The 94,000-nt window shown below is 46.8% G+C and carries 74 protein-coding genes and 1 pseudogene (1 of these 75 cut by a window edge); 34 read left to right on the top strand and 41 right to left on the bottom strand.

Annotation, left to right across the window (positions count from 1 at the left end; genetic code table 11):
• A partial coding sequence (locus G395_RS29780; protein WP_211237791.1) for an integrin alpha occupies positions 1-1,879 on the bottom strand: 1,879 nt, incomplete at its 3' end.
• Between the two features lie 170 nt (positions 1,880-2,049).
• Between G395_RS29780 and G395_RS0119115 the strand changes: the two genes are divergently transcribed.
• Positions 2,050-2,316: a hypothetical protein gene (locus tag G395_RS0119115; RefSeq protein WP_026631536.1), complete on the top strand. Its 267-nt coding sequence runs from the start codon at positions 2,050-2,052 to the stop codon at positions 2,314-2,316.
• On the opposite strand, the gene G395_RS0119110 is transcribed toward G395_RS0119115, so the two are convergent.
• The 3 genes from G395_RS0119110 to G395_RS0119100 form a co-directional block, all read right to left on the bottom strand.
• A complete protein-coding gene (locus tag G395_RS0119110; protein WP_026631535.1) occupies positions 2,313-2,591 on the bottom strand; it encodes a hypothetical protein in 279 nt (92 codons plus the stop codon). The two genes, G395_RS0119115 and G395_RS0119110, sit on opposite strands and share 4 nt — an antisense overlap.
• Before the next feature lie 35 nt (positions 2,592-2,626).
• The gene (locus G395_RS0119105) at positions 2,627-3,658 is read right to left on the bottom strand and encodes a helix-turn-helix domain-containing protein (protein WP_026631534.1); all 1,032 of its coding nucleotides are present in this window, start codon (positions 3,656-3,658) and stop codon (positions 2,627-2,629) included.
• A 133-nt stretch (positions 3,659-3,791) separates the two neighbouring features.
• Positions 3,792-4,631, bottom strand: coding sequence for a sulfurtransferase (locus G395_RS0119100; RefSeq protein WP_026631533.1), 840 nt, complete (start codon positions 4,629-4,631; stop codon positions 3,792-3,794).
• Positions 4,632-4,741: 110 nt separating this feature from the next.
• Here G395_RS0119100 and G395_RS0119095 point away from each other — a divergent pair, with 110 nt between their 5' ends.
• Together G395_RS0119095 and G395_RS0119090 are read left to right on the top strand one after the other, a co-directional pair.
• Positions 4,742-5,542: a GNAT family N-acetyltransferase gene (locus G395_RS0119095; protein ID WP_026631532.1), complete on the top strand. Its 801-nt coding sequence runs from the start codon at positions 4,742-4,744 to the stop codon at positions 5,540-5,542.
• 37 nt (positions 5,543-5,579) lie between these two features.
• Entirely contained in the window at positions 5,580-6,026 is a 447-nt protein-coding gene (locus tag G395_RS0119090; RefSeq protein WP_026631531.1) for a DUF2059 domain-containing protein, read from the top strand.
• Here the strand turns inward: G395_RS0119090 and G395_RS0119085 are convergent, their stop codons facing one another.
• On the bottom strand, positions 6,027-6,776 hold the full coding sequence (locus G395_RS0119085) for a TlpA family protein disulfide reductase (protein WP_051350251.1): 750 nt from the start codon (positions 6,774-6,776) through the stop codon (positions 6,027-6,029).
• A 141-nt stretch (positions 6,777-6,917) separates the two neighbouring features.
• On the opposite strand from G395_RS0119085, the gene G395_RS0119080 reads away from it, so the two are divergent.
• The 3 genes from G395_RS0119080 (at position 6,918) to G395_RS0119070 (ending at position 12,973) form a co-directional block, all read left to right on the top strand.
• Positions 6,918-8,174, top strand: a complete 1,257-nt coding sequence (locus tag G395_RS0119080) for a putative DNA modification/repair radical SAM protein (protein WP_026631529.1) — start codon at positions 6,918-6,920, stop codon at positions 8,172-8,174.
• Entirely contained in the window at positions 8,174-8,944 is a 771-nt protein-coding gene (locus G395_RS0119075; protein WP_026631528.1) for a TIGR03915 family putative DNA repair protein, read from the top strand. The genes G395_RS0119080 and G395_RS0119075 overlap by 1 nt, the downstream gene beginning before the upstream one ends.
• A 225-nt stretch (positions 8,945-9,169) precedes the next feature.
• The gene (locus G395_RS0119070; protein WP_026631527.1) at positions 9,170-12,973 is read left to right on the top strand and encodes a CotH kinase family protein; all 3,804 of its coding nucleotides are present in this window, start codon (positions 9,170-9,172) and stop codon (positions 12,971-12,973) included.
• A 69-nt stretch (positions 12,974-13,042) separates the two neighbouring features.
• On the opposite strand, the gene G395_RS0119065 is transcribed toward G395_RS0119070, so the two are convergent.
• On the bottom strand, positions 13,043-14,860 hold the full coding sequence (locus G395_RS0119065; protein ID WP_026631526.1) for a M61 family metallopeptidase: 1,818 nt from the start codon (positions 14,858-14,860) through the stop codon (positions 13,043-13,045).
• A 137-nt stretch (positions 14,861-14,997) separates the two neighbouring features.
• Here G395_RS0119065 and G395_RS0119060 point away from each other — a divergent pair, with 137 nt between their 5' ends.
• The gene (locus tag G395_RS0119060) at positions 14,998-15,690 is read left to right on the top strand and encodes a 3-keto-disaccharide hydrolase (RefSeq protein ID WP_026631525.1); all 693 of its coding nucleotides are present in this window, start codon (positions 14,998-15,000) and stop codon (positions 15,688-15,690) included.
• Positions 15,691-16,203 (top strand): signal peptidase II, encoded by a 513-nt coding sequence (gene lspA / locus G395_RS0119055; RefSeq protein ID WP_035361743.1) that lies wholly within the window; start codon positions 15,691-15,693, stop codon positions 16,201-16,203.
• 263 nt (positions 16,204-16,466) lie between these two features.
• Here lspA and G395_RS0119050 read toward each other — a convergent pair whose 3' ends face one another.
• Both G395_RS0119050 and G395_RS0119045 read right to left on the bottom strand, forming a co-directional pair.
• Positions 16,467-18,737, bottom strand: coding sequence for an aconitate hydratase (locus G395_RS0119050; RefSeq protein ID WP_026631523.1), 2,271 nt, complete (start codon positions 18,735-18,737; stop codon positions 16,467-16,469).
• A gap of 57 nt (positions 18,738-18,794) precedes the next feature.
• Positions 18,795-21,566, bottom strand: a complete 2,772-nt coding sequence (locus tag G395_RS0119045; RefSeq protein ID WP_026631522.1) for a bifunctional aconitate hydratase 2/2-methylisocitrate dehydratase — start codon at positions 21,564-21,566, stop codon at positions 18,795-18,797.
• Positions 21,567-21,902: 336 nt separating this feature from the next.
• On the opposite strand from G395_RS0119045, the gene topA reads away from it, so the two are divergent.
• From topA to G395_RS0119025, 4 genes are read left to right on the top strand one after another with little or no spacing between them, the layout of a single operon-like run.
• On the top strand, positions 21,903-24,365 hold the full coding sequence (gene topA / locus G395_RS0119040; RefSeq protein ID WP_026631521.1) for a type I DNA topoisomerase: 2,463 nt from the start codon (positions 21,903-21,905) through the stop codon (positions 24,363-24,365).
• Between the two features lie 34 nt (positions 24,366-24,399).
• Positions 24,400-25,086, top strand: coding sequence for an SIR2 family NAD-dependent protein deacylase (locus G395_RS0119035; protein ID WP_026631520.1), 687 nt, complete (start codon positions 24,400-24,402; stop codon positions 25,084-25,086).
• On the top strand, positions 25,086-25,967 hold the full coding sequence (locus G395_RS0119030; RefSeq protein ID WP_026631519.1) for a bifunctional 5,10-methylenetetrahydrofolate dehydrogenase/5,10-methenyltetrahydrofolate cyclohydrolase: 882 nt from the start codon (positions 25,086-25,088) through the stop codon (positions 25,965-25,967). The genes G395_RS0119035 and G395_RS0119030 overlap by 1 nt, the downstream gene beginning before the upstream one ends.
• A gap of 17 nt (positions 25,968-25,984) precedes the next feature.
• Positions 25,985-27,076 (top strand): helix-turn-helix transcriptional regulator, encoded by a 1,092-nt coding sequence (locus tag G395_RS0119025; protein WP_026631518.1) that lies wholly within the window; start codon positions 25,985-25,987, stop codon positions 27,074-27,076.
• A 15-nt stretch (positions 27,077-27,091) separates the two neighbouring features.
• Here the strand turns inward: G395_RS0119025 and G395_RS0119020 are convergent, their stop codons facing one another.
• Positions 27,092-27,865, bottom strand: coding sequence for a hypothetical protein (locus G395_RS0119020; protein ID WP_026631517.1), 774 nt, complete (start codon positions 27,863-27,865; stop codon positions 27,092-27,094).
• On the bottom strand, positions 27,858-28,943 hold the full coding sequence (locus G395_RS0119015; protein WP_229204225.1) for an AMP-binding protein: 1,086 nt from the start codon (positions 28,941-28,943) through the stop codon (positions 27,858-27,860). The genes G395_RS0119020 and G395_RS0119015 overlap by 8 nt, the downstream gene beginning before the upstream one ends.
• A 113-nt stretch (positions 28,944-29,056) precedes the next feature.
• Here G395_RS0119015 and menB point away from each other — a divergent pair, with 113 nt between their 5' ends.
• The 14 genes from menB (at position 29,057) to G395_RS0118945 (ending at position 44,081) form a co-directional block, all read left to right on the top strand.
• Positions 29,057-29,881 (top strand): 1,4-dihydroxy-2-naphthoyl-CoA synthase, encoded by an 825-nt coding sequence (menB, locus tag G395_RS0119010; protein ID WP_026631515.1) that lies wholly within the window; start codon positions 29,057-29,059, stop codon positions 29,879-29,881.
• A gap of 54 nt (positions 29,882-29,935) precedes the next feature.
• Positions 29,936-30,346 carry an EVE domain-containing protein gene (locus G395_RS0119005; protein WP_026631514.1) on the top strand — a complete coding sequence of 137 codons (411 nt, stop codon included), beginning with the start codon at positions 29,936-29,938 and terminating at the stop codon, positions 30,344-30,346.
• A complete protein-coding gene (locus G395_RS0119000) occupies positions 30,336-31,916 on the top strand; it encodes a hypothetical protein (RefSeq protein ID WP_026631513.1) in 1,581 nt (526 codons plus the stop codon). The genes G395_RS0119005 and G395_RS0119000 overlap by 11 nt, the downstream gene beginning before the upstream one ends.
• A gap of 55 nt (positions 31,917-31,971) precedes the next feature.
• Positions 31,972-32,859, top strand: a complete 888-nt coding sequence (locus G395_RS0118995; RefSeq protein ID WP_026631512.1) for a class I SAM-dependent methyltransferase — start codon at positions 31,972-31,974, stop codon at positions 32,857-32,859.
• Positions 32,852-34,048: a tetratricopeptide repeat protein gene (locus tag G395_RS0118990; RefSeq protein WP_026631511.1), complete on the top strand. Its 1,197-nt coding sequence runs from the start codon at positions 32,852-32,854 to the stop codon at positions 34,046-34,048. The genes G395_RS0118995 and G395_RS0118990 overlap by 8 nt, the downstream gene beginning before the upstream one ends.
• A gap of 59 nt (positions 34,049-34,107) precedes the next feature.
• Positions 34,108-36,051, top strand: coding sequence for a threonine--tRNA ligase (gene thrS / locus G395_RS0118985; RefSeq protein ID WP_026631510.1), 1,944 nt, complete (start codon positions 34,108-34,110; stop codon positions 36,049-36,051).
• 113 nt (positions 36,052-36,164) lie between these two features.
• The gene (gene infC, locus G395_RS29775) at positions 36,165-36,716 is read left to right on the top strand and encodes a translation initiation factor IF-3 (RefSeq protein ID WP_051350250.1); all 552 of its coding nucleotides are present in this window, start codon (positions 36,165-36,167) and stop codon (positions 36,714-36,716) included.
• Positions 36,717-36,894: 178 nt separating this feature from the next.
• A complete protein-coding gene (gene rpmI, locus G395_RS0118975; protein ID WP_026631509.1) occupies positions 36,895-37,089 on the top strand; it encodes a 50S ribosomal protein L35 in 195 nt (64 codons plus the stop codon).
• Between the two features lie 102 nt (positions 37,090-37,191).
• The gene (gene rplT, locus G395_RS0118970) at positions 37,192-37,536 is read left to right on the top strand and encodes a 50S ribosomal protein L20 (protein WP_026631508.1); all 345 of its coding nucleotides are present in this window, start codon (positions 37,192-37,194) and stop codon (positions 37,534-37,536) included.
• Positions 37,537-37,683: 147 nt separating this feature from the next.
• Positions 37,684-40,230 carry a phosphocholine-specific phospholipase C gene (locus G395_RS0118965; protein WP_026631507.1) on the top strand — a complete coding sequence of 849 codons (2,547 nt, stop codon included), beginning with the start codon at positions 37,684-37,686 and terminating at the stop codon, positions 40,228-40,230.
• 213 nt (positions 40,231-40,443) lie between these two features.
• Positions 40,444-42,357, top strand: coding sequence for a molecular chaperone DnaK (gene dnaK, locus G395_RS0118960; RefSeq protein WP_026631506.1), 1,914 nt, complete (start codon positions 40,444-40,446; stop codon positions 42,355-42,357).
• A gap of 190 nt (positions 42,358-42,547) precedes the next feature.
• A complete protein-coding gene (locus G395_RS0118955; protein ID WP_035361740.1) occupies positions 42,548-42,763 on the top strand; it encodes a hypothetical protein in 216 nt (71 codons plus the stop codon).
• Positions 42,760-43,584 (top strand): SDR family oxidoreductase, encoded by an 825-nt coding sequence (locus G395_RS0118950; protein ID WP_026631504.1) that lies wholly within the window; start codon positions 42,760-42,762, stop codon positions 43,582-43,584. Before G395_RS0118955 ends, G395_RS0118950 begins: the two co-directional genes overlap by 4 nt.
• Before the next feature lie 20 nt (positions 43,585-43,604).
• The gene (locus tag G395_RS0118945; protein WP_510185848.1) at positions 43,605-44,081 is read left to right on the top strand and encodes a VanZ family protein; all 477 of its coding nucleotides are present in this window, start codon (positions 43,605-43,607) and stop codon (positions 44,079-44,081) included.
• On the opposite strand, the gene pgi is transcribed toward G395_RS0118945, so the two are convergent.
• Positions 44,060-45,709, bottom strand: coding sequence for a glucose-6-phosphate isomerase (gene pgi, locus G395_RS0118940; RefSeq protein ID WP_026631502.1), 1,650 nt, complete (start codon positions 45,707-45,709; stop codon positions 44,060-44,062). The genes G395_RS0118945 and pgi overlap by 22 nt on opposite strands.
• Before the next feature lie 107 nt (positions 45,710-45,816).
• A complete protein-coding gene (locus G395_RS0118935) occupies positions 45,817-46,656 on the bottom strand; it encodes a sugar phosphate isomerase/epimerase family protein (protein ID WP_026631501.1) in 840 nt (279 codons plus the stop codon).
• Between the two features lie 292 nt (positions 46,657-46,948).
• Between G395_RS0118935 and G395_RS0118930 the strand changes: the two genes are divergently transcribed.
• Complete coding sequence (locus G395_RS0118930; RefSeq protein ID WP_084439719.1) at positions 46,949-48,403, top strand: T9SS type A sorting domain-containing protein; 1,455 nt, start codon at positions 46,949-46,951, stop codon at positions 48,401-48,403.
• A gap of 43 nt (positions 48,404-48,446) precedes the next feature.
• Here G395_RS0118930 and G395_RS0118925 read toward each other — a convergent pair whose 3' ends face one another.
• The gene (locus G395_RS0118925) at positions 48,447-49,652 is read right to left on the bottom strand and encodes a DUF5009 domain-containing protein (protein WP_026631499.1); all 1,206 of its coding nucleotides are present in this window, start codon (positions 49,650-49,652) and stop codon (positions 48,447-48,449) included.
• Between the two features lie 204 nt (positions 49,653-49,856).
• Here G395_RS0118925 and G395_RS0118920 point away from each other — a divergent pair, with 204 nt between their 5' ends.
• The gene (locus tag G395_RS0118920) at positions 49,857-51,671 is read left to right on the top strand and encodes a glycosyltransferase family protein (protein ID WP_051350249.1); all 1,815 of its coding nucleotides are present in this window, start codon (positions 49,857-49,859) and stop codon (positions 51,669-51,671) included.
• 6 nt (positions 51,672-51,677) lie between these two features.
• On the opposite strand, the gene G395_RS0118915 is transcribed toward G395_RS0118920, so the two are convergent.
• The 23 genes from G395_RS0118915 to G395_RS0118805 form a co-directional block, all read right to left on the bottom strand.
• On the bottom strand, positions 51,678-52,859 hold the full coding sequence (locus G395_RS0118915) for a PP2C family protein-serine/threonine phosphatase (protein WP_026631497.1): 1,182 nt from the start codon (positions 52,857-52,859) through the stop codon (positions 51,678-51,680).
• Between the two features lie 42 nt (positions 52,860-52,901).
• Positions 52,902-53,732, bottom strand: a complete 831-nt coding sequence (locus G395_RS29770; protein WP_051350248.1) for a sensor histidine kinase — start codon at positions 53,730-53,732, stop codon at positions 52,902-52,904.
• A gap of 36 nt (positions 53,733-53,768) precedes the next feature.
• On the bottom strand, positions 53,769-57,482 hold the full coding sequence (locus G395_RS0118905; RefSeq protein WP_026631496.1) for a sensor histidine kinase: 3,714 nt from the start codon (positions 57,480-57,482) through the stop codon (positions 53,769-53,771).
• On the bottom strand, positions 57,454-60,300 hold the full coding sequence (locus G395_RS0118900) for a HEAT repeat domain-containing protein (RefSeq protein ID WP_026631495.1): 2,847 nt from the start codon (positions 60,298-60,300) through the stop codon (positions 57,454-57,456). Before G395_RS0118900 ends, G395_RS0118905 begins: the two co-directional genes overlap by 29 nt.
• Before the next feature lie 3 nt (positions 60,301-60,303).
• Complete coding sequence (locus G395_RS0118895) at positions 60,304-60,855, bottom strand: GNAT family N-acetyltransferase (protein ID WP_026631494.1); 552 nt, start codon at positions 60,853-60,855, stop codon at positions 60,304-60,306.
• 49 nt (positions 60,856-60,904) lie between these two features.
• A complete protein-coding gene (locus tag G395_RS0118890; RefSeq protein WP_026631493.1) occupies positions 60,905-63,532 on the bottom strand; it encodes a TonB-dependent receptor plug domain-containing protein in 2,628 nt (875 codons plus the stop codon).
• 1 nt (position 63,533) lies between these two features.
• Positions 63,534-66,761 (bottom strand): WD40 repeat domain-containing protein, encoded by a 3,228-nt coding sequence (locus tag G395_RS0118885; protein WP_026631492.1) that lies wholly within the window; start codon positions 66,759-66,761, stop codon positions 63,534-63,536.
• A gap of 5 nt (positions 66,762-66,766) precedes the next feature.
• On the bottom strand, positions 66,767-67,192 hold the full coding sequence (locus tag G395_RS0118880; protein ID WP_026631491.1) for an ATP-binding protein: 426 nt from the start codon (positions 67,190-67,192) through the stop codon (positions 66,767-66,769).
• A 12-nt stretch (positions 67,193-67,204) separates the two neighbouring features.
• Positions 67,205-67,525: an STAS domain-containing protein gene (locus tag G395_RS0118875; protein WP_026631490.1), complete on the bottom strand. Its 321-nt coding sequence runs from the start codon at positions 67,523-67,525 to the stop codon at positions 67,205-67,207.
• A 309-nt stretch (positions 67,526-67,834) separates the two neighbouring features.
• Complete coding sequence (glgX, locus tag G395_RS0118870; protein ID WP_026631489.1) at positions 67,835-69,955, bottom strand: glycogen debranching protein GlgX; 2,121 nt, start codon at positions 69,953-69,955, stop codon at positions 67,835-67,837.
• Between the two features lie 3 nt (positions 69,956-69,958).
• Positions 69,959-70,297: an STAS domain-containing protein gene (locus G395_RS0118865; protein WP_026631488.1), complete on the bottom strand. Its 339-nt coding sequence runs from the start codon at positions 70,295-70,297 to the stop codon at positions 69,959-69,961.
• Positions 70,298-70,324: 27 nt separating this feature from the next.
• Positions 70,325-72,148, bottom strand: coding sequence for an AGE family epimerase/isomerase (locus tag G395_RS0118860; RefSeq protein WP_026631487.1), 1,824 nt, complete (start codon positions 72,146-72,148; stop codon positions 70,325-70,327).
• A gap of 31 nt (positions 72,149-72,179) precedes the next feature.
• Positions 72,180-72,602, bottom strand: coding sequence for a VOC family protein (locus tag G395_RS0118855; RefSeq protein ID WP_026631486.1), 423 nt, complete (start codon positions 72,600-72,602; stop codon positions 72,180-72,182).
• Position 72,603: 1 nt separating this feature from the next.
• On the bottom strand, positions 72,604-73,182 hold the full coding sequence (locus G395_RS0118850) for a DJ-1/PfpI family protein (RefSeq protein ID WP_026631485.1): 579 nt from the start codon (positions 73,180-73,182) through the stop codon (positions 72,604-72,606).
• Positions 73,183-73,210: 28 nt separating this feature from the next.
• Positions 73,211-73,603 carry a nuclear transport factor 2 family protein gene (locus G395_RS0118845; protein WP_026631484.1) on the bottom strand — a complete coding sequence of 131 codons (393 nt, stop codon included), beginning with the start codon at positions 73,601-73,603 and terminating at the stop codon, positions 73,211-73,213.
• 35 nt (positions 73,604-73,638) lie between these two features.
• Positions 73,639-74,064: a hypothetical protein gene (locus G395_RS0118840; protein ID WP_026631483.1), complete on the bottom strand. Its 426-nt coding sequence runs from the start codon at positions 74,062-74,064 to the stop codon at positions 73,639-73,641.
• Positions 74,065-74,103: 39 nt separating this feature from the next.
• The gene (locus tag G395_RS0118835) at positions 74,104-75,654 is read right to left on the bottom strand and encodes a GMC family oxidoreductase (protein ID WP_026631482.1); all 1,551 of its coding nucleotides are present in this window, start codon (positions 75,652-75,654) and stop codon (positions 74,104-74,106) included.
• Positions 75,655-75,681: 27 nt separating this feature from the next.
• A complete protein-coding gene (locus tag G395_RS0118830) occupies positions 75,682-77,391 on the bottom strand; it encodes a thiamine pyrophosphate-binding protein (RefSeq protein WP_026631481.1) in 1,710 nt (569 codons plus the stop codon).
• Positions 77,381-78,208, bottom strand: coding sequence for a type 1 glutamine amidotransferase domain-containing protein (locus tag G395_RS0118825; RefSeq protein WP_026631480.1), 828 nt, complete (start codon positions 78,206-78,208; stop codon positions 77,381-77,383). Before G395_RS0118825 ends, G395_RS0118830 begins: the two co-directional genes overlap by 11 nt.
• A gap of 56 nt (positions 78,209-78,264) precedes the next feature.
• On the bottom strand, positions 78,265-78,711 hold the full coding sequence (locus G395_RS0118820; protein WP_026631479.1) for an ester cyclase: 447 nt from the start codon (positions 78,709-78,711) through the stop codon (positions 78,265-78,267).
• Positions 78,712-78,741: 30 nt separating this feature from the next.
• The gene (locus G395_RS0118815; protein WP_026631478.1) at positions 78,742-79,896 is read right to left on the bottom strand and encodes a nuclear transport factor 2 family protein; all 1,155 of its coding nucleotides are present in this window, start codon (positions 79,894-79,896) and stop codon (positions 78,742-78,744) included.
• A gap of 1 nt (position 79,897) precedes the next feature.
• The gene (locus tag G395_RS0118810; RefSeq protein WP_035361736.1) at positions 79,898-80,308 is read right to left on the bottom strand and encodes an ester cyclase; all 411 of its coding nucleotides are present in this window, start codon (positions 80,306-80,308) and stop codon (positions 79,898-79,900) included.
• Positions 80,305-81,168, bottom strand: coding sequence for an ester cyclase (locus tag G395_RS0118805; protein ID WP_084439715.1), 864 nt, complete (start codon positions 81,166-81,168; stop codon positions 80,305-80,307). The genes G395_RS0118810 and G395_RS0118805 overlap by 4 nt, the downstream gene beginning before the upstream one ends.
• Positions 81,169-81,469: 301 nt before the next feature.
• Between G395_RS0118805 and G395_RS0118800 the strand changes: the two genes are divergently transcribed.
• From G395_RS0118800 to G395_RS0118790, 3 genes are read left to right on the top strand one after another with little or no spacing between them, the layout of a single operon-like run.
• Positions 81,470-82,405: a GAF domain-containing protein gene (locus G395_RS0118800; protein WP_026631475.1), complete on the top strand. Its 936-nt coding sequence runs from the start codon at positions 81,470-81,472 to the stop codon at positions 82,403-82,405.
• A gap of 26 nt (positions 82,406-82,431) precedes the next feature.
• Complete coding sequence (locus G395_RS0118795; RefSeq protein ID WP_169720054.1) at positions 82,432-83,445, top strand: sensor histidine kinase; 1,014 nt, start codon at positions 82,432-82,434, stop codon at positions 83,443-83,445.
• Positions 83,442-84,215, top strand: coding sequence for a LytR/AlgR family response regulator transcription factor (locus G395_RS0118790; RefSeq protein ID WP_026631473.1), 774 nt, complete (start codon positions 83,442-83,444; stop codon positions 84,213-84,215). The genes G395_RS0118795 and G395_RS0118790 overlap by 4 nt, the downstream gene beginning before the upstream one ends.
• On the opposite strand, the gene G395_RS0118785 is transcribed toward G395_RS0118790, so the two are convergent.
• The 4 genes from G395_RS0118785 to G395_RS0118770 all read right to left on the bottom strand — a co-directional run bounded on the left by G395_RS0118785 (position 84,212) and on the right by G395_RS0118770 (position 88,752).
• On the bottom strand, positions 84,212-85,273 hold the full coding sequence (locus G395_RS0118785; protein WP_026631472.1) for a dihydrodipicolinate synthase family protein: 1,062 nt from the start codon (positions 85,271-85,273) through the stop codon (positions 84,212-84,214). The two genes, G395_RS0118790 and G395_RS0118785, sit on opposite strands and share 4 nt — an antisense overlap.
• Positions 85,274-85,300: 27 nt before the next feature.
• A complete protein-coding gene (locus G395_RS0118780) occupies positions 85,301-86,317 on the bottom strand; it encodes an NAD-dependent epimerase/dehydratase family protein (protein ID WP_026631471.1) in 1,017 nt (338 codons plus the stop codon).
• Positions 86,317-87,540 carry an Nramp family divalent metal transporter gene (locus G395_RS0118775; protein ID WP_229204224.1) on the bottom strand — a complete coding sequence of 408 codons (1,224 nt, stop codon included), beginning with the start codon at positions 87,538-87,540 and terminating at the stop codon, positions 86,317-86,319. Before G395_RS0118775 ends, G395_RS0118780 begins: the two co-directional genes overlap by 1 nt.
• A 153-nt stretch (positions 87,541-87,693) precedes the next feature.
• A complete protein-coding gene (locus G395_RS0118770; RefSeq protein WP_026631469.1) occupies positions 87,694-88,752 on the bottom strand; it encodes a LacI family DNA-binding transcriptional regulator in 1,059 nt (352 codons plus the stop codon).
• 98 nt (positions 88,753-88,850) lie between these two features.
• Between G395_RS0118770 and G395_RS0118765 the strand changes: the two genes are divergently transcribed.
• Positions 88,851-89,210 (top strand): BlaI/MecI/CopY family transcriptional regulator, encoded by a 360-nt coding sequence (locus G395_RS0118765; protein WP_026631468.1) that lies wholly within the window; start codon positions 88,851-88,853, stop codon positions 89,208-89,210.
• Positions 89,211-89,232: 22 nt separating this feature from the next.
• Complete coding sequence (locus G395_RS0118760) at positions 89,233-91,179, top strand: M56 family metallopeptidase (protein WP_026631467.1); 1,947 nt, start codon at positions 89,233-89,235, stop codon at positions 91,177-91,179.
• Here the strand turns inward: G395_RS0118760 and G395_RS33110 are convergent.
• A pseudogene (locus G395_RS33110) lies at positions 91,180-92,177 on the bottom strand (Gfo/Idh/MocA family oxidoreductase); the annotation flags it as partial.
• 466 nt (positions 92,178-92,643) lie between these two features.
• Here G395_RS33110 and G395_RS0118750 point away from each other — a divergent pair.
• Positions 92,644-94,000, top strand: partial view of a tetratricopeptide repeat protein gene (locus G395_RS0118750; RefSeq protein WP_026631466.1) — the 5' portion only. The gene runs 368 nt beyond the window's last position; only the first 1,357 of its 1,725 coding nucleotides appear in the window; it begins with the start codon at positions 92,644-92,646; the stop codon falls past the right edge of the window.

Here is a 94,000-nt window from a genome sequence, read left to right as displayed (position 1 = left end):
GGTGCAGGAAGACGGCGCCTTCATTGGTTTGGCCCTTATCGTATCTGGGTGCTGTTAATAGCAGGTCGCTAAAACCATCGCCATTTACGTCCCCGGCATTGGTAACGGCCGCGCCCAGTTGGGCAGCTCCTTGATTGGAGTAAATGATCGATGCAGGAGCGATAATGACGCCATTGGCTGAACCTTTATAAATGAAGGCAGCGCCCTCATCGCCAAAATTTTTGTCATAAGCACTTGCCCCGACTACCAGATCGCTGTAACCGTCGCCATTGATGTCTCCGGCGCCCGAGACCGATATGCCGAATTGGGCGTTGGTCTGGTTGCCTTCTAAAATTGTATTTGCATTGTTGCTAATGCCAAGGGCCGAACCGTGATAGATCAATGCAATCCCTTCGTTTGTATGGCCTTTGTCAAATGCATAGGCGCCGATTACGATGTCACTGTACCCATCTCCATTTATGTCTCCGGCCCCAGCCGTTGCGTGGCCGAACTGGCCGCTGGCTTGATTGCCTTCCAGGGTAATGGCTGCGATCGGGTTAATGCCGTTTGCCGAGCCCTGAAAAATAAAAGCAGCGCCTTCGTCTGCTTGCCCTCCGTTTTCGAATGATGGTGCGCCAATTAATAGGTCGCTGTAACCGTCCGCGTTAACATCGCCAGCAAGCGATACCGACTTTCCGAAACTGGCATCGGCCTGATTGCTTTGCAAAACAGTAGCATTTACGAGGATCCCATTGGCGGAGCCGTGGTAGACAAAGGCCGCACCTTCATTGGTTTGCCCCTTGTCGTAGTAACGGGCGCCGATTACGATGTCGCTGTAACCGTCCTTGTTCACATCGCCGGCAGTGGAGACGGAATATCCATATTGCGCTTCATTTTGATTGCCTTCCAGGATTAATGCCGGGTTCGGAACCGGGCCGCTTGCTGAACCATGATAGATAAATACAGCGCCTTCATTCGTATGTCCTTTGTCGAACATCGGCGCGCCCACCAGCAAGTCGCTGTACCCGTCTCCGTTTATGTCCCCTGCGCTTGAAACGGCATAGCCTATCCACGCGCCGGCCTGGTTGCTTTCGAATGCGACACTGGCATTCGCCGGATTCCCATTAACAACAATCGGGTCAATGGTAACCGGATAGGTGGCATCCTCTACTGCCACGCTCAGCAATACCAAGTCATTTTCGTAGCTTATTGTTGCGGGCAGTGTATCGCCGTTTGCATCCCAGCATTTAATATCTTTATAAATCAAACTGCTTACAAGCTCGCCTTTCTTGTTTTCGGCATAAAATTGCAGCTGGTTATTTTGAAGATCTTTGACTTTTAAGCCTTTCGCAAATAGCCTTACTTGAAGTTCTTTTGCCGTTTTCGGTGCGGAACTGATGATGAAGTTCTGGCGTACGCCTTCCTCATTGTTTACAAACTCTTCGGTAAAGCCGTGATGCCTGATCTGCAATTTGTTATCTGCGTGGTTAAGCGTTGCATCAGTTTGCGGCCCAAGAATTTTTTGACCGTCTGCGTAAATGCCTTCATTGACGAGTTTGAAAGAGAAGTTATGGCCTGCCGAGTCAACGCGGTTGTTCACTGTCAGCTCGCCTGGTTTATAATAGGCACGCAGGCCCTGCTTGCGGTTCGGGCTTTGTAGCGATTTTTTTTCGTCGTCAAAAGAAATGTTGTATTCCCGCTTCGCAAGGCTCTGTTGAATGTTGCTGACGGTGCTGTCGTGGACGACACTGCTTTGGTTTGGGATATTCTTTGCTTTGATTTGCGTGGGAAGGTCCGGGATATGTGTGCCTGTTACCAGCTCGCTCATTTTCAATATGTAAGCCCCGGCCCACAGCATAAATAGTATGAGATAAAGGCCCTTTTTGTAGTGCTGTTTCATATTCTGAATTTTAGGGTTTTACAAATTTGCAGGTGATATAAAGTCACCATTTCGCAAATCTTAGTAAACCAAAGTTTTCAGCAACAAACCAATGAATGAACGGTGAAGTCTATTGAGCAGGAGGCAGTGGCTTGGTTTTTTCAGCTCATTTTTAAACAATAAAAAACACTATGAATACGGAACAGGACATTAAGAGAGATCTGGAAGAACGAATTCTTTCGAAACGGCAGCAGATTGAATTTGAAAGGAAAAATTTGAGTCTTGCGACCGAATTTTCGCAGGAGAACAGGGAAAATCCGGAGGTGATGGAGGAAGCAAAGAATTTTGACGATCCTGCCGATAGCGTGCTGGATAGCGATGAAGTAAAAGCGCTTAGAACAGCTGAAAAAGACTTAAACGAATTAATTCAGCAGCTTCAAGAGCTTAATAAGGGTTAAAAAGATTCGAGTTTTTCTTCCAGGAATGTTTTGTTGCGAACGAGTTCGGAAACAACTTCGCTCCACTTTCCTGGATCGTTTTGGAACGGATCATAATTGACATGCAGGCGGCCAACGACACTGAATAAATCGGAGGATTTAACGCGTAATTTAGAAACCAGCCCCAGCACATTGAAAACATCCAGAATCTGGTGGGCAGTTGTATATGAATAACTGTGCGTGGTGCAAAAAACAAGTGCTCCGTCTTTGTAATGGCATTCAATATGATTTTTCATGGCTCTGTTCAAACGTTAGTTCTAGATTCAAAATATCATACCACAAAGTCTGGAAACCGGTGCACAATTGCATATTTGTGGATCTTGAAAGAAGATGGACATTCTTTGTAGAATTTCTTAAAAGCTGTGGAAAAATGATGGGCATGCTCATATCCCAGTTTATGGGCTACTTCTTCCACAGATAGCGAACAGTCCAGCAGAAGTTTGCGGGCATATGCCATTCGTTTTTCACGCAGATAATTGAAAATAGTTGACCCAAAAAGCAGTTTGAAGCCTTTTTTGAGCTTAAACTCGTTGAGAATACAAATGCGGCTTAGCTGCGTCAAACTTAGCTCATCCAAGAAATGAGCGTCGAGATAGGCTTTCAGATGATACAATTTTTCTGCTTCATCGGGCTTGATATCTTCATGTACGGAATCTGAATTCCGGAACTGGCTGATCTGGTGACCAAGCAATTCAAGCGTTTTTGATTGGATCAACAGATTCCGGAGCGGGCCTACGGACTGGCAATTCCTTACATCATTAATCAATAGATGCATGGTAGGCGTAAGATCCATCGTTCCCTTCACGCCGGAAAAAGGTTTGTTCCGAGCCAGATTATTTAAAACTTTTTCACTCCATGCATCATCGCAGCCAATGATATCAGCGAAAAAGACTTTGTTAAAACTGATGTGAAACATTTCCAATTCTGCATGCGCCTCGACGTGGTTGATATCACCATCATTAGGCGAAAAAACGAGGTTATGCGTTGCGGAGCGCATTTTCAGTTCTTGGTTCAAACCCTTAAACTTGGTATTCAGCTTTCCCCGCATATGGAAATTGATGTTGACATTATTGCCTACATCATTCCCTTGAATGCAAATCTCCTTATTGGTGCTCCAACGCAGATCCATCACATGCATGTGCGGGAAAAGCGCATTCTTGAACCGGAGTGTTCCTACTTTTTCTTCCCGGAAACAAATGAACCCGTCACCCTGCGAAGCGTAACGATCTGCTCCGACATATTGCGGGTTGGGGTAATTGTTGAATTCAAGAATGTCGGATGAATTAAGGACATAAGCACCCATTTCGCGTTTTACAGGTTTAGTTTGTTTCGTTTTTAACCAAAACAAAAATAACCCGTTTCACTACACACGTCCATTTTGAATTAGTGAACGGAGGTAAAAAAAGCTTCGTATCAATCCTATAAGCCTCTCCAACCTAATTCCCGGTTGCCACAGGCCTATCATTGCGAGACCATTCGCTCCATGATCCCACGTAAAGTGCGGCGCCATCCATACCGGCATCGGTGAGCGCCAGCAATGTATGACAAGCCGTCACACCGGACCCGCAATGCACGATTACATTCTTCGGATCCCGTGAGCCCAATGCACTTTTATATTTTTCGGCCAATTCTTCGCTCGGCAAAAAATTTCCATCCTTATCCAGGTTTCCGGCAAAAGGAATGTTGACAGCTCCGGGAATGTGCCCTGCAACAAGATCAATCGGCTCGCTTTCACCCACATACCGATAGTTTTCACGAACATCAATCACCATATAGTCAGGATGTTCCGCTGCCTCGGCGACTTCATCGGCATCCGCACGGCGCAATTGATAATCAGCGAATGGATATCTTGGTGCGGCAACCTGGCTCTGGGATTCGCCCTTTATGATCTGGAAACCTGCTTTTTGCAGCGCTTCAATTCCGCCGCTCACTACAAATATTTTCTCATGCCCCGCAGCTTTCAGCATCCACCAAAACCGTGCAGCAGCATTTGCACCCTTTTTATCGTCATAAACAATCACGACCGCATCCGGAGTAATGCCTAATTTTCCCAGTGTTTCACCAAAGACTTCCGGAGCTGGCAAAGGATGCCGGCCACCATGGGCAGCATTGTCTGACTTCTGCGAAAGATCCGTTTCCAGATTTACAAAAAGAGCATTCTCAATGTGTGCAGAGCGAAAACGTTCCCACGCATCCGGACCGCCCCTGGCATCGACAATGATGGTTTTCTGATCTTCAATGAGCTGTCTGACATCTGCGGCTTTAATGATCTCCATAGGTTTTGGATTTGGAATTGATTGCTAAAAATATAAATATTTATGACCTGCCGTCAATTCTGAAAAGGATTTTTAACTATTTAGCAGCTCGAAAAAGTTATTAGCCAACCATGAAGAGTTCCGAATTTCTACCCGCAGACCTAGCACAATTGTCTGCATTACAGCCTCCTGACTGGGGCAGTCTGATTCCCAGATTTGAATATTTTATGAGTTCACCACGCTGCCATCCGATCAAAATTTCGGAACAGGGCGAGCTGGTAGCCGTCGGAACCTCTATTCTGCACGCCGATACGGCCTGGCTTGCCTGTGTTGTTGTGCATGCCGGGCATCGGAAAAAGGGCCTTGGAAACGCGATCACGGAAGACCTTATTGCCAACATTGACCGGACCAAATTCAAAACCATTTATCTGGATGCGACCGAATATGGATATCCTGTTTATCTAAAATTGGGCTTTGAAGTTGAAACCACTTATACGCATTTGAGGAGCACGAGCAATTTGCCAGCTGCTTCTTCATCCGAATTCATCGTGCCGTTTGAGGCACATTATCTTCCGCAGGTTCTCGCAATCGATCAGCATGTTTCAGGAGAAGACCGCAGCGGAGTGCTCTCCGATTTCATTGATTCAGCATTATTATATGTTACGGACAATCAGGTGCAGGGATTCTACATTCCGGGCTGGGGCGATGGGCCGATCATGGCCATTTCCGAGCCAGCGGGAGCTGCACTAATTAAACAACGGGCCCAGGATGAAAGCGCAGCCATATTGCCGTCCGATCACATTTATGCGATCAATTATTTAAATGAGCTTTCATTTCAAAATTATAAAATATCGCGACGCATGTCTTTAGGAGAAAAGAGAACCTGGCAACCCACTGGGATTTATAACCGCATTAGTGGTCAGTTGGGTTAAAAAAATCAATGTACATCAACCATTTAAACCAAAAGTCATGAGAAAATCCTGGTACACCCTGTTACTGGTTTTAAGCTGCGTTACATTCTCAAATGCACAAGGGAATACCGAGTATAAGGCCAAACTGAAAAAGATGTTTGAAGCCTCGGGCTCTGAAAAATCCTACAAAGTTGCGATTGAGCAAATGTTCACGATGTTCAAACAGCAAAAAACCACCGTTCCGGACAGCATATGGAAGCAATTTGAAGGCGAGTTTTTAAAGACATCACTGGATGATCTGGTGGAAATGCTGGAACCGGTTTATGTCAAGAGCCTGACGCAGGATGATTTGCAGCAACTCATTGCCTTTTATGAGACCCCTGTTGGTAAGAAATACGCTTCCAAAACGCCCATTATCATGCAGGAATCCATGCAAGTCGGGCAGCAATGGGGACGGAAAATTGCTATGGAATTTCAGGAAAAGCTGAAAGCCAAAGGTTACTGATCATCTGAGGACCAGATCGCTGATCGAGGAAAACTCCGTATGAGGAGCCATGGCCTTAATGTTTCCTTTTTTGTCTAATAAAATAAAAAAAGGCGTCTCACTAATTTTGTAACGCTGATTAAAACCATACGATTCCGGAACGGGAATGAAACCACAGTTCCGTTTCGGGATCGCATCCAGACATTCCTCTTCCGTGTTCAATGTAGTCCCTAATGACACAATGTCAATCCCTTTTTTCTTATTTTCATTAATGAAATCAGAGATCACCTTGGTGCTGGCGAACGTATAAAGGGGTTTTTCAAATTTGACCCAAAACCCGAGCAGCACATATTTCCCTTTCAGTTTCTCCGAATTATATTCCTTCCCATCCAGGCCCTGCATAACAAACGGCGGCAGAGGCTCCCCTATCTCGGGCATCAGATCCGAATTTTGCATGACCGATCCATTGTCCTGGATCAGTAACTGGCTCTTTTTTACTATTTCAAAAGACGATGCTTTCCCGAATTTGTCGAATATAGGCTGAGTCCGGTAAACGCCCGGATTTTTTCGCAACATTTCGTCATACACCGCATAGCTGATCCGCTTGCCGGAGGCGTGATCGTAGATCGGCGAATCCCTTGTCATAACGATCTGCTGGCTTACTTTCCCATTGTAACGGGTGATCTTTGGCTCCTGCGGCTGGGCATAAGCAATGGAACAAACAGTAAAGAAAAAAATGTGTAAAAAAATCTCAGTACGACCGAAATTCATCTGGAACGTTTTTATTAATTAAGATTCTGTGAGTATCAAATTTTTGATACTATATTGCACTTTCAAAACGCAAATATCGTTGTTATAACTGGTTAGTGCTTCACAATATTTTAGAGGAAGTCCACTTATTCAAAAAAATATATGTTCGAGAGGATTCGTGAGAAGTTGGAAATTTTGGCGGATGCAGCTAAGTATGACGTATCTTGTTCATCCAGTGGCAGTAATAGAAAGAATGAAAATAAGGGACTTGGCGATGCGGAGGGAACGGGGATTTGTCACACCTACACCGAAGATGGGCGCTGCGTATCGCTGCTCAAAATCCTGCTCACCAATCACTGCATCTATGATTGCGCATTCTGCGTTTCGAGGCGCAGCAATGATATAAAACGAGCGGCATTCACGGTGGATGAAGTGGTAGAGCTAACGATGAATTTTTATCGCCGCAACTATATAGAAGGTCTTTTTCTGAGCTCCGGCATCTTTAAAAATGCCGATTATACAATGGAAAGGCTGGTAAGAATTGTAAAAAAGCTCCGGAATGAGCAGCGTTTCAATGGCTACATTCACCTGAAAACCATTCCCGGAGCAAGTGAAGAGTTGTTGAAAGAGGCGGGCATGTATGCCGACAGGATGAGCATTAACCTGGAAATGCCCACCGAGTCGGGATTGAAATTGCTGGCTCCGGAGAAATCTCACGAAGATGTAAAGAAGCCGCTGAATTACATTCAGCAGAACATTACGCAGTTTTCGAGCGAAAAAGGCCTTATTAAGGCAGTCCCGAAGTTTGTGCCAGCCGGTCAGAGCACGCAAATGGTGATTGGCGCAACGCCGGAATCCGACAAGGAGATTATGCATACGGCGAATACATTCTATAAAAACTTCTCACTGAAAAGGGTCTATTATTCAGGCTACATCCCCATCAGCCAGGATGCCCGGTTGCCTGTTATAGGCTCGCAGCCGCCGCTGATCAGAGAAAACCGGTTATATCAGACAGACTGGCTGATGCGCTTTTATGGATTCGATGTTAAGGAAATTTTGAATGATGCCCATCCCAATCTCGATGTGGACATGGATCCAAAATTGAGCTGGGCATTACGGCATCTCGAAGATTTTCCCGTTGATGTCAATACGGCCGATTATAAGATGATCATGCGTGTGCCGGGCATCGGCGTGGGTTCGGCTTTGAAAATTGTTCAAGCCAGAAAATTTGGCAGGCTTCACCAGGACCAGCTTAAAAAGATCGGGATCTCATTCAATAAGGCCAAACATTTTATCAGGTATGCCGATAGTCCGCTGCAACTGCGGGACTATGAAGCGGGGCACATTAAGGCGGTGATCTTGTCGGAAAGCAGCAGTAAATACACGAAAGTCCCCAAGAACCAGCTTTCTATTTTCTGATGGAAATATTCGTGTTTGACGGGACGTTGGAAGGCTTGCTAACGGCAGTTTTTGAATGTTATCAGAAAAAATCTGAGGCTGTAAAGCTTGTCAGCCAAATTCATTATGTGCCTGATGTTTTCAAGGAAGCATTCACTGTCATTAGCGATGATGCAAAAGCAAATCGGGTGTGGAAGGGGTTGGGCAAAAAGCTGGATAGCAATTGGATGAAATCAATCTATAAAGCATTCCTTTCCGAGCAGCCCGCCACATTTCAGGATCTGTTTGAATTCATACGCTACATTATCGACAGCCCGCCGGGTGCCGAGGCTAATTTCGGAAACAAATATGTTTTAGAAATCTCGCAAATGAGCCATAAAGTTCATCGTGAGAAGCATCGGATGGAGGCTTTCATTCGCTTTCAGAAAACGGCCGACCATATCTTTTACGCGCACATTGAACCGGATTTCAATGTGCTGCCCTTACTCACAGATCATTTCAAAAACCGCTACGCCGACCAGAAGTGGATCATCTACGATTTGAAACGGAAATACGGATTATTCTACGATCTCGAAAAAGTGGAAGAGATCACTTTCGATTTTACAGCTGAAATGTCCCCGGCCCTCAATGCCCTTCCCGTAAATGTGCTTGATCCGGAGGAAGAACTATATGCGCTGCTTTGGAAAGACTACTTCCGCAGCGTCAACATTCCCGCGCGCAAAAATATGAAACTCCACATCCGCCACGTGCCTAAGCGTTATTGGAAATATCTTTCAGAGAAGCAAAGATGAAATCGCTTTTATAATATTGCTTTGCGAACTTAAATTATGAGTACACCAAACTTATTCGATGTCAAATCAACAATTTAGTCGAATAAATTTGGAGTAATGAAGAGTTTTAATGTGTAAACGGTAGTTTTCAATTATTATTCGGTCCAGTTGTAGACTATAAATATATTAAGTTTGAAATGCACTATCCGCTTGTGGGTTAGCATTTTATACACAAAACTTAATAATATGAAACATCTGTTTTACCTGACTTTATGCTGTATGCTGTCCTTCGGGGCCTATGCTCAGATCCCTACTGAGAATTATAGGTTTTATGTAGATGAAGGTCGGAAAATGATCGTCTGCAATCAGGTTCCAACCCAGGGACAAATAACCGGTTCACCAATTCAAATGCAGTTCGGGGCCAAAGTTTTTACTTTCCCGGGAAGTGTCACGACACTTACACACGGAGTGAAATACCTGGTGACAAACGGTGGACAGCAATATACTTTATACTTCACGCAACTCCCATTAGTCAACCTGGATGTGCCGGACCCTTCTCAAATTAACCTGGAAGAGGAAATCCCCGGCGGCATATCCATCGCGGAGGCATCCAACTCTCCCCTGATCTCCAATATGGCCATCCGTATTCGGGGCAACAGTTCTTCATTTTTCCCAAAAAAGAATTATCGGGTGCAGTTTAAAGATGCGCAGGGAAAGAACAAAGATGAATCCATTCTGGGGCTGAGGAGCGATAAACGCTGGCTATTTTTTGGTATGTGGAATGAAGAATTGCGTGCTACAAACAATGTTTCGCATAATCTCTGGATCGATATGCATAAGCTCTATTACGCTTCATCAGAGCCATCAGCCGTTTCCTCGATCCGCACACGATATGTGGAGGTTTTTATGAATAAATCGTATAAGGGTGTTTATATGATCGGTGAGGATATGGACCGCAAGCAACTGCAATTGAAGAAGAATGACGGCGATGTGATCAGAGGCGAATTGTTCAAAGCGGATGACTGGTCACTTTCAGCTGCATGGGAAGGAATTGGCGTGGCAAGACCAGTGGCAGGCGCGGAAGAATGGCAGAGCTGGGAACTGGAATATCCCGATTACAGCGATTGGAACAATCATCAAAATTTGTTGAAAGGCGTTATTGAATCATCAGACGATGAGTTCCGTGCTAACATCTGGACGCTTTTCATGCAGGAAAATGTTATTGACTATTTCATTTTCCTAAACCTGTTATCGGTGGAGGATAACATGGAAAAGAATTATTTTGTCGGTCGCTACGACCAGGGACAGCCCTGGTTTTTTATTCCCTGGGATCTTGACGGGGCCTGGGGCTACTTTCCGGATGGGGTCAGAAGTAATAAAACGCAGGGCGACAGGCAAAATGGGTTATTTAAAAAGCTCTTCCGCGTTAATCCTGATGGCTTTAAAAACAAACTCGCCACCCGTTATTTCGAGCTCAGACAAAATATTCTCGCAGAAGCCAATCTTAAAAACCGTTTCCAGGCAAATTACAACTTGCTCAATTCCAACCTAATTTACGAGCGCGACGCAGCCGTTTCACAAGACAATTACGGCGGCGCCAATCGTTCCGGAGGTTTGGCATACGTCAACAACTACATTACGCAAAGGCTCAGCTGGCTGGATGCCTATTTCTGCCCTATGAAGGATGGAGGCTGCAATGGCCAAGCAACCTGCGCATTTGACATCACAGCGAATGCTTCCAACACCAGTCCGGCTTGCTCTGCAAATGTATCATTATCAACCAATTGCACAGGCGCAGATTGCTCAGGCGTAACGTACACCTGGACAGGAAATGGCATTAACCAAACGGGAAGCTCGATTACCATTGCAGCTCCGGGCGCAAATGGTTCCTATGTTTACACTGTAAAAGCATCTAAAAGCGGCTGTGCGGATAAAACGGCGACAGTGACTTTGAACATTGCCAATTGCAACCCGCCAGTGGGCAACGATCCATTCAGCGCATGCCTGGAAGCGGAAAACCAATCTGGAAATGGTTCTATAACCGGCGATCCGAATGCCTCTAATGGCAGCACGCGCGGTGATAAAGATAATTACAATCACTATGTTGACTATGCAGTCAACGGTGTGAAAGCAACCGGGACGCATCAGGTGAAAGTTCGTTATTATGCCAACGCATCAGCCCAGGCAAGTTTTTCTGTGAATGGAAATGTGGTTATACCATCGGCCAGTTTTCCTCCCACTTATTCCTGGAACATTGTTTGGCGCGAGGAAACATTCAATGTAACATTGAATCAGGGCAATAATACGCTCAGGATTCAGGGACTACCGGGAGCCAGCATTCGGCAGGATAAAATATGCGTGACCGGCCCGGGCGGACAAAACCCGCAACAACCGACTTGTGCATTTGACATTACCGCAAATGCTTCCAGTACAAACCCAGCCTGCTCTGCCAATGTTACATTATCATCCAGCTGCACGGGTGCAGATTGCTCGGGCGTAACGTACACCTGGACAGGAAATGGCATTAACCAATCCGGAAGCTCGATCAACATTGCGGCCCCTGGCGCAAACGGTTCGTACGTTTACACCGTAAAAGCATCGAAAAATGGCTGCGCGGACAAGACCGCAACGGTAACATTGAACATTACCAATTGCACGCCGCCGGTCGGTGGTGATCCCTTCAGCGCATGTTTGGAAGCGGAAAACCAAAGTGGGAATGGCTCTATAACCGGCGATCCGAATGCCTCTAATGGCAGCACGCGGGGTGATAAAGACAATTACAATCACTACGTGGATTACGCCGTCAATGGGGTGAAAGCGACCGGCTTGCATCAGGTAAAAGTGCGCTATTACGCCAATGCTGCTACGCAGGCGAGTTTTTCAGTGAATGGCAATGTGGTGTTACCTTCGGCCAGTTTCCCTCCTACTTATTCGTGGAACATTGTCTGGCGAGAAGAAACATTTAATGTAACACTAAATCAGGGCAATAATACGCTCAGGATACAGGGACTGCCGGGAGCCAGCATTCGGCAGGATAAAATATGCGTGACAGGCCCGGGCGGACAAAACCCGCAACAACCGACTTGTGCATTTGACGTCACGGCAAACGCTTCCAACACAAATCCGGCCTGCTCTGCAAATGTGACATTATCAACCAATTGCACAGGGGCAGATTGCTCTGGCGTAACGTACACCTGGACAGGAAATGGCATCAACCAAACCGGAAGCTCGATCAACATTGCCGCGCCAGGCGCAAATGGTTCCTACGTTTACACTGTAAAAGCATCCAGAAATGGCTGCGCCGATAAAACGGCAACGGTAACTTTGAACATTACCAACTGTGCGCCTCCTGTCGGCGGTGATTTTGCATTGTGTCTGGAATCGGAGTTACAGGGTGGGAACGGCGCGATTTCCGGCGACCCCAATGCTTCGGGCGGCAGCACGCGCGGATTGAAAGAAAATTCCAATCACTATGTCGATTATGCAGTGAATGGCGTCCCAAGCGCCGGGACATACCAATTGAAATTGCGCTATTCGGCGAGTTCAAATCCTAATATTTCGATTTCGGTAAACAATGTTACGGCAATTGCAGCGGTTAATCTGCCTGCCACATATTCCTGGAACATTGTATTTCGTGAGGAGGTGTTCAATGTGACGCTTGCAGCAGGCAATAACACGGTGCGTATCCAAGGCTTAAATGGCCCGAGTATCAGACAGGATAAGGCTTGCTTCACCAGCAGCGGGCAGAACAATGCAAGGTTGGGCGCGCCGGAAATTATGTTCAGTCCGGGCGGAGCTGACGAACGCCTGAATGTGTTCCCTAATCCCGCACCCGGAGAGTTTAATGCAAAATTCAACCTTTCCAGCCCGGATGGAGCAACCATTACCATCACTGACATTCGCGGTCGCGTTTGGCATACGGCAAAAGTGAAAGGAACTGGCATCCAGGAAGCAAAAATTAAGCTGCCTGATGCGCCTGCGGGGGTTTATTTGCTTCAAATTAAAAGTGGAGAAACAACGGAAACGAAGAAGTTGGTGATCACGCATTGATAAAACCGTTATCAACAGCAAAAGCCGAGCATAACCCGGCTTTTGCTGTTTTTTTCAACCACTATGCAGTTACTTGATCTTCGTTCCAAGCCAGTCTTTGCGGAATTTTTTCATTTCTTCTGTCACAGGCAAGCCGGCCGTTTCATTTAGTTCTACCACCCATTTCGGGTTTTCGATTAATGTGATCATGCCAAGTTTGACATCCTCACGGTGACGGTATTCAATGCCAATTTCCTCTCCCGGCTTGTGCGCATTAAGGTTGACATTTAACTCAGCTTGCGTTGTCACAGTTTTTCCATCCACTTTCAATATCTGGTCGTCGACATCCAGGCCTGCCTTGTACAGGGGTGAATCAATGATTGTGTTGGATAAAATGGTAAGCTCCGTTCCTTCCTTATACCGCACATCCCCGATCCATGCTTTGCCGGCAAACTGTCTTTTCAAAGTCAAGCCTGCCATTTGAAGCAATGGCGCATAGTCGAAGGATTCGTGGCCATTGATATATTTTGCAAAAAAACCTTCTGCAAACGTTTTGTCCTTGCTGTAAGCCACAAGCACATCCGCCAGGTCACTCACTCGATAGGCTATTTCCGGTTTTCCCAGCTTTTGCCAAATGGCCTGCATATATCCGTCCAAAGTGAGCCCCCGCGCACGCAGTTGAAGATCAAGCGCCAGTGCAATAGACGCGCCGTAAGGATAGTAAGAAGTGTAAATGTTGGGATAATTTGTCTTATCAATCGAAACACCAGCATCCACGAAAACCGCATTGTTACTAGCCTGGACTGGCGAAATGCGCTTCGCGCCAGCTGTATTTTCTTTGGTATTGACCAAAAAACTCAATGTCTGGCAATATTCTTCAGGTGAATCAAAGCCGGCACGGGCCAGAATAAGGTCGCCGTAATATTGTGTAAAACCTTCGGCGAACCAAAGCTCGAAACTCATGTTACTCTTTTCAAAATTGAATGGTTCGAGCGTTTTCGGGCGGATTCGTTCGACATTCCAGGCATGAAAAAACTCATGGGAAAATACGCCCAGCAAATTGTTTGCCCCCGTGAAAGCAGTGGGAATCGAGATCATTGTGCTGTTGCGGTGCTCCATGCCATCACCCCGCACATATGGATTAATGCTGGCAAGAAATGTATACTGGCCGAAATCGAAAGCCGGAAATTCGCCGAATATCATCTGGCTTTCCTGTGTAATGCGTTTGATTTTCGCTGCAAAACTGTCTGCCAATGAATCGCTTCCGGCAATTTCAAGCGCAAGTCTGAATTTCACGGGCTTCTGATCCGGGTTAGTTAATGTCCACTCCTTCATAATCAGCTTCCCGATCTTGATCGGAGAATCCATTAAATATTGCAGGTCTGATGCACTGAATGTGTTTGGTTGGGCGGCAGGTTTGAGCTGCGTCGCAATGGTCCATTTTCCTTCTTTGGGCAAATTGAATTTTACCTCAATCGGTGCATTCTGCAATTCCTTTACCCATAGAAAAGTGGCGGGTGCATTCAAATGAATGCTGTTCTGGTCTAAACCGGCGTAAGTCCCGTCGGCATGATTGGCGTAAAGCGTGTATTGTACTTTTACAAATCCATTTAATCCTGAAACTTTATAAACATCACCGTCGACACGTTCGATTGGCATTTCGCGGCCTGCTTTATCCATTGCTTTTACGTCGTAAACATTCTTTCCGTACTCGTGTGTGGCATAGCGGCCGGGAGAAGAGCGGCTCATGCGGAATGTCAGTTCTTTCTGAGGCGCATCGGTGACCGTTACGGCAATGCTGGCTTCGTGGTGGATGAGGTTAGGAAAAGCAATGTCATAATTAATCTTTTGCGCAAAAGCGTTGCCTGCAAAGCATGTGAGCGAAAACAGGTAAATGAGTTTTTTCATAGCAGCTTTAAAATGAAAACGGAAGCGGCCAATTTAATCTTAATCTTCTACATTTAATACGGCGGTGATTGCACTGAGCGGATAATTGCTTAATTTTTCCGTTCTAAATGATATCCTAACCTGAAATAAGCTCATTGATGAAACAAATACTTTTGCCTTTCTGCATCCTTTTCTTTCTTAGCGTTTCCCACCAATCACAGAGCCAGACAAAAACACTTTTCAACGGCAAGGACTTAAAAGGCTGGCACATTGACGTTCCCGATATGGATAAAGATCCTGCGCTGAAAACACCGTTCCTTGTGCGTAATGGTCTGTTGGTAAGCCTTGGAACGCCGGGAGGACATTTGATTACGGACGATCAGTATGAGAATTTTCGTTTCACATTTCAATATCGCTTTGCTGGTAAGCCGGGCAATTGCGGCGCACTTGTTTTCGTTTCTACGCCCAGAGCCCTTTATGAAATGTTTCCAAAATCCATTGAGGTGCAACTGATGAACCAGAATGCTGGTGATTTCTGGTGCATTCAGGAAGACATCACGGTGCCGGAAATGGAGAAAAGACGTGGCCCGAAAGAAAAATGGGGCGTTAATGGCGACAAACTGAGAAGAGTCCCCAACCTGACGGACGGCACGGAAAAGCCGCTGGGCAAATGGAATTCCATGACGATCGAATGTGTAAAAAATTCAATCAAAGTGTGGCTGAATGGCGTGATGGTCAATTATGGTTATAATGCGACGGCACAGAAAGGACAGATTGCTTTGCAGTCGGAAGGATCGGAAGTTGAGTTTAAGGAAGTGAAAGTTGCATCTATTAAATCGTTCTCGAAATAAATGTTTGATATAAAATCGGACCGGCTGATCAGGAACATAGCCATTTTTTTAATCCTAATTTCCAACTTCGGCTGCGACCAGATATCAAAGAATGTCGTTCGCAAAAATGTCGGTTTTTATCAAACGATAAGCGTTGTGGAAGACATTGTGACGATCACTTACGTCGAAAACACTGGTGCTTTCCTTAGCATTGGTGCCGGGCTTCCGCATACAATGAAGGTCATCTTACTCTCAGTTATTCCGCTGATCGTGCTCTTTTTTGGCGTTGCCTACATATTGCTGAAAAGAAACCTCACGCTTATGAGCGCGCTGGCGCTGAGCTTTGCCATCGGCGGCGGCATAGGAAATATTTATGACAGGCTCATTCACGGTTCGGTTACTGATTTTCTTCACATTAACCTCGGCTTCTTCCAAACCGGCATTTTCAACATGGCCGACGTGTCGATCATGATGGGCATGTTCATCTTTTTTATCCAATCTTACACAAGGCAAAAAGCAAGAATTTTAAGATAAAATGCAAAATCCCAGCGGGATATAATATCGGTAACGCCCTGCCGCCATCTAGCTCATAAACTGAAATCCCGGAGGGATGCAACAACTGGTATATCGTTGCATCCCTCCGGGATTTCAGTTTACCCGACCTTTTTTTTCTACAAATATTGCATCCCTCCGGGATTTTTAGCTTTGCTGGGGTGTATTCTAGGTGATTTTTCTTTATGCAAAAAAGGCCTCCCTAGGGAAGCCTTTTTGCACTTATACATGAAATATCACCTAATTTACGCAGCTGCAACCGATTTGCGAATAATGTTCAACGCAGAACCTGCTTTGAACCATTCGATCTGCTGCTCATTGTAAGTGTGGTTTACCGGAAACTCTTCGCTTGTGCCATCTGCATGGTGCAAAACGATGGTTAACGGCTGGCCTTCTGCAAAAGTTTGCAGTCCGACAATGTCAATGGTATCGTCTTCCTGTATCTTATCATAATCACTTGTATTAGCGAACGTCAATGCGAGCATTCCCTGCTTTTTCAGGTTCGTTTCGTGGATACGGGCAAATGATTTTGTCAAAATGGCCCGGACGCCAAGGAAACGCGGTTCCATCGCTGCATGTTCGCGGGATGAACCTTCTCCGTAGTTTTCGTCACCCACAACGATCGTTCCGATCCCATGCGCTTTGTAATCACGCTGCACCGCGGGGACTTCTGAATATTCGTGCGTAAGCTGATTTTTGATGGTGTTGGTTTTCTCATTATAGTAGTTAACCGCACCAATCAGCATGTTATTAGAGATATTATCAAGGTGACCGCGGTATTTCAACCATGGGCCAGCCATTGAAATATGGTCTGTCGTACATTTTCCTTTTGCCTTAATCAGCAGTTTCAAACCTCTCAGGTCTGTTCCTTCCCATTCAGCAAATGGTTCCAGCAATTGCAAGCGGTCCGAGGTAGGGCTTACTAAAACCTGAACTTGGCTTGGATCCTCCGCAGGAGCTTGGTAGCCAGCGTCTTCCACGGCATAACCTCTTATAGGCTGCTCCAGACCGGTTGGCTCGTCCAGCATTACTTCGACACCTTCCGAATTCACCAGCTTATCTGTTCTCGGATCAAAAGTAAGGCGACCAGCAATCGCCAGTGCAGTTACGATTTCAGGCGAAGCTACGAATGAGTGCGTGTTTGGATTACCATCCGCGCGTTTGGAGAAGTTACGGTTGAAGGAAGTGATAATAGAGTTCTTCTCTCCTTTTTCAGCACCATGACGCGCCCACTGACCAATGCAAGGTCCGCAAGCATTTGCCAGCACAACGCCGCCGATTTTGGCAAATGTATCGAGGTAACCATCGCGTTCCACCGTATAGCGAACGAGTTCCGAACCTGGCGTAATGGTATATTCAGAGCTTACTGTCAACTTTTTATCAACTGCCTGCTGCGCCAGAGACGCCGCACGGCTAACATCCTCGTAACTTGAATTCGTACAGGATCCGATCAATCCAACAGAAAGCACTTCCGGCCAGCCGTTTTCTCTAACCGCAGTTGCGAATTTAGATAGCGGCCAGGCCAAATCCGGCGTAAACGGTCCGTTCACGTGTGGCTCCAATGTCGATAGGTCCAGCTCAATCAACTGATCGTAATAGGTAGCAGGATCTGCATAAACCTCATCATCCGAACGCAAATAGTCTTTCACTGCATCAGCAGCTTCGGCAATGTCAGCTCGTTCTGTTGCTCTTAAATAAGCCGCGCTTCTCGAATCATAAGCGAATATCGAAGTAGTAGCACCAATCTCCGCACCCATGTTACAAATTGTCGCTTTACCGGTTGCCGAGATGCTTTCCGCTCCATCGCCAAAATATTCAACAATGTAACCGGTCCCACCTTTTACGGTTAACTGACCTGCTACCCAGAGAATAACGTCTTTCGCAGCAGTCCATCCGCTTAGCTTACCAGTTAGTTTAACACCGATCAAGCGAGGCATTTTCAGCTCCCAGGCAAGTCCGGACATAACATCACTGGCATCCGCGCCACCCACACCGATCGCGATCATTCCCAAACCACCTGCATTAGGCGTGTGTGAGTCCGTCCCGATCATCATTCCGCCCGGAAATGCATAGTTTTCAAGCACAACCTGGTGAATGATACCAGCACCTGCACGCCAGAAGCCTAAGCCGTATTTATTGGAAACCGAAGAAAGGAAGTCGTATACTTCTTTGTTCTTGTCAACCGCATTTTTCAAATCCTGCGTCGCCCCAACCTCTGCCTGGATCAAGTGATCGCAATGCACGGTTGAAGGAACTGCAACCTGCGGTCTTCCGGCTTGCATGAATTGCAACAGCGCCATTTGGGCCGTGGCATCCTGCATAGCCACACGGTCGGGAGCAAAATCCACGTAGGACTTGCCGCGCTCGTAAACTTGTGTAGGTGTTCCTTCCCACAAATGGGAATATAAAATCTTTTCTGCAAGGGTTAAAGGCCGCCGCTCTATCTTACGAGCAGCTTCCACCCTTTCCTGCATACGGGCATAAACGCCCTTAATCATGTCTAAGTCAAAAGCCATAGTAATTATTATTTATGCTAATACATTCACACGCGTCAACAACTGTGCCAGTATCGATTATCTCGCCAATTGTTTAACTGGCGGTGTAAACTTCGTCAGGTCAATGCCAACCACTGCTGCTTTGTATTCCTCAATGTTCGGAATGCGTCCGAGGATTGCGGACAAAACAACAACCGGTGTAGATGCCAGCAATGACTCTCCTTTTTTACGATCCGAATCTTCAACAACCCTGCCTTGGAACAAACGAGTGGAAGTTGCCAGAACCGTATCCCCTTTCGCCGCCTTTTCCTGGTTGCCCATGCAAAGGTTACAGCCCGGACGTTCCAGATACATCATATTTTCATATTCCGTACGCGCCGCTACTTTCGGAGCGTTATCGTCAAATTCAAAGCCTGAGTATTTTTGCAAAACATCCCAGTCTCCTTCTTTTTTCAGCTCTTCTATAATATTGTAAGTCGGCGCTGCCACAACCAGCGGAGCGAAGAATTCAACTTTGCCTTTTTGTTCTTCCAAATTGCGGAGCATTTGAGAAACAATTTTCAAATCCCCTTTGTGAACCATACAAGAGCCTACAAAACCGAGATCAACCTTTTTGTCCTCTCCATAAAAAGAAAGCGGACGGATAGTATCGTGGGTGTAACGCTTTGAAACCTCCTTATTATTTACATCCGGATCGGCAATCATCGGTTCAACGATTGCGTCGAGATCAATGACAACTTCTGCATAATATTTTGCATTTGCATCAGGCACCAAAGCAGGTTTTTCACCGGATTTGATTTCAGCAATGCGCTTATCCGCCTTGTTGATCAGTCCCTGAAGAACCTGCTTGTGGTTCTCCATGCCCTTGTCGATCATGATCTGAATCCTGTTTTTGGCAATTTCCAGGGATTCGATCAACGTGTCATCTTCTGAAATACAAATGGAAGCTTTCGCCTTCATTTCCGCGGTCCAGTCGGTGAATGTGAATGCCTGGTCGGCTGGTAATGTTCCCAGATGCACTTCAATGATGCGGCCCTGGAAAACGTTTTCGCCGCCGAACTTCTGCAACATCTGCGCCTGCGTGGCGTGAACGACATCACGGAAATCCATGTGGTCTTTCATGTCACCTTTGAATGTTACCTTAACGGATTCGGGAATTGGCATCGAAACTTCACCGGTTGCAAGCGCGATCGCAACAGTTCCTGAGTCAGCACCGAAGGCAACGCCTTTGGACATTCTCGTATGCGAGTCACCACCGATAATGATTGCCCATTCGTCAATCGTAATGTCGTTAAGGACTTTGTGGATCACATCGGTCATCGAGTGATATTCGCCTTTGGGGTCACGCGCGGTGATGAGGCCGAAATCATTCATAAACTTCATCAGTTTCGGAATGTTAGCCTGCGCTTTCTTATCCCAAACCGACGCTGTGTGGCAACCAGACTGATAAGCTCCGTCCACAATCGGTGAAATAGTGGTCGCAGCCATTGATTCCAGTTCCTGAGCGGTCATTAACCCCGTCGTATCCTGTGAACCAACAATGTTAACCTCTACACGAACATCAGAACCAGCATGCAAAACTTTACCAGGTGTTGTGCCAACGGCATTTCTGTTAAAGATTTTTTCAACTGCCGTCAGACCCTGGCCTTCATTTGATATCTCCTTTGAAGGTGCAAAAACGAGCGTGGGCTCGATGCCTAAGATCTTTGCCGCAACCGTTTGTATTTTTTTACCAAAAACAATGGCATAGGAGCCGCCTGCTCTGATAAATTCCTTTTTCTGCGGCGTAAGCGCTTTGGAAATGTCAATCAGTTCCTTGTCGCCGTAGTACAGTTTTTTTGTTTTTGTATTAATGGTCAAAACAGTGCCCGTAGCAACAGAATAAACCTCTTCCAAAACAGGATCTCCGCTTTCGTTACGCACAACGTTTCCGTTCTCGTCCACTTTCTTCACCCAGTTTTTCAAATCTATTCCAATCCCGCCTGTAACATCAACAGTGGTTAGGAAAATAGGTGAAATACCATTTGTTCCACCCACAATAGGCGCAATGTTAACATAAGGGATATACGGACTCGCCTGCTTGCCAGTCCAGAGCGCCACATTATTCACACCTGACATCCGCGAAGAGCCCACGCCCATCGTGCCTTTTTCGGCAATCAGCATCACACTTTTGTCAGGATGCTCTTCCTGTAACGCTTTGATCTGCTTCTGGGCAGTCGTTGTGATCATGCATTGACCATGCAGTTCACGGTCAGAACGCGAATGCGCCTGATTACCCGGTGAGAGCAAATCTGTTGAAATGTCCCCTTCTCCGGCAATGAATGTGACAATCTTAATTTCTTCCGGTATTTCAGGCAGTAATGTGAAGAATTCACCGCGGGCATAACTTTCAAGGATTTCCCGAGCGATTTCGTTGCCGCTTTTAAATGCTTCTTTCAGACGGTCTGTGTCTGCATCATATAAGTACACCTGCGTTTTAAGCACCGCAGCCGCTTGTTTTGCAATCGAATAATTTTCACCCAAAGCAAGATCCAGCAATACGCCGATGGAAGGACCGCCCTTCATGTGCGACAGCAATTCAAATGCAAAGGCCGGTGATATTTCTGCTACGATGGATTCGCCAAGAATGATTTCTTTCAGGAACCTGGCTTTCGCACCGGCGGCGCTTGTTGTTCCTGGTAATGTGTTGTAGATAAAAAATTTAAGAGAGTCTTCGCGATACTCATTTTCCGTATCCTTTATCTGTGCGATGATTTCTCCCAGTAACTCAGCGCCGTCGATAGGCTTAGGATGAAGTCCCTGGGCTGCTCTTTCTTCAATTTCCTTGATGTAATCCTTATAAATGTTCATAGTGAAAAATACAATATACGCCTCAATTAGGTGGAAGATTTTTGATCATTAAAACACGCGAAAGTACGAATTTACGGCATAAGCTGAGGCCTGCCTGCCGCTTTTCACTACTATTTAGCATCATTATATACTAAGGACGCATTTAAATAACCTCGCCCTTAAAGTTTTTGTTCTTACAGCCCGGATATTTGGGAAATTATTTCAAATACGCCCAACTGGGACTGTCGCATTATCGGCGATTTTAGATTACCTTTTCAGCAGCGCTTTGATTTTTTGCAGGATTGTACCCTATATTTGGACATTCAAAGTGCTACAAGATCCCTTAAATCCAAAGTTATGTCAAAAAATCTGGTGATCGTAGAGTCACCGGCGAAGGCCAAAACCATTGAAAGTTATTTAGGAGCAGATTTCACCGTTAAGTCAAGTTTCGGGCACGTTCGTGACCTACCGGAGCATGATATGGGTGTGGATGTTGACCATGGTTTCCAACCTTCTTATGAAATTTCCGCTGATAAAGTAAAGGTGATATCCGAGCTTAAAAAACTCGCCAAGGGCGCAGAAGTATGGCTCGCAACGGATGATGACCGCGAAGGAGAGGCGATTTCGTGGCACTTGAAAGAAGCCTTGGGGTTACCCGACGATACTAAAAGAATTGTGTTCCGGGAGATTACGAAAACTGCTTTACAAAATGCGATTTCCAAGCCGCGTATAATAGATGTAGATCTGGTAGACGCGCAGCAGGCACGCCGGATCCTGGACAGGCTCGTAGGTTATGAGCTTTCGCCGGTGCTTTGGAAAAAAATAAGGATTGGCAAATCCAACCTTTCGGCTGGCCGCGTGCAATCTGTTGCCGTTCGCATCATTGTTGAGAGGGAAAGAGAAATCGACGCATTTAAAAGCAAGAGCAGCTTTAAAGTAACTGCGCACTTTGATCTTGGAAACGGCAAAGTCTTGAATGCAGAATTGGCGAAGAATTTTCCGCAGGAAGAAGATGCGATGAAATTCCTCGAAAAATGCATCGGCGCACAGTTCTCCATCAAAAGCCTTGAAGTTAAACCAGCAAAAAAAACACCAGCACCGCCATTCACAACTTCTACATTACAACAGGAAGCATCCCGTAAGCTGAGCTTTTCCGTAGCGCAAACCATGACAGTTGCGCAGCGGCTCTATGAAGCAGGTAAAATTTCCTACATGAGAACCGACTCCACGAACTTGTCGGAGGAAGCATTGGAAAAAGCAAGGGTGCAGATCACGAAGGAGTACGGACAGGATTACTATAATAAACGGGTTTTTAAGACCAAAAATGAGTCGGCACAAGAGGCGCACGAAGCCATCAGGCCAACTGATTTTTCTACATTAAATGGCAGCAGCGACCGCAATGAGCAGCGCTTGTATGAGCTGATCTGGAAACGTGCCATCGCATCACAAATGTCAGATGCGCAACTGGAACGCACAACGGCAACCATTTCTATATCAACCACTTCCGAAGAACTCGTTGCACAAGGTGAGGTGATCAAATTTGAAGGATTCCTGAAAGTATATATGGAATCCAGTGACGATGAAGGCGACGAAGAGCAAAAAGGAATGCTGCCTCCGCTGAACATTAACCAGATCCTGAACCTGGCAGATATGAAAGCGACGGAACGCTTCACAAGGAACCCGCCTCGCTATACGGAAGCAAGTTTGGTTAAAAAACTGGAAGAAATGGGCATCGGACGTCCATCCACATACGCACCAACGATTTCTACCATATTAAGGCGCGAATATATTGTTAAGGAAGACCGCCAGGGAACAGAACGTGATTTTAAAGAACTGACGCTGGCCAATAACCAGATCAACAGCAAGGTTAATAGAGAAATTTACGGTTCGGAAAAGGCAAAACTCTTCCCTACCAGCACCGGTATGGTCGTGAATGACTTCCTGGTAAGTCATTTCAATGACATTATTGATTACTCTTTTACGGCGAATGTTGAGAAGGATTTTGACCACATTGCCGACGGCCAACTGGAATGGCGGCAGATGATCAAAAACTTTTACACGCCATTTCAGAAGAAAGTAACCGAAGCAAACGAGGAAGCCATCGACCGCAGCCTTACTTCGCGCGATCTGGGCGAAGATCCTGCAACGGGCAAGAAAGTATCCGTAAGAATCGGCAAATACGGTCCTTATGTGCAGATTGGTGATGCGGAAGATGAGGAAAAACCAAAATTTGCGAGCTTGATGAAAGGCCAGTTGATGGAGAACATTACGCTGGAAGAAGCTTTTGAATTATTTAAACTGCCGCGCGAAGTAGGTTTGTATGAAGAGAAAGAACTGATTGTGAACATTGGAAAATTTGGCCCATATGTGAAGCATGACGGCAAATATTATTCTCTGGCAAGAACGGACGATCCAATGGCTGTCACCGAAGACAGACTGATCGAAATTATCACTGAAAAACGCTTACAGGACAGCAACAGGACCATCAAAGAGTTCGCCGAAGATCCGGACGCGAAAGTGCTGAATGGTAAATACGGACCTTACATTGCTTTTGGAAAAAAGAATGTGAAAATTCCGAAAGGAACAGAACCGGCATCGCTTACTTACGAAGAAGTGGTGAAGCTGGCGGCAGAAACACCGGATAAGCCTGCGGGAAGATTTGGCAAGAAACCGGCGGCTAAGGCGGCTGTTGTAAAAGCACCGGCAGAGAAAAAGGTGGCAGAGAAAAAACCGGCAGCCAAAAAACCAGCGGCGAAAAAAGCAGCAGCGAAACCGGCGGCTAAGAAGCCGGCAGCACCCAAAGCAGCAAAAAAGAGCTAATAATAAATCAGTTACACACTAGAAAATAAAGATCATGAAAAAACTTGTAGTGCTGTCCGGAGCGGGCATCAGTGCCGAAAGCGGGATCAGCACATTCCGCGACAATGGTGGCTTGTGGGACAACTTCCGTATTGAGGATGTGGCCACGCCTGAAGCCTGGCAGCGTAACCAGGAACTTGTGCTGGACTTTTACAACCAGCGCAGAAAGCAGGCTGCGGACGTGAAGCCCAATGCTGCCCATTATGCGCTCGTGGAATTGGAAAAGGATTTTGACGTAACCATCATTACCCAAAACGTTGATAACCTGCACGAGATCGCGGGATCTTCAAAAGTAATTCATTTGCATGGCGAGCTTTTCAAATCCAGAAGCACGAAGAACCCCGACCTGGTTTACGAAATGTCTTCCTGGGAACTGAAAACGGGAGATCTCTGTGAACTTGGGAGCCAGCTCAGGCCGCACATTGTGTGGTTTGGCGAGGAGGTCCCGATGATGGAAATCGCTATGGATGTGACGGAAGAGGCTGACATCTTTGTGGTTGTTGGCACGTCGCTGGCAGTTTATCCGGCAGCCGGACTCGTGCATTACGTTGGCGCGGACAAGCCCATTTATATTATCGATCCTGCAAAACCCGATATCAGCCTTAAAGCCAACATGACATTTATTCAGGAAAAGGCGACTACGGGAATGGAAATTCTTATCAAAAATATTATCAGTCAATAATGCAGTTACTAGACGGGAAAGCAATTTCATCCCAAATCAAGTTTGAAATAAAAAACGAAGTGGAAGCCTGGGTGGCCGGTGGTGGCAAAAAGCCGCATTTGGCTGCCATACTCGTTGGTGCCGATGGCGCAAGCGAAACCTATGTGGCATCCAAAATCAGAAGCTGTGAGGAAATCGGTTTCACTTCAACATTATTGAGATTCGGTCCTGAAATAAGTGAAAACGAACTTTTGGACGCAGTAGAAGGATTAAATAACGATCCGGACGTGGACGGGTTCATTGTGCAGCTTCCCTTGCCCAAACATATTTCTGAAAACACCATTATGGAAGCTGTTAACCCGGCCAAAGACGTGGACGGTTTTCACCCGGTGAATGTGGGTAAAATGTGCAAAGGGCTTCCGGCGTACATTTCTGCAACACCATTCGGCATCCTGGAAATGCTGATCCGTGCCAACATTGAAACCAGCGGAAAACATTGCGTAGTGATCGGCCGCAGCCAGATCGTGGGCTTGCCGATGAGCATATTAATGCAGCGTAATGAATATCCGGGCAATTGCACGGTAACCATTACGCATTCAAAAACACAAAATCTGAAAGAAATCTGCCAAACCGCAGATATTTTGATCGTTGCGCTGGGCCGACCAGAATTTGTGACCGCTGATTACGTTAAAGAAGGAGCAGTAGTGATTGACGTGGGCATTACGAGAGTGGTGGACGAGACCAAGAAAAGCGGTTTTGCAATCAAAGGTGATGTTAACTTCAATGACGTCGCGCCCAAAACGAGCTACATTACGCCCGTTCCGGGAGGCGTGGGTCTGATGACCATTTGTGGGCTACTAACCAATACATTCAAAGCTGCTAAGAAGGAAATTTACCAATAACCTGAAAAGCATTCATCATGAGCATCGTCAGCAATAATATCAAATATCTCAGAAGGCTTAATGGCCTGACTCAGGAGCAATTTGCAAGAAAGATCGCGATAAAACGCTCTTTGCTTGGCGCTTACGAAGAGGCCCGTGCCAATCCAAACCTGACCAATTTGAAAAATATGGCTGCGGCGTTCGGCATCACAGTGGATAATCTGCTCAAAAATGACCTCAGGAAATTAAGGGAAACGCCGGATATGTCTTTGCCCATGAATGCGGGTCGGCCTATGACGGTTTCGCATTCGGGCAATGCGCCTGCTCCTTCGCAGATCCGCATCCCGGCTTTTTCGGAACCGCAGCCTTTGTCAAAAATCATAGAAAAATATCAGCAGCCTGAACCGGAGATCAGAATGGTTTCCAAGCAGGTTAACTTCAAGCCCGTAAATGGCGAACCGCAGAACCAGCCAGCACAAGTTGCGCAGCCTGTCGCGCCGGTTCAATCTATTCAATCCGTTCAGCCCGCTTTTCAACATCAGCCAGCTATACAAAACCCGGCAGTGAGCGCTCGTCCTGATTCACAACTGCCTGTTTTTAACAACCAATTCCAGGGCAGCCAGTTTAATGCACAGGTTGAAGAAAAGACAGTTAACTATCCTACTATTCAATGGGTTGCAAAAAATTTACAGCAGGAATATCTTGCTAACTTTCAAAATCCGGCATATCTGAACCAACTTCCTGTTTTTCAGCTTCCTAACCTGCCTATGGGCTATTACCGGGCCTTTGAAAGCGGTGCAGACTTTGCGTACCCAGGTTCTATATTAGTTGGAACATTCGTGAGGAACTGGTATGACATTAAGGATGGTATGCAATACATCTTTGTCCTGCGCGGACACGGATTTGTGTACAGGACTGCATTTAATCAGGTAAAAACCTCCGGAATGTTGCTTCTGACGTCCGATATGGCCGATCTTGAAGAATTGGAAGTTCCTTTGCAAAATGTGCAGGAAGTGTGGGAAGTGAAGGCATTTGTAAGTTTGCAACTGCCTACACCGCAGCCATCACTGGAAAGGGTCAGCCTGCTGGTAGATGAATTGCAGCAGGAACTGAACCAGTACAAAGCTTAATTACTTGAACAAAAATTATTTAGACAAAGAATTGAACAAAGCGTCAATTTTGTCCAGATCCCGGCTTTTGGAGGTTGTTTCCAGGATCGCAACGCCCATTTGATACCAAAGTCCGTCTCCGGCAGTAATGTATTTTCCCTTTTTAGAAGGCTTTTTGTCCGAAGCATTATCAGGCACGAACTCGGCTTTGTAAACCGTGTCCATAACCTTTTGCAACTGCGACCATTCTAGTTTCCGGGCCGGCGCTTTATCCTTTACCAATGTGAATGATTTTTCTGCAAATGATGCGCGCAGGTCCAGCTGCTTCTGGTTATCGCCGTCAATTTCGAGGTAAGTAAGCTCAAATGGCATCTCTCTCCCACCCGCTTCAAAAACTGCCTGCATAAACTCCTGTAAGAAGTACGACCAGCGTTCCTTATCGACCGGATAAATAGTAACCATTTTACCATTCTCGTCGAGCTCAATTTCTATAAAATCCTCAAATTCACTTTCTTCTCTTTTTCTGATGATTTTGGAAGAAGTCATAATGTCCTGAAACTGCCCGATCCAGATCGCCGGAACATTGCCTTTCCAGGCATAATCATCATCCGGTGAAAAACCTTCGTCCAGCAGATCGTCCTCATCCAGCTCGTCGCGATCCAGATATTTGATGTCAAAATCAACCGTAAGCTGATCCTTCGCAGCGATATCGAGTTTTAATGTATAAAAATGCGAATAAGGGGCCGGAACGACGGACGCCGTTTGAAAGCGAATGATATAGTAACCGGGGATCTGAATATTCTTATCCATTTTGAGATGCTAAAAGTTGTTGGACGGTGCGCCGCTTATCGACCTTGTCCGTGGTTGTTTTATTAAAATGCTGCACAAAGTAAACATGTTTCGGCGTTTCATAGGCGGAAAGGCGTTTTCTAATTTCTTCAATCATGTCCTTTGCATGAAAAGTGTTCACGGTTCCTTCAACAACCAGGATCAGTTTCTGCCCCAGTTTTTCATCCGAAACGAACCAGTTAAAAAATGCATTCTCGACCTTTAAATCATAAAACACTTTGCCTACGGTCGCGTCCACTTTGTCCAGAACGATCTTAACGCCTCCCGAATTGATCACATTATCAGCCCTTCCGATCCATTTGAATGTATTTCCGGCAATCTCAACCAGATCATTCGTCTGGACAACTTCACCATTCGTAACCGGACCGGAAATGTGCAGGCAGCCGCGATGGTCTGTGCCGAAACCAATGTTGGGCAGAAATTGATAATCTTCCGAAAAATTTTCGCCATTCAATCTGCGCAGTGCAATGTGCGAAACCGTTTCGGTCATGCCGTAACTTTGGTAAACCGGAATCCTTAATACTTCAATTTTTCTTTGCAGCGAAACATTAACCGGCGCTCCGCCCAAAAGCACTGTTCCTAATATGTTCACCTGACTTTCTGTCTGCGGATTTTCTAGAATAGCCGTGAGTTGCAACGGGACCAATGCAGCAAAATCGAATTCAGCATCAGAATCAACATCCAGCAAAGGGTTAGCAGATGGTTCGATGACCGTCATTTCCCAATCCAGCTCCATCCCGCGGACAAGCATCATCAGGCCCGCTATATAATGTACATTCAGACAAACGAGCGCGCGCGTTCCCGCATGAAGGCCCAGCGCCTTGCCCGTCATTTGCGCACTTGCAATCAACTGGCTTCGGTTAATTTGGATCGGTTTTGGCGCCCCTGTCGAGCCGGAAGTCTGTAATATGAATGTCTGCTGGCCAATCAGCCATGATTGCATGAAATCATATGCCTCGGCAAAGTAGGAATGATCCGGCCTTTCCTGTGTTCTAATTGCACTTATACTTGTGTTCCAGGGCATTGGAAAGTTATTCATTTGTTTTTGAAGGAAACCCAAACAATCTGTAATTTCGCAGATTGTTGCGAACGAGTTGACGGCCGTTATAGTTAACTTTTTAACGCAAGATTATTCATTTACATTCCGAATTTATGTCAAGCTCAATCCAGTGGGAAACCATTAAAGAATACGAGGAAATCCTTTTTACGCTTCACGAAGGCATTGCAAAAATAAGCATAAATCGCCCGCATAAACACAACGCATTCACGCCGCTTACGGTTACAGAAATGATCGACGCCATGCACATTTGCCGCGAGGACACGCGCATTGACGTTATTATATTGACAGGCGAAGGCGGAAAAGCATTCTGCTCCGGCGGCGACCAATCGGTGCGCGGACATGGCGGTTACATTGGCGATGACCATGTCCCGCGTCTGAATGTGCTGGATCTGCAACGCATGATCCGCTCTATTCCTAAGGCAGTTATCGCCATGGTGGCAGGTTGGGCGATCGGCGGCGGACACGTGCTGCACGTGATTTGCGACCTTTCCATTGCTGCAGAAAATGCGCGTTTCGGACAAACAGGCCCAAAAGTCGGGAGTTTTGACGGCGGCTTTGGCGCATCTTATCTTGCACGGGTTGTGGGACAGAAAAAAGCACGCGAAATCTGGTTCCTATGCGATCAATATGATGCACAGGAAGCATTGCAGATGGGTTTGGTAAATAAAGTTGTTCCTTTGGAAGACCTGGAAGCGACAACGGTTGAATGGTGTAAGAAAATCCAGGAAAAGAGTCCATTGTCTATCCGGATGCTGAAAAGCTCATTCAATGCCGAGCTCGACGGGCAAGCGGGAATCCAGGAACTGGCGGGAAATGCAACATTGCTTTATTATCTGAGCGAGGAAGCGAAAGAAGGCCAAAAATCGTTTCTTGAAAAAAGAAAGCCCGATTTCAGCAAATACCCGAAATTTCCATGATCGCAAGATCCATCTTTCAAACCAACAAATTCGTTTAAAACCTAACTGAGATCCATGAACCATTGGCTTGTAAAAAGTGAACCGAATAAATATTCCTGGGACCATCTTGTAGCAGAAAAAGAAGGCATGTGGGACGGCGTCCGGAATTTCGCCGCACGTAACAATCTGATGGCCATGAAGAAAGGCGATCTTGTGCTTTTTTATCACAGCAACATTGGTAAGGAAGTTGTGGGTCTGGCAAAAGTTTCAAAGGAACATTATCCCGATCCAACGATCGATACGGGTGACTGGGTCGTTGTCAACGTGGTCCCGGTGGAGCATTTTCCTAAAACGGTCACGCTCGAACAGATCAAGAAGCATGATATCCTCAAAAATATGGAACTGGTGCGCTTGTCCAGACTTTCGGTAGTGCCGGTTAAGCGTGAAGAATTCGACATTATTGTTGCATTGGCACATGAATCTTAATTTCATTTCTGCACTTCGTCAGATCTTGTTGCTTTTTAGCCTTGTTACAGCATCATTACTGGCTGCTGCACAAGGTGTTAAGAGAATAGAGTTGCCTTTATCAGGTAATATGGCTTACCAAACCGTGCCGCTCGGTGCGCAAGGGGTCTTGCTCATTTCCAAACCGGAAAAGGGCACATTCAATGTTCAGAAATTTGATACAAACCTGGAACGCGTTTGGTCGATTGACGGCCCTATTGAATCCAATCTGGACTATATCACCTCCTCCTACGATGGCCAGGCTGTGTTTTTGCTTTTTAGTAAATATCGCAGCTCTTTGTATCAGATCGTCAAAGTGAACGTAGGGCCGGGATTCGTGGAAACCTTTACGATCAATACACTCGACCGTTTCGAGATCACCGATTTCAAAACGCTGGGTTACTCCGTTTTCATGGCCGGAATGGTCCGCAATGAGCCAGTTTTAATTCTAACGCAGCTCAGGACATCCCAAACAAAGGTTTTGCCATCCGCTATTAAAGGCTCTAATGCCATTCAGACCGTTGAAGTGGACACGGCGCATCATTTGGTGAATGTTTGTTTTGCAGTAAAAAAAGGACGACAGACCCGCATTGTGGCTCGTTCGTATGAAGAAACCGGTGAGCTGTATGCGCAGGTGTCGGTCGATCCCGAGGACGATTATTCGTTGCTAAGCGGCAGATTACAAGTGCTTAACGATTCTGTAAGGGTCGTGATTGGCACATATGGTTACCGGAACATGCAAAGCACTTCCAATGCCGCTTCGCAGGGACTTTATATCAGCAAGATCGTTGGGGATCAGCCGGTTTTCACGCGTTACCACAGCTTTACCGAGTTTAAGAATTTCTTCAATTTCATGAACGAGCGGCAGCAGGAAAAGATGGAAAAACGTATCCGCAAGAAGAAAGAAAGCGGAGACGATCTGAAACTGAATTACCGATTATTAGTACATGACATTGTTCCAAAAAACGACAATTTCCTGTTGGTAGCAGAGGTTTTTTACCCTGAATACCGTTACCAGAATCCCATGATGATGGGCGGCCTTGGTTATGGAGGCATGATGGGTTATCCGTTTGGAATGGGCCTATATAACCCTTACTTATGGAACCCGATGTACGGCGGACGCGGCGGCTATAACCAGCAGGTTTTCGATGGCTTCACTTACACGCATGCGGTGGTAGCCGATGTGGATGAAAACGGAAAGTTGCTTTGGGATAACAGCATTAATTTCGATAATGTGAAAAGCATGGAGCTGCGCGAGAAGATCAAGGTGCAGACTTTTACCAATGGTAACTCCCGCCTGGTTTATAGCCATAATGGCGCCATCCGGAGTAAGATCATCAAGGGAAACCAGGTGGTGGACAGCGATCGCGTGATCCCGAACGAGACCAATGTAGAAGGTGACAAAGTAAGAAAAACCAGCACCGACGACATTGATTACTGGTATGAAAACTTTTATCTGGCATGGGGCGAGCAACGCATTATTAACGCTGCCGGCGATCCGCAAACCAGAGGCAGACGCAATGTATTTTATTTAAATAAGATTGCATATTAACCCCATTTCCGTTGGCTTAAGCCAACGGAAATCGTTTGGAAAAATTTATATTTTCATGATTTTATTATCTCCAGAGCAACATACAGATTACGAATTGATTGATACCGGCGGCTTTGAAAAGCTTGAACGGTTTGGTCCATACATTTTATCGCGCCCTGAGCCACAGGCGATTTGGGATAAAACCCTTTCCGAGGCTGAATGGGAAAAGCGTTCGAATGCTGTTTTCAAAAGGGACAAAAATTCGCAGGAAAAAGGCCAGTGGATTGCGAAGGACGGCATGCCGGACAAGTGGGTTTTTCAATATCGGACCAAAGAACTGCATCTGCGCTCGAAACTGGCATTATCCTCTTTTAAGCATGTCGGCGTGTTTCCTGAGCAGGCAACAAACTGGGATTACATTGCCAAAAAGCTAAAACAGATCCCGGAAACGAAGCCTTCTGTGCTTAATCTGTTTGCTTATACAGGCATTGCTTCACTTGCAGCAAAAGCTTCCGGCGCGGATGTTACCCACGTGGATTCGGTAAAACAGGTGATCAGCTGGTCGCGGGAAAACATGGACCTGAGCGGATTGGATAACATTCGCTGGGTTGTGGAAGACGCATTGAAATTTGTGCAGAGAGAAGTGCGCAGAGGCAATCAATACAATGGCATTATTCTGGATCCGCCCGCTTATGGTCGCGGTCCGGATGGCGAGAAATGGCTTTTGGAAGAAAGTCTGAATGAGATTCTGAAACTTTGTGCATTACTTTTAAAGAAGGAAAATTTCTTTTTTATCATCAATTTATATTCTTTGGGCTTCTCGGCGCTCATCGTGGAGAATTTGATCAAAGCACATTTCGGGACGCAGATCCACCATGAATTTGGCGAGCTGTTCATTCCCGATTCTTTTGGTAAAAATCTTCCGCTGGGTGTTTTTTCAAGATTCTCGGACCAGAATGTCTAAAAGTTTCGAACGCATATCAATGTTGCTTTGCATTGTGCTGGCCGGGTTAATTCAATCCTGCCAGAGCGACGCCAGGAATTCTACGCGCATTCCGCCCGTAGTGAAGAAATCACATGAGCAATGGCAAAATGACGCTTTACTTTCCCTTACCGAGCTCATTAACCGCAGCATTGATACGGATCAGAATTATTTCAAACGGGCCCGCATCTATTTTGAAAGAGAACAATATACGGAAGCGCTTGACGACATTAATGAATCTATTTACGAGCAGGAAAATGTAAGTGAATATTTTTTGTTACGCGGAAAAATCAACCGCGAGCTGGGTGAGATCGATAAGGCTCTGGAGGATGCACAACGTGCAGAAGCGTTACAGCAAAGCAGTCCCGAGCTGTATGTGTTGCTGGCAGACGTCCTGCAAGCCAAGGGACGTTTCCGGGAAGCGGTTAATTACCTGAACCAGGCATTGAAAATGGCTCCTTATGATGGCTCTGCCTATTATGTCAAAGGCATGTTGCAGGCGCGGCAGGGAGATTCGCTGGCCAGTCTTTCCAGCTTCAAATACGCCATGAATGTGAATCCAAAGCTTTTCAGGGCTTATGAGCAGAGCATTATCATATTAAGAAAACTAAAAAATCCCGCTGAGGCGCTTACCATAAACGATAGGGCGATAAAGCGTTTCCCTAATGTGCCTAGCCTTTATTTTGAACAGGGGGAAATTTTCAATGCCCTGGCGAGACCAGATACGGCATTGCTCAGTTACCAGAAGGCGGTCGCGCTGAAACCGACCTATGAGGAGGCGCTGATGCGCGTCGCGACAGTTGGAACGCAATTGAAAGAATATTACAAGGCGATCCGGGCATTGGAGCAGCTTTTGAAAATAAAGCCTAAGTCCAAGGATATCAATAATATGCTGGGTTATGCCTATGAAAAAGCAGGCGATTATACCAAAGCTGTGGACTATTATTCTACCGCGCTCGTGCTAAGCCCGGGTGACCAGAGCGCCCGAAATGGCCTTTGGCGCATCAGGAGAGAGGAGAATACAGACATTTACTCCACTTATGATCCCAATGAAAGCGCCAGCTCCGGCTATAAGCTGCTGGACACATCCCGGGTTAAAATTAACGTTATACGGCCGAGAGGAACTACAAATATCCGCGTAGACTCGTCTCGAAAAGCTAAAATTGAATAGATTTGTACTCTGTGGCCCTCACAAGCCTTTGATTAATTGTCATTGAATTAAATTTTTGAATGGAAGACGCGTCTCAAGTAAAAATTACCCTGCCCGACGGAAGTGAACGGTTTTACCCAAAAGGTATAACTGCTATGGGCATTGCGCTCAGTATCAGTGAAGGTTTGGCCCGTAATGTAATCGCAGCCAAAGTGAACAATGAAGTTTGGGACCCTACGCGTGAGATCACGCAGGACTCCCTCGTGAAATTGCTCACCTGGAATGACGAAGACGGTAAATCCACATTCTGGCATTCTTCTGCCCACTTGCTGGCGGAAGCATTGGAAGCATTATATCCGGGTGTAAAATTCGGGACGGGGCCGTCGATAGAAAAAGGTTTTTACTATGACGTCGATTTGGGCGATAAATCAATCTCACAGGATGATTTTCCAAAGATCGAAGCCAAGATGGTTGAACTGGCCCGTCAGAAAAATGAATATGTCAGAAAGCCTATCAGCAAGGCGGACGCTCTGGAACTATTCACCCAAAAAGGTGACGAATACAAACTTGAACTGATTGATGGCCTGGAAGATGGCTCCATCACATTATATGAGCAAGGCGGCTTTACCGACCTTTGCCGCGGGCCGCACATTCCAAACACCGGCTTCATTAAAGCAGTTAAGCTAACCAACATTGCTGGTGCTTACTGGCGTAACAAGCAGGAAAACAAGATGTTGACCCGCATTTACGGGATTACTTTTCCAAAGCAAAAAGAATTGGAAGAGTATGTAACATTGATGGAGGAAGCGAAAAAACGCGATCACAGAAAGCTGGGAAAAGAGCTTGAATTATTTGCTTTTTCAGAAAAAGTGGGTCAGGGACTTCCGTTATGGCTTCCCAAAGGCGCTATGCTTCGGGAGCGCCTTCAATCGTTTTTGAGCAAAGCGCAGTCACGTGCAGGTTACCTGCCGGTGATCACGCCTAACATTGGCAGCAAAGAACTTTATGTTACTTCCGGCCACTGGGACAAATATGGCAAGGATTCTTTCCAGCCAATAAAAACACCTAATGTGGGCGAGGAATATTTGCTGAAACCAATGAATTGCCCGCACCATTGCGAAATTTATAAAACCTCTCCCCGCTCTTACAAAGATCTGCCATTGCGGTTCTCGGAGTTTGGAACGGTTTACAGATACGAGCAAAGCGGTGAATTACACGGACTTACACGCGTTCGCGGATTTACACAGGATGACGCACACATTTTCTGTCGGCCAGATCAGGTGAAGGAAGAATTTGTTCGCGTAATTGATTTGGTATTATATGTTTTCAAATCACTTGGTTTCGAGGATTACAGCGCGCAAATCTCGCTCCGTGACCCGAACGATAAAGTGAAATATATAGGAAAAGACGAAGATTGGGAAAGAGCTGAAAATGCGATCATTGAAGCCGCTCAGGAACGCGGGTTAAGCACCGTAACCGAACTTGGCGAAGCAGCATTTTACGGTCCGAAACTCGATTTCATGGTGCGTGACGCATTGGGCAGAAAGTGGCAGTTGGGCACGATCCAGGTGGATTACCAGATGCCGAAACGTTTCGGCCTGGAATACACAGGCTCGGATAACCAAAAACATCAGCCGGTCATGATTCACCGCGCACCGTTCGGTTCAATGGAGCGCTTCATTGCGATCCTGATCGAAAACACGGCCGGGCAGTTCCCATTGTGGCTTTCACCGGACCAAATCGCTATTCTCCCGATCTCTGAGAAATTTGCGGATTATGCAGAAGACGTTTTCTTCCAGTTGCAGGATCACGACATTCGCGGTTTTGTAGATCACCGCGATGAGAAGATCGGTCGCAAGATCCGAGATGCGGAAGTTACCAAGGTCCCTTTTATGCTGATCGTCGGCGAGAAAGAGGCAGCAGAGGGCAAATTGTCAGTCCGCAGAAAAGGCGAAGGCGACCTGGGAAGCATGACAATAGCAGATTTTGTAAGCTTTTTCAAGAAAGAGGCTGCCATAATTTGATGATTTTCTAACTTTTTGTTATTATTCCGGCACTAAGGCACTATTTTTGTGACAGCAGTGTTACCTTTTTTGATTTTTACCAACAAAACCCAAAGTACACCAAACCAAGTTATATGGCATTAAGACCCCCGAGTGGACGGTTAAGAGTTCCCGAAGAACCTTATAAAATAAACGAACGGATTACAGCAAAAGAAGTACGTCTGGTTGGAGAGAATATTGAACCAGGTATAGTTGATATCAATACAGCCCGAGCACTTGCGAAGGCGCAAAGCCTTGATTTAGTTGAAATTGCGCCAACGGCGGTTCCGCCTGTTTGCAAAGTGGTTGACTATTCAAAGTTTAAATACGAGCAGAAGAAAAAGCAGAAAGAGATCAAAGCGAAGGCAATGAAAGTTGTCATCAAAGAGATCCGTTTCGGACCCAATACGGATGATCACGATTTTGATTTTAAATTAAAGCATGCGATAAATTTCCTTAAAGAGGGTTCGAAAGTAAAAGCTTATGTGCATTTCGTAGGTCGTACCATTGTATTTAAAGAAAGAGGTGTGAATCTGTTGAACAAGTTCTCAGAAGCGCTTTCAGAATATGGTAAGGTGGAAATGGAGCCGAAACTGGAAGGAAAGAGAATGACGATCATTCTGGCGCCTGCACCTGCTAAAAAATAGATTTTCAAATTCGATTGTTAGGCAGATAACTAGCTGCTTAACTTCGGTTTTCTGATATATATCAAGTTTGAATGGATCGTGTCTTTGACTTTGTCAGGGACACGATTTTCATTTTAGAAACATTTTGGCTAATTTTGCGCGCTGTTTTATATTTTATCAATTAATAATTTTTTGAATCATGCCTAAAATGAAAAGCAACTCTGGTGCTAAAAAGCGTTTCGCGCTGACCGGCACTGGTAAAATCAAACGCAAACACGCGTTTCACAGCCACATCCTGACAAAGAAATCAAACAAGCGCAAGCGTGGATTGGTTAAAACTGGTCTGATCGATGTGTCTAATGTTAAGCAGGTGATGGCTATGCTCGCGAAATAATTCGCAGCCATTAATTAGAATACCAATTCTGGTTTTTTGTTCAACCCGATAGAAGGCATTTCAAGACTCATCAGAGCGCCGACCATCAAAAACAGTTAAATTATGCCACGTTCAGTAAATCACGTTGCGTCACGTGCAAGACGTAAAAAAGTATTAAAACTTGCGAAAGGCTATTTCGGCCGTCGTAAAAATGTATGGACAGTAGCTAAAAACGCAGTAGAACGCGGTTTGGCATACGCATACAAAGGTCGTAAGCAAAAGAAACGTAATTTCCGTGCATTGTGGATTCAGCGTATTAACGCGGGAGCACGTCTTCACGGTTTATCATATTCTGCTTTCATCGGCAAGCTAAGTGCATCAGGCATCGAGCTGAACCGTAAAGTTCTCGCTGACTTGGCGATGAATCATCCGGAAGCATTCAAAGCGATCGTTGATCAGGTAAAATAAAACAGCATCCCGCCTTAACGGCGGGATTTTTTTGCCCTTTCGATTCGCTCTTAACATTAAAATAATTCTTCGAATCCAAATCGGTGGTACTTTAGCAGAAATAAGCGGTAATATAAAACGTTACCAAAACCTATTCCTGATAACACCATGGATTCTAGAAGAGAATTTATAAAAAAGGCAACCATGCTCACCGGAGCAGCTGGCATGTTCAGCGTGTTGCCGGCTTCCATACAAAGGGCACTCGCTATTGATCCCAAAAAAGGAAGCACTTACCTCGACGCCGAACACGTGGTGATCCTGATGCAGGAAAACCGTTCTTTTGACCATTGCTACGGGTCCTTGCGAGGTGTTCGCGGCTTTAATGATCCCCGCGCAATCACCCTTCCCAATAAGAATCTGGTCTGGATGCAAACCAATGCATTTGGCGAAACCTACGTTCCTTTCCGGCTGAACATGCGGGAATCGAATGCAACCTGGATGGGTTCCCTACCTCATTCCTGGCCCAACCAGGTGGATGCGCGCAACGATGGAAAATATGATAAATGGCTCATTGCGAAGCAGCCAGGTCACAAGGACTATGCCAAAATGCCTTTGACGCAGGGTTTCTATAACCGGGAAGACATCCCATTTTACTATGCACTTGCGGATGCTTTCACAGTCTGCGACCAAAATTTCTGCTCGTCACTCACCGGCACGACGCCAAACCGGCTTTATCTGTGGTCGGGGACCGTACGCGAGAAATCAGGGCCGGAACATTATGCTAATGTCAGAAATGAGAATGTAACGGATGATAAGGAAGCATCATGGATGACATTTCCCGAACGCCTCGAAGACAATGGCGTTTCCTGGCGCATTTATCAGAACGAGCTCAGTATCAACACCGGCCTAACTGGCGAAGAAGATTCCTGGCTGGCCAACTTTACGGACAACCCGATCGAATGGTTCAGCCAATATCAGATCCGTTATCACACAGGTTATCAGAAATATCAGAAAGCAAGAGTAGCCGCGCTTCCGAACGAAATCAAACAAACGGAGGCGAAACTGGCGAAAGCTGAAAAGGGAACAAAAGCAGCGACGGATCTTGAAAAGTCCCTGACTGCAAAGCAAAAGGAGCTCGCGTTTGCAAAAGAAGAACTCGAAAAGTGGACGCCCGAGAACTTTGAAAAGCTCTCACAACGCGCCAGGAACATTCACGAAAAAGCCTTTACAACCAACAAGAATGATCCGGATTATCGCAAGGTAACCACAGTAAAATATCACGACGGCGACATTGAACATGAAGCCAAAGCACCGCAAGGCGACATCCTGCACCAGTTTCGAAGCGATGTAAAAAGCGGAAAACTGCCAACCGTCTCCTGGCTCGTGGCACCCGAAAATTTCTCCGACCACCCCACCTCCCCCTGGTATGGAGCCTGGTATGTTTCGGAAGTAATGGATATTCTGACCGCTGATCCCGAAGTTTGGAAAAAAACCATTTTCATCCTTTGCTATGACGAAAACGACGGTTATTTTGATCACGTCCCACCTTTCGTAGTTCCTAATCCTTATAAGGAAGACACTGGCGCAGTTTCCGAAGGTATCGATTGCAAAACGGAATTTGTGACGATGGAGCAGGATATGACCCAAAAAGATAAGAAAGAATGCCGCGAAAGTCCGATCGGGCTCGGCTTCCGGGTTCCGCTGGTTGTGGCCTCACCCTGGAACCGTGGGGGCAATGTATGCTCAGAGGTTTTTGATCACACCTCTATTCTGCAGTTTTTGGAGAAATTCACGAGTCATAAGGTCGGCAAGAAGATCGAGGAAACCAACATTAGCGCATGGCGCAGGACGATTTGCGGCGACCTGACTTCAACGTTCTCGCCTTACGAAGGTGAAAAAATTCCTTTGCCAACATTCCTTGCACGCAACGAATTCATGGAGGGCATTTATAATGCACAGTTTAAAAAGCTGCCGAGCACTTACAAAGCACTGTCAAGGTCAGATATCGAGAAGATCAACAAAAACCCGTTGAGCTCTCCCCTGATGCCAAAGCAGGAAAAAGGGACTCGTCCTTCCTGCCCGCTTCCATATGAACTGGCGGCTGATGGTAACTTCAACTCTGCCAAAAATGCATTTGAGATAAAGCTCGAAGCCAAAAATGGCATATTCCGCGACAAGGCTGCTGGCGCTCCTTTTATGATTTATGCACCTGGAAAATACAAAAATGAAGATGTTAAGGTCTGGAATTACGCAGTAAAAGCCGGCGATGCACTTACAGGGTCGTGGAAACCAGAGGATTTTGAGAGTGGAAAATATCACCTGCGCGTTTATGGCCCTAACGGCTTTTTCCGGGAATTCCGGGGCAATAAGGCCACGGGCAATGTAAAAGTTGGATTTAACTATCAACTGGACAAAAACGGCAAACCAACGGGCAGCATCGAACTAAAGGTGGAAGGCGACAAGCAGGCAGCAAAAAGCACTCTCGTGATCCAGGATAACGCTTATGGTGCTAATAATCAACTCGTAACATTAAGTAATGAAGGCCTTGCAGGAATGTTTGAAAAAACATTAACCCTGAATCTTGATAAAAGCTTCCAGTGGTATGACTTTTCAGTCATGCTGGAAGACCAGCCCGATTTCCTGGTGCGCCTTGCAGGCCACGTTGAAATTGGCCGCATCAGCACAAGCGATCCGCTCATGGGCGACTTAGCCTAAGCGACTCCAACATCAGAAAGTGTCAGGCATATCCAGCCTGACACTTTGTCACTCCCCTTTTATTCATTTGTATCTGGTACGGGCTTTTTAGTAAAGCCTCAGAACCGCTGTTGCGGCAGACGAACTGCGGCAGGCGACCTGCGGCAAGCGCCCGAAGCCAAGCCCTCAGCGAATTAGTCAGAGTCAAATTATACTTAACTTTAATATAGAACAATGGGAAAAATTATTGGCATAGACTTAGGAACAACGAACTCCTGTGTGGCTGTCATGGAGGGTAACGAGCCGGTTGTAATTGCAAACAGCGAAGGTGCCCGTACAACCCCTTCAGTGGTTGCATTCATGGATAATGGTGAACGCAAAATCGGTGCACCAGCCAAACGCCAGGCGATCACGAATCCCAAGCATACTATCAGCTCCATAAAAAGATTTATGGGCAAAAAATACGATGATGTAACAAGTGAGCAAAAAACTGTTGCATACACCGTTGATAAAGGTCCAAACAATACGCCTCGTATCCCCATCGGAGACAGGTTATATACGCCACAGGAAGTTTCTGCATTCATTTTGCAGAAAATGAGGCAAACTGCTGAGGATTATCTAGGTCAGGAAGTGACAGAAGCGGTTATTACAGTTCCTGCTTACTTCAATGATGCAGAACGTCAGGCTACAAAAGAAGCAGGTCAGATTGCAGGTCTTGATGTGAAACGTATCATCAACGAGCCTACTGCTGCTGCTCTTGCTTATGGTCTTGACAAGCAACACCTTGATATGAAAATCGCTGTGTTTGACTTGGGTGGTGGTACTTTTGACGTTTCGATCCTTGAATTGGGTGACGGCGTTTTTGAAGTAAAATCTACGGATGGCGATACACACTTAGGTGGTGACGACTTTGACCAGGTAATCATTAACTGGCTTGCAGACGAATTTCAAAAAGACGAAGCGGTTGATTTGAGAAGAGACGCAATGGCTTTGCAACGTTTGAAAGAAGCTGCGGAAAAAGCAAAAGTGGAATTGTCAAGCTCAACACAAACTGAGATCAACCTGCCTTATATATTCCCGGTTGATGGCATTCCAAAACACCTTGTACGCACATTAACCCGTGCAAAATTCGAGCAGCTTGCTGATTCATTGTTCCTGAGAATGATGGAGCCTTGCAAGAAAGCGATGAAGAATGCAGGTTATACCAATAATGATATCAACGAAGTAATTCTGGTTGGTGGATCTACGCGTATTCCTCGTGTGCAGGAAGAGGTTGAGAAATTCTTCGGCAGAAAACCTTCAAAAGGAGTTAACCCGGACGAAGCTGTGGCAATCGGTGCTGCAATTCAGGGTGGTGTTTTGACAGGTGAAGTTAAGGATGTACTTCTTCTGGACGTGATTCCATTGTCGTTGGGTATCGAAACATTGGGTGGTGTATTCACCAAACTGATCGATGCAAACACGACAATCCCGTCTAAGAAAACAGAAACATTCTCGACTGCTGCTGATAACCAGCCTTCTGTTGAGATCCACGTGTTGCAAGGTGAGCGCCCGATGGCAAATCAGAACCGTACATTAGGACGTTTCCACTTGTCCGACATTCCACCAGCACAACGCGGAACACCACAGATCGAAGTTACATTTGACGTGGATGCAAACGGTATCCTGCATGTTTCTGCCAAAGACAAAGGCACAAACAAAGAGCAGAAAATCCGTATCGAAGCTTCAAGCGGTTTGACAGATGCAGAAATCACACGTATGCGTGAAGAAGCAAAAGCAAACGAAGCTGCGGATAAAGCTGAACGTGAAAAAATCGAGAAAATCAACGCTGCTGACAGCCTGATCTTCTCTACTGATAAACAATTGAAAGAATTTGGCGACAAGCTTTCCGCTGGAAACAAATCAGCGATTGAAGGAGCATTAGCCGAATTGAGAACTGCGCATCAAAGCCAGGATCTTGCCGGAATTGACTCTTCAATGGAGAAACTGAATGCCGCATGGCAGGCTGCGTCTCAGGAAATGTACGCACAAGGTGGTGAGCCTCAGCCGGGCGGACCAACTGGTGAACCGCAAGGTAACCCAGGCGCCGCAAACGGAAGCAGCGCAACCGACGATGTGACGGACGTTAATTTTGAGGAAGTCAAATAATAAGGCAACTTTAAAATCCCCGTCTTTAACCAGATGGGGATTTTTTTTACACGCAAATTTTTCAAAAGTGTGTAATTAAGACCTGCTTCAAGAACAAAAAAGACCAGTCGTTTCTGGCATTAATTTTTACCCTATCCAATCAGCATATCGTCAGACTAAAAACCACTTGAACCTAAAATTCAACATTCCAATGGACAACAGAATCGCATTACCAGAGTTGATGTATTTGTCTCCTACGACCCGAGAAAAGGCGGTCACCATTGCTCAGGAGCTTTTAAGAACAAACAATATTTCTCCTCGTGAGGCGGTTGCAAAAGCAATTTTAATTGCTAAAAACTGGGCGGTAAAAAATGTGAACCGTCGGGTGTGGAAAAAATTGAAATCATTCGAAAAAGAGATCATATGATAGGTTCAGATCTGAAATTCAAAGATCAGGTTGCGATCGTTACAGGTTCTAGTTCGGGAATTGGTAAGGCATGCGCCATTCATCTTGCCGAGCTTGGCGCGAAAGTGGTTGTTAATTACAGCTCTAACCTTGAAGAAGGTGAAAAGACGCTCAATGAAATTATTTCAAAAGGCGGTTCCGGAATCCTGATTCAGGCTGATGTAAGCCGTGAAGAAGAAGTTAAAGCGCTGTTCAACGAGACCATCAGCAAATACGGGCGTTTGGATATCGTTGTGAGCAATGCAGGGCTTCAAAAAGACTCATCGTTTTTGGAAATGACATTGGAGCAATGGCAGAAAGTGATTGACGTAAATTTAACAGGTCAATTTCTGGTGTGTCGTGAAGCTTCGAGGCAGTTCGTAGCGCAGGAGAAGGGAAAGACAGATGTTGATCACAGCGAGCTGTCCATTGGTAAGATTATTCTGATGAGTTCTGTGCATGATGTGATTCCCTGGGCGGGACATGTTAATTACGCCGCTTCTAAGGGAGGCATCATGATGTTCATGAAATCCATTTCACAGGAACTGGCACCATATAAGATCCGTGTCAATTCGGTTAGTCCCGGCGCGATTAAAACTTCTATTAATAAGGAAGTCTGGTCCGATCCTGATAAATACAAAGGACTTTTACAATTGATTCCATACAAGCGAATCGGAACCCCGCAGGATGTAGCCAAGGCCGTTGCGTGGCTGGCGTCGGACGATTCTGATTACGTTAACGGCGAAACGTTATACATTGATGGCGGTATGACATTATACCCCGAATTCGCCGATAACGGTTAATATTAGCATTGCATTTCATCATGACAGAAAGCGCTGGGATCCACTTCCAGCGCTTTTCGTTTGTAGTCAGGTTTTCTAAAAGTAACTTGCGCGCTGAAACAGAAAAGCCTATGATTGCAAAACTCCTTAAAAACACTAGCGAGCTGCTCGCAAGAAACCAATGGGTCGCATGGTTGTGGACATTTCTGATTCTGCTGGCCTGCACATGGCCGGGAAAGGATATACCTGCTGCACCTATTGTCGGTTTTGACAAGATTGTTCATGCTGGCCTTTTTATCGTTTGGATTACATTATGGACATTGGTTTATCCAAAAAAAGCAGCACTGTTCGTGCTGCTCGGAATGGCTTATGGCCTTGGTCTCGAATTTTACCAGCAACTCCTGCCCTTCGACCGCACATTTGATTGGTGGGACGCAGTGGCAGACGCTGCTGGCGTATTAATCGGGTTTGCGTTCAAAACAATCGTGATCGATCGTTACCGCCACCGTTTGTATTGATTGATCAGACCATTGGTCGAGCTGTCGTGGTTTGAAACCGGCCAGTCGTTTTGGAGTTCAGGATAAATTTTGTTGGCCAGCTGCTTACCAAGCTCCACGCCCCACTGATCGAAACTGAAAATGTTCCAGATAATGCCTTGTACAAAAATCTTGTGCTCGTACATCGCTATCAGGCTTCCCAGTGTCTTAGGAGTAATCTTTTTGACCAAAATCGAGTTGGTAGGCCGATTACCGGAAAATACTTTGAATGGCGTCAGGAACTCTATTTCCTCCTTGGACTTTTTCGCAGCCACCAGTTCCGCTTTCACTTCTTCTTCTGTTTTTCCATTCATTAATGCTTCTGTCTGTGCAAAAAAGTTTGACAAAAGCATCTTGTGATGCTCGCCAAGCGGGTTATGGCTGGTTGCAGGCGCGATGAAATCACAAGGAATCAGCTTTGTTCCCTGGTGTATCAATTGGTAAAATGCATGCTGACCATTCGTGCCCGGCTCTCCCCAAATCACCGGCCCGGTTTGGTAACCAACCGGCTTGCCGTCACGACCTGTGCTCTTGCCGTTGCTTTCCATATCGCCTTGTTGGAAATAAGCTGCAAAACGGTGTAAATATTGATCATAAGGAAGGATTGCCTGAGTCTGCGCATCAAAAAAGTCATTATACCAAACGCCCAGCAGCGCAAGAATAACTGGAATGTTCCGCTCAAACTTCGTCGTCCTGAAATGCTTGTCCATATCATGCGCGCCGGCAAGCAGCTGCTCGAAATTCTGGAAACCAACAAAACAAGCAATAGAAAGTCCGATCGCAGACCACAAGGAATAACGGCCTCCAACCCAATCCCAGAATCCAAACATGTTTTCAGGATCAATACCGAACTTCTCAACCTCAGCTTCATTCGTTGAAATCGCAACAAAGTGCTTTTTCACATGCTCCTTATTCCCGGCTGTTTCCAAAAACCAGGAACGCGCGCTATGCGCATTCGTCATTGTTTCCTGGGTTGTGAATGTTTTAGAAGCGATCATGAACAATGTCGTTTCCGGGTTCAGCGACTTAATCGTTTCGGCGATATGCGTTCCGTCCACATTGGAAACGAAATGTACATTCAATCCCGGCTTACCATAAGCTTTTAATGCTTCGGTCACCATCACGGGGCCCAAGTCGCTTCCGCCGATGCCAATGTTCACGATGTCGGAAATCTCTTTCCCGGAATAACCTTTCCAGCTTCCCGACCTTACTTTTCCGGAAAACTCCTTCATTTTAGCCAAAACTGCATTTACGTCCGGCATCACATCTTTTCCGTCCGACAAAATCGGTTCGTTGGAACGGTTGCGCAAAGCAACATGCAGCACCGAACGACCTTCCGTCGCATTGATCTTCTCGCCCGTAAACATCTGCTCAATCGCATCTGCCAGCCCTGCCTCTTCTGCAAGCTGAACAAGATATGAGCGCGTCCGGGTGGTAATGCGGTTTTTAGAATAGTCTAACAGAATGTCACCAAACCGGATCGAAAACTTCTTGTGACGGTCCGCATCTTCCTCAAAAAACGACTTTAAATGTTTCTGAGATATGGTTTTATGATGTGTTTTCAGCTTTTTATAAGCTGCCAGTTGGTCAAAGGGCACGGTTTTGAGCATTTCTTATGGCGTTTTGTTTATAAATCAATTTTCAGGACTGCATAGGGCGGCCGCAACATTAATTCGATGCAAAAATATGATTTTACACCACTCGAAACGATTTTTACTTAACTGACTGCATCACAAACGCCCTTAAAATAACCTACGGATTCAGCTATTCCGGCCAGCGGATCCTTCATATCTTTCTCATATTCAAGACTACAGCATCCATCATACTTCACCTTTCTAAGCATTTTAACGAATGCAGGAATATCGATAATTCCGCGTCCGAGCTCACAGGTTTTACCCTCTTTGGTCGCAGCGGTGACGTTTTTTAAATGTATGTCAAAAATCCTTTTGGCGTATTTGCCCAAATCTGCCACCGAATCCTGGCTATCGCGGCGGTTGTGGCCCATGTCAAAGCAAATGCCCACACCCGGATCCAAATCCTTGATCAGGTTATGAATGGACGTTGCATTGGGATATAATTTGTCTTCCGGGCCATGGTTGTGAATGGCGTAACGAATGCCCGTTTCCTTCACTTTGTCGCTCACATGTTTGAGATCTTCATGATTAGGAATGCCTACGATAAGCTTCACGCCCACCCTTTTGGCATAGTCAAATGCATTATCAATGTCCTGCGGTGTTTTCGTATAAATAGGGCCCACTGCATAGCCGGTAACATCAGCTTGTTTCAATTTTTCGTGAAAAGCGGCGATTTCCTCAGCTGTACTTTTATAAGGCAGGTGAAAATCCTTGATGCAAAGATAATGCACATCGGTCCGCTTCATCATTTCGAGCGACTCATCCAGTTTGAAATTCACAAAGCTAAACCCAGCCATCGCCAGCTTAAAAGTGTCCGGCTTTCTGTCAAATGCCAAATCATTAGCGAAAGCAGTTTGGGACAAAACACCGCCAGTAACAAGCCCAGCCACTCCTTTTTTTACAAAAGCTCTTCTTGTAGTCATTGAAATAATTTAAGGTTCGGGTTTAATAATACAATATAAATTACAAAGATCCTCCCCACCAGAATTATACTGGCAGAGCCATAGGTTGAATTTCTAGCTGAAACCATATCACCGATCAATAACTACGGCGCACCGGAGAATCAACAGATTTGGCTAATCACCTACAATTCTATTTTTTGTACAAAAAGTGAAAAACATATTGCGATTCAATAAAAACTGTAAACGCACTCAGTGCTGGGCAACGAGCATTTTGATATCTTAGTATTGTAAAATCCACTAACGCATCTGCTATATGAAAAGAATATTTACTATAATCCTGGTATTATTTTGCTTTAAAGCAGTCGCCCAATGTCCGTCAACCGGAGTAGTGTTGTTGCGAGAGCAGGCCGACATTGATAATTACTTTGCAAACGGTGGATGCAGTGTAGTGCAGCACCTTTTTATCGGAGACGGTGCTCCTAACATTTTGAATCTCAAAGGCCTGAACGGAATTACAACCGTCACTGGATCCATGTTTGTCGGTTGGGGGCCGCTTGTAGACTTCACAGGTCTTGAGACCTTAACCAGCGTTGATACATTGAACATTGAATGGTGCCCTTCGCTCAAAAATTTTAAGGGGCTGGAGAATGTCTCGACAATAAATTACTTGTCGTTAAATGAATTGGACAGTTTTGAGAATTTCAATGGGTTGAATGCAACTGTTAAAGGCAGCCTCTATATTGGTGGTTGTCCTTCGATGACGAGTTTGGCAGGTCTTACTATACCGGCATCGGTACCTGACGGCCTGATGATCATTGATTGTCCGTTACTCAATGATTTCAGCAGTTTTTCAAACTTGAAAAGTACGTCACGGCTCTTTATTAATCGCCTGGGTTTGATTGAAGACTGTCAATGGTTAAACTCCCTCGAAGTGGCCACACAATTAAATATTGAGGGCAATGATAACTTAACGAGCTTAACAGGGCTGGAAAATCTACATACTGTTGAGAGAATTCAAATAAGCTCTAATCCCTTACTTACCTCCATTGCTGACCTGGGAAATATTAAATCGAATCTTTCGCAATTTTTTGTTCTCTCTAACCCGCAATTATCAAATTGTACAATTGATGCTGTTTGTTGGATGCTTTTGGGATCTTCACCAAAAGAAATTATCCTGCATGAGAATAACGGGGACTGCTCCAATACCGCACTACTTACATCGGCTTGCAAGGAAAGTTTGCCGGTGACATTACTTTCATTTGACGCTGTTCTGGAAAAGAAGGTGGTAAATTTAAACTGGAAAACTTCCGAAGAAGAGAATAGTGAAAAATTCGAAGTTCAGCATAGCACAAACGGAAAGCATTGGTCGGTTATTGGTGAGGTAAAGTCCTCCGGAGCCGGAATTTTAGGAGCTGTCTATCAATATGAACATCAAACACCCTCGGGCGGTAACAATTATTATCGATTGAAAATGATAGACTTTGATCGAACCTATGCATTAAGTACAATATCCCATGTGTATTTAAATGATAACAGTGAGACCGTATATCCTAATCCGACTTCCGGCAGCATTAATATTGTCTCGTCTGACCCAGGCAAAATTGCCTCTTTTGAATTATTTAATAGCAAAGGAAATATTGTAATGAAGCGCCGCGGAGGCTTAGCTGATCATATTAACCTGGAAAAATTCTCTTCCGGGTCTTACATTCTGAGAATTACAAAGAACGATTCGACTTTTTCAAATCATAAAATAGTGGTTACGAAGTAATCTCCAATCGGGGTTAACCTTTGGCAAAGACCTTCAAGCATTATCAGATCTTAAGCCTGATCCCGCCGCGATTAATGATCCCGGTTACAATAATGACCAGCAATGCAAAGCAGAATGACTTTATCAGCCCGATGATTCCGGTCCTCAGAAACTCGGGTAAGCTGAAACCGACCAGCGTTAGTACCGCGTACCAAATGTAAGGCACCAGGTAACAGGTTAATGTCGCTGTGCCGGCGGGTTTGATCATGGTTGCCCAGGTTTTTACTTTTTTCAAATCCACCAGCCAGAACAGCATTGCGAAAACGATGAAGGCGATCCCGCTGCAAATCCCAACCCAGGCCGGCGTAGCCCTGATCTTCGAAATTCCCCAAAAGGGGCGCGTTCCAAAGCCATAAGCCAGGCAAACGACGCCAAGCACAACCAGGATGGCCAGGTATGTCGCGTTAACACCATTTTTCTTGCTATAAAGCCGATAAATGACCGATGCTACGACGCCCGCCATTGTAAACGCAGGCATGGCACCGCTCCCTACAATCCAGACGTAATCTTTTACCGGATCCAAAAAAGAGAGCATCCCTGCGAAATCTGCCAGATTGAACAAAACCAGAAAAAGCCAGCCGATCACATTCAATGTCAGGTTGTCGCCCGCCAGAAAGTAAATAACCGCGCAGACCAAATAAGCCCAACCGATCAGTCCGAGGATGCCGTACCAATGTGTTCCCATCCACGAAGGATTCGCCGCGTCACCACCTTTGTAAATAATCGCCAAACCCACCAGCAGCAGATAACCCAGCACTTTCAGCCCTGTATATAAGGGCTTCTTCTCTGGCCGGTCAGGATACACATTCCAGATCAGGAAAAATGCGATCACCATCAGAATTTCCCATACATACTTACTCACGATCATGCCCGAGCTGAATGCATTTTCATAATTCACAATGAAAATACCCATTAACAGTAATGCAAAAGTGCGCTCGGCAATGTGGTAGAGAATTGTCCCGTTGCTATCCCCTTTTGACTTTCTGTTTGCAATGGCAAACGGAATGGACAGGCCCACAATAAACAAGAAAACAGGAAAGACAACGTCTGAAAGTCCCATAGCGTCATCCGGACCCTTGCTGTGTTGCATCCATTCAGGAACCCCTTTCAAGGTCCAGAAATCATTCACAAAAATCATGATGAGCATGGTAACCGCGCGGAAAATATCGATGGAGTCCAGGCGCAGCGAGGCGGGCAGTAAAGGTTTCATTAAAGAATTCAGGAATGAAGGTTTAGGAACCCAATATACGGGAAATTAGCTATCTGCCAGCTGCTTTTTACTCGCACATACAGCTCAGCACCGCTTTTAGCTGTCTTACCATTCGATTTTGCTGCTTAGCATATTCGATTTCACCATATCTTATTTAAGTAATTAATTTTAATTGAAATATCCTACCCTTACCCTCTTATCATTTTGAAACCGAATACACTTCTGTTTGAAATTGCCTGGGAAGTCTGTAACCAGATCGGTGGGATATACACGTACGTCAAGTCCAAAGCACCGACGATGACGGACACTTACGGAGATCACTATTTCCTCGTCGGTCCTTATTTTCACGAAAAGGCAAAACTTGATTTCCGCCCGATCCGTGAGCTGGATAACTCTCCGCTTTCCCGGGCAATCCTGTACATCAGAAGCCTCGGATACGACATACATTTGGGTTACTGGCTGTTGGAAGAAGCACGGCCAAAAGTAATCCTGATCAACCCCATCATCCCTCCCAAAGCGCTGAATGAAGTTAAAACTGCATTGTGGCAGCATCATAAAATCTCCGCTTTGGAAAGCAATGCATTGCTGGATCAAGTCCTTGGCTTTGGGGAGGTTAGCAGGCTTTTCTTCACGAAACTAATTGAAGAAGCGGATATTAACCAGGACATTATCGCTCATTTTCACGAGTGGATGTCGGCTGCCGCGCTGGCCGAATTAGCGCGTCAACAAGTACGGATTGCAACGGTTTTTACCTCACATGCCACATTACTCGGGCGCTATCTTGCACCGAATGAAGATCAGTATTTTTCCAGAATCCCTACCTACGACTGGCAGCAAAAAGCGCGGGAATATGGCATAGAAGCACAGGCACAATTGGAGAGAAATGCGGCCGGACATGCAAATGTGCTTGTTACAAACAGCGAATCTACGGCAGCGGAATGCGAGGTGTTTTTGGGGCGCATGCCGGATAGTATAGTGCATAGCGGTATCCATCGTAAGCCAGGTGTTGGTTACGAAGTTTTTGAGTGGCACCTGCAAAACCGGCAAAAGATCGATGCATTTGTCAAGGCTCTGTTTTCGCCCAGTTATCAACTCCGAAGCGACAAGACGCTCTATTTCTTTACATCCGGCCGTTATGAATTTTATAACAAAGGTTTCGACGTCACATTGCAGGCCATTGCGCGGCTGAATGAGGAACTCGTGCGCAGGAAATCGGAAACGAATGTTGTTCTTTTTATTATTTCAAAACAGCCTTTTCATAACATTAAGCCGGATGTTCTGGAAGCACGCCAGCGTTTTCAGGAGTTGCAGCGGATCTGTAAAATGATCAGCGCAAAGCTCGGGCCCAGGATCTTTGCGAATGTTACAGGCTCCGAAGTCCGCAAACTTCCTGATCTCAATCAACTCATCGATGACGATCTGCAAATGACCTGGCGCCAGGCATTGGCCAACTTCAAAAGAAAAAGCCTGCCACCCACTACAACGCACCATTTAATCGGTCATGACGACATTATTGCATTTTGTCAGCAGGCAGGCTTAACTAACAAAGAAGAAGATAATGTAAAAGTAATTTACCATCCCGATTTCATTGAAAGGGCGACATCGCTTTTTTCCATGGACTATCTGGAATTTGTAAGAGGCTGCCATCTAGGCATTTTCCCATCATTATATGAACCTTGGGGATACGCGCCCATGGAAACTGTCCTGCATGGAACGCCAGTTGTGACCAGCGACGTTTCCGGTTTTGGACATTTCGCAAGACAAGCTGCGGAGATGGAAGGAAACAATGAAGTCAAAGTTGTAAAACGCCGGGAACAATCCAGCGAACAAGCGGTCATCCAGCTTACCGAAATATTCCTCGAATTCATAGAAGACTTCGAAAGTCACCAATACATCCCCCGCGCCACCCTCCCCAAACCCGTTCTCGACTCCCTATGCTGGTCCGAGCTTCAAAAAAGATACGAAGAAAATTACAAGCTGACACTGTTAAGATACCAGCCTGTTGCGGGGTTGTATTGAAAATAATCAATTCCCCATATACCGCAGCGAAAGCATGGTAATATCATCGAATTGCGTTGCGGCTCCGATGAAATCTATCAGGCTTTCTAATGTTGATTCGTTCATTTCTTTGGCGGTTTCTTTGGTAGAGCCTTCGCCGGTTGTGAAGAAATCCTGGAGATAATGTAAGCCGTAACGCGCGCCTGCCAGGTTGTTGGCATCGGTTACGCCGTCGGTGTAGAGCACAAATTTGTCTCCCGGGTTCAATGTTAAAGTATGCGATTCGAATTCGAATGTCGGGTCGAAGCACAAGGCCATGCCTCCCTCCTTTTTTACCAGTTCGGTTTCACCATTGGCGCGAATGATCACAGGGGGTTCGTGGCCGGCATCTACATATTCAACAACGCCTGTCTTGACATTTAATATACAAACAAAGGCTGTTACGAACATATATGAAGAATTGTCTTCACTCAGAAACTCGTTCACAATCTTTACTTTCTCCGTGATCGAATCACCATTGCGGTTGGAAAACTGGCTTTTAAAAATTGCCTTGCTGATCGCCATAAACAATGCTGCCGGCACACCCTTATCCGAGACATCACCGATCATGAAAAACAGACGCTCGGAATCCATCATAAAATAGTCGTACAAATCTCCGCCGACCACTTTTGCAGGATGAATGAATGCATGCAGATCCACCCCCGCTTTGCCAATGTTGGCCGGGACCGTTTTCGGCAACATGGACATCTGAATTTCCTTGGCAACACTAAGATCATTCTGGATTGCGATCAGCTGCTCGCGGCCTTTTTCCAGGCTGGCCAGCATTTCAATGTGCTCCACGGTTTTGGAAATGGTAATTTCCAGATCTTCGAAATTCACCGGCTTGGTCACAAAGTCGAAAGCGCCGCGGTTCATAGCCGTCCTGATGTTGTCCATATCGCCGTATGCCGAGACCATGATCGATTTCAGCAACGGATTTTGTTTCTCATTTACCTTCGACAGAAATGTAAGGCCGTCCATGCCGGGCATGTTAATGTCGGATAGTATAAGTGCAATGTCATCAGACTCTTCCAGTCGCTCCAATGCTTCAATGCCGTTGTTAGCAAACACAAATTCGTATTTCTTGTCCCGGATCTGCTTTCGGAACAATTGAAGAATCAGCATCTCCATATCCTGCTCGTCATCTACACTTAATATTCTGATAGCCATTATCTTATAATTTTTTAAATTGATATCTGTTTAAAATAAATCTCATCCGGGAATCACAATTGTGAACTCCGTTTTTTCACCGACCACAGAGGTTACGTGAATGCTTCCTTTGTGCGTGTCCGTCACGCTGGTATACGTGAGCGATAAGCCCAATCCGGTTCCTTTTCCCTGCGGTTTTGTTGTAAAGAACGGCTTAAAAAGCTTGGCAACAATGTCTTCCGGAATGCCGATGCCGTTATCGCAAATTCTAATTTCCACTTCCTGGCCGATTCTGGATGTTGTAATCTCAATGACCGGTTCATAGCCTTCCGCCTGCCGCTTCGACTTTTCATTCACCGCATAGCACGCATTATTGACCAGATTCACAATCACCCGACCAAACTCCCCTTTCGCCAGTTTCACGCAGCCAATCTCAGGATCGAAGTTAAATTTGAGCATTACATTGAACGCGCTGTCCTCTGCCCGGACGCCCTGGTAAGCAAGCTTGCTGTATTCTTCCAGCAGCTGGTTGAGGTCTATGGGTTCCAGGATAGCAGCGTCGGAGCGGGTTTGTGCGAGCATTCCCTGAATGATCCGCTCAATGCGTTTGCCGTTTTCGTTGATCTTGACGAGGTTTTGCGAAAGCGTTTCCAGCAGATCTTTCTCATCGGCGAGGTCCGTCTCGCTCATTTCGGACAGCGGTTTTTGGCAAATGTCCAGGATCTCGCCCACCAATCCCTGCGAAAGTCGGGAAAAGTTATTGACAAAACTTACCGGATTCTTTATTTCATGTAAAATACCTGCACTCAGTTGTCCTATTTCGGCGAGCTTGTTGAGCTCAATGATCTTTTGCTGATACAGTTCAATGTCTTGTTCCGTCGTTCCGGCTCCCATAGTCATGGTAATTAAAAATTTGCAGCATTTAGCGTATTAAGCAACAACCGGCAGGAAAATTTCTATTTCGGTAAATACCCCTTCCAATGAATTTACCGACATGCGCCCTTTGTGATACTCAATAATGTCCTTACTCATATATAAGCCCAGCCCTGTTCCTTTGGACGTAGGTTTTGTTGTAAAAAATGGGTTGAACAGCTGCTCCTGCTCCTTGGCCGGAATGCCTTTCCCGTTATCACGTACGGTAATGCAAACGCCGCTTTCCACCAGTTTAGACGAAATAATAATCTGAGGCTCAAAGGTTTTATCGATCCTGGCCTTTTCCAGCAAGGCATAGCAGGCATTGCTGATCAGGTTCGTGATCACCTGTGCAAATTCATAAGGCAGCACACTGACTTTAACCGGATTGCCATTTAAAGCCAGATCCAGCTTTACAGACGCATCTTTATATTCAGTCAGTGCTTCCTGAATGGCGGTTTTGGCCTTTGCTTCCAGGAAAGGATTCAATTCTGTAATGATAAAATCGCTGGATTTCCCTTTCAGCAACTTTTGCATATCCTTTACGATACGCGTTGTGCTGTTGCCATGTTCATAAATTTTTTCCAGATTTTTTTGAAGCATACTGAAACCGCTGTCCAGATCATCCTTCTCATCTTCCGACAAGCCATCCTGGTGCTTGTCAGTGACTTCGGTTATTTCCTTTAAAAGCTTCCCGGACGATTGCGAGAAGTTGTTAATGTAGTTCAGCGGGTTTAAAATCCTGTCCACAATCCCTTTGGTAAGGCTGCCCACCGACGCCAGCCGCTCCTGCCGGATCAGTTCTTCCTGCGTCGATTTCAGGTTGGACAATGTATTTTCAAGGTTTTCCAGAATGTTTGTTTTAATATAAGCCCCGATCAAATGCTCTTTCAGGTTTTTAACGACATTAAAATCCCGCTCCGAAAATGCATTTTCTCGGTCCGTATTTTCCAGCGTAATGTAGCTTTTCACCACGCCGTCTACCCGTATCAAGATCGTAATCAGTGCCTTAGGAGAAAAAATCTCGCTGATGGACGCATTGGCGTTTTGCTTTCGAAAATCATTTTTAAGGAAAATATCTTCCAAAATTTCTTCGCCATTTTCGATATACCGCTGCTCGGCTTCCTGAGCCGTCAGTCGGACATCTTCTACATTTGCAGTTTCCACTGCGCCCGCCAGCGCTATAAATTGATAGTTGTCAGTTGCGCTGTTATAAACCAATGCAGACGCTCCGTTGACGTTTTGAAATTCGCATAATTTGTTCAAAACCAGCTGAAACAGCCGCCCCGTATTCACCTCGCCATTAATCGATTTTACAAACTCATCGATCCTTTCCAGCTGATCGTTCGTTGCTGAGAGTTCCTCGGATTGCAATTCCAGTTCTTCTTTCTGGTTCACAACCTCTTCTGTACGTTCGAGGATCCGCGTTTCCAGTTCTTCCTTTTCTCTCAAAATCCTTCTTAACCGCCAGCGGACCACGTAGTAGATCATGGCGCCGAATAAGATCAGGTACAAGGCAATCATATACCACTGCCTGAACCAGGGCACGCGGATCTTAAAGGCCAATGATGTTTCCTTTGAAACGTGGTCGTAAACGTCCCTTGCCCGGACTTTGAAATTGTAACTTCCCGACGGCAAGCCGCTGTATTCCTTTCGCGTCAGCGGTCCCCAGTCAGACCATTCTTTGTCATAATTTTCAAGAAAATATTGGTATTGAACCTCCTGATTGGTATGATAACTCGGCAATGCAAACTCGAAGATCAGATTGTTCTGACGGTGGCTGAGAGACTTGGCAATCATTCCGTTTTGTGCAAATTGCAGCAGGCTGTCTTGTGTGGCAACACTCCTCAGCATGACCGGATATTCGTAGACATATTGATCGGGCACCCGCATGTCGAGCCGGAAGAGCCCCTGATCTCCGCCCAGCCAGGCGCTGCCATTTTCATCCGGGAAAATGATCTCAAACGGAACATCCGCAATGGGCATCAATGGTGTTTCCAGCAGTTCGAAGTCGCCGGAAGGCTTCTTCTTGAAAAATGATGCTGATTTTTTGTCGCCGCGTGTGGTCCAGACATTGCCCTTGTCATCCCCTTGCACACGATCAAACCACGTTTTCTCTGCATGCAGCCAAATCGCACGGGTAAAACGGTCGGACTGAGGCTGATACTCGAACAGGCCATCCTTATTAGAGACTATTAACTTGTCTTCATACAAAGACAGTTTGTTGTATAATGGGCTGGAAATGCCTTGGGCGGCAGAAAAACGTTTAATGGTTCCCGATTTCCCATCCAGCTTGATAATGCCATTGGAAAGCGTTTCGAGCCAGAAAGTCGATGGGGAGGACTCGGTAGCGCCTACTATTTGTTCGTTAACTGCCGTTACCCGCTCTGCCCGCCATTCATTGCCAGCCCGCGTTAACCTGGTTAAGCCGTCCTGCAAGCCAACAAAGAGCTCATTACCAGTGCGTGAAGCCGTTACGCTCAGTGAAAAAACCGAGTTGATTCTTGAAATCCCTGACCCTTTGGTCCATTGAAAAAGCCCTTTGTTTGAAGCAATGTATAGCGTGCCATTTGCCTCATCCAGGCCCAGACAGCTTCCCGAAAAGCCGCCAACGTGAACGATCTGGTTGTTTTCAACATAATATAATCCATTTAATGTGCCTATCACAACCCGTCCCTGAAACCGCCTGATAGCAGTTACGGAACCTCTCAGACCATCCCGGCTGTCGAAAAGTGAGATCGGTGAAGGCAGATCAAAGCGAGCGATACCATCGTTGAGCGCGACCCAGAGATTGTGCTCTCGGTCGGTAAACATGGCTGACACTTGCGTTTCCTGTAAATCCGTGTCGGCTGCCACAGGATATTGCACATTTCCATCTGCATTCACCACCAGCATGCCGCCCGTTGCCATGCTGATAGCAATTGTTCCGTCCTGTAATTTGGTTGCATAAGTTGCTTGATTGCGTACAATCACCGGATTTACATTGCCGTCAATGACCTCAATGCGGTTATTTTTTAATTTAAAAATGCCCTGACTTGTTGTTACCAGAAGCGCAGATCCATCCCCAAGCTGTACCACCGAAGTAAGGTCCAGCAAAGCAGGCACGTCACTATTCTGCTCGATTTGGGAGATCTGATCACCATTGATCCGGATCATCCCTTTATTCTTGGCATAAACCAGCATTTCCTCTTTGAAAGGAAACGCCGCCTGGATTTTCAGGTTGTGCTTGAATGGCTTCACCGTTGTGCCATTCCAAAAAAAGTTGATCTGATCCGTTACAAACCAAGCGCCGGCTTTGGTAGGGATAATTTGAATAATTTGTGCAAATTTTTCTTTCAATTTGGCTGACAGATTCACAAACCGCTGGACACCGAAAGCGTCCTTACCCAGATAACCGAATTCCCCGTTCGCTCCTACAAGCACCCGACCTTTTGCGTCCGTCGCCAGGGCAGATACGCGTGTGATATTTGTCGTCTGGATCGTTTTCCACTCCACGCCGTCAAATTCAAGTACACCCGCGAAATTGGCAAAATACATCATGCCTGCCCTGTCCTGTGCTATGGCGAAGTTTTGGTCGTGTGCACGATATTCAGCAGAAGAATAATAGCCCGACAATGGCCTTCCCACATCCGGCTTTGCCACATTTGCAAGCTGTGCCCAAAGCTTTTCCGAGCCGGTCAGACAGATCAGAATGATTAGTAACTTAACGGATCTCAACACTTTCCTCCACATTTTGCCTGATATTAAGATCTTTTAAAAGAAAATTTTCAATGATATAAAACTCCGTGTCTTCCAGCACATTCGGGATCATAGCGACACCCATTGCAGTCAGTTCAGCCACATTGCGGATGTTACCGGCTTCCAGTGCGCCGATTTTGGAGAAAAACAATTTTCCATAAGTCACAAGGATTGAAACGTCGCCGTCGCTCAGGTGTTTCCGCAGATCCACCACTTCGCCACTCTCTTCCTGGAAATAGGCCGAAGTGAGCAGCACTTTTTGCAACTCCCCGCTTAGTAGTCCGCCTAATGCATGCGTTTCGCGCAGGCGGCGGAGCTTGGAAACAAGCAGATCTTCTTCGGTCGAAAGCCATTCAAGCGGCTTCATGATCTCAATGTGAAAAGCATCATGTTTCCTGGTCATTGCTTCCATTAAGGAGCGGAAACGGCCAGGATTTACAATTCGGAGGACGTAAAATGATGTTTCAGAAATAATCTTAGACCTGGAAACAGCATTAGCAACCAGCACAGGCGTCACAATTCCGGCACCAAAATGACGCAACTCTTTGATCGCAACCGCTTTTGTCCAGCGCGAAATCCTGGTGTAATCCTTATTAATAATGTCGATCAGACGCTCTTCCACGGATAATGTTGCGAGTGGATAAATTTCTGCATAGCGGCGGCGCATTTCATCTAGCGAGTCGCTGTCGAGATATGGCAGGACTTTGTTTTTAATGTTTTCGGGCAAAAGCAAGTCACAGATTTCGGTCAGGTAGTCGCGTGCATCGGTTGCCTGATCGCTTTTGAGCAATGTTACGGCGTGAAAACGGGAGCCATAAACGGCTTCCAGAACGATGAAAGCTTTGCGCATGATCCGCATCCTCTCCCGCTCCAGATTCAGCATCAGCTGGCTTTCCGGCTCGTAGGCATCCGAAAGATCGTGCTGCGCCGAGAGCAGCCAGGCGAATGTTTTCAAATGTTCGTCCAGCTCGTTCAGCATGAATGTTTGCTCCGTGGTGTTGCACGTGTAACGCAGGTTCCGCAATGCTTCCAGCACCTTGTCTTTTACAAAACGGTTGGGGTTTTCCAGGTTTCTGCGCAAAAGGCGGATCGCTTCCGGACCACCAATCTGCTCCACGATTTTGAGCAAATGCAGCTGCCGGTAACGGTTATCCTCATTGCTTAAAAATGATTTTTCAATGTATTTCAACAAAGGAGGCCCCGACTTCACCAGCGCATCGAATGCAACGGTAAAGTAGCGATCGGTCTCCATTTGCTCCATTAAAAAAGGCCACAGTTCTGCCCTTTTCAACTCGCCGGCCGTGTATATGGCCGCTTCACGCACACGTTTGTTGGGATCCTGCAATAACGGGATGAGATATTTGTACGACAAGAACCGGTTCGTGCCGCCCAGTCCCAGCGCCGCTTCAATGCGGTCTTCTTCTTTGGGTGAAAAAATCTGGTTAATAAGTTGTTCAAACGGCTTTTCAGAAATAGCGTGCCCTGGTGTATAGGAAGCGTTTTTCTTCGATTTTTCTGGGAAATCAAAAATCTTGTCGCGCACCATTTTCTTGTAAGAGTTTTCCCCTACGAATGCCACAAACGTCCAGCAAACCGCCACCACCAAAAACAAAATCGCCAGCTGCAAGGCGTCCATCCGCGAAATGTTGACCAGCACAAAAAGCAGAACACCAGCCGCCAAACCACCCATCGCCTTGGCCCGGCCTTCGATCCGGCCCTGAACATTCAGCCTGAAACGTGCCTGAATGGGCTGATATAAAACCTGGTATGCCGGCTCAGCAATGGCCTTGCGAACCGCACTCATGAAAAACCGGGAAAGCGCAATGCAGGCAAAAAAGATGGCCGCCGTGTCATAACCCAAACCATAGATCACCGAAACGGCAAAGCTGAAAACAAGGCTCAAAGGCAGGATCAGAATGCCGAGCTTCAAGCCGTATTTGCTAATGAGCTTATTGTAGAAAAATGTTTTGATAAAAAATTCAAGAATGGCACTGATACCAAAGAAAAACCCAAGAAAGCTGGCCAGCGATTCTTTGTTCGGGAACACATTGCGCGACTCCGTGAAGAAAATGTATTCGACATAAAACAACGCAAAAACGGGCAGCAGTGCGAGCAGAAAAATGTTGCGGAAATATTTAGGATCCACAGCGTCCGTCGCCACATGCTCGGCTGGTTTCGGTTTGATTTCAATGCGTGTGTGATCCGTTGTTACGTGACGTTTGTGAATTTTTCTCAATAAAACTGCGCAGACAATCAGGAAACCAACAGCCAGGATCAGTAGGGAGTCAATCGGCAAAATCCTCACCAGGGCCGGAACCGCCAGATACATAATGACAGAGGAAAAAACTTCTCCGCTGTTGATGAGCGAGGATAACCTTTTGGATTGCTGAAAATTGAACAGCTTCACAACCACTGCCCAGAACGTGACGCCATTGACCAGAACAAAAATCCGGTTCCAGATAAAGAGAAAAAAGAAAACCCATTTACTGCCTGTAAGATGATAAATGACCAGGAAGATGGCGATGGAGATGATCAGGAAAAGCAATGCATTTTCGCCTAACCGGTCAAAAGGAATGCGTTTTTGAATGCGGGTTAAGCCCAATCCGAGCAGGTAAACGAATACGCCGCCGACCACGTAAACCTGGGGCAACATTAAGCGGTCGAAGCTCATCAGAAACGACGAAGCCACCACGGTGTAGAACAATGCCGTTGCGCCGCCCATAAAAAAAGAATAGGCCATCAGCAGGCTCACGAGGCTTTCCTCGTCCTTTCTGATGTTGAGCATCCGCGATATGTCCTTGATTTTTTTCACCAGTTAAACTCCTAATTCTTTAATCATAAAATAGATCTGCCGTTCGGGCATTTGATACAATGGCCTGATTTTCCCCAGATAGAAAAATCCAAGATCTTCCAGCGGCTTAATGCGTGACGCAACGGGCTGGGCGACGATCAGCCTGGCGCCAAGGGTTGCTGCATACTGAATGCGGGCTTCGTCGAGTAATGTTGAAAAGCCGTTTCCACGATATTCCGGCGCAACCACCAGCCTGTTCAGAGATGCATAAGGGCCATTTCCGAAACCTTCCAGGATGGACCCGTCGAACAAATCTGCGTGCGGGACCGATTTGTAATCCGTATGGAAGGTCATGCGGGCAGCGGCCACAATTGACTTATTATGCAAGATCACCCAATGGTGCGCCAGCAGATCTTCATCGTCCAGCCACGCTTTATGTGAGAAAAAATCCTGGCTTATGCCCTGCTCGTCCTTCCAGGCCAGCACCCGGAGCGCCCCCATTTCATCCAGGCGTTCGGGATGGTCCAGCTTCATGAGCAGGAACTCCGAATTTCTGATTTCAAACCTTGTTTCCATTAAGCGAGGAGGATTTATATGCATCAATTCCATTTCGAAGAGCCGGTTTTTATTTGCGGTTTGTATCAAAAAGCAGCCCGACCGAGAACACACGACCTTCCTGCGGGTAACGCGACGCAGACGTAACGCCCTCGGCCGCCCGGATGCCCGGCACAAAATATTCGTGATTAAAGACATTGGAAACCTGAACCTGCAAGCTGAACATATTCAGAATGTTATGATAGGTCAATGTCGAGTTCAGCAAGTAAATCGGTTCAAAACGCGTGATCGGATTGCTGCTTCCCGAAGTTCCTATGCCTGATTTTCTTGCGCTTACATAATTGTTGGTAACACTGATGCTCAGGTTTTTAACCGGCTCATATACTGCTCCCAGATTAGCCGACCAGGGTGCAATGTCGCTGACCGGAATCTTCTGGCCTTCGACTTTACTAAGATCGCGCGGCTTACTGTAAGTAAAATTGCCCCAGACATTCAGCCTTTTCACATCATAACGCGCTTCCGACTGAATACCTATAATGCGCTGCTTGCCCAATGCCTGAAACTGCTGCGTAGGCAAGCCCGCCGGCGTCGTGGCAGCGGCAAGCCCTACCGCATTGCTGTAATTGGCTACATAACCTGCTACATTAAAGGACATTGCTTTATTGAACCGGACTGAAACGCTGCCTTCCACATTCTTCACGCGCTCGGGCTGCAAAGTGGGATTATTCAGCGCGCGCTCGCGGTTCGTGGCGTATTTTTGAAGATAGGAAGCATCCTTAAATGCCTCTGTATAAATACCTTTGAATACAAATTTACCTTTGGAGTAAATCAAACTGACCCGCGGATTGAACACGAAGCCATATCCTCCCTTTGAACGGATCTGATTGTGGTCGAGCCGTGAACCGAGCACCATTTTCAGGCTTTCGGTCCAGTTGTAAGTGGCTTGTGTGAATATACCAATGTCAAAAACACGGAAGTTATCGCCGCCTGCCAATGTGGAATCCGGGCGTCCGGTTTCGTCTGCGTTTTCGGTTTGCGAAGTAATGTAGTTGGCCTGGATAATACTGTTCCTGATTTCGATGCCGCTGTTGATGTCAAGCTTCGGCAACGGTGTGAGCAATACGCGAAACTCGTTACGCAACTGGTTCGAAACGCGATACCAGTAAGGGATCGAATACGTTGGCTTGCGCTGGTTAAGCAGATCGATAATGCCGTAACTGCCATTGAAATAACCTCTGTAAGTGGGCAAATTGGTTGCACCATTCAGCTCATGGAGCCGGTAGGAAGTCAGGTTCAGGATCTGGACTTTTTCAGAAATGAATTTATTGTAGGTCAAAGAAAACGCCTTGTTGTTGGCCACCCAGCGCGAAGCTTCGGGTGTTACGATGCGGGAGCGGTTGGTATACCAGGGTGTTGCGCCCTCATCCGTTTTCCAGCTCATGAGCGAGATCATGAAATCTTTAAACTCGATTTTGGCCCGGATAAAAAAGTTTTTTGAATCATCATTAAAACCCACCGGACTCCCGTTCACATTCGCCTGGAATAAATTAGCATTATCCAGTTCGGCCGCCTTTGCCTTCCCGGCATTGGTCAGGCTCAGTGCATTAGCAGCGCCGTTTGCGTCATAGCCAACCTGATAAAGATCGCTGTTCGGGAAAAGCGTGTTGAGCTTGTTGGTGGTAATGTAAGTCTGCGCGGCCGCACCGTTGATGTTCTGTTGTGTAGGATAGTTATCGGCAGTTCTCGGATCGTAATTCCATTCGGGATAACGGCTGTAATCCAGTTCGTTGGAAGCGAAATAGCGCGAGGTTACCGAAACTGCAACGTCCTTTGTCCGCATGGTCACCACACCGTCAATTAGTTTTGTATTTAGAGATCCATAGCGCACTTGGCCGTTCGTAGAAACCACCATTTTCTTGCCTTCCGGCATTTCGCGATCCAAAAAACGCTTGGTAATGAGGTTAATAACGCCTACAAATGCATTTGCGCCATACATAGTCGAAGCCGGGCCATAAATCACTTCCACGCGCTCGATGTCGGACAATGCATATTGCCGGGAAATGGGGATGTTGTCTGAATTCAGGTCGTTTTCCTCTACGCCGTCCACAAGGAGAATGGTGCGGTCGTTGGAAGTAGAGCGGTAACCGCGCTGGTAGAATGTGACATAAGACGGCCCGTTCCCTCTGATGACGTCGAAGCCCGGAATGTCATTCAGCATTTGGGTCAGATCTTTATAGCCGCGCTTCACAATGTCAGTTTGGGTCAAAACGGTTACGGTGGCGGGCACTTGCAGAAGGTTTTCCGCTTTTTTGGATACAGACGTGATCTGAATGATGCGGTCCATGAGATCGCGTTGCTGCGCCACCAAATCTTTGAACTGGGGTAATGCGGAGAATTCCGGCTCGTAATTTTGATTGGCTATCAACAAGTTACGAACAGCCGTGGCCGCTTGTGGCAAGGAGTCCAGCGCGAGATATGTCAATGCAATGATCTTGTAGGCCTGCACTTGGGCATTCGGCGAAAATCTGGTTTTAAGGCAAGGGTTTAGAATTTGAAAAACATCATCAAAATTACCGGTCCTGTATTTTCTGTCAGCCTCGGGAATGATCACCGTTGCATCGCAATCCTCTTGTGCGTGGGCCTTTGTGCCTGCAAAAGCAAGGGTTAGGAGGATCAAAATGGGTAAAAATCTTTTCATATTATCTGATGTTCCGGGACAGTTTTTCGTAAGGAATATCCTTTCCAATGTATTGGTCCCACTCTTCCTCGGTCAGTTCGCGTTTTACCTTTTTAGAAACTTCGGCAAACAGTGCAGCCGAATTAATGTCCCATATCCGGACCGTTTTATCCGCTCCGGCAGCCAGCAATTTGTTCCCGTCCCGGGTAAATTGAATGTCCATTACCCAGTAATCGAAATCGCTCAATAATACAGGCTGTTGTTTGGAAATATCTTCTTTTGCATTCCAGATGCGTATTTTCCAGTCATAGCAAGCTGTGGCAATGCGGCTTCCGTCTGGCGCGAAAGCAATGCTGGTTATGCCCGAAGTGTGCGTTCCCTGTGTTCCGTTCATTGAGTTTGGAACGGGCTCGTTATTGTTCATGCGCACATTGTAAAGCATTCCCGAGCTGGTGCCGAAGTATAAATGCTTCTGATCAGGCGTGAATGCCATGGAGAGCAGCCTTCCGCGGAGGCCGGGGAGGTTGTATTCAGCTGGTTTTGCATCTGGTTTGGTCAGGTCCACACGGATGAGCTTGCCCGTTCCGGTTGCCAGGAACATATACTGGCCGTCAGCCAGGATTTCAACCGAGGCGATCTCGGTGCCGACATTGATATTTCTCACGACATCCAGCTTTTTGTCGCTGATATCCCAAAGCCTCACCTGCCCGGAAGAACTTACAGAGAGCAGATGCGGCTTGTTATTAATGTTCTTCACCGTGAGCGAAAACACGATGCCGTCGTGCCCTACGATGGTTTTAGCAGGTGGCGCGCCCGGCATAAAACTGTCCCAACGGACGATCTGACCATTGGACGAGCCCGTAAAAAACGTTTTTCCGTCAGGCGTAAACGCGACGGAACGAATGCTTTTGAAAGTTTGCCTCGGATTTCGGAAAAGAAGCGGCTTGGCCGTAGGCGTGAGATAATTCCATAGGCTGACCACACCATCGTCCCCCGCCGTTGCGAAAACCGAATTGCCGGCTTGCGGCTCGGCAACGACGCGCACAATGTCATTATGTGCAATTAATGTTGCCTTCGCGCCCGCTGCTTTGGATAGCGCATTGAAAATATCCGGATTCTCGCGTTCCCCGCCATTTTTTATATTAAAATCATATGCTTTCAAAGCCAATAATGCAGTCAGTTCATCACCGGCCGGCATTTGAAATGACTGGATCGCAATGAAACGGGCCACTGCTTTGGAGCGCTGTTTCAATGCATCATTCCGAGAGCTTTCCGCTTCTTTCTGAGCCGATTGCGCATACACTTTCTGCCTTTCCGACTCTTTCTGCGCGCTTACGGCGTATTCTTTTTGAATTTCTGTTTGTTTCTGAGATTCCACCGCCGCTTTTCTGGCATTGTCAGCCTGGATCTTTTGTTCCTCAGCGATTTGCCTGGCGATTTTTGCGGCAATGCTCTCCTTCACGGCTTTCTCCTGTTCCCTTACCGCAATGCCTTTTTGTTCTTCGGTTAATGTCTTTTGCAGCTCGGCAAATGTGCCTTGTTGTTCTGCGATTTTCTTTTGCGCAATGGCTTCGCGTGTCTGATCCTCAGCCCGTTTCCGTTCCTCCAATGCCAGGCTTTCCTTTTCCAGGGCCGTTTTCTCACTCTGCTGTGCCTGCGTACGCAATACAAGTGCGACAATCAGAAATAGTAATGACACTAATGAGCTGATCCCGAGCACCGAAGCGAATATTCTGGCTTTGCGCAGCTCCCGTTTCTGACGATCCTCATTCTGGCGAACTTCGAGTTCGTATTGTTTTTTACTGTAATCCAAAAAATTGGTCGCACGCTCGAAAAACGGATCATAGCGCTGCGCCCATTCCAATGTCGGCTCGCTTTCTTTCAGCCATTTAAGTCCCAGTTGCAGCTCGGGATTAACCCAAAGTCCCGTGCGGCCTTCCTGGTAAAGTGAAGCCGAGTAACTTAGCTGCTTGTAAAGCTTAGCAGATTCGAGCTCCTCCTCTATCCACTTTCTGCACCGCTCCCAGAATGTGAGCACTTTTTCCACCGAAACGTCAATGATCGAGTCGTGATCAATCTTTACGCCTGGTTTTGGCGTCAGGATAGAAACACCATTTTCGCGGAAAACCATGATGACGTCGATCAGCAGATAATCGGGAATGCCGGTGATCTGGATGATCTCGCGCAAGACGGTCGGGTGCAGCGAGGAGGTGTCGCTGGGGCCCAGGACAATGAGGGATTTGAAAAGTTTGGCTGCTGCATTCCGCCTTTTTTCGTCCAGCCGCTGCGTGTAGATTTCCTCCGCATGCATGGTAATCGACTCCTGCATGCCACCAATGGCTTCATAGTCAGCACGCGATACGGGAGACGAGAATGGTTTGGTCGATTTCCAGCGGTCCCAGGTGCGCATCAATGCATGCTGCAGAATGGGCAGAAAATCCGGGTTATCCGCCAATTCTTTAAGCAAACCTGCAACGAGTTCAGGCTCAATGCTGGCGCCTACCGACTCAACAGGGCCTACAATGACCTGCTTAACTTCCTCCGGATTCATTTTCGGAAGCAGATAATAGCCCTTATTAATGATCTCGGTCAGGCCGTTGAATTCCGTGCAATGGTCCAGATAATCCGACCGCATCGTGATCACGGCGTGCACCGGAAGCTCACGCTGGTTAATAAGGGTCAAAAGCAGTTTTACAAATGCATTGGTCCTGTTTTTACCCGAAAAATCTTCCGAAAGCTCATAGCGGAACAGCTCCTCAAACTGATCAATCACCAGCAGAACCTTCTGGTCACGGATCGCCGAAAGCAATGTTAAGGCAAGTTTGGGATCCCTGCCAAGTTCTTTTTCCAGAGCCAATGGATCGCGGCCGTCCCAAAGCGGATCGATGTCCCGCAGGGCCACTTTCAGGGCCTCTACGAAATTTCTCACGGGATTTCCCCCTGGCCGGAAAATGATCACTTCCCAGCGGTCTGCCGCCCAGCGGTCTGCCGCCCAGCGGTCTGCCGCCCAGCGGTCTGCCGCCCAGCGGTCTGCCGTGTCGCCTTCTTCCAGCGATGGAATGAGGCCCGCTTTGATCAAAGAAGATTTACCACTTCCCGACGATCCAATCAACGCAAGAAAACGCCCGTCCAGGAGTTTGTTTTTCAACTCCCGGATGTGCGCGTCCCTGCCGAAGAATAAAGCATGATCATCATAATCATAACTCCTAAGGCCCGGAAATGGATTGGTAACAGTAGAATTCTCAACCATAGGACTCAGGTTGCGGCAATTTTCATTACAAATTTGTTACGGTTCTTTCCATCGGCATATTCATAGGAAAACTCATCTACACCATTGATTGTCAGGAAAATACCAAGACCGCCAATGCCGCGTTCTTCCAGCGAGAGCGTCAGATCCTGCGCATTGGGCAGGTCTTTCGCGAGCGGGTCAAACGGCGCGGCAATGTCTTCCAGGATCACCACGAGTTTATCCGGGGTGATCTCACTCACCACCTGAAAATCCGCTTCGATCCCTGGTTCCTGGTAACCATACAAAATGATGTTTGTAGCAATCTCATCGACCGCCAGTTTGAGGCTGTAAGTCGGTTTTTTGGCCAAACCAGCCTTTTCCGAGAGCTCACCAATGTATTCCCGTAGCGAATCGAGAGAATCAACAGTGCCGGGAAAACTTTTCGATTCCATTATCAGGAGATGTTAAACTGGATATTGATCAACGATAGTAACGCTGTGCTGCAGACCCGTTTTGGTAAGCGTGTCCACGATCAGTTCCTGCGGTTTCACAATGTAAATGGATAATTTCGGCCCGATTTTTTGTTTTGAGTAAATCAAAACGCGGAGCCCGGCAGAGGACATAAAGTTAAGGTCCTCCATATCAAGCACCAACGAATCAATCGGCTGATTTGCAATTTTCTCAATCTCGGTCTGAAACACCCGCGCGGAAAGCGAATCCAGCTCACCATGCAATGTAAACCGCGCCTCCTGATTCTCTATTAGGGATTCTATTTGAAATGCCATGATGTTGTTTTATAAGTTTTGAAACAATTATTTTAGGTTTAAATCTTACTTTTTTGTGTTGCTGTCGTGTCGCACTCATCGTGCTTGTGAGCCGCGTCTCGGACGTGCCTTCGACTCCGCTCAGGCTGACAGGGCGCGCTACTTCTAAAGTAACCACTAACAAAGCCAACCAGCCTGTCACCCTGAGCGGAGCCGAAGGGCGCTACTGCTAGCACCCCTGCTAACAACGCTGCCGCTCACCCACTCCTGTCACCCTGAGCGGACCGGGCCGCCGGGCGGACGAAGGGCACCCTGGGTGTAGCCGAAGGGCTACTTCCCAACCAACACCACCGTCGCTCTCCCCCCAACCAAGAACCTCCCCTGATCCTCCAACCTCGGCTCCTTGCCGATCTCGTAAATGTCTTCACCTGACGGCATGTCCGTGTTCACGGCCAGGTGCCAGCTTTGTCCATTCGGGAGAGGTGGGAGTTCGTAGTACAGGCCGTCCCAATGAGAGTTCATCGCTACGTAGATGGAGTCGTCTATAATGGTTCCGCTTTTAGCGTGGGCGCCGTCCAGCATGAATGCCAGGCAGCGGCTGCTGGGTGAAAAATCGGGTTGCCAGGCTTGGGTTCCGTGGAATGTTATGTCCGCGAAACCGCTTCCCACATAGTCCCTGTGCTGGAAATGCGTCCTGCTCCTGAGCACCGGGTGGGCACGGCGGAAGCGCATGATGCGTTGCGCGAAGTGATAAATGTCCGCGCTCTTTTCCATCAGGCTCCAATCCAACCAGTTGAGCTCGTTATCATGGCAATAAGTATTGTTGTTACCGTTTTTGGTCACCCCAACCTCATCGCCAGACAAGATCATCGGCACACCCTGACTGACCATCAGGATCGATAATGCATTCTTTATCTGCTTGTGACGGAGCTGATTAATGTACGCATCATCTGTTTCACCTTCGATCCCGCAATTCCATGAATGGTTATCATTACCACCATCATTGTTATTCTCTCCATTCGCTTCGTTGTGTTTTTCATTGTAAGCAAATAGGTCATAAAGCGTGAAACCATCGTGGCAGGCGATGAAATTGATGCTGGCCGTCGGGCCGCGATAATAATACAAATCAGGCCATCCCTGGATGCATTGCGCCATTTCACCAACCAGACCTTCGTCGCCTTTCAGGAATTTCCGGATCGAGTCGCGGTATTTTCCGTTCCATTCCGCCCAGCGTCCGTAAGCAGGGAATGAGCCTACTTGATACAATCCGCCTGCATCCCAGGCTTCTGCCACGAGCTTGCATTTGGCCAGAATAGGGTCATAAGCGAGCGATTCGAGCAATGGCGGGTTGCTTAATGGTGCTCCGTTTTGGTCGCGGCCGAGAATGGCAGCGAGGTCGAAACGGAAACCGTCAATGTGATAATCGGCTGCCCAGTAACGCAGACAGTCCAAAACCATATTCCGCACCACCGGATTGTTGCAGTTCAATGTGTTGCCGGTTCCTGAGAAATTGAAATAATAACCCTCAGGCGTCAACATGTAATAGGTTTTGTTATCAATTCCCCTGAAAGAGATAGTATGCCCGCGGTGATCGCCTTCGGCTGTGTGATTGAAAACCACGTCCAGCATTACTTCAATGCCATTTTTATGGAGTTCTTTCACGAGCGTTTTCAGCTCGTCCACTTGCATGCCAAACTTTCCCGTTGCGGCATAACCTGCCTTTGGAGAAAAGAAATTAACCGTGCTGTAACCCCAGAAATTGACGATCAGACCGCCTGTAACCGGGTTTTCCTTGCTGTTTTCCCATTCATCAAACTCATAGATCGGCATCAGCTCCACGCAATTGATCCCCAGATCTTTCAGGTAAGCCACTTTGCTGCGGATGGCCGCAAATGTGCCTGGATTTTTGACATTCGATGACGGATGCTGCGTAAAGCCGCGCACGTGCATTTCATAAATGACCAGATCCTCGATCGGCGTTTCGAGCGGGTGGTCGTTTTCCCAGTCAAAATCCTCGAAAACGAGGCGTGAGCGATACGGGTAAATGTTATCCCAATTCGGCTTGGCCAGCCAGGAATCCCGTCCGCCAATGGCTTTGGCGTAGGGATCGCTGAGTATGATGCTTTTGTCAAAACGATGACCTTCTTCGGGCTTGAACGGGCCGTCCATGCGGTAACCATATTCCAGGCGCTCGTAATCCAGATCAAACACGATCATGGAATACACATTGCCCGTGCGGAACTCCTCAGGGAAACGGATTTCTGCAAATGGTTCGGCCTCGCCCCTTTCGAACAATACGAGCGTACAGTCGATGGCTTCGCTGGAATAAATGCTGAAATTGATTCCGTTAGGGACCATAGTCGCACCAAATGGCAATGCATGTCCCCGTCTGAATTTGATCCCCTGCTGCTCGTGCGTCGGGTAGTAATCAATCCTGATATCTGTTGCCATGGATTAGTCTTGTTTTAGGAATGCAACTCCGTCTTCCGGCTTTTCCACGATCGTAAAAAAGTTGATAAAACCCGTGGTTGACATGACGTCCTGGATTTCTTCCGAAACCCCCACCAGCACCACTTTCCCTTCCTGCGACCTGATATTCCTGTAAACCATCAGCAATACGCGCAGCCCGGCGCTGGACATGAAGCCCACTTCGGTGAGGTCAATCGCGATGTTCTTGCTTTTGTCCATGGCTACCTTTGCATTTCTTTCAAATTCGGGCGCCGTTTTGCTGTCTATATCGCCGGAGACCGCAACCACCGTAATTTCTTCCTGATCCGTAATGGTAACTTTCATCTGAATAGTTTCTTAATGTGGTTCAAATTACTTGGCCGAACTGATCTGTACTTTTACGCGGATACGTTCCTCTGTTTCAGGAAGTTTCACGGTAAGTCCGTAGGCATCGAAATCGCTGTAAGGCTGATCGTCAATGAAAACTTCGCTGATATACACGCTTCCAGGAGGCAAAATGTCCGGCGAAACACGCAGAATGTTATCCTTCCAGCCGTTTGGATATGGCTTAAAGTAGAAATAAGTTGGCTGCTTGGTGATCAGCAAATTGATATAAACTGCTGACAAATAGCATAGTTCTGTGCTGTGATATGCACTCATTGAGTGGCTTCCTTTGAAACGCTCTGTTCCCAAAAGATACGGCATACCATTGCCCAACACATTGAAATACACACCGCCATCATCATTATCCAGGAAGAATGCATTGTAGAATGCAGCCGCCTCACGCGCTTGTTTTTCATATTCTTCATCTCCCAAAACCCCGTACATGATCAGGTAAGCAAGGATCGCTTGCTCCTGTTGCCACCATGCTTTGCGATCGTGCCATACAAACTGGTGCTTATCACCCGTTTTCTGCACGCGTTCCACAACGTCATACCAGCCTCCACGCTGCTGATCAGAGCCAGCCGCAGGCATGAGTTCAGCAATTTTCTTGGCAAATGCCAGGTATTCTTCTTTCGGAGTAAGCGACTGCTGACGGATCAAATTCCACGCAATTTTCAGGTTGTGGCCTACTACTGCGCGGTTTTGCTGCCATCCCCAGGTTTGGTCTTTACTCCAATCCTCGAAGAATTTCTCCTGGACAAACGGGCTGTTTTCGTAGTCAGGGAAATACTTGGTAATGGTGTCAAATGTATATTCCAAAAAGTCGGCATGCTTCTGCTCCCCGCTGGCCAGCCAGAGGTTGATCAGGTAAGCTGGCGCGTGGTCACCCACCGAGTTCCAGTTTTTGCGGGCTTTGTTATGTGCCAATGATTCCTCGTGCGCATCCAATGTGATCGGGTGCAAATGTGAGAAATAACCTTCGCCGTCGTGGTCTTTGAAGTATTTTTCAAAAAGATCAATGGTCTTGTCAATGTCATCACGGATGCGTTGATCGCCGGTGATGCGGTAAGTTTGCGTCGGGCCTGCCAATGCGTAGATCTGCTCATACATAGGAAGCGAATCCAGGTCATCGCCAAATTCCGAAGTCAGCAATTTGGTTTCTTTCTGGCCTTCCACTTTCAAGCCGTGGTACCAGTAAACGAGATCATCGTCCTGGTCAAAAAAGCGCATGTGGTCGCGCAGATATTCTGTTCCAAGCTCAGCACCTTCCAGGAATTCGTCTTTTCCGGTTAACAGATATGCCGATGCAAATCCGTAAACCATTCTTGAAATCGTGTCCGTTTCCTGCAAGTAATCTCCTTTTTTGGAACCTCCCAAATGGAGCATTGTGCGGTAATTTTTGTAGTTGATCTCCTCTTTCGGATAATCAAACTGCCATTTCAGATAGCTGGAAGCGATCGAGCTGATCTGCGTGATCCAGTAATTCTGCTCCTCGTGGCGATAGGCTTTTGGCTCCTTACCCGGGAAAATCAGCTGCTGCGCTTCAAACGTGCTTTCATCTGCGCCAGCATTGGGATAAAATGTTCCGTAAGCGAAAACGTACTGGCCGTTCGTAGACAAAAACGGAGCGATATCGCCCGGATCCTGCCAGCCTTCTGTCAGGTTCTGCACACCGCGTGCATAGGTGGAAGCGATCAGGTTGATCTTAAAAGGACGCTTATCCGACGTCTCCACGGTAAACCAGCGTTCCTCTGCATTATATCCCGTGATATACCCTGCAATGGTATCTGAAAAAGTGAAATTTATATTCATGCGTTAGTTGGTAAAGGTGTTTGAGAGTCTATTATGCAAGGTCTTCCTGATCGCGGTAGCCCTGGGTGATTTCGATAATGTTGCCTTCCGGGTCTTTGAGCCAGACGGTTTTCCAGCCTTCGATCACGTCGTCGAAATGCAGCGGGCCGAGGGTGATGACGGCGTCTTCACCCATGCTTTCTACTTTGGCATCAATGTCGTCCACGGAAAATGCAATGTGGCGCAAGCCGGGATAATGTGGGCCGTCGGCTTCGGACATCGGGTAAGGGCGGTCTTCTTCGGGCGGGAAGATTTCAAAGTAAATGTTGTCGTCATTTTTAAGGAAAACCAGCTCGGCGTCGTCGCCCAGACTGATGACCCTTGCCCGTCGAAAGCCAAAATATTTTGAATAAAACTCCTCGAATTTAGCGAGGTTCTTAACGGTCAGTGCCAGGTGAAAAAATGTCGCGCTCATATTAGTTAGGGTTAGCTGCTGACAATGTTTCAATGATTTTTTTGGCAAACAAATGCGCATGCCCGCCAGAGCGTCCGGTGATCAGGTCGCCGTCTACAACCACGTCTTCATTGGTATAAATGGCTCCATACGCTTTGGCATCGCCAATGAGGTTATTATGGCACACCAGCCTGCGGCCGCGAACGAGCTCGGTTGCGGGTGCAGTGAGCCATAATCCGTGGCAGATGATGCCTTTCAAAATGCCAGGTTCTGCAAAAACGCGTTTCAGGAATTCGGTTGCGGGTGGGATTTTTTCTACGTCTTCTGTGTAACGAAGGCGGTCCGAAACCATGCCGGAAGGCACGATGATGGCATCGTAAGTGCGCAGTTCTTCATCGCTCATGTTTTCGAACGATTCCCAGCAGTCCATCGGCGCACGATATTCGTGGCCAAGGAATGTTAGTTTATCCTGTCCCCATAACCTTGTCAGAAAATGCAGGTTAGCGCCTTCTTCGGGAAAGCGGAATTTGTAATAGAATATTTCATTTTCAAAATAATCGGCCTCCAAGAGCACGCCGATCTTTTTTCCTGCCAGTTTCATGAGGAAAGTGTTATGGGTTATGTTTTAATTAGGCTAATGTTCCGTCCGGATGCTGCACCATTCCAGCAAAGTGAATGGCGATTTTTCCGTCTTGCAGCACCCAGCTGTCGGCGAAGCGCATTTCGCTTTTCTGGCCTCCTACTGTCATTGTGATCTGTTCGGTGATCATTAATGTTTCGGGATTTTCGGTCTCGGCCCAGAAAACGATGTCTGTTTCCAGTCCGTCGATCCCCAGAATGCCTTGCATATGCTCGTTCACCTGGTCGCGGCCTTTGTAGATAACCGGTGATTTGGAGAAGCTGCTGATCAATGTTGCGTCATCTGTGTATTGGTCCAAAAGCGCGTCAATGTTCTTATCTAGGATGTGCTGGATGTGTTCTCTGTACATCCTTCCCAGCTTGGTATCCGGAACGTTTTTCATGATTATAGAAAATAGAGAAGGGTTAATAACCTGATTTATAGCGTCGCAGAGCCTTGATGATATTCGAGGCCGTCGACGATGTATTTGGTAATGATCACGTTTCCGGCATCATTCAACTTCACTTCCCAAGTTTGGAAAGCATCGCATTTGATGCGCTTGCTGAATGGCTCGGGAGCATTCCAGACGCTGGCTTCCCATTGCACCACCACTTTCACCACAGCCGTGTTGCCTGTAATGACCGGCTCCACCACTTTCACGGTGTGCACTTCGTCGAAGAAAATGCGGATCACGCGCTGAAACCAGCCTTCAAATCCTGCATAGCCATAAACGGTTGCTTCCGGGAAAACCATTTCGAGTTCGGCATCTGCAAGCAGCGGCAAAACTTCAACCATGGGGACGTGGACATCCAGCTTTTTATACCAGTCAAGAGCCAGTGCTTGTATTGCTTCCTGCGTTAGCATTATGTTGTATTTTAGGTTAGTTATAATTCAATCAATCGATTAGACTCTTTTGAGATCGGCCACAGGATGTGCTGCCAGGATCATATCGGCTGCCTTTTCACCAATCATGAAACAGGCCGCCACTGTGTTTCCGCTCGTAACCGTAGGCATAACAGACGCATCGGCTACGCGCAGATTTTGAATGCCGTGGACCCTTAGTTCTGCGTCCACAACGGCCATTGCATCGGTGCCCATTTTACAAGTTCCGGCTGGATGCCAGATCGTGGTGGTTTGGCTTCTCACAAATGCTTTAATGTCCGCATCCGCGCCAGGCACCATCTCCCCGCCATTCAGTTCGAGAAATTTAGGAGTATTAGCAAGCTTTCTGACCAATTCAACGGCCTTGGAAAGCACTTCCACATCTGCTTCCTGATCCAGATAATTCGGATTAACCACAGGCTTGTCTGCCGGATTAGCGGAGCGTAATGTCACCTCTCCGCGACTTTTAGGCTGCACAAGGATCGGAAGAAAAATGCAGACCGGTCCGCCCAGGTCGGGAAGCACAGGCGCCAGTGGTCCGGGTAAGCTTGGTGTAAAATTGATTTGCAGATCTACGACGCTGCTTTCTTCTCTTGCTTTAATGAACAAAGCATTACCCGTCAAAAGCGTCGTGTTGGGCATCGCGATTTTGGAACGGAAAATCATGGGAAGCTGCAAGTGGTCCTGCAAATTTTTCCCAACACCCGGAAGGTCAGCAACCAATGGTATGCCGTTTTGTTCCAACTCATCTGCCGGTCCTATGCCCGACAAAAGCATTATTTTCGGTGTATGCAATGCGCCCGCAGAAAGGATTACTTCTTTGTTGCAAAAAACCTGCTCTGTATTGCCCGCGCTGGCAAGAAACTCAACACCGATTGCTTTTCTATCATCGATCAGAACATTGGAAACGAGCACATTAGTGTAGATCGTCAGGTTCTTCCTTTCTGCAACATTATGCAAAAATGCAGACGCGCTGCTGTCGCGATGGTTGTTCTTATCAATGTGAAACTGCAATAATCCGGCACCATTTTCCTGCCGTGCGCCATTGTAATCCCAGTTTGGGCCATCATAACCCAGCTGCGTAGCGCCGATCAGAAAATGCTCGGAACGCATCACATCGTCCGGACACTCGCGAATGCTCAGTTCGCCGCCTGTTGCGTGAAACTCCGAAGCGCCGTTTTCAAAGTTTTCTGATTTTTTGAAATAAGGCAAAACAGATTGGTAATTCCATCCTGTTGCACCCATGGCTTCCCATTCATTGAAATTGGCCGGGTTGCCGCGGACATACATCATGGCATTGATCGCCGTTCCGCCACCCAGTACTTTGCCCTGGTTGATCGTAATGGACCGGCCGCCCAACCCGGGCTGATCCGTAGTGGACAAGTTCCAGTCGAGATCTGATCCCCAGAGACTTACAAAGCCACCCGGATCGTGGATCGCAGGCTCCGTATCCTTACTTCCTGCCTCAATAAGCAGCACCTGAATCTGCGGGTCAGCGCTTAGCCGGTTGGCTAAAACGCTGCCTGCGGCTCCGGCACCCACTATAATGTAGTCAAAACCAGGTTGTTCCATTTCTGAAAATGGTGGATAGTTTATGTATTACTGTGAACAGTTCGTCTTTACCCAGTCCGACTTGTGGCTGCCTTCCAGCACCAGGTCGATCAAAAAGGGCTTATCGTCGGCCAGCATTCTTTCGATAGCAGGCAAAATTTCTTCTTCCCTTTCCACCCTTACCGCCTCTACACCCATGGATTGCGCCAGGATGTCAAACCGGATGGCTGGATAGGAAAGGTCAAAGGGAAGCGGATGATCGTGTTTTGGAATTTCGCGTTCCTGCCAGTACTGATCAATGTTGAGTTGCAGCAATTTGTAAGAACCATTGTTGCAAACCACAAACTTGGCTCCCGTATTATGCCGCACCGCAGACCATAATGTCTGGATCGTGTACATGCTTCCCCCGTCTCCGGAGAAACCGATAACCGTTTTTTCAGGATTAGCGATTTTCGCACCGATCGCACCCGGAAAACCAACGCCTAAGGAACCGCCTCTTGTGAAAAAGTACTGCTTGGCAAGCTTCGGTGGCAGGTAACGGCTCACGGCCGCTGAGCTGGTTAATGCTTCATCGAAAATAATCGTCTCATCCTGATTCAGCTTCTCAGCCAGCACTTTCGTGAACTGCGACATATGAAGCGGCGACTTGCCTTGCTGCTGATCATCTGCTTCCTTTTCAGCTGTGATCCTTGCATTTTTGGCATTACCGATGTGCTCTATACGTTGGTGTGCCTTCGTTTTCTGCTCAGCCGACATCATTGCTTCAATTTCATCTGCCAATGCTGCAAGCGAAAGTTTCGGATCGCTTACCACACCCAGATCAACGCGGTGATTTTTTGCAATTTCATAAGCATTGAGATCGAAGTGGATCACTTTCGCTTCCGGCGCATAAATTTCACCCAATTCAGGAAAAACCTCCGGCATCATATAGGTGCCTACAATGAGGTTTGCATCTCCTTTGGTTGTTATCGGGTGGCTGAACGAGCCAAACATGTGGCCCGTGGTGCCCTGATACAATGGATGCGTATTATCCATGACGAGATCCCCGAATTCGACACCGTAGACTTCCGCGCCCAAAAGCTCGGCAACATGTGTAAGCTCAGGGATTGCATCTGAATAGGCAATGCCGTCACCGACGAAAATTATCGGCTTTTCGGCTGCCAGCACCATTTCCGCTGACTGCCTGATCAGTTCCTGCGCAGGCAAAACCCGCGTGGAAGGAATGCAGCTTGGAAATACGGGCTCATCGTTGATCTCGTCGAGGACATCCATGGGCAGGCAAACGTAAACCGGTCCCATAGGCGGCGTCGACGCTATTTTTACAGCGCGGCGCAAAGTGCGAAGCAGTGATTTCGAAGAGGTGGCCATGGTCGAATATTTGGTCACCGGCGCCATCATGGCTACGAGATCGTTGGCCATTTGTGCATCCATATTCATGTATTGCACACCGGCATCCGAGCCAATTACTACCAAGGGCGCATGACCTCTTTTAGCCTGATACACAGCGCCTACCGCATTACCAATGCCCGGGGAGCTGTGCAGCTGAACCAATGTCGGCTTTTGTGTGGCGCGGGCATAACCGTCCCCCATCATCACCGCAATGGTTTCCTGCAGAGTGAGAATGTATTTCATGTCGGGATACTCGGCCAGGGCGTCAAGGAAACCTTGCTCCACCGTGCCGGGATTGCCAAACATGTAATCCATGCCGTCCGCAAGGAATTGTTCAATGATCTTCTGATTCCCGGTTTTACCAGCCATAACGTGTGAGGCCTTTGTCCAAAACGTTCACAAACTGCTCCCCGAATTCGAATGAACATTGCAATGAACGGCCTGTGATAAATGGATAGTCAACGATTACGGAAGTTTCTTTACCGAAATTTCCATGATATTGTCCTTCTGGTCCTACGGCGTCGGAAAGAATGTATTCCAGCACATATGGCGGTGGCCCCATGTTCAGATCGGTGTGCAGGAATCCGGTTCCGTCGTGGTAATCGTACTCAATGCAGTGACCTGTCACGTGTTTTCCTTTGATGATGGAATTACGTTCGTTGAAATCTCTTGCAAAAACGAGTGGCGCAACGCCATAGCAGATTCCGGCAACAGGCATTTGTTTTTTGTAAAAAGCAAGGATTACGTCATGCACACGCTGGTTGTTCACCATGTCGATGATCGGGCCGCTGCCGCCTACCAGGAACACCGCGTCGTATTCTTCGGTCAGTTTGTCCTGTGCGATTTTGAGGTCGCTATAATATTTTTCAAATGCGCGAAGGAAATCCGGTGTTGAGAAGTATGGACGCTGCGGGATCACTTCCGACAGGTTCATAGTGTTTTCCAAACGGTTTGTCGCTTCAAATGCTTTTACTTTATCAGCTGCGAGCTGCGTGGTAACACACACGCCCAGAGGAGGATCTACGTAAGTGGTATCATAGCTTGGCGGCAGCGCTTCTGCTTTTTTGCCATTCGGCGTAATAAAATCTACGGTATAACCGGCTGCTTCGAGTTTTTCGAGCGGGCCTACCAGCTCAATGCCCCAATATCCATATTCCGATAAAATGGCGAGTACTTTTTTAGACATAAAATTCGGGTTTGAATAATTTTAAAAAATATCGAGGAGAGTTTACGAATGCTTTATTAATGTGCGGCGGCTCCGGGAGGAGGAGGCACAACGCCTAATTGCTGCAATAAGCCCAGTTCGTCCACATTGGCCCAGCGCTCAGCGATTTTGCCATCTTTCATGCGTGCCGTTGTTGTGCCTGTTAATGTGATGGATTTCCCTGATGGTGGCATGCCCATAACGCCGCCTGTGTCGGTGCCGTTGAGTCTCCATCTGTGCACCACTTTATCGGCTACATATATCTGATCTTCAATGCTAAGCTTCGCATCCGGCATAGCGCCGCGGAACATGCCCACGATGCCTTTAAAACTGGCCGAACCAGGCTCAGAAACTGTTTTACCGCCCACTTGTGAATGGTCTATCGCGTCGGACGCCAGTAAGTCTTCGCGTACAACACCTGTGTTCCAGGCTGTTTCGAAAAATTCAACACAAATCGCATTGTTTTGTTCTGCTGTAAGTGACATGCTTTCTTCTTTTAAGGGTTAAAATGCTTTTCAATTCACTGTATAAGGTCTTCCGCCCAAAAAGGCTTCTACTATTTCTGCTGTATTGACGTGGTTATGGATCGACGCTACTTTCGCATCTTCATTCACGACCACAATGTGCACGACGCTCGTATGAAAAGGCAATCCGCTTGCTTTGGAAACGCCCGGCTCATCGATCAAAACAGCTGCAACATTGTCCTGGTAAAGCATCCTGACTGCCTTGAAACGGTCAAAACGCATGGTTTCAATGATCTGCTTTGCCGATTCTACGGCCGCAATCGGTCCGATGCGCTCCCCCGACCATGCAATGATGTCCCTCGGCCCGAACATATGCCACACTACATTTGGGGCAAATGCTTTGCGGATGTCCTCGGGTTTGAATCCTTGTAGTGCGCCATACATGCCCCTGGCCGATTTTACCGTTGCCGGCGCATTAGCAAAAATCGCTTCGTCAAACACAATGCTGTCCGTTGTTCGCGGCGATGTGACTGATTTATTAGTATAATGTGCTGATCCAAAACTATTTGCTGCTATCGTGAACGGCCTACCACCCTGCATGGCCTCGATGATCGGAAATGTATCGCGGTAACATTGCAGCTGGCTGATCCTGCCATTTTTTACAATAAACCAATGCACCACGCTGCCTGAAAAAGCTTTCCCGGCTCTGGCTTCACCGCTTCCTTCCAGCACGACGGCCACTGTATTTCCCTGCGCTACAAACCGGGTTGGATTCAGTTTTTCAAAAGCCAATCCTTCTTTTTGTAATTGGAAAAATTGCCTTACTCCTGCTTTTCCTTCCCAGGCACCTGCCCAGGGAATTAAATCCTGCGGGCCGCCCATTTCCCATAAAACATCCTCAGGCAGAAACGATAAAATTTCATCTATATCATTCTCCTGCAACGCCTTATAGAACTCTTTCAAAAACGGGACCGGGTCCAGATCAATTGCATGCACATTTTCCAGCGAAGCCAGGATCATAAATGAATCCGCCAGTCTGACCAATGTATTATCGCCGTCCTGCTCAAAAACCAGGTCTTTTCTGGAAAGCTCGGGCTCATCAATGATCAGCACGTCCGTATCCGCATCGAAACCTGAAATAATTGTAGGCTTCACCGGAAGCTGCCCGCCTCTGTTAACATAATGACGGACAACTGCTTTTTCCATTTTATTGAATCACTTTCAATTGTTGCAATAAACCCAGACTATCCTGGGCAACCCACATTTCAACGATCTTGCCGTTCTCGATGCGGAATATGTCAATTCCCTGGTCCTGGACCCGGATGCTGGTCGTTTCGCGTCCCAGGAAATTTCCGGTATTGGTGGCTTCGTATGACCAGCGGCTTACCACTTTATCGCCGTCTGCCAGTTCGTCGTGCAATGTGAAAAACACGTCAGGGAATGCTACCAGGGCAGTTTCGAACCACTTTCTTAATGTAGGTGGCTGATGTGCCTGGCCGGGAGGAAAGTGGAAAACCACATCTTCCACTGCGATTTCGTCCAGGACTGCTACATTCTTTTCATTCCAGAAATCGAACCAGTATCTGCGTACTATTGCTTTATTTTCTTCCAATGTCATGATGGGATTGCTCCAAGTTGCTGCATTAATCCGAAGTCGTTTTCATTTACATGAACCGAAAGGATCTTGCCGTTTTTGATTGTGAAAATGTCGATGCCGTAGTCCTTCACGTGGTTACCAGTTGGCGCGGCGCCCAGGAATTCTCCCCTATGCGTGCCTTCAATGTTCCAGCGTGTGGCGACCTTATTGCCTTCTGCGGTCTGGCGCATTACCGTGAATTTGATGTCAGGAAATGCATTGCGCAGGTAGCCTACGAAGTTTTTGAATGCGGGATATCCGGCGATCGGCTCGGGCTGGGTTGGGATGATGAACGCAAATTCAGGATCCAGGATCTCTTCGATCACTTCCAGTTTGCCCTGGCTCATGATCTCGTCGAAATATCGGGTCGCTAATGTTTGGTTGTGTTCCAGGTCTGCGGGTACAGGCTCTTTTTCGGAAGGCAGGACGCCCAGTTGCAGCATTAGTCCCAGCGTATCTTCGTGACCGATGGATTCGGTGATCTTGCCGTCTTTAATGGTGTGCCAGGTCATGCCATCGATTTCGAAGAATTTTCCGGTTGCTTCCACATTTCCTTTTACGGTAAGCAGTGGTCCGCCTGTATGCGTGCCGCCGCCTCTCCAGCGCGTTACAACCCAGTCGCCGCCAGCCACCATTTCTTGTGGGTTAATGTAAAAATCAGGAAATGAACCGTGCAGCATCTGGACCAGTCCGAAAAATCCGTCGGGGCCGTGAAATGGCTCGGGATGTGTAGGCAATGTGAATACGAAATCTTCGGATAAGATCTCATGAGCAACCTGCTCATTCTTGCCATTCATGATTTGATAAAAATATCGACGGGAGAGTAACTTATTAGCATTCATCTTTTTAAATGTTCGGTTTGAAGGGTTCGACTTTTCTTAAATCAATGTGAGCAGGGTAACAAAACAAAATTTCGCGTCTGTGTCCCTTTTCTTCCATAAATATCCCAATAACACTCGCGAAGCATTTCGAATTTTAACTGAAACTGAAAAATGTAAAGGTGAACCTGTTGTTTCCCGGCCTCAAACCGACGACGTTAAACCTGGATTTCCGGGGTACTATTTTTTCTGGCCTTTAAGTTCGAAATGGTAGTATTGTTTCTACTATAGTTTGTATAATTGCAATACTAAAAACGTTTATCTCATGAAACCCTTAAACCTCCTCATCGTTGCCATCCGAAAAGAATATCTGGCTCTGCTTGAAGATTCTCTTGGCTACGCTGGTTACAAATTCAGTATCCGGCAAGTCGCCTCCAAACAACTGGCTATTGAAGCCTTTTACGAGTCCAAATACGATCTGCTGATTTCCAATTGCCTCCTTCCCGACGGTAAAATTACCGACCTTGCCAATGTGCTCGGCAGCCAGCTTCCCTGCCTGGTTATGACAGAAGGACATTGCCCGGTTACGGCGGAGAGAGTGCTGGCAGTGACAGAAACAAGTTATTATATCAATTGCTCCAACAAACTCGGCTGGATCCCTGCGCTGGAAAACACCCTGGCCAAATGGAAAAACAACGCCCGCAAAAAGATCGACCAGCATAACCAGAATCACGAATCGCTTTATAAGAAAGTGCTTGCGCGTTGTGAAGACGAGCTTGCTGCTGATTCACTTTCCAATGCTTTTTCTTTGTTATTGGAAGTGATGGACCTGAGCAGGATTTATTTGTATATCAAAAACCAGCCTGCAACCGGTGATGCGCAGGACCTGACATTGAAGATAGAGGTTACTGCACCCGGCGTGCCCGCTAAGCATTCGGGAAAGACCATCAAAATTCCGGGTTTCAATCGCTGGAATGCATTATTTGATGCTAAAAAACCAGTTTTGGAACCGTCTGCGAATATGACCGGTGCTGAAATCCAATGGCTTAGTCAGCAGGATGCCCAGTCGTTGCTGGCCGTTCCGGTTCAGGGAAATGTAGGCTGGTTAGGCTTCATAGGGCTGGAAGACACCCTGAACAGCCGGGAATGGACGCAGGCAGAAATCGGTCTGATCGAATCTGTGGCGTCGCTCATCCAAAAAAAGAATACTACTTCTGCAAAAACTTCAAGGAATAGCAAGCTTCTGACAAGCCTGGCATGAACCCCGACTTAAACTATCGGAATGGGATGTCATTAGGTTGGCGTCTCTGTTTCATCCTAAGCTTATTTGCCACAATTCCGCGCCTGATCTTTGTCTGGACATCATTATTTGACCCCGACACGATCGGTTCGGGGTTGCTGGATATTTGCATTCAGTTTATTATAAGCTTCGAATTTTCGTGGATATTCGTCTATATCTGCCTTCAAAATACTTATAATTTGCCCAGCTGGTTTAACAGCCAGAAAACCTGGGTGCAGATCGTGCTGTTGTTTGTCCTCTTTATGGGGATCAACGAAATCCTTTTTCAGCTCAAACTGGCCCTGGACGCTGATAATTCGGATATGCTGATCTTCCGGGTGGTTTATTATCTGTATCATATTCTGCTGCTGCTAGCCATTCTCGGCTTCCGGAATTTTTTACTGACAACACAGGAGAACCACCAGATCGGACTTGAAAATGAGCAGCTCAAACGCGAGCAGCTCAAAGCGCAGCTCGAAGCACTGCAAAATCAGCTTAACCCTCATTTTTTGTTCAATGCATTAAACATCCTGAACATTTCGATCGCTACCAATCCGGATCAGGCTCAGCGCATTGTGCTGGATCTGTCGGATATTCTGAGATACAATCTTAAAGTCCAAAACCAGAGTCTCATCCTCCTTAAAGACGAGCTGGACGCTGCGCGTGCATATCTTGACCTATATAAGGCGAGATTTGGTGAGAAACTGGCTTACTGCTTTCATGAAGTGGAAACGGCCAGGAGTTGGTACATCATTCCACTTTCCCTTCAAATCCTGATCGAGAACGCAATCAAGCATAATGTGATCACTTCCAGTCAGATACTGATGATCGAGCTCAGGCTGAGCGAGCAGGAGAAGCACATTACCGTTTCTAATTCCGTCAACAAAAAAAATTCACCCGGAACCGGGATCGGCCTGCAAAACCTGGATAAACGTTACAAGATCCAGACGGGCCAAAAACCATTATTGCTGCAAGATGAGCAGCATTTTACAGTTAAAGTCCCATTGATTGAAGCTCCATGACCAAAATCCTTATCATTGAAGACGAACAGCCAGCGGGCGAGTATCTGACGCAATTAATACAAAAAATTGATCCTAAAACCGAGATCCTGAATGTGCTCGAAAGCGTAGAAACGGCTGTTGAATGGCTGAGCGATAACCCCAGTCCGGACCTGATTTTTCTTGACGTGCAGCTTGGGGACGGCACTTGCTTCCAGATTTTCGAACAAATTTCCATCGGCTGTCCTGTCATTTTCACCACTGCGCACGACGAGTATGCTATGCGCGCCTTCAAGCTCAACAGCATCGATTATCTGCTGAAACCCATCCGCCAGGAATCCCTAAAATTCAGTCTTGAAAAATACTATCAGCTCAATGAGGAGAATGCAATCAGCAAAGTGAAATATCTGGAAGAGCTGATGCATAACCAGATACTGAACCGCAAAAGCCCCCGCAGGAGCTTCCTGGTGCCTTATCGTGACAAGCTGATCCCGTTAAAGGATTCTGATTTCGGGTGGTTAACCATTAAAAACGGAGTCGTGGTGGCCACTTTGCATGATGACAGGAATTTTGTTGTTGACAAATCTTTGGAGGAGCTTGAAAATCAACTGGATCCTACGAATTTTTTCCGGGCCAACCGCCAATTTATCATATCGCGAGAATGCATTTCTGAGATCGAATTGTATTTCAATGGCAGGCTGCTCGTCCGCACGACGCCATCCTCGTCCAACCAGATTCTGATCAGCAAAGAGCGCGTTCCGGTTTTCAAAAAATGGTTCGAAGAATTGTCTTAAACTACTTTAACGTGGCGATTTAAAAGATCAGTAACAAATTCATCATCAATTAAATGCGGATATGCTTGTGTGACACGCGTGATCTCCTCGGCTTGCCCGGGCGATAGCATCTCGCTTGGGTTTAATGTCCAGATTCCTTCCATAAGTCCCTGCCTTTTCAGCACTTCATGCACGCCTGTGATGCAGCCGTGAAAGTTGTGCGCCGGATCAAAAATGGCAGCGTTCATGTCGGTCACTTCAATATTCAAGCGTAAAACGTCAGCTGCATTTGCATGTTTGTTTTTTACAAATTCCTTTGCCGCGGCAAGCACCTTAACTGCCTTTTCTGTCCATACTGCCCAATGTCCCAATAAGCCGCCCACGAACGTCTTTTCAATCATTTCACCATTGACTTCGAACCGGTAGGGCGTGATCAGGTCGGCTACAATGTTATCGTCGTTACCCGTGTAAAGTGCTATTTCAGCCGCCCTCGAACTGTTGCACACGGCACGAACAACATCCAGCGTCTGGTAACGGTTAAATGCGGCAATCTTGATTGCCAGCACATTCGGGATCTCAGCAAACTGCTGCCAGAAATGATACGAGTAAACCCTTCCGCCAATGGCCGATTGCAGGTAAAATCCAAAAACAGGGATGATCTTCGCAATGGTCTTGATATGTTCGATAATGTCCTGTTCCGAATGATTTTTGAATGCTGCCATGCTCACCAGCCCAAGATCATAACCGTATTTCAAAGCGACGTTTGCTTCCTTAACTGCCTGATCTGTAAGCCCGACAATGCCGGCCACCTTGATAAACGGACGGTCCAGATGTGCATTAGCAATCTCCTCTGCCGCAATCCTGAGGACTGTTTCATAAAGGTTTACCTCAGGATCACGAATCTCGAATTGCGTGGTATGCACGCCGACGGCAACGCCTCCTGCCCCACTGGCCATGTAATATTGCGTCAATCCGCGCTGCCTGGGCTCGTCCAGTTGCAAATTCTGTTGCAAAGCCAGCGGATGGGCTGGAATTACGGTGCCTTCGAACAACAGTTTCCTGGTTTCTGTGTTAAGCATTTCTTCTATATTTTTTTCCAAAATCTCTTAAAATTGTCCCTTTCGCTCCTGGAAGTGAGTGGGTTTATTGATCGTCTTACCGCCTTCCTGCAACCACTGGGCAGTGATCCCGATCATTTGCTTCAATGTTGTGCGCGGATAGCCGAACAACCGGAAAGACTCAGCCGCATTGCTTAATAATGCCGTGAGCTGCTCCTCATTCACAAACTGCGGTTCGGTATTGAATATACGTCCGAATTCCGCGGCCAGCCAGCGAAGTGAGACCGTTTCGGGCCCGGTAATGTTCAGTATCTTCGATGGCGACTCGCAATGCAGCAGCGAACGAATAGCCATTTCATTGGCATCGCCCTGCCAGATTACATTCACGTGGCCTGTCCGCAGATCCACCGGCTTACCCGCCAGAACCGATTTTGCCACTTCCAGTAACACGCCGTATTTGAAATCAATGGCATAATTGAGCCTGTAAATCAGGATCGGCGTTCCATGAACAGATGAAAAATATTGAAATAACCGCTCCCTACCGAGGCACGACTGGCCATATTCACCCACCGGATCAGCGCGCATTTCCTCCGTAGCACCACCGGATGCGACCGTCGTGAACGGATACACGTTTCCGGTTGAATAGACGACGATTTTTGAATTCTTAAACTTCTCCGCAACCCGTCCTGGCAGATACGTATTCATTGCCCAGGTGTAAGGTTCGTTATTAGAAGTGCCGAACTTGGTCCCGGCCAGATAAAGCACGTTTTCCACTTCCGGCAGCGCCTGCAACTCAGCATCATTCAAGATGTTAGCAGCTATGGTTTCAATACCTGCCGCATTCAGCTCTTCGGTCAACCCTTCTTCACTAAACCTGGAAACGCCGATCACACGCATGTCCAAGCCCGCTCGTTCGATAGCCTGTTTTGCAAGTTTCGCAATGCTTGGCCCAATCTTGCCACCAGCCCCTAGGATCAGGATATCGCCTTTTATTTGTTTGATATCTTCAATTAAAGCGTCCGATGGGCTCAGCCATTTTTCTTCCAGAAGTTCGAAACCAGTCATTATTTAAATAGCGGATTGTTGAAAAATAATTCTTTACTGTTAATGATCGCAAGAGAGAAAATGATGACCAGCCCCACGCCCGCAACCACTTTCACGAGCGGACTATTGACCTTGTCGCCCATCAGCTCTTTGTCATTACCGACCATATAGAGTGCTGTTCCAATAAAGGGAACGATGAAGATGGTAACGCTTTGTGCAAATACAATCAGCTCCAACGGCAGCTTGCCAAATTTAACAGCGATTGCCGCACCGACAACCATCACCAAGGCAACCAGGTAACGCACTGATTTAGAGCTAAAATTACTCCCTACTCCCAATGCATCGCCCAACAATGTGCCGCCAACAGATGCATTGCCGATTAACGATGAAAATGCTGCACCAAACAGGCCCACGAGGAAAAGCGTGGATGCGTTGTTACCAAAAAGCGGTTCCAGTGCCTTGGCCATATCCGTTGCAGAATTTACCTTAATGCCTTTCGGCTGCAAGATGGCTGCCGCGCAAATAATAACGATCGCGCACATGACACCGAGCACGATGATTCCCGTCGTACTGTCAGTTTTGCCATTCCTTACCTCCGGCTTCACCCGGATGCGCTCCTGAATGAGGTAACATTGATATAATGCTCCTACAATGGAAAAGCAGGAAGCCACAAAAGCAATGATCAATCCTTGTGAACCTGCCGGGATGACCGGTGTGGTAAAGCCCTTGAAAATTTCGGAAGCATCAGGTTTTGCGTAAAAAAATGTGGTAATAAAGGAGAACAACATGACGAGAATCAGGAATATCATCGTCTTTTCGAGCACAGAATAAAAGCTTCTGAAAAAGAGCAGACCGATCCCTACCACGTTAAAGAGGATGATCCAGGGAACAGGCGAAGTATGATAGAGCTCTCCTACCGAAATGCCTACACCAATGGAATTGCCGGCCTGAAACGATGTGCTCACCAAAAAAACACCGATCCCCATGGCTATGGAAGCGGGCCTGCCCCATTTATGTTTCACCGACGCCAGCAGCGATTGGTTCGTGGCAAGGCCGATCCGAGTTGCCATCGCCGTAAACACAGCCATGAAAAGGATAGCAGCAATCACGATCCAAAGGAGTGAATAACCGTAAACCGCCCCTAGTTTGGAAGTAATGGTAAGCTTGCTGGGCCCGAAAACCAATGCCGCGGTGATCATTCCCGGCCCTAACGAGCGAAGCCATTTAAAAATAGAATCTTTCAAAATGTGAATGTTTAAAGGGTCCGGGAATTTCGTTTCGATGTATAATGAACATGTTACGGGCACGTGCCCGTAAATATAGAAAAGAAAAATCTAACAATAATAGCGGACGAAATAATAAAGTTATGAAACAATACTAAGCCAGTCTAGTGAAGTTCAATTTTGATAAAACTCATAATTTTCTTTTGTCACAATGTCAATAGGCATATAGCTCAGCTTGGACACGTTTGCATTCATGACTAGCGTTTGGTACAGCGTCATAATGCCCCGGTATGCCTGGTCTTCCGGGCGGTGGCAGATCAGGAAATCGATGACATTGCTTTCGAGATATTTCACATTGTCCTTTACAAAATCATAGCCGATCAGCGACACCTCGGTGCGGTGGCTGTTTTTAAGAAAAGAGGCCACGGTATGCACACGTGAATTCGTCACAAACGCAGCGCCGATATCCTTGTTGAGATGAAAAACATAGGTTAAATGCCGCGCAACAGATTGGTAATCCGTTTCACGGATGTCAATGCGGACGATCTCATTGGGATTCTGATTGTCGGAGAAATAGGCGCGGAAACCCTCTTCAATGGTCTCGTAATTGAAGTTGTCGATTTCCTTTGAAATGTTGATGATCAGCACTTTCTTTTCCGGTTGCAGTCTGTAAGTGAGCAACTTCGCTCCTACGTAACCACTTTTATAAAGATGCGGGCCAATGTAGGATAGGCTTTTCAGATCCGGAATGTCCGAATCAATGAAGACAAACGGGATTTTTCTATCGGCACATTCTTTTGCAAATTCTTTAGTTTCTGCAATAAATGAGGGCGCTATTAAAATGCCGTGAACATCCAGCGCAAGAATTTCACGCGCTTTTTGAACATAGGAATCTTTATTATTAAGGTCAAAGAAAAACGTAAGTGTCTGAATGCCATATTGCCTGATTTCAGCTTCTGCCCTCCGCACGCCATTCAATGGTGCCTCCCAAAAATCAGTTTCCTCGGAAACTTCAGGGACGAGAATGGCCAATGTAATGATCTTCTTGGAAGCGAGCCTGCTGGCCAGAATGTTAGGCTGATAATCAAGCTCCTTAATGATGTCATTGATCCGCTTTTTGGTCTTTTCCGAAACCCCCGTCCGGTTATGCAGCACACGGTCCACCGTGGCCGTGGACACATTAGCCCTTCGCGCAATCTCCCGCACGCCAAACAAAGTATTCTCTTTTTCCATCAACGGATCAGGTTTGTATATCGGGGTAAATATAAAAAATCAAAAAAGACTTTGATTTCTCTACGATAAATTCGTAGGTTTACGAAAACTTCGTAGATATGGAAAAACTAACACAACAGGAAGAAGACGCCATGCAGGCGATCTGGAAAACGGGCGAAGGAAGTGTCAAGACGTTCATGGCCGCACTTACCGGTGCCGTGCCGCCATACACAACGCTGGCCTCAACTGTCAAAAACCTCGAAAAGAAAGGTTATGTACAAAGTCGCCTCATCGGAAACGCGTATCTATACGCGCCTGCAATCACGGAAGAAGCTTATAAGCAAAAGTTTATGGGGAATGTGGTAAAGGATTATTTCGAAGATTCCTACAAAGAACTGGTCAGCTTTTTCGTGCAAAAAAATAAGATCTCAACGGACGAACTGAAAGAGATCATTGGATTAATTGAGGGTAAAAAATAGTCGGTTTTAAACAAACTACGCAATGACCGAATTGCCTGATTATCTCATCAAACTGTCTGTCGGACTGGCAGTTGCATACATCTTCTATTATGCCGTTTTGCGCAGGCATACTTTCTACAATTGGAACCGCTGGTATTTGCTGCTGTATTCCATGGCCGCCTTTCTGGTTCCTTTTGTAGAAATAAGCACATTCATTCCTGAGCAGCGTTTGGCGGAATACCATTTCATTAACCAGGTGCCGCAACTCAGTCATTTGGTTCAAAATGTCCCCATAGCCAATGCATTGCCGGACGCCGTGCCGCAAGACCCAGTCAACTGGCTGCTGATTTTCTTTGTGACGGGCATTATCTGCATGACAGGCCGGTTTTGCCTGCATATTTATTTTTACATCCGTATTAAACGAAAAGCCCGTCTTATTTCCGAAGACGATGTTTCACTTTATCACGTCGACCGTGAGATTGCCCCTTTTTCCTTCGGTAATGCCATTTTTATTAATCCATCAATGCATTCGGAAGATGAGCTGGAAAAAATCATCCTGCACGAATATGTGCATGTGCGCCAAAAACACACTTTCGACAACATTTGGGCAGAAATTCTTTGCATACTTAACTGGTATAACCCATTTGCCTGGCTGATCCGTTACGCTATCCGGCAAAACCTCGAATACATTGCGGACGATCAGGTTTTACAACATCATGTGAATGCCAAACAATATCAATATCTGCTGCTGAAAGTCACTGGCGTCCCGGAATACAGGATCACGAACCAGTTTAACTTTGCGTCGCTGAAACAACGCATCATTATGATGAATAAAGCTCGGACGCCCAAGATCCACCTGGTCCGGTTCCTCTTCTTAGTGCCGCTGCTAACCATCCTGCTAGTCGCCTTCCGCCCCGACATTGAACCACTTCAACGTTGGACGGGTAATCGGATCGTTTCAAAACATCAAAATAAGTTTTACACGCTTGAGAAATCAGCACATACTAAAATCAAGGAAAGCCTCGGCTATTGTGCCGGATTTTTAATGGATGCACGCACGCAACAGCCGCTGGCCGATTTTCCCCTTAATCTGATCATTGATGAAAAGGTGGTCAATACCATTTATACGGACAATGATGGCTATTACTTTTCGAAAATAGAGCTGGATTCGACCCATAAAGATTTCGTTCTCTTTTCCATACAATCGGCGTATCCCGAGTATGCCGATTTTACAAACACGGCCATTTCGTCGCAATACAGCCTGGGTTATGGCCGTCTGGCTGTGAACTTTGTGAGGTCAAAACGGGACTCAACCATGAGAAATATCCATTATTCGCCGCAGGACAAGCTTTACCCGAAAGATGCTGATTACAAAGTGGTTAAGAAGGACGTTAAAACCTATTTGTCGGAATTACTTACTGGGTATACGCGCGATACGCAACTGCGATCTGATTTTAGAAAATTTCACCCTTTTCCAAAAAATGTACTGACCAAATTCCGGAACGGATATTTTGACAGAAGGAAAGAACTGGTTGGTTATGAAGGCATTACTGAGCTCTATCTGGATGGGAAACGAGCAACGCATACCGATATTAATGAGGCGTTCCGCTCGTCACCCTATATGCCGGACGACACAAAGATGAGCCGTGAGTGGGGACGTGACGGCATATATTCCAAAATCTCCTACATTACTTACGAACTCTACAAAGATGCCCCACCAAGCTGGCTGATGTGGAGCAATGCAGAAGTGGCCGATCCTGCTGAGTTTGATCTGGCTTATTTGAACCAGGATGCTTATTTCCTGGATGGATTCAGGCAAGTGGCGGGCATTGGGAGTAACTTAAAGCCGCTGAAAAGCGAGATCCGGAAAGTGGTTTTGTTCAAAGGCAGGCTCGCCCGCTATTATGATCCTAAACTCGAAAGAATGTGGTGGATAGAGACCAGACCGGAAAACGAAGTGTTTGGCCGGCCTGATCTTGCTAAACAATAATTATCCCAACTCTGGCTCAGGTCCGTGCAAGGCAGCATTGGTCTGGCTTGAATTGATTTTCACAGGCTTGCCTTCACGCGCAGACTTGTAAATGGCTTCCATAATAATATGGTCCTGCAAACCCTCCTCACCGGGTGTGAATGGCTTTTTGTTGTTGATCACACAATCGGAGAAGTGATCCATTTCTGTTGCGAATTGGTTCACTTCCGCCATACCAATGTTCTGGTGCAGTTCTAGTCGGCCGTCGGCTTTGGCGCTGGTAAGATCCTGGCCTTTGTAAGCGTACGCTTTGTCCATATTCAGCCAGCCTTTCTCACAAAGGACGCGGTAGCGGCGGCTTTCGTGTACATTATAATGTGTGGTACAATTCGCTATAATGCCATTGGAAAAGCGCATCTGCCATGATACAAATCCCTCAACCTCAGTGAATAGCGGGTTACCCGGGGTGCTGTACTGATATGCAAAAACCTCGGTTGGTTCTTCTCCCAGAATAAACCGGGTCGTGTTGAGCAGTATAGGCCGATGTCCGGGAGAACGCCGCCACCGGCGAGTTTCAGTTTGTGTCGCCAGTGATCCGGGTTTGCGGTGCTCTGGCAATTGGATGCTTCAACCACTTTAACAGGCCCAAATTCCTTGTTCTGTAAAATTTCCCTCAATTTGCGGTTATGCGGCTGATATTGAATACGATATGCGACCATCAGTTTCACATTAGCTTTATTACAGGCAGCAATCATTTCCTTGCATTCTTCTGCACTGTTGGCCATGGGTTTTTCGCACAAAATATGCTTTCCTGCCTTAGCGCCACGCACCACATATTCCTTATTCAAGCCGTTTGGTAAAACAATATAAATGACGTCAACCTCCTTGTTATCTTTCAGCTGATCATACGTTTCATAACTGTAGCAGCTCTCCGTTTTGACTCCGTATTGGGCAGCGACCTTTTTCATTTTTTCGGGACTTCCACTCACAAGTGCAGCCAGTTTCGATTTTTTGTACATTCCTACCGCTGGTAGAATCTCTTCCAGAGACAAGTGCCCCAATCCAACAACGGCATAACCCACGCGCTGATCAGGCGGAAGCGGCGTTGGCGTAGGTGCGCTTTGCTGGTCATATTCCGACTTCCATTTCTCCAATACGATCGGATCTTCCGGTTTGGCAGGCACGCGAGCTGGCGGCGAAGTGGCTTTAAGCGGCGCTTGTGCAAAAGCGTCTTTTGAGCTTTGGATTGCCAATCCGCTCATGGCGCCGATGGCCGCATATCTGCCAGTTAATGTTAAAAAACCCTTGCGCGAAATCGGCGGCTGGGCTGGTAATGGCTCTCTCATTTTCAGTTTGTTGATTGTTTTTCACAAGCCTGATGAAGGCATTATCATACCGCATAGCCACAAAATGCCTGCCAGATTACCGAAAACGAAATAATCGCTTTATATTTAAATGATCCGTCCGGCACATTTGCTAATTGAAATGAAAAATCTCTTCCTCTCCTTTTTCTTGCTTCCCGTCATTGTAATGACCGCTTTGATACTGCGGTTCAATGCATTTGATGTTTTTAAAACCGAACTTCCAGAGCAAACCAACATTGCCGTATGCGGCGCTGTTAGCAGTTCTGAGGTGCGGGCAGCTTCCAACGGAAAGTTCATTTCAGCCATGCCTGGGTGGGGCAAATATTCATATCCGATCTCGGCCAAGAATGATAGTGTCCAGTTCTATTTCGATCAGGGGCTGACCATGTATTATAGTTACCATATGAAGGAATCGCTGGCATCTTTCCAGGAGGCAGCCCGGCTCGACCCTACGTGTGCGATGGCTTACTGGGGACAAGCACTGGCGATGGGGCCTTATTATAATGCTGCGCATTTGTATAAAAAACCACAGAACATTCCGGCGGTTTTAAAGCAAATGAATCAGTTTGCAGCCAATACAACAAGGAAAGAACAGGGGCTGATCGCCGTCATGAACCAGCGCTATTCAGCGGATGCGTCTGATGCCGACAGAAAAGCCCTTAACATTGCCTATGCGGAAAAAACACGCGGATTAATATCTCAATTTCCGAAGGATCAGGACATCAAAATGCTTTTCGTGGACGCGGTAATGCTCATACACGCGTGGGATTTCTGGAATAATGATGGCACACCCAAAGCCTGGACCAACGAGGTGATTGCGCTGAGTGAACAGGTTTTGCAGGAAAACCCCGATCATCCGGCAGCATTGCATTACCACATTCATTTAACAGAAGCTTCGCGGCACCCCGAAGTGGCGCTTCCCAATGCGGATAAGTTAAGGGATCAGCTTCCAGGCGTTGCACATATGGTGCATATGTCGAGTCACGAATACGAGCGAAATGGTTATTTTCTGAAAGGCGTGGATGTCAATGATCGTGCGGATGCAGCCTTGCTTCAATATGATTCCCTTGCCAAAAACCTCAATCTCGTAAAACACAGTCCGCATTATTTTGCTGTGCAAACCTATTGCGCCATGAGCGCCGGCTTGTACAAAACGGGCATGCATGCGGCAAACAGGTTAAGGAAATCGGTGTTGCCGACATACGAAAGTCCGTATGATCAATATCTTTTCATGCTCCCTGAACTGACATTGGTAAGGCTTGGAAAATGGGATGAAATCCTGAAAGACACCACCAAACTGGATCCTAAATGGACATACGCTGGTCTGCTCCGCAACTTCGCAAGAGGAATGGCCCTTGTAAATACCGGCGCTGCCGACAAGGCAAAATCAGAATTAAGGTCACTTTTGGAAAAATCAAAAGATCCGATCCTGACCAAAAGACGCATTCCCTTTAACGCATTTACACCCATCGCAAACA

The organism is Dyadobacter alkalitolerans DSM 23607 (assembly GCF_000428845.1).
GTDB classification, from domain to species: Bacteria; Bacteroidota; Bacteroidia; order Cytophagales; family Spirosomataceae; genus Dyadobacter; species Dyadobacter alkalitolerans.
This window is presented reverse-complemented; position numbering and strand designations above follow the sequence as displayed.

Excerpts from the sequence above, each read along its gene's own strand:
- G395_RS0119115 (WP_026631536.1), top strand. The coding sequence starts at position 2,050 with ATGAATACGGAACAGGACATTAAGAGAGATCTGGAAGAACGAATTCTT.
- G395_RS0119110 (WP_026631535.1), bottom strand. The coding sequence starts at position 2,591 with ATGAAAAATCATATTGAATGCCATTACAAAGACGGAGCACTTGTTTTT.
- G395_RS0119105 (WP_026631534.1), bottom strand. The coding sequence starts at position 3,658 with ATGGGTGCTTATGTCCTTAATTCATCCGACATTCTTGAATTCAACAAT.
- G395_RS0119100 (WP_026631533.1), bottom strand. The coding sequence starts at position 4,631 with ATGGAGATCATTAAAGCCGCAGATGTCAGACAGCTCATTGAAGATCAG.
- G395_RS0119095 (WP_026631532.1), top strand. The coding sequence starts at position 4,742 with ATGAAGAGTTCCGAATTTCTACCCGCAGACCTAGCACAATTGTCTGCA.
- G395_RS0119090 (WP_026631531.1), top strand. The coding sequence starts at position 5,580 with ATGAGAAAATCCTGGTACACCCTGTTACTGGTTTTAAGCTGCGTTACA.
- G395_RS0119085 (WP_051350251.1), bottom strand. The coding sequence starts at position 6,776 with ATGAATTTCGGTCGTACTGAGATTTTTTTACACATTTTTTTCTTTACT.
- G395_RS0119080 (WP_026631529.1), top strand. The coding sequence starts at position 6,918 with ATGTTCGAGAGGATTCGTGAGAAGTTGGAAATTTTGGCGGATGCAGCT.
- G395_RS0119075 (WP_026631528.1), top strand. The coding sequence starts at position 8,174 with ATGGAAATATTCGTGTTTGACGGGACGTTGGAAGGCTTGCTAACGGCA.
- G395_RS0119070 (WP_026631527.1), top strand. The coding sequence starts at position 9,170 with ATGAAACATCTGTTTTACCTGACTTTATGCTGTATGCTGTCCTTCGGG.
- G395_RS0119065 (WP_026631526.1), bottom strand. The coding sequence starts at position 14,860 with ATGAAAAAACTCATTTACCTGTTTTCGCTCACATGCTTTGCAGGCAAC.
- G395_RS0119060 (WP_026631525.1), top strand. The coding sequence starts at position 14,998 with ATGAAACAAATACTTTTGCCTTTCTGCATCCTTTTCTTTCTTAGCGTT.
- lspA (WP_035361743.1), top strand. The coding sequence starts at position 15,691 with ATGTTTGATATAAAATCGGACCGGCTGATCAGGAACATAGCCATTTTT.
- G395_RS0119050 (WP_026631523.1), bottom strand. The coding sequence starts at position 18,737 with ATGGCTTTTGACTTAGACATGATTAAGGGCGTTTATGCCCGTATGCAG.
- G395_RS0119045 (WP_026631522.1), bottom strand. The coding sequence starts at position 21,566 with ATGAACATTTATAAGGATTACATCAAGGAAATTGAAGAAAGAGCAGCC.
- topA (WP_026631521.1), top strand. The coding sequence starts at position 21,903 with ATGTCAAAAAATCTGGTGATCGTAGAGTCACCGGCGAAGGCCAAAACC.
- G395_RS0119035 (WP_026631520.1), top strand. The coding sequence starts at position 24,400 with ATGAAAAAACTTGTAGTGCTGTCCGGAGCGGGCATCAGTGCCGAAAGC.
- G395_RS0119030 (WP_026631519.1), top strand. The coding sequence starts at position 25,086 with ATGCAGTTACTAGACGGGAAAGCAATTTCATCCCAAATCAAGTTTGAA.
- G395_RS0119025 (WP_026631518.1), top strand. The coding sequence starts at position 25,985 with ATGAGCATCGTCAGCAATAATATCAAATATCTCAGAAGGCTTAATGGC.
- G395_RS0119020 (WP_026631517.1), bottom strand. The coding sequence starts at position 27,865 with ATGGATAAGAATATTCAGATCCCCGGTTACTATATCATTCGCTTTCAA.
- G395_RS0119015 (WP_229204225.1), bottom strand. The coding sequence starts at position 28,943 with ATGAATAACTTTCCAATGCCCTGGAACACAAGTATAAGTGCAATTAGA.
- menB (WP_026631515.1), top strand. The coding sequence starts at position 29,057 with ATGTCAAGCTCAATCCAGTGGGAAACCATTAAAGAATACGAGGAAATC.
- G395_RS0119005 (WP_026631514.1), top strand. The coding sequence starts at position 29,936 with ATGAACCATTGGCTTGTAAAAAGTGAACCGAATAAATATTCCTGGGAC.
- G395_RS0119000 (WP_026631513.1), top strand. The coding sequence starts at position 30,336 with ATGAATCTTAATTTCATTTCTGCACTTCGTCAGATCTTGTTGCTTTTT.
- G395_RS0118995 (WP_026631512.1), top strand. The coding sequence starts at position 31,972 with ATGATTTTATTATCTCCAGAGCAACATACAGATTACGAATTGATTGAT.
- G395_RS0118990 (WP_026631511.1), top strand. The coding sequence starts at position 32,852 with ATGTCTAAAAGTTTCGAACGCATATCAATGTTGCTTTGCATTGTGCTG.
- thrS (WP_026631510.1), top strand. The coding sequence starts at position 34,108 with ATGGAAGACGCGTCTCAAGTAAAAATTACCCTGCCCGACGGAAGTGAA.
- infC (WP_051350250.1), top strand. The coding sequence starts at position 36,165 with ATGGCATTAAGACCCCCGAGTGGACGGTTAAGAGTTCCCGAAGAACCT.
- rpmI (WP_026631509.1), top strand. The coding sequence starts at position 36,895 with ATGCCTAAAATGAAAAGCAACTCTGGTGCTAAAAAGCGTTTCGCGCTG.
- rplT (WP_026631508.1), top strand. The coding sequence starts at position 37,192 with ATGCCACGTTCAGTAAATCACGTTGCGTCACGTGCAAGACGTAAAAAA.
- G395_RS0118965 (WP_026631507.1), top strand. The coding sequence starts at position 37,684 with ATGGATTCTAGAAGAGAATTTATAAAAAAGGCAACCATGCTCACCGGA.
- dnaK (WP_026631506.1), top strand. The coding sequence starts at position 40,444 with ATGGGAAAAATTATTGGCATAGACTTAGGAACAACGAACTCCTGTGTG.
- G395_RS0118955 (WP_035361740.1), top strand. The coding sequence starts at position 42,548 with ATGGACAACAGAATCGCATTACCAGAGTTGATGTATTTGTCTCCTACG.
- G395_RS0118950 (WP_026631504.1), top strand. The coding sequence starts at position 42,760 with ATGATAGGTTCAGATCTGAAATTCAAAGATCAGGTTGCGATCGTTACA.
- G395_RS0118945 (WP_510185848.1), top strand. The coding sequence starts at position 43,605 with ATGACAGAAAGCGCTGGGATCCACTTCCAGCGCTTTTCGTTTGTAGTC.
- pgi (WP_026631502.1), bottom strand. The coding sequence starts at position 45,709 with ATGCTCAAAACCGTGCCCTTTGACCAACTGGCAGCTTATAAAAAGCTG.
- G395_RS0118935 (WP_026631501.1), bottom strand. The coding sequence starts at position 46,656 with ATGACTACAAGAAGAGCTTTTGTAAAAAAAGGAGTGGCTGGGCTTGTT.
- G395_RS0118930 (WP_084439719.1), top strand. The coding sequence starts at position 46,949 with ATGAAAAGAATATTTACTATAATCCTGGTATTATTTTGCTTTAAAGCA.
- G395_RS0118925 (WP_026631499.1), bottom strand. The coding sequence starts at position 49,652 with ATGAAACCTTTACTGCCCGCCTCGCTGCGCCTGGACTCCATCGATATT.
- G395_RS0118915 (WP_026631497.1), bottom strand. The coding sequence starts at position 52,859 with ATGGCTATCAGAATATTAAGTGTAGATGACGAGCAGGATATGGAGATG.
- G395_RS29770 (WP_051350248.1), bottom strand. The coding sequence starts at position 53,732 with ATGGGAGCCGGAACGACGGAACAAGACATTGAACTGTATCAGCAAAAG.
- G395_RS0118905 (WP_026631496.1), bottom strand. The coding sequence starts at position 57,482 with ATGTGGAGGAAAGTGTTGAGATCCGTTAAGTTACTAATCATTCTGATC.
- G395_RS0118895 (WP_026631494.1), bottom strand. The coding sequence starts at position 60,855 with ATGGAAACAAGGTTTGAAATCAGAAATTCGGAGTTCCTGCTCATGAAG.
- G395_RS0118890 (WP_026631493.1), bottom strand. The coding sequence starts at position 63,532 with ATGAAAAGATTTTTACCCATTTTGATCCTCCTAACCCTTGCTTTTGCA.
- G395_RS0118885 (WP_026631492.1), bottom strand. The coding sequence starts at position 66,761 with ATGGTTGAGAATTCTACTGTTACCAATCCATTTCCGGGCCTTAGGAGT.
- G395_RS0118880 (WP_026631491.1), bottom strand. The coding sequence starts at position 67,192 with ATGGAATCGAAAAGTTTTCCCGGCACTGTTGATTCTCTCGATTCGCTA.
- G395_RS0118875 (WP_026631490.1), bottom strand. The coding sequence starts at position 67,525 with ATGGCATTTCAAATAGAATCCCTAATAGAGAATCAGGAGGCGCGGTTT.
- glgX (WP_026631489.1), bottom strand. The coding sequence starts at position 69,955 with ATGGCAACAGATATCAGGATTGATTACTACCCGACGCACGAGCAGCAG.
- G395_RS0118865 (WP_026631488.1), bottom strand. The coding sequence starts at position 70,297 with ATGAAAGTTACCATTACGGATCAGGAAGAAATTACGGTGGTTGCGGTC.
- G395_RS0118860 (WP_026631487.1), bottom strand. The coding sequence starts at position 72,148 with ATGAATATAAATTTCACTTTTTCAGATACCATTGCAGGGTATATCACG.
- G395_RS0118855 (WP_026631486.1), bottom strand. The coding sequence starts at position 72,602 with ATGAGCGCGACATTTTTTCACCTGGCACTGACCGTTAAGAACCTCGCT.
- G395_RS0118850 (WP_026631485.1), bottom strand. The coding sequence starts at position 73,182 with ATGAAACTGGCAGGAAAAAAGATCGGCGTGCTCTTGGAGGCCGATTAT.
- G395_RS0118845 (WP_026631484.1), bottom strand. The coding sequence starts at position 73,603 with ATGAAAAACGTTCCGGATACCAAGCTGGGAAGGATGTACAGAGAACAC.
- G395_RS0118840 (WP_026631483.1), bottom strand. The coding sequence starts at position 74,064 with ATGCTAACGCAGGAAGCAATACAAGCACTGGCTCTTGACTGGTATAAA.
- G395_RS0118835 (WP_026631482.1), bottom strand. The coding sequence starts at position 75,654 with ATGGAACAACCTGGTTTTGACTACATTATAGTGGGTGCCGGAGCCGCA.
- G395_RS0118830 (WP_026631481.1), bottom strand. The coding sequence starts at position 77,391 with ATGGCTGGTAAAACCGGGAATCAGAAGATCATTGAACAATTCCTTGCG.
- G395_RS0118825 (WP_026631480.1), bottom strand. The coding sequence starts at position 78,208 with ATGTCTAAAAAAGTACTCGCCATTTTATCGGAATATGGATATTGGGGC.
- G395_RS0118820 (WP_026631479.1), bottom strand. The coding sequence starts at position 78,711 with ATGTCACTTACAGCAGAACAAAACAATGCGATTTGTGTTGAATTTTTC.
- G395_RS0118815 (WP_026631478.1), bottom strand. The coding sequence starts at position 79,896 with ATGGAAAAAGCAGTTGTCCGTCATTATGTTAACAGAGGCGGGCAGCTT.
- G395_RS0118810 (WP_035361736.1), bottom strand. The coding sequence starts at position 80,308 with ATGACATTGGAAGAAAATAAAGCAATAGTACGCAGATACTGGTTCGAT.
- G395_RS0118805 (WP_084439715.1), bottom strand. The coding sequence starts at position 81,168 with ATGAATGCTAATAAGTTACTCTCCCGTCGATATTTTTATCAAATCATG.
- G395_RS0118800 (WP_026631475.1), top strand. The coding sequence starts at position 81,470 with ATGAAACCCTTAAACCTCCTCATCGTTGCCATCCGAAAAGAATATCTG.
- G395_RS0118795 (WP_169720054.1), top strand. The coding sequence starts at position 82,432 with ATGTCATTAGGTTGGCGTCTCTGTTTCATCCTAAGCTTATTTGCCACA.
- G395_RS0118790 (WP_026631473.1), top strand. The coding sequence starts at position 83,442 with ATGACCAAAATCCTTATCATTGAAGACGAACAGCCAGCGGGCGAGTAT.
- G395_RS0118785 (WP_026631472.1), bottom strand. The coding sequence starts at position 85,273 with ATGCTTAACACAGAAACCAGGAAACTGTTGTTCGAAGGCACCGTAATT.
- G395_RS0118780 (WP_026631471.1), bottom strand. The coding sequence starts at position 86,317 with ATGACTGGTTTCGAACTTCTGGAAGAAAAATGGCTGAGCCCATCGGAC.
- G395_RS0118770 (WP_026631469.1), bottom strand. The coding sequence starts at position 88,752 with ATGGAAAAAGAGAATACTTTGTTTGGCGTGCGGGAGATTGCGCGAAGG.
- G395_RS0118765 (WP_026631468.1), top strand. The coding sequence starts at position 88,851 with ATGGAAAAACTAACACAACAGGAAGAAGACGCCATGCAGGCGATCTGG.
- G395_RS0118760 (WP_026631467.1), top strand. The coding sequence starts at position 89,233 with ATGACCGAATTGCCTGATTATCTCATCAAACTGTCTGTCGGACTGGCA.